Consider the following 95,984-nt stretch of genomic DNA (forward strand, 5'->3'; position numbering starts at 1 on the left):
CCCACGGTGCGCGGCGGTCAGCCGAATCCGGCCGGTGGCCCGCCGCGGCGGCCCGGAAATTCCGCGAATCCGGCACCGCGTCCCGGTGCGCAGGCGACTCAGAAGATCGCCAAGCCCGGTGAGCAGAAACCTCAGTCGACCCAGAAGATCGCGGCCGGAACCCTCGGCGAGGCGATGGCGCAGCGCGGGCCGCGCTCGACCGCGGCCAACCGGGCGGCTCCCGGTGGCACCGGGACCCGTCCCGGCTCCGGTCCGGGTACCGGCGGACGCCGCGCGGTCGGCGCGGGCGCTCCCCCGTCGGGTCCGCCGCCGCGCAAGGGCAACGGTGGCGGTGACGGTCCGGGCGGTTCGGCGGGCAGGGGCCCGAAGGCGAAGAAGAAATCGCCGTGGCGCATCGTGCGCCGAGTGATCTATGTCCTGGTGGCATTGGCCATCGTGGTGCCGAGCGCGGTCTTCCTGATCGCGTACACGACCGTCTCGATACCCCAGCCGGGCGATCTCAAAACCCCTCAGGTCGCCACGATCCTGGCCTCCGACGGCACCACGCAGATCAGCAGAATCGTTCCGCCGGAAGGCAACCGGACCGACGTCACCATCGACCAGATCCCGCCGCACGTGCGCAACGCGGTGATCGCGGCCGAGGACCGGGACTTCTACTCCAACCCCGGCTTCTCCATCAGCGGTTTCGCCCGCGCCGCGCGCGACAACCTGATGGGCAAGGACACCGCCGGTGGTGGTTCGACGATCACCCAGCAGTACGTCAAGAACGCGATGGTCGGCAATCAGCATTCGCTGAGCCGCAAGATGCGCGAGCTGGTGATCTCGGCGAAGATGGCGCGGCAGTGGGGTAAGGACGACATCCTCACCGCGTACCTGAACACCATTCCGTTCGGTCGCGGCACCTTCGGTATCGACGCCGCGGCCAAGGCCTACTTCGGCAAGTCGGTCGAACAGCTGACCGTCGAAGAGGGCGCGATGCTGGCCGCCACCATCAACCAGCCGTACGGCCTGGACCCGGAGAACAACCCGAAGGGCGCCGAACAGCGCTGGAACTACGTCCTCGACGGCATGGTCAAGGCCGGTTCCATCCCCGCCGCCGAACGCGCCAAGATGGTGTACCCGAAGGTCCTGCCGTCCGGCGCCAACAGCGACGACAGCGAGAACAAGACCGCGGGCCCCAACGGCTTGATCAAGCGGCAGGTGCTCAGCGAGCTGTCCGAGGCCGGCATCAGCGACACCCAGCTGAACACCGAGGGCCTGCAGATCACCACGACCATCGATCAGAAGGCCCAGCAGGCGGCGATCGATTCGGTGCACAAGAACATGCAGGGTGAACGCGACGAGGTGCGGACCGCGGTCGTCTCGGTCGATCCGAAAACCGGTGCGGTGCGCGCCTATTACGGCGGCGACAACGCGACCGGCTGGGACTTCGCCAATGCCGGTCTGCAGTCCGGCTCGACCTTCAAGGTCTTCGGCCTGGCCGAGAATCTCGAACTCGGCAAGCCGCTGTCGACGATGTACGACAGTTCGGATCTGACCGTCAACGGCATCAAGATCACCAACGCCGAGGGTGAGACCTGCGGTACCTGCACCATCGCCGAGGCGCTCAAGCGGTCGCTGAACACCAGCTTCTACCGCATGGAACTCGATATGCCGGACGGTCCCACGAAGATCGCCGCGATGGCGCACCGGATGGGCATTCCCGACACGATTCCGGGCGTGGGCAAGACCCTGACCGAACCCGACGGCTCCGGCCCCAACAACGGCATCATCCTGGGTCAGTACCAGGTGCGACCGCTGGATATGGCTTCCGCGTACGCGACCATCGCGGCCTCGGGTGTCTATCACAAGCCGCATTTCGTGCAGAAGGTCGTGACGGCCGACGGTCAGGTCCTGCTGGACCGCGGACAGGTCGCGGGCGAGCAGCGGGTCTCCGCCGCCGTCGCGGACAACCTGTCGGCCGCGATGCAGCCGATCGCCGCCTCGTCCCGCAACCACGGCCTGGCCGGTGGCCGGCTGTCCGGTTCCAAGACGGGTACCACCCAGCTCGGTGACACCGGTCAGAACAAGGACGCGTGGATGATCGGCTTCACCCCGTCGCTGTCGACAGCGGTCTGGGTGGGTACCGCGGACGGTGTCGCGCTGAAGACGCCCGGCGGGTCGATCATGTACGGCTCCGGCCTGCCGTCGGATATCTGGAAGGACACCATGGACGGCGCGCTCGAGGGCACGCCGAAGGAGAACTTCCCGAAGCCGGCCGCGATCGGCGGACAGGCCGGTGTGCCGTCCTATTCGGCGCCGTACACCGCACCGAGCACCACACAGCAGGAATACCAGCCGCCGGTCGTGGTGAAGCCGTCGCAGGTCGAGATCCTGCCGGGCATCACCATTCCGGTGCCGGGCATCCAGCCGAATCCGCGTTCGCAGCCGCAGCAGAACCAGCCGCAGTCGCAGGACACCGGGCCATTGCCGGGTCAACCGGTGGCACCCGCCGACGGATCCTCACCGACCACGTCCGGTGATACCAACGGCAATTCACGGTCCCAGCGTCCGGGCGCCGGCGTCGGCAACAATACCGACGGGACAGGAGACGGGAACTCCAACAGTCACCGGTAGCCTCGGGTGGCGTGAGTGAACAACAGCCGGTGGCGGCCTCGACGTTCGGTGACGAAGGTGTCGAGACCGCCACCGGTTTCGTTTCCGCGGCTCCCCTCGCGGCGGATCGGAGATCGGCGGTGCGCCGGGACAAACCCAGCCGCACCGATTCGATGACCGCTCAGTTGAGCAGCACGATCGGCGGCCCGGTCGGCGACCACGCCCTGATCGGCCGCTCTCGCTTCTGGACTCCGCTGCGCATTCTGCTGGCCTTCGCGGTGGTGTTCCTCGCCCTCGGCTGGGCCGGTAAGGCCGGCTGCATTCAGCAGACGACCACCTCGGAGGGCCATCTCACCCTCGACTGGAACAACGGCCGCCAATACGTGGCCATGTGCTACTCGGATACGGTGCCGCTCTACGGCGCCGAACATCTCGACGAGGGCGCGTTCCCCTACAAGAAGAAGTGGACCGAGGTCGGCCCCGACGGCAAACTGCAGACCCGGTACATGGAATATCCGGTGCTGTCGGGCCTTTATCAGTACCTGGCGATGGAGGTCGCCAATATCTGGATGTCGCTGCCGTTGCCCAAGGCGCTGTCGGTGGTGGTGTATTTCAATGTCGTCGCCGTGGGACTGGCGCTGGCCTGGCTGGTGACGGTGTGGGCGTCGGCGATGCTGGCGGGCCGCCGGATCTGGGATGCGGCGCTGGTGGCGCTCTCACCGCTGGTGCTCGTGCACATCTTCACCAATTTCGACGCGTTGGCAACGGCTTTCGCGGCCACGGGCCTGCTGGCGTGGGCCAGGCGGCGGCCGGTCCTCGCCGGAATCCTGCTCGGGCTGGGCGGTGCGGCCAAGCTGTATCCGCTGTTGCTGCTGGGCCCGATCGTGGTGCTCTGTCTGCGTGTGGACGGCCGTGACCGATTGCCGGGCCTGCGAGAACAGCTGCGACGCAACGGCAACAACGCGATCGGCGCCCTGCGCGACTATCTGGCCGGCGCGCGGATCAGTCCGCTGCGGGCGGCGCTGGTGACCGTGGTGTCGGCGATGCTGGCCTGGCTGGCGGTGAACCTGCCCATCGCGGTGCCGTTCACCGAGGGCTGGTGGGAATTCTTCCGGCTCAACAGTGAACGCCACGCCGATCCGGATTCGCTCTACAACGTGATCACCTCCTTCACGGGCTGGCAGGGTTTCGACGGTCCACTCGCCTCCTCCGACACTCCGACCGCGCTGAATTCGGTGTCGCTGGTGCTGTTCGCGGCCGCCTGCGCGGTGATCGGCTACATCGCGCTGACCGCGGCCCGCCGGCCGCGCGTGGCACAACTGGCCTTCCTGGTGGTGGCGGCCTTCCTGTTGACCAACAAGGTGTGGAGTCCGCAGTATTCGCTGTGGCTGGTGCCGCTGGCGGTGCTGGCCCTGCCGCATCGGCGAATCCTGTTGGCGTGGATGACGATCGACGCGCTGGTGTGGTTCCCGCGCATGTACTACTACCTCGGCACCGACGACAAGGGCGTCCCCGAACAGTGGTTCACCAGCGCGGTTCTGATCCGCGACGTCGCGGTCGTGGGCCTGTGCGCGTTGGTGGTCCGCCAGATCTACCGGCCCGATCAGGACCTCGTCCGAGCCGACGGAGTGGACGACCCGGTCGGCGGAATTCTGGACCGCGCGCAGGATCCGGCGCTGCCGTGGTTGCCGTCGGCCCTGCAACCCAGGCCGCCGTATCCGGCCTCTGGCGCGAACAGCCGATCATGGGCGAGGATCGACACATGACCGCATTGAGCGAGCAGGCGACCACCTTCCTCGAGCTGCACCGCCCCGGCGATCCGGCGATTCTGCCGACCGTCTGGGACGCGTGGTCGGCGAATCTGGTGCAGGCGGCCGGTTTCGCCGCGCTGACCGTCGGCAGCCATCCGCTGGCGGATTCGCTGGGCAAATCCGATCAGGAGGGGATGACCTATCCCGAATCGATGGCCCGGGTTCGCGAGATCACTGCGGCGGTCGGCATTCCCGTCTCGGTCGATATCGAATCCGGCTACGGCCTGAAGCCCGCCCAGCTGATCGACGGACTGCTGGAGGCGGGCGCGGTCGGCCTCAACATCGAGGATTCGGTGCACAGCGAGGGCGGCCGCCTGCGCGAGCCGAGCGAACACGCCGATTTCGTCGCCGGACTGCGGCAGGCGGCCGACGCCGCCGGTGTGCACGTGGTGGTCAACGCCCGCACCGACCTGTTCCTGCGCGAGGACCAGAACACCCCGGATCGGGTCGAGCGGGTGCTGGAGCGGATGCGGCTGGCGGCCGAAGCGGGCGCCGACGTGCTGTACCCGGTGGGTCAGCGCGATCCGGAGATCCTGCGCCGGCTGTGTGCCGAACTTCCGTTGCCGGTCAACGCCATCGGCCTGCCGGACCAGGGCGATCGCGCCTGGTTCGCCGAAGTGGGCGTTGCCCGAGTCAGTTTCGGGCCGTTCCTGCAGCGCGCGCTGAGCACCGAGGCGAACCGGCTGCTCGAGCGCTGGCACTGATCCCGGAACCCCGGCACCGAATCGGGTCGGGTTCTGTGACAATGGAAACCGCCGATGCCCGTCGCAACGCATGCCACGAAGCCCGAGATGAGCGAGCCTACGGTATGCGACCGGGGCGGTCATCGGCGCTGTGATTCCCGGTCAGGCCACCCGCTCGTCGTGGTCGATCCACGCCGGGTAGTCGGTATATCCGGCCGGTCCCCGGCCGTAGAGGCCGTCCTCGCGTACCGGCGCCAGCGCTCGATCGTGCCGGATCCGCGACACCAGATCGGGATTGGCGATGAAAGCCCGTCCGAAGGACACCAGATCGGCCCGGCCGTCGGCGAGCACCCGCTCGGCCGCCGCCGGTGCGGTCGGTGCGCGGTTCTCACCGATATTGGCGATCAGCGTGCCGCTCCAGCGTGGGCGCAGATCGGCGAGTGCCGGATAGTCGTCGTTGTCGGTGAGATGGAGATAGGCGAGATCTCGTCCGGCGAGTTCACCGACCAGGGCGCGGTAGAGCGGCGCCGGATCGGCCTCGTGCATGCCGAATTGCGGATTGCCCGGCGACAACCGGATCCCGACTCGGTGCGGACCCGCCACGGCGGCAACGGCATCGGTGACCTCGAGTGCGAATCGCATGCGATTGGCGATCGTGCCGCCGTATTCGTCGGTGCGCAGGTTGGTGTTGTCGGCCAGGAACTGATGGACGAGATAGCTGTTCGCACCGTGGATCTCGACACCGTCGAATCCGGCCGCGAGCGCGTTGGCGGTGGCGGCGGCGTAATGCTCGACGGCCCGGGCGATCTCGGCGCGGGACATGGCACGAGGTCGTGGCGCCGCGGCCTTCCCGCCGTCGATCAGGTGGACCGGATCGGCGGCCGGTACCGCCGACGGGCCGGCCGGCAGGGTGCCGTCGATCCGGGCCAGCGGATGACCCCACCGCCCGCCGTGCATGAGCTGGGCGAAGATCCGCCCGCCCGCGCCGTGGACGGCTTCGGTGACCCGCCACCATCCGGCGATGTGCGCCTCGGTGGCCAGGCCCGGCACCCATGCCTCGCTCTGGCCGGTCGAATGCGGCCAGATTCCTTCGGTGACAATGAGTCCCGCGTCGGCCCGCTGGGCGTAGTAGGTCGCCACGTCGTCGGTGGGCGAGCCGTCGGGGTGGGAGCGCAACCGGGTCATCGGCGCCATCACGACGCGATTGGGCAGGTGCAGGTGGCTTGCGTGATAGTCGGTCAGCAACAGCATGCGCGTACCGTAGAACCTGACATCAATGTGAGGTGCAAGGGAGAAACCGGTGCGCATCGGCGAATTGGCACGACGCACGGGCGTCAGCGTGCGGTCGTTGCGGTATTACGAGACCCAGGGCCTGCTGGCCTCGACCCGGACCTCGGGCGGTCAGCGCGAATACCGTGAGCAGGCCGTGGACCGGGTGGTTCGCATTCAGGAGATGTTCGCCGCGGGACTGCACAGCCGCACCATCGCCGAACTGCTGCCGTGCATCAACGACACCGACGGTACGCCCGCGCGGACCGCTACCCCGTGGCTCTCGGAAACCCTTGCCGCCGAACGCGAACGCATCGACGCGTGCATCAAGGATCTGGTCCGCACCCGCGAGGTGCTCGACGGTGTGATCAGCGCGGCGCACGGCGAGCCGCACTGAGCGCGAACCCCTACCTCAGGGCGGCCAGTCCCGGCCGGCGCTCCAGGACGGCGCCGGACGCCGGTGCGGCCGGCTCCCCGGCCCCCGCGGCATCCGGCCGGGTTCCGGATCGGAGCGAGGCCAGCACCATCCCGAGCAGGCCGACGCCGAGTCCGGCAATCGTCAACGGCCGCAACGGTTGCGCGATCAGCAGCCAGGCCAGTCCCGCCGTGACCAACGGGGTGACGAAGAACAACTTGCCGACGCGGGTGGCGTCCCAGCGGCGCAGCATCGCGTTCAGGAGCAGGAAGCAGGCGACGGCGTTGATCGCCACCATCCACATCAGCGAGCCGGCGAAGCGCAGCGGATCGGCGATGTGCATGCCCCCGCTCCCGAGCATGAGGATTCCCGCCACCGGCGCGCTGATCAGCACGTGCACAGCGGTATTCGTGCGGGTGTCGACCTGCGGCACGAAGCGCTTCTGATAGACCGTGCCGAGGCTCAGGCCCAGGAGACCGACCACGCACAGCACCAATCCCGTTGCGGAGAAATGCGATTGGTCGGCAACCGCCAGTCCGACGCCGAGGCCGCCGACACCGAATCCGATCCACTGCCGCACGGTGACCGACTCCCCGAGCACGGTCCCGGCGAACAGCGCGATCACCACCGGATTCAAACCCTGCACCAGTGAGATCACCGCCGCGGACACATGGTCGGCCATGGCGGTGTAGAAGGCGCCGAACTGCACCATCTGCATGAGCAGTCCGGCGACGGCGACATGCGCCAATTGCCGGCCGCGCGGCCACCGCGCCCCGACGACGACGGCATACATCGCCAAGACCAGTCCGGCGCAGGCGAAGCGGGCGAACAGCACCACCATCGGCGGCGCCGCACCGACGCCGATGATGCCGGCGATGAACGCACTGCTCCACATCACGACGAAGGCCGCGGGGGCGGCCGTTTCCATCAGTCGCTTCCGCACGACGCCTCCCGAATAACCGCTTCAACTGGTTACCAACCCTGACACCGGTGCGACTAACCTGTCAAGGGGGTTACTATGACGAGGTGTTCACCTTCGTCAGCGGCAATGTGGCCCTGGATTTCGCCGGGACGGTTCAGGAGCGCGATGCCGGTTTCGTCGATCTCCTGACGACTCCCGCCGCGCTCGGCGAATGGCTGATCGCGGCCGGATTACTGGACTCCGCGGCGCGATGCGACGCGGCCGACCTGGCCCGGGCGGTCGAACTGCGCGAAGCGGTGTACCGCCTGGCGCTGGCCACCACCACCGGTGAACCGTGGCGCGATGCCGACCGGATGCTGGTCAACCGGATCGCCGACGGCCCGAAACCCTCGATCGCCCTGCGCGCCGACGCCGGCGTGACCCGCCGGGGCGACTGCGATCACGCCCTCGCGCGCATCGCGACCGAGGCGATCGAACTCCTCGGCGGCCCCGATCGCGATCGCATCAAACAGTGTGGCCGCGATACCTGCACCCGCCTCTACCTCGACACCTCCCGCGCGGGCTCGCGGCGCTGGTGCGATATGACGCTGTGCGGCAATCGCGCCAAGAGCGCGTCGTTCCGCGCTCGCCGCGGCAAGCCGTAATTCAGTGGGCGGGAACGAGTTCGCGCGCCTCCGGTGACACCATCGGCCGGTATCCGCGCGGGCGGGCGCGGACGAACGCGAAGAAGAAGAACACCAGCAGGATCGCGCGTCCCCACACCCCGAACTGCACGAGTTTCTCGTAGAAGTCCGCACCGGTCCCGCTGCCCAGGGCGTGGAAGTAGCGGAAGACCCCGATGCCGAGCGCCAGATCGGCCAGCAGATAGGCGCCGACCGCCGCCCACGGCACCTCGAGCAGGACGAAGAACGGCAGCACCCACAGCGTGTACTGCGGCGAGTGCACCTTGTGGAACAACAGGAATCCACTCAGCATCGCCGCGCTCACGCCCACCCACGGGTAATACCCGAGCGCGGGAAAACGCTTCCACCCCAACCAGACAGCGAGTGCGAACGAGACGACCACCAGGACCGGCGAGGCCGTCGCCACGACATCCTGGAACGACGCTTCCCCGCTCTGCCCGTCCGGGAACATCGGCCGAAGCCCCCAGTACCAGATCGAGTTGGTGGTGATGTCGGCCTGCCGCATCTGCTGGAAGGTGAACGAGGCCCGCCAGCCGTCGTAGCCGAGCAGAGCGAAGGGCAGGTTGATCGCCGCCACCGTCACGATCGCCGCACCCGCGGCCGCGAACGCACCGGCCGGGTCGTAGCCGCGGCGGGGAGCATCCGGCCGCTCGCCGAGGTCCGGCTCGCCGAGAAAGATGTAGAGCATCAGCGGCAGGACGAAGATTCCCGGATACAACTTCAGGCAGAATCCGATGCCCAGCAGGACCGCCGCGCCAATTCCCCTGGTGCGCAACGAATATCGAGTCAGCGTGGTCATCACGTAGACCGCGCCGACGGCCGTGCACACCACCGGAAGTTCCCAATTGTGGAACGCGTAGAGCACCAGCGGCGGGCCCACCGACCACAGCAGCGCGACCGCACCCGACATCCGTCCCAGCATCCACGCGGTCAGCAGGGCGAACGGCGCCAGCAGCAGTGCCGAATGCAGCAGGAAGCCGGCGTCGTCGTGCACCCCGGCCGCGCCGAGCCACATCAGCAGCCCGCTGAGTACCGGATATTCCACGGCGCCGCCGGTCAGGGTGCCGTCCGGGGTGATACCGCCGCCGACGTAGGGAAACAGATGTTCGTCTATGCCGCGGCCGAGCCAGAGGAATTGGATGTCGGAATAGCAGACCTCGGCATCCTTGATGCGATCGAAGATCAGACTGCGCCCGTCGCCGTCGAACGGCGCGCCCGCGCAGCGGGCCTTGTTGAGATAGGCGAAGATCAGTGTGACGGCGCAGGCCAGCACCGCGGCCGCGGCCGCGGCCCGGCCGGTTGCGCGCGCCCGGACTATCGCATCGGCCACGCGGCCACCTCCGCAGCCACGCCGTCGCCACCGCCGGAGTTCCTACGATCGGCGGATCGAATCGGCATGTGCACCACGATAGGTGGGCTACCCCACCGACGGCGATATTCGTCGGGAACGAGACCCATTTCGCACCCGGTGCCCCGGATTCGGGTCCGGACCGGCCGTTCATGTAGCCTTGTCGGGTTGCTGACGCAACGACCCCTCCTGCCACGGAAAGTCCGTGGCCGTTCACAGTCCACAGGAGGTGATGGGTTCCCGTGCGTCATTACGAAGTGATGGTCATCCTCGATCCGAACCTGGACGAGCGCACTGTCGGTCCGAACTTGGACAAGATGCTCAGTGTGGTCTCGCAGCAGGGCGGCAAGATCGACAAGGTCGACCTCTGGGGCCGCCGCCGGCTGGCCTACGAAATCGAGAAGCGCGCCGAGGGCATCTACGCCGTCGTCGACCTGACCGCCGAACCGGCCACGGTCAGCGAGCTCGACCGTCAGCTGGGCCTGAACGAGTCGGTGCTGCGCACCAAGGTGCTGCGGCAGGACAAGAAGTAAGACCCCTGGCATACCTGCCGGAAAGCAAACCGCACTTGTCGTTGCCTGGCCTTAGGCTCTAGCGCAACAGGCGAGTGCACAGCTGATCGCACCGGAGACCAGGAGGAACCATGGCAGGCGACACCGTAATCACCGTCATCGGCAATTTGACGGCAGATCCGGAACTTCGATTCACGCCCGCGGGCGCGGCGGTGGCCAATTTCACCGTCGCCTCGACTCCCCGGGTGTTCGACCGCAACGCCAACGAATGGAAAGACGGCGAGGCACTGTTCCTGCGCTGCAACATTTGGCGTGAGGCCGCGGAGAATGTCGCCGAGAGCCTGACCCGAGGCGCTCGCGTCATCGTGAGCGGACGGCTGAAGCAGCGCTCCTACGAAACCCGCGAGGGTGAGAAGCGCACGGTCGTCGAACTCGAGGTCGACGAGGTCGGTCCCTCCCTGCGCTACGCGACCGCGAAGGTCAACAAGACCTCGCGCGGCGGTGGCGGTGGTGGTTTCGGCGGCAATTCCGGCGGCAGTGGTGGGGGCTTCGGCGGCTCCAACGGTGGCAGTCGCGGCGGACAGAGTTCCGCCGGCGACGATCCGTGGGGCAGCGCTCCCGCGGCCGGCTCCTTCGGAGGCGGCCAGATGGACGACGAACCGCCGTTCTGAACGGCTCACATATCGGGGCCCGCGGTACGCGGCTCCCAGGCAAACGGAGTGAAGACCCATGGCCAAAGCACCGGCACGCGAAAAGGTGCTGAAGAAGAAGGCTTGCGCGTTCTGCAAGGACGACAAGAAGGCGAAGAAGGACGGCTCGGGCACCGGCGCCGTCATCGACTACAAGGACACGGCGTTGCTGCGCAAGTTCGTCAGCGACCGCGGCAAGATCCGCGCCCGCCGCGTCACCGGAAACTGCGTGCAGCACCAGCGGGACATCGCCGTCGCGGTGAAGAACTCTCGCGAGGTCGCGCTGCTGCCGTACGTGTCCACGGCTCGCTGAGAACGGGAGGCAGACGATGAAGCTGATTCTGACTGCTGATGTGGACAACCTCGGTGCGCCCGGCGACACCGTGGAGGTCAAGGACGGTTACGGCCGTAACTACCTGCTGCCTCGCGGCCTGGCGATCGTCGCCACCCGCGGCGCCGAGAAGCAGGTCGAGGGCATTCGCCGGGCGCAGGACGCCCGTCGCGTGCGCGACCTGGACCACGCCAAGGAGCTCAAGGCCGCGATCGAGGGCCTGGAGGGCGTGTCGCTGTCGGTGAAGACCGCCGGCACCGGCAAGCTGTTCGGTTCGGTCACCACCGCCGACGTCGCCGGCGCGGTCAAGGCCGCCGGTGGCCCGGTGCTCGACAAGCGCAGCATCGAGCTGCCGAAGTCGCACATCAAGAGCACCGGCAAGCACAACGTCACCGTGCACCTGCACCCCGACGTGATCGCCAAGTTCGACCTGCAGGTTGCTGCCGCGGAGTGATCTCCGCCCCGCTGTCCGGTACGGCACCCATCGGTTCGCCGATACGCCCGATCCGGCCGACGGGTCACAGTTCATCGAAGACCATCCCCGTGGTTACCGCGGGGATGGTCTTCGCCTGCGCGGATTTCTCCGGCCGACAGGCCCGTATACGGCTCTTGTCGCGTTTCGGACCGGAATCGGATCCGACACGATAGAGTTGCGAAAGATTTGCTAGTTGGTGACGGTGGGCATCGGATCCCGCCGGCGACAGCTTCTGCGCACTTTTTACCCAGCTCCTGGGGATTTGTGGACAAGTAGCCAAACCGACCATCTCGAATGTGACCTACGCCATAGCTTCGGAGAGCGGTGTTAACCCAACACGCCCGGCTGTTCATCTCGGATGACACGCCGACGCTATTTCAATCCACATGTGGGAAATCGAAAAAACGCGTGTCCACCTGGTCATAGCCGCTGCGCATACCGGGTTATCCCCAGTTGATCCACAAGGCCTACACAACAGTGGGTGAACTGTGCCCAGTTTATCCACAGCTGTTTCCACAGGACGGTTTGGCGATCCCCAACTCGGTCCCTTAGGTTCTTCCAGGCGCCGTCGTCACGGGCCGGTAGCACCGCGATTCTCGTTGTGGGAAACCGTTAGCTACGGGCAGGTTCTCGATCATGTGGCGGCCGCCGCGACGGCCGGGGTGACATGTTCCGACGTGTCGGTACCCGGGCGTACAACAAGTCATCAATAGGGTCGAAGCCGGGTGGGATCAGGCCGGGTGCGATGAGAGAGGACGGTCGAGTGGCAGTCGTCGACGATCGCGGGCACTCGGATTACAACGATCAGCCCGGCGAGGATTTCGGTCGGCAGCCGCCGCACGACATGGCCGCCGAACAGTCGGTTCTCGGCGGCATGTTGCTCAGCAAGGACGCCATCGCCGACGTCGTCGAGGTCATCCGTCCCGGAGATTTCTACCGTCCCGCGCATCAGGCCGTCTACGACGCGATCCTCGACCTCTACGGCCGCGGCGAACCCGCGGACCCGGTCACCGTCGCCGCCACCCTGGACCGGCGCGGCGAACTCAAACGCATCGGCGGCGCGCCCTATCTGGTCACCCTGACCCAGACCGTGCCGACGGCGGCCAACGCCTCCTACTACGCCGAAATCGTCGCGGAGAAGGCGATTCTGCGGCGCCTGGTCGAGGCCGGCACGCGCATCGTGCAATTCGGCTACGCCGGCTCCGAGGGCCAGGACGTCGCCGAGGTCGTCGACCGCGCCCAGGCCGAGATCTACGAGGTCACCGAACGCCGGTCCACCGAGGACTTCCTGCCCTTGGAGGAACTGCTCCAGCCGACGATGGACGAAATCGACTCCATCGCCAGCCGCGGCGGCATCTCCCTCGGCGTACCGACCGGCTTCACCGAACTCGACGAGGTCACCAACGGCCTGCACCCCGGCCAGATGATCATCGTCGCGGCCAGGCCTGGCGTCGGCAAGGCACTCGCACTCGATACCCCGCTGCCCACTCCGGCCGGCTGGACGACCATGGGTGAGGTGGCGGTCGGAGACCACCTGCTCGACGCGCACGGACGGCCGACTCGGGTCGTAGCCGCCACCGAGACGATGTACGAACGCCCTTGCTACGAGGTGGAATTCTCCGACGGCACGGTGATCGTCGCGGATGCCGAACATCAGTGGCTCACCGAAACACGCGCCTCACGGCGCTCCGCCCAGCAAGCCACGGCAGGCCGCAATCGGTGCCGGAATCAGCGAACGTTCGCCGAGGTTCGGACCACCGCCGATATCGCCGGAACGCTTCGCTGCGCGACTGCGGACGCGCGGCTCAATCACTCGGTCACCAACGCCGCGCCGCTTCAACTGCCGGAGCGTGACCTGCTGGTTCCGCCCTACACGCTGGGCGCTTGGCTGGGCGACGGCACCGCCGCCTCCGCCCAACTGACAACTGCCGACCCGGAAATCGTCCTGCGCATCGAGAACGAGGGGTTGCTCGCGGTGCCGTCGGCGAGTGCCGCGTTGCGCTACTACCTGCGCCTGCCCGAATCCGATCCCATTTCTCCTCGCAACTGCGTCGTGTGCGGGGCCGAGTTCGTGCCGTTCACCTCCGAGGTGAAGACCTGCGGCCGATCCTGCGGTGGTAAGTCGCGATTCGTCTCCTCCCCCTCGCCCCGGCCGACTTGCCCGCAGTGCGGGCGGCCTTCCACAGGTCTGCGGACGTGCCAGGGCTGCCGCAATGCCACGGGCACGGTACAAGGACGGTTGCGCACCATCGGTGTCCTGGGGAACAAGCACATACCGACGGCCTATCTCCGCGCCTCCGAAGCACAGCGGCGGGCGCTGCTGGCCGGTCTGCTCGACACGGACGGCACTGTGACCCACAGCGGTTCGGTGCAATTCACCGTGACGAACGAACGACTGGTCTCCGATGTCGAAGAACTGATCGTCAGCCTCGGATACCGATGCCACCGATCGGCCAAGGCCGTGCGCGGACGCACCGCGGACAGTTCCGTGGCGTACACACTCACGTTCACGACCGACGACGAGGTGTTCGGCCTGAGCCGAAAGAATCTGCTGCACAAGCAACGTCGGCGGGCGACCGGGACCGCACGGTCGAACTCACGATTCATCGTCGACGTCCGGCCGATCCCCAGCGTTCCGGTCCGCTGTGTCGAGGTCGACAATCCCGACCACCTCTACCTGGCCGGGCGCTCGATGGTCCCCACGCACAACTCCACCCTCGGAATGGATTTCATGCGGAGTTGCTCGATCAAGCACGGCTTGGCGAGCGTTATCTTCTCGCTGGAAATGAGTAAGACCGAGATCGTGATGCGTCTGCTGTCGGCGGAGGCGAAGATCAAGCTCGGAGATATGCGTGCCGGGCGGATGAGCGACGACGACTGGACCAAGCTCGCGCGGCGGATGAGCGAGATCAGTGAGGCGCCGCTGTTCGTCGACGATTCGCCGAACCTGACCATGATGGAGATCCGGGCGAAGGCGCGCCGCCTCAAGCAGCGCCACGATCTGCGGCTCGTCGTGGTGGACTATCTGCAGCTGATGACCTCCGGTAAGAAGGTCGAATCCCGCCAGCAGGAAGTCTCGGAATTCTCCCGAAGCCTGAAACTACTGGCCAAGGAATTGGAAGTTCCGGTGGTCGCGATCAGTCAGCTGAACCGTGGTCCGGAACAGCGAACGGACAAGCGCCCCATGGTCTCCGACCTCCGCGAATCCGGTTCGCTGGAACAGGACGCCGATATGGTGATCCTGTTGCACCGCCCCGACGCGTTCGAACGCGACGACCCGCGCGGCGGCGAGGCCGACCTGATCCTCGGCAAACACCGAAACGGCCCCACCGCGACGATCACCGTCGCCCACCAGCTCCACCTCAGCCGCTTCGTGGATATGGCGCGCGGGTAGCGGGCAGCCGGCGCGGCCAGGCGATGTGGTCGACCGAGAGCCAGGGGGCGGCGGCGACGGCCGAGGCGGGCATACCCGTGAAGTCGACGATGTCGCGGTGGAGATGGGACTGGTCGACGAAACCGGTTTCGGCGGCGACCCGGGCGGGGCGGTGGCCGGCGGCGAGTCGATGGGCCACGTGGTCGAACCGCACCAGCCGGGCGCACTGTTTGGGCGTGATCCCGATCTGGGCGCGAAAGCGCGACCACAGCCGCTGACGGCTCCATCCGACCTCGGCCGCCAGTGGTTCGATGCGGCCGCTACCGTGACTGTGCGTCAGTCGGCGCCAGACGAATTCGACCTCCGGATCCACCTCCGGGCCGGTGGCGAGGCGCCGAGCCAGTGCGGCGTGCGCGATCGCGAAGCGCGTATCCCACGAGCGCGCGGCACGCAGTCGTTCCTGGATGCGCGCGGCATCGCCACCCCAGAGTTCGCCGAGCCCGACCACCATCCCGTTCAGTTCCGCACCCGCGCCGAGCACCGTGTGGGCGACCACGGGAGACAGCCGGATCTGCAACAGGTCGACGGCGCGGCCCGAGCCCCGTAGCGCGCCGCGGGGCAGGCCGACCACGAGGGGGCCGCCCGTGCGCTCACCACTCACACCGTCGACGACCAGCGCGTCACCGAAATCGACGAAAACCGTCAACGCCGGATACGGGATCATCTGCAAGGCGACCGTTTCACCGGCCCTTCCCCGGAATCCCGCCATACTCACGCCCGGCATGCCGCCCCCGGCCGGGACCGCGAGGTCCATCACGGCACCGGCCAGCACCACCGGCTGCACAGGCATGCCGCAATGGTACGAGCGATTCGGACGGATGGCCCGGTGGCGAATTCAGTTCGGACGGTACCGGGCTCGCAGGTGGAAGCGTTCGCCCCGGGGGCCGAGGATACTGAGGAATTCAACCGTGCGGGCGTCGGCGTTGCCGAACCAGTGCGGGAGGTGGGTGTCGAATTCGGCCACCTCGCCGGTACCGAGAACCAGGTCCTGATCGCCGAGCACCACGCGTAACCGGCCGTCCAGCACATACAGCCAGTGGTAGCCCTCGTGCGAGCGCGGCGCCGGTTCGCGGTGGCCGGCTCCGGCGGGCAGGATCTGGCGGAATACCTGCAGCCCACCGGGATTGCGAGTCAGCGGGATGACGGTCATGCCGTCGCGTGTGAACGGTTGTGGATAGACGCGGGGGTCACCGCTCGCGGCGGCGCCGACGAGTTCGTCCAGCGGAACTCGGTAGGCGCGGGCGAGTGCCAGCAACTGTCCGAGTCCGGGTTTGCGCTGCCCGGACTCGAGCCGCGACAGGGTGCTGACCGGGATCGCCGTTCCCGCGGAGAGCTCGGTCAGCGTCCGCCCGCTGCGGCGGCGCAGCTCGCGCAGCCGTGGTCCCAGCGCCGCCACTACCGGTTCGAATCCGTCGTCCACGCGTTCACCGTGCCCAGTGCACCGTCCTCGACGCAAAGAAGTTTGCCGGATCGTCAAACCGGCGGTCCCCGCCGTAGGCGGAAAAACCGCCTTATCGCTGCGGCGGGCCTTCGTGTTTACACGCCGCGGTTCAGATCACAGAACTGTTCCGGCTGGTAACGCTCGCCATGCGGTTCCCGACACCACTCGTGACACACACGGCCCGTCGGGGGGCCTGTCCCGCTTTCTTGTCGGACCGAATTGGGGATCAGGACATGGCTCTTCGCGAGTTCATCACACGGCACCGCATTGCCTCTGCGGCCGCCGGACCAGCAGTTTTGGGGGTCGCGGCCATTGTCGCGGCCTCGTGGGGCCTGATGGCGACGCCCGAGACCCGCGATACGCGGCTCACCTCGTCCGTCACCGAATGTCATGACATGGTCACCATCTCGGTGGCCGGTCGCAACGACAGTCCGGACCCCAACAAGACGGCCATGCTGGTCGACGCGAACGGCAACGCGCTGCCGGCGGCGCTGTCGGGTGACTACAGCAGCCACTGGGTCGATCCGGTGGTCAACGCCCCCGCCGACAAGGTGGATCCGGGTTCCTACGCCGCGGTGTACATCGCGTATCCGGCGAATATGAGCACCTACGAGCAGGCTGTCGACACCGGTGTGGCCAATGCCGAGAAGGTCATGCACGACATCGCGCAGGCCTGCCCCGACACCAAGTTCTCCATCGTCGGTTACAGCGAGGGCGCCGACGTCGCCCGCCGCGTGGCCATGGGTATCGGCCACGACGAGCCCGGGGCCGACGGCAAATACGATGTGGTCGATCCGAAAAACGTTCTGGGCGTGGTGATTCTGGCCGATGCCGGCCGCACCGCCGGCGACGGCCCCTTCCCCGGCGCCCAGGATCCGAATCATCCCGACGGCTTCGGCCAGAACTACCAGAACGGCAACAAGCCGATCTCCGGACAGGGCGCGCTGCCCGACCAGGCGGGTGACTTCGGCGCGCTGAACGGCAAGGTTGCCTCGTTCTGCTCCGAAGGCGACCTCACTTGCGCTGCGCCGCAGAACATTTCGCTGCTGCAGCTGGCCGCGAACGTGGGCCGGCAATTGAACGTCGACAACCTGCAGAACGACGGGCTGACGCCTGCGACCGGTCAGGACGTGGCGGTCACACTCGGCCGGATCGCGATGAACGCCTTCTCCTACATCGCCTCGCAGCCGAACTGGATGGCGAGTAACGAGACCTTCCTGCAGGTGCTGCTGAAGGTGTCCGAACCGGGCTACAAGCCGGGCGACAACCCGCCCGCACCCGCTCCGGCACAGTCGATTTCGACCGAGCAGATGGCGCCGCTGGCCTATCTGCCGCAGAAGGTTCTCAACGAGATCATCGGCCTGATCGTCACCAACCAGAACACGATTCCGGTGATCATGAGTGATCCGTACCAGCTGACCCTGGGCCCCAACGGCACCGGCCACCACTTCGATTACTGGCGCGACTCCGACGCCGCGAACGGCAAGCCGATGACCTCGGCCGAATACGCGGCGGCGTGGCTGACCCACCTGGCGCAGCAGGCGCAGGCGGGTCAGCAGATCGACACCAAGTCGCAGCCGACCCAGGCCGACGTCCAGGCGGCGTACAAGACCGTCCAGGACAGCAAGGCGGCCGACACCAAGGCGGCCACCACGACGAGCCCGGCGGCCACCACGACGAGCCCGGCGGCCACCACCACCCAGCCCGCGCCGACGACCGCGACGCCGACGACCACCGGCACGGCGCCGACCACCACGACGCCCGCCCCGGCCACCACGACCACGACCGTCGCACCGGCCGAACCGCCGGCTCGCACCCAGGTCGCGGCCCCCGTCGAGACCACGGCACCGCCCACCACCCAGCCGACGACGACCGCGCCGACGACGACGCAGCCGACCACCACATCGGCGGCACCGACCACGACGGCCACGAAGTAGGCGACCGCGGCGATAGTCACCGCAGGTGAGCCGGCAACGGCCGGGCCCGTCGCTACGGGCCCGGCCGTGTCAGTTGGCCGCTCGTTCGGTGCGCATCGCGGCCGCGGTCAGTTCGACGGAGCGGACCCGGTCGGCGATATCGGTGGCGTGGTGGACGAGGATCAGCTCGTCGGCGCCGATCGAGGTGGCGAATTCGTCGAGGTGGTCGCGTACTTCGTCCGCAGTGCCGGCAGCGGTGTAGCGCGTCATCGAGGCCAGCTGCGCACCGTTGGGCGAGGCGAGGAAGGCGTCGATCTCCGCGTCGGTGAAGGTTGCCGTGCCGGCGCCGCGGGAGATCATCATGCGGGCGCGGGCCCGGTAGGAGATGGTCTTCTGCTCGATCGCCTCGTCGCGGGTCTCGGCGGCGAAGACGTTGATACCGGCCATCACATACGGTTCGGCGAGCTGCTCGGAAGCCTGGAACTTCTCGCGGTAGACCTCGACCGCCTGGTGCAGCGCATCCGGCGCGAAGTGCGAGGCGAAGGCGTACGGCAGGCCGAGATGCGCCGCGAGCTGTGCGCCGAACAGCGAGGAGCCCAGAATGTAGAGCGGCACAACGCCTTCCGCGCGCGGCACCGCCTGCACACCGGGGATGCGCGACTGCCCGCTCAGATACCCCTGCAGTTCGAGGACGTCCTGCGGGAACGAGTCGGCCGAGTGTGGATCGCGGCGCAGGGCGAGCATCGTCTTCTGATCGCTACCGGGCGCACGGCCGAGGCCGAGATCGATGCGGCCGGGAAACAGCGTTTCGAGGGTCCCGAACTGTTCGGCGATGACCAGCGGGGAATGGTTGGGCAGCATGATGCCGCCCGCGCCGAGCCGGATGGTCTCGGTGTGTTCGGCGACGTGGCCGATGAGCACACTGGTGGCGCTGGACGCGATCGAGCGCATGTTGTGGTGTTCGGCGTACCAGACGCGCCGATATCCACTGCGCTCGGCGGCCTGGGCGAGGGCGACGCTGTTGGCGAAGCTCTCGCGTGCGGTCCCGCCGGGTGCCACCGACGCCAGGTCGAGGATGGACAGGGCGGTGGGCACAGTCGCGGTAGGCATGGTCGCTGCCTTTCGTATTCGGGGTGCGTGGATCAGAGCACGCGGTGTAGTCGGTCGGTGAAGTGCCGGATGCGGGCCTCGTCGCGGCGGTAGTAGGTCCACTGCCCGCGCCGGGTGGCGATGAGGAATCCCGCGCGTTGCAGCACCGCCAGATGGGCCGAGATGGTCGAGGCCGACGTTCCGGCCCGCCGCTGGATCAGTCCGACGCAGACGCCGAGTTCGGCCGAATCCTGGTCCAGCTCAGCGAAATTCGCGTGCGGCTCCTTGAGCCAGTGCAGGATCTGCAGCCTGGTCCGGTTGGCCAGGGCCTTGCATTCCTCGAGCATCTCGCATTCGGCCTCGCTCAGCTCGGCGAGCTCTTCCACGCGAACCGATCCGCTGTCGCGCACATCCACCATCCTTCGGCATTTCGCTAATTAACGAATTTAGGCGCCGACAGGCGGCACTGCACTGTGGCGCTGGTCACCCGCGTCGCTGACCACTCGGGGCGTCGGTCAATGGGGCGCTGGTCACCCCTGTCGCAGTGGCTCCGGCGCCGCCGGCTACTGCGACGGTTCCGCCGCCCTGTCCACGTCGGTGTATCCGCGAGCATCAGCGCCGCCACAACTCCCGGTTGTATCGCGGTGGCACGGATCGGCGGCTGTGACCACGACGTTCCTGCCCATTGGGATCATCGGTGACGCGTGGGCGCCGAACGCTTACCGTGAGCACAGACGAGTGCTGGGAGTGTGCGGTGACGGACTGGAACGAAGAAGTCGATGTGCTGGTCGCGGGTTCGGGTGGCGGCTTGGCCGGCGCCTATACCGCTGCGCGGGAAGGACTTTCGGTGGCCGTGGTGGAGGCGACCGAGAAATTCGGTGGCACCACCTCGTATTCGGGCGGCGGCGGAGTGTGGTTTCCGTGCAATCCGGTGCTGCAACGGGCCGGGGTGGACGACACCTTCGATGACGCGCTCACCTATTTCCGCGCGGTCGTGGGCGATCGGACGCCCGCCGACCTGCAGGAGACCTATATCCACAACGGCGCCCGGGTGATCGAATACCTGGAGAGCGACGACAGTTTCGAATTCCAGATGTTCCCGTGGCCGGATTATTTCGGGGCGGCGCCCAAGGCTCGCACCGACGGTAAGCGGCATATCGTTCCCGCACCGTTGCCCGCCGCGACTCTCGGCGAACTCGCCACCGCCGTGCGCGGCCCGTTGGGCACCGACCGGCTGGGCGAGCCGCAGCCGAAATATCTGATCGGCGGCCGCGCCCTGGTCGGGCGGTTCCTGCTCGCGCTGTCGAAGTTTCCCCACGTCTCGTTGCAGCTGAACGCCCCGCTCGTCGAACTGGTCACCGAGGACGGCGTGGTGGTCGGCGCGATCGTGGAACGGGAGGGCACGCGGGTCGCGATCCGGGCCCGCAGGGGAGTTCTGCTGGCGGCCGGCGGTTTCGAAGGCAACGACGAGTTGCGCCGGCGCTTCGGCGTCCCCGGCGAGGCTCGCGACACCATGGGGCCCTGGGGAAATCAGGGCAAGGCGCACGAGGCCGGGATGGCGGTCGGCGCCGATACCGATCTGATGGATCAGGCGTGGTGGTCGCCGGGAATGATCCATCCCGACGGCCGTGCGGCCTTCGCGCTGTGGTTCACCGGAGGCATCTTCGTCGACGGGGCGGGGCAGCGTTTCGTCAACGAATCCGCACCTTACGACCGGCTGGGCCGCGACATCATCGCGCGCCTGGACGAGGGTGCGATGACGCTGCCGTTCTGGATGATCTACGACGACAGCGCCGGCCCGGTGCCACCGGTGCAGGCCAGCAACGTCCCGATGGTCGACCACGAGGAGTACGTGCGCGCGGGGCTGCGGCACAGTGCGGCGACCCTGGAGGAACTCGCCGAGAAGATCGGCATTCCGGCGCAGGCGCTGGTCGAGACCGTGGACCGGTTCAACGACTTCGCCGACCGCGGCGTCGACGAGGATTTCGGCCGCGGCGACGAGGCCTACGACCGTGCCTTCTCGGAGGGCAAGTCACCGCTGGTGCCGATTCGGAAGGGCCCTTTCCACGCCGCGGCCTTCGGCATCTCCGATCTGGGCACGAAGGGCGGCTTGCGCACCGATACGGCCGCGCGGGTGCTGAACGAGTCCGGCACACCGATTCCCGGGCTGTACGCCGCGGGCAACACCATGGCCGCGGTGAGCGGAACCGTCTATCCCGGCGGCGGCAATCCGATCGGAGCATCGGTGCTGTTCAGCCACCTGGCCGCGCTGGATATGGCCGGGCGCTGACCGTCAGTCCCCACTGGCGCCGGGGCGGGCCCGCACATGGGCGCGCTCGCCCTGTTTGCCGAACAGGCTGAGGAATTCGACGGACCGTTCGTCGGCCGGGCCGAACCAGTGCGGAACCCGGGTATCGAATTCGGCCGCCTCACCGGGAGCCAGCACGAGGTCGTGTTCGCCGAGGATCAGGCGGAGGCGGCCGTTGAGGACGTACAGCCACTCGTAGCCCTCGTGGGTCTGCGGATCGGGTTCACCGCGGCGGTTCTCGGGGTGGATGACCATCTTGTAGGCCTGAATGCCGCCCGCGCGCCGGGTCAGCGGCAGCATGGTCATACCGTGCCGGGTGATCGGCCGCAGATGGATGCGCGGGTCGCCGGTGGGTGGGGCGTCGACGAGTTCGTCGAGGGTGACGCCGTGTGCGCGAGCCAGTGGCAGCAGCAGTTCGAGGGTCGGTTTGCGGGCACCCGATTCCAGCCGGGACAGGGTGCTCACCGAGATGCCGGTCGTCGCGGACAGGTCGGCGAGCGTGGTCCGGCGTTGTTGTCGCAGCGCGCGCAGCCGTGGGCCCACGGCGTCGAGCGCGCGGTCCAGGTGGTCGTCCATGACCCCAGTTTGCCATTTCAGCAAAGATGTTTGCCGGTTTTCCGGTCTGCCGGGCACGGTGGACGGCAGGAGGTGGTCATGGTGACCGATGAGCTGAACAGCAACTACGACGTGGTGATCGTCGGCGGTGGGGCGGCCGGGCTGAACGGCGCGTTGATGCTGGCGCGGGCCCGGCGATCGGTGGCGGTGGTCGATGCCGGCGCACCCCGCAACGCCGCGGCCGACGGGGTGCACGGACTGCTCGGCCGGGAGGGGATGGCGCCGGCGGAACTGCTCGCCCGCGGCCGCACCGAGGTGCGCGGCTACGGCGGGCACATCGTGTCGGGTGAGATCACCGGCGCGATCCGTGAGGACGGCGAATTCCTGCTCGAACTCGCCGACGGCCGGACCGTGCGAGCGCGCCGGCTGCTGGTGACCACCGGGTTGGTCGACGAGATCCCGGATGTCGCGGGCCTGCGCGAACGCTGGGGTCGCGATGTCGTGCACTGCCCGTACTGCCACGGCTGGGAGGTGCGCGACCGCAGGATCGGCGTGATCGCCAACGGCCCGATGTCGGTTCACGGTGCGCTGCTGTTCCGGCAGTGGACCGATGATGTCGTCCTGTTCACCCACACCATGGACGCACCCGGCGCCGAAGCGGCGGAAAAGCTCGCCGCGCGCGGTATCGCGGTCGTCGCGGGGGAAGTGGCGGCACTGGAGATCGGCGGCGACCACATCACCGGCGTGCGGCTCACCGACGGGACGGTGGTGGCGCGCGAGGTGATCACCGTCGGCCCGCGCATGGTCGCGCGGAGCGAGATCCTTCGTAAACTCGGCCTCGAGCCCGTCGAACATCCCTCGGGCGCAGGCGAATACGTTCCGACGGACGCGATGGGCCGTACCGACGTTGCGGGCGTATGGGCGGCGGGCAATGTCACCGACCTGAGCGCGCAGGTGGGTGCGGCGGCCGCCGCGGGCGCGTTCGCCGCCGCGCAGATCAATGCCGACCTGGTGGAGGAGGAGACGCGCCGGGCCGTGGAGCGCCACCGCCGCGGATTCTCCGCCGGCGATGAGAGCGCCCTGACCGAGCGGCACGGCCTGTGAACTCGCATCCCGGCGAAGGAGTCGACATCCACGGCACTGGCACAACCGGCGCGCACTCGCATCGCGAGCACGGCTCCGGCGGACGTGAATTCGACCGGGAGTACTGGGAACAGCGGTACCGCGGTGCCGGTTCGGCCTCCGCGAGCGAACCCAATCCCCACCTCACCGGCGAACTCGCCGACCTGCCGCCCGGCACGGCTCTGGACGCCGGCTGCGGCGAGGGGGCGGAGGCGATCTGGCTGGCCGAACACGGCTGGCACGTCACCGCCGTCGACATCGCGACGGCGGCCGTCGCGCGCGGGCGGGAGAAGGCCGATCGGGCCGGTCACCACATCGCCGACCGGATCGTTTGGCACACAGCGGATCTGACGGAGTGGGACGCGGGCGTCGACCGCTTCGACCTGGTCTGCGCATGTTATGTGCATCCGGTCGATTCGAACGACGCGCTGTTCGAGCGCCTGGCCGCCGCGGTGGCACCGGGCGGAACGCTGTTCCTCGTCGGCCACGCCCCCGGTGACCACGAATCGGCCGCGCACACCTCCGCTGCCCATGTACACGTCACCGCCGAACAGATCGCGGCCGGATTGGCGCCGGATCGCTGGGATATCCAGGTGGTCGAGAGCCGGACGCGGTCCGTCGTTCGTGCGAGCGGCGAGCCGATCACGCTGCGGGACAGTGTGTTCCGCGCTCGGAAGCGTTGACGCCGAATCAGCGGCGCTCGTGGAGCAGGAGCAGGCCGTAGGCGGCGATGGTCTGCGAGTCGGTGATTTCGCCGGTGCGGATCATCCGTTCGACGATGTCGCGGTCGAACCACCGTGAGCGCATGTCCTGTTCCTCGGGTTCGCGTTCGGGTTCGCCCGCGGTGAGGCCGGTCGCCAGATAGGCGTGGCCGCGCTGGGCGAGCGTGGCCGGGGCGGCGTCGAGGATGCCGAGGTGGGTCAGGTCGGCGGCGCGCAGGCCGGTCTCCTCGCGCAGTTCCCGGCGGGCGATCTCCACCGGGTCGCCGGACTCGCCGCCCGGCAACGCCCCCGCCGGGAACTCCCAGCACCGTTGTCCCAGTGGATATCTGAACTGCTCCACCAGATGCAGCCGATCGCCCTCCAGCGGTACCACCACGGCGAATTCGGCGCGGTGCACCACGCCGTAGATGCCGGTGGAGCCGTCGGCGCGGCGAATACTGTCCTCGCGGACCTCGATCCAGGGATTGCGGTACACGATGCGGGAGGTGAGCGTCCTCATCCGTTCGCCTCCCGGTGCTGCGTCGAGGTGGCCATGCCGCGACCCTACGCGCCGAAACCACGCGGCGGCCGGGGATCGGCGTCGGTAGGCTGCCGAGGTGAGTGCGAATTCCGATGCGGTGGCGGCGGCGTACGACGAGGTGGCGGAGCTCTATACCGGCCTGTTCCGGGATGCGATGGTGAACGCACCGGTCGATCGGGCGATGCTGGGACTGTTCGCGGAGTTGGTGCGGGCCGAGGACCTCGGGCCGGTGGCGGATCTGGGATGTGGGCCGGGCCGGATCACCGGATATCTGGATGCGTTGGGCCTGAACATCTTCGGCGTCGACGCGTCGGCCGAGATGATCCGGATGGCCCGCGAGGTCCATCCGCACCTGCGATTCGAGCACCTGCCGATGGAGAAGCTGGACGTCGCCGACGGCGGCTTCGGCGCAATCGTGGCCTGGTACAGCATCATTCATATGCCGGCGGAGCACCTGCCGGATCTGTTCGCGGAATTCGCGCGGGCGCTGGCGGCGGACGGCTATCTGATGCTGGCGTTTCAGGCCGCCGACGACGGCGCCGACCGGCAACCCTACGACCACAAGGTGGCGCCGGTGGTGCGGTGGTCGCCCGAGGCGCTGGCGGAGATGTTGCGGCCGCACGGGTTGGTCCCGGTGACCCGGATGGTGCGCGCGCCGGAGCCCGACGAGCGGTGTCCGCACGGGTATCTGCTGGTTCGTCGGTCCGCGACACCCGCCGGATCGGACGCGGGTCGCGCGGATTCGTGATATCCAGGGCTGATGCGCGACTCCTATGACGTCGTCATCGTCGGCGGCGGGCACAACGGGCTGGTGGCCGCCGCGTATCTGGCGCGCGCCGGACTGTCGGTGCTGGTGCTCGAGCGGCAGGACCACACCGGTGGCGCGGCGGTGTCGGAACGGGTGTTCGCCGGGATCGATGCGCGCCTGTCGCGCTATTCGTATCTGGTGAGCCTGCTTCCCGATCGGATCGTCCGGGATTTGGAGCTGCCGTTCCGGACCCGCGAGCGGCGGATCTCGTCGTACACGCCGGTCGGCGACACCGGACTGCTCGTCGATACCGCCGATGCCGGGCGAACTCGCGAGAGCTTCCGCCGCGTCACCGGATCCGATGCGGATTTCGAAGCGTGGCAACAGTTCTACGCGACGACCACACGGGCCGCGCAGCGAATCTTCCCCACGCTGCTGCGGCCGCTGCCCACCCGTGCCGAACTGCAGCGGACGCTCGATGATCCGGACATCTGGGAGATGCTGTTCGAGCGACCGCTCGGCGAAACCGTCGAGGCGCGATTCCGCGACGACACGGTGCGCGGGGTGGTCTTCACCGATGCGCTGATCGGCACGTTCACCCACGCCCACGATCCGGAGCTACGGCAGAATCGCTGCTTCCTCTACCACGTGATCGGCAACGGGACCGGCGAGTGGAACGTTCCCGTCGGCGGGATGGGGGCACTCACCGATGCCCTCGCCGACGCGGCCCGGCGGGCAGGCGCGCACCTGCGCACCTCGTGCACGGTGACCGGTATCGATACCGACGGCGACACGGCACAGGTGCGGTTCGATACGCCGGACGAATCCGGTCTGGCGGACGCCCGTCACGTCCTGGTCAACGCGGCGCCGGCAACCCTGGCCCGGCTGCTGGGCGAGCCGGTCGACGCGATGCCCGAGGGCAGTCAGTTCAAGGTGAACATGCTGCTGCGCCGGCTGCCCCGCCTGCGCACCGATATCGACCCACGCGAGGCGTTCTCGGGCACATTCCATATCGCGGAGGGATACGACCGGCTCGAACAGGCATATCGCGAGGCGGCCGCCGGGCGATTCCCGAGCGCACCGCCGTCGGAAATCTACTGCCATACGTTGACGGACCCGTCGATTCTGAGTCCCGACGCCGCCGAACGAGGCATGCATACGCTGACTTTGTTCGGCTTGCACACTCCGGCAACACTTTTCGAGCACGGCTCCCGCGACGAACTGCTCGCGGCGACACTCCGTGAGTTGAATTCCGTACTGGCCGAGCCTATTTCCGACTACCTAGCCGCGGATGCGAACGGCGATCCGTGTATCGAAGCCCGAACGCCGTTGGAGCTGGAATCCGAACTCGGCCTGCCGCGCGGCCATATCTTCCACGGCGACTTGGATTTTCCGTATCGCACCGACGACGATGCCTCACCCGCCGCTCGCTGGGGCGTTCGCACGGGCCATCGCAACATCTTCCGGTGCGGCGCCGGCGCGGTCCGCGGCGGTGGCGTGAGCGGAATCGGCGGCCACAACGCGGCCATGGCGGTCCTGGAGATCACGGGCCGCGCCACCCCGACAGCGAATTAGCATCACCGCCCGCCGGACAGGAGGACCGCATGCGCACTCATCGCATCATCACCAATCTTCGAGTGGCCGATATCGACGCCGCCCGCGGCTTCTACACCGACTTCCTCGGCCTGAGCACCGAGGAATTCAATATGGGCTGGGTCGCCCGATACACCTCGCCGGACAGCGGCGCCGACATCCAGCTCGTCACCCGCGACGCGGCCGCGCCCGCGGACTCCGTCGCATCGGTGCTGGTGGACGATGTCGACGCCGCCTATGCGCAGGCGCAGCGGCTCGGCTACGAGATCGTCCATCCGCTGACCACCGAACCGTGGGGAGTTCGCCGGTTCCTGGTTCGCGCCCCGGACGGCAATGTGCTGAATATCGTCCGCCACCGCGAGTGAACCGCGGCCCGGTCAGCCGAAGCTCGGTCGCACCACCGAATTCGCGCTCACCCGGTACGTGGTGAGGACGACGCCGTTGTCGAGCACCTCGGAGTCGGCGAGGGCGAGGGTGGCTTCCGGCTCGACGGCCTCGAACAGCCGCAGCCCGCTGCCCAGCAGGACGGGGTAGACGACCAGGCGGTACTCGTCGACCAGTTCGTGTTCGCGCAGGTACGTCACCAGCGAGGCGCTGCCGAAGACGAGCAGGTTCTGCTCGGTCCGCAGTTTCGCGATGCCGGCGGCGAGATCGCCCTCGATGCGCTGCGCGTTCCACTCCAGATCGCGCAGCGAATCGGTCGCCACATACTTGGGCATGCTGTTCATCTTGTCCTTGTACGCACCCTCCTCCGGGTGGTCCGGCCAGGACGCGGCGAACATCTGGTAGGTGGTGCGACCCAGCAGCAAGGCGTCGACCGCCTCCAGCTCACCGGATTTGTAGTTCGCGATGCCGTCGCACCAGAACGGTGCGGTCCACAGCGGATCCTGGATGAATCCGTCCAGCGAAACGAATTCGGCGACAACGATCTTCCCCATGATTACCTGCTCCTCTGCAACCTGTCACCGGCCCGGTCGGCCGATGCGTTCGAACCATGAAGACGGGACGGACAACGCTAACTGATCGGTGTGCGGGGAAAACCGCGAATCAGCTCACCGTCGGCAGGCGGGTGCGGGGTTCGGTCAGCCATTGCAGCCAGTGCGGGCCGATCATCGCGGCCAGCTGCTCGTAGCCCGGCGCGCCGGGATGGTAGCCGTCGCCGTCGCGCAGTTCGCGCATCCAGCTGTCGTTGTGACGCAGCGGTTGGTGAACGCGAAGGTACTGAACCTGTTCGCGGGCGCACATGTCGGTGAATCGGTCATCCAATTCGATTGTGCGCGAGTTCTGTTCGTCGTCGATACAGGGCGGCGGCGCGACCACCAGGACGGTCCAGTCGAGTTCGGCGCAGCGGCGCAGCATGCGGCGGAGATTGGCCGCGGACTCGTCGGCCGGCACCCGGATCGCCTCGTTCTCCCAGAGCGTGTCGTTGACGCCGAAGGAGAAGACGACTCGCGCGTCGACCTCGCCGGATAATCGCTGTCCGCATTCGGCCTCCCAGCGGGCGGCGATATCCGAGGAGGTCTGGCGTCGCACCCCGAGGTTGTAATAGGTCAGCGGTATTCCGGCCGCGGTCGCACGGCCGGCGAGGCGGCCGGCCCAGCCGAGGCACTGCGGATCTCCCAGTCCCGCAACCAGAGAATCCCCCACGAAACAGACCCGAACGTCGCGCACCACCGGGTGATGGTTACACAAACCGGGACGAACTCGGCGCGGTACCGGGAAGGCAATAAGATCGGCGGGGTAGTCCGGGAGGGAGCTTGTATGTTGTCCGAGGCGCCGTTGCCGCGCTGGTTCATCGATCTGCTGGCACATCGGCGATGGATTCGCCGCACCCGTCCCTTCCCCCACGTCTACGTTCGTGACGTCTTCGTCGCCGAGTTCTATCAGCGGCTGGCGGCCGAATTCGACCGGGTGCGCTCCGAGCGCCCGGATCTGTTCGGTCCGGTCGCCGCGGGATACGGCGCCTCCGGGGCGAGCCTGACCCGGATGCGTAACGGCCCGCTCGAGGTTTTCCTGTCGCGCGCCTGGCACGATCTGATCGAACGGGTCGCGGGCGTCTCGGGCAGCGGCGATGTGGAGGGCTCCGTGCACCATCATCCGCCGGGGAGTCCGCGCGGGTGGCCGCACCACGACCTCACCCCGGCCTGGTTCCCGGGTGCGGAACCGGGACCGGAGGCGGTCGGTCTGCCGGCGGACGATATCGATCTGAAGTCCGGCGCCCGGCCCGCCGGAGTGCCGGCCCGGGAGATGGTGCGCGCCGTCGCGGTGCTGTTCTACCTCGGCAACGGCGAATGGCAGCCGGGCGACGGCGGCGAGACGGGACTGTTCGCCGATATCGGCACCGCGGACCCGGCGCCGACGGTGGTGATTCCGCCGCTGGACAATTCGATGGTCGTGTTCGAATGCACGCCGCGGTCCTGGCACACCTTCCTCGGCGCCAACACCGCGGCCCGCAACAGTGTGGTGATGTGGTTGCATCGGCCGAAGGAGCAGGCGGCGAGCCGCTGGGGAGGGGATCGCATTGTCAACTGGTGACGCCCGTCGAGTGTGCTTGCTCACCGGGGCGGGTGGGCGCTTGGGCGATGCGTTCTGCCGCGCGTACTACCGCGACTACGACATCGTGGCGGTCTGCCGCAATCGGGTTCCGGCCGCGCCCTCGCAGGAGGAATGGTTCATCGATCCGCTGGAGCCGTGGCAGCCGGTTCCGGAGAACGACTCCCGCATCTTCGTCGTGCGCGCCGATCTGACCCGCGAGGGCGAGGCCGAGCGCGTGGTGGATCTGGCGCTGGCGAAGTTCGGCGCGGTCGATCTGCTGGTCAACAACGCGGCGCACCTGGATCTGCAGCCGAACGGGCTGGTCGACGGCGACACCGCCCTGAACGCGCTCGCACCCCAGTTCGCGATGAACGTCGAGATGCCGCTGCGACTGGCGACCCGGCTCGCGCAACGCTGCTGGTTGCATCGCGGGGACGAAAATCGGGCGCGCAATCGCAATATCGTCAACGTCTCGAGTTTGTCCGGATCGCGGGTCTATTCCGGCGGGCAGGCCGTCTACTCCGCGACCAAGGCCGCGCTCGACCATCTGACCAGGCATATCGCCGCGGAATTCGCCGAATTCGGGGTCCGCGCGAATGCCGTCGCCCCCAACTCCTTTCCCGCGCTGGTGCCGACCGAACTGGTCGCGGCCGCGATCGCCGAACTCGATACCGGCACCATGACCGGTGGCATCTTCAGCGTCGGCGACACCGACGCACCCGAACCCGTCACGGTCAGTCCGGGACCGCCCGGGTGACGCTGCGCCCCGCCGGTCCGCGAAGACCCGGGCGCTCGCGCGGTGGCTTCGCCGCGCGCGAGCGGAGATCCGGACGCGGAGCATCCGCCCGAGTCCGATTGGCTCGTGTGGAGTACGCGCACGCCCACCTGCGCGAACCCGGGGAACGGCGTGTTGCCGACGGGCGCTCGGAGCGCCTCCTGCATACTCACACCCGAGCCGACCCCGGGGCCGACGCAGCTCCCTCGATCCGAAAGTTTCGATACGACATGCGAGTAGACGGGCGGGAGATCCCCGTCTCCGGCAGTCTGCTGCAGCCGCGGATCAGGCGGACCAGCGACATCATTCGCGTGGTGCTGTCCGCCCTGCTGGTGGCGGTGGTGGTCGCCGGATCGCTCGTCACCCGGCCGCGCTGGGAGGCCCTGGAGCGATCGGTCTCCGATATCGTCGGTTTCCTCACGCCCGAACAGTCCAACCTGGTCTATCTGCTCTACGGCATCGCGATTCTGGCGTTGCCCTTCGCGATTCTGGTCCGCCTGGTCTTCCGGATGCAGTGGAAACTGCTCAGCGGTTACGTCGCCGCGGGTCTGATCGCGGTGCTGGCGCTGTCGATCACCGAATCCGGGATCTCGGCGCCGCAGTGGCATCTGGCGGTGCCACGACAACTCGACACCTTCCTGTCGCAATTCCTCGACGATCCGCGCTGGATCGCGATGCTGGCCGCCGGCTTGACCGTGGCCAGCCCGTGGCTGCCGGTCTCGTGGCGGCGCTGGTGGTGGGCGTTGCTGATCGCGTTCGTGCCGTTGCATCTGTTCGTCAGTCTGGTGGTGCCCTCGCGGGCGATGTTCGGGCTGGCCGTGGGCTGGTTCGTCGGCGCGGTGATCGTGCTGCTCGTCGGCACTCCCGCGTTGGAGGTGCCGCTCGAGGCCGCCGTGCGGGTACTGGCCGGGCGCGGATACACCGTCACCGGCTTCACCGTGCTGCGCCCGGCCGGTCCGGGGCCCCTGTTGCTGAGCGCCGACACCGGGCCGCATCGCCAGCTGATCATGGAGATGTACGGACAGAATCAGCGCAGCTGGGGCATGTTGCGGCAGATGCGGCGCTGGCTGACCTTCCGCAGCAGTGAACGCACCCCCGCATTCGCCTCGATGCGCCGCGCGGTCGAACACCGCGCACTGATGGGTATCGCACTCGGCGACCTGGGCCTGGCCAGCAACAAACCGCTGACGGTGGCCGCCCTGAGTCGCGGCTGGACCCTGTACGCGCACACCGCCCCCCGGGGCCGGCAGCTGGCTGCCACCGACAGCGAGGTCGTGCTGACCAACGTCTGGCGGTCGCTGCAGAACATGCATCGGGCCCAGATCACCCATGGCGATCTGCGGGTCGAGGAGATCCGCATCGCCGAGGGGCGGGTGCTGTTCGGCGGCTTCATGGCCGCGGAATTCGGCGCCTTCGACTCCCGCTTCTCCGCCGATATCGCGCAGTTGCTGCTCACCACGAGCTCGCTGTTCGGGGCGCACACCGTGGTGGCGACCGCCATTCACGTGCTGGGGGAACAGGCGGTGCTCGACGCGTCCCGCCGGCTCACCAAGAACGGGATCGGCGCCCAGGTCCGCAAATCGGTGCCCGACAGCGGCGAACTGATGAAAACGGTTCGCGCTCAAGTACTTCAGCAGACCGGCAAGGATCGGATCGAGGCCGCGCGGATCACCCGGTACTCGCGCAACCAGATCGTGCAGCTGGTGCTGCTCATCGCGCTGGTGTACGTCGCCTACCCGTTCATCAGCCAGGTGCCGACATTCTTCACCGAGTTGCGGACCGCGAACTGGTGGTGGGCCCTGCTGGGGCTGACGATTTCGGCCGCCACCTACGTGGGCGCGGCGATGGCGCTGTGGGGGTGCGCGGGGACCTCGGTGAATTTCCGCAAGCTGCTCGGCATGCAGGTCGCCAACACCTTCGCCGCGACCACCACACCCGCCGGGGTCGGCGGGCTGGCGCTGAGTGTGCGATTCCTGCAGAAGAGCGGCCTGGGCACGGTGAAGGCGACCGCGGCGGTGGCGCTGAACCAGGCGGTGCAGGTGATCACGCACGTGGGGCTGCTGATCATCTTCAGTGTGGCGGCCGGTGTCTCGGCGAACCTGGAACATTTCGTGCCGAGTGCGACCGTGCTGTACCTGCTGGCCGGTGGTCTGCTGGGTGCGGTCGGTGCGGCCATGTTCGTCCCGACGGTGCGGCGCTGGCTGCGCAACGAGGTGCGGCCGCAGCTGGCGGAAGTAGTGGCCGAACTGCGCACGCTGGCACGTGAACCGAAACGCCTGCTGATGATCGTCGGCGGCTGCGCGACCACCACGCTCGGCGCGGCGGGCGCGCTGTGGGCCGCCATCGAAGCCTTCGGCGGCGCAACGACATTCGTGACCGTGACGGTCGTGACGATGATCGGCGGCACGCTGGCATCGGCAGCGCCCACGCCCGGCGGTGTGGGCGCGGTGGAGGCGGCGCTGATCGGTGGTCTGGCCGCTTTCGGTGTGCCCGCCGCGATCGGCGTGCCGGCGGTGTTGCTGTACCGCGTACTGACCTGCTGGTTGCCGGTCTTCTGCGGCTGGCCGCTGATGAACTGGCTCACCAAGCACGACATGATCTGAGTCGCAAGCAGTTTCGGCCTGTTGCCCGCCGATACGGCAACGAGCCGCCGAGTGCTCGACTCGGCGGCTCGTTCACGACCGGGTATGCGGGCGGCGCAGGCCCCTCCTCGGCCGGTGTCGAAGGTCAGCCCGCGTAGTCCTTGCGCAACTGCACCTTCACCACCTTGCCGCTGGCGTTGCGCGGCAGCTCCGGCACGATCACCAGATCCTTCGGATGCTTGTACCGGGCGAGGTTCTCGTTGAGGAACGGGGTCAGCTCCTCGAGGGTCAGCGTTTCGCCGTCGAGCAGCGCGACCACGGCCACCGGCACCTCGCCCCACTTCTCGTGGGCCCGCCCGACCACGGCGGCCTCGTGGATCTTCGGATGCGCGAACAACACGTTCTCCACTTCGGCACAGTAGATGTTCTCGCCGCCGGAGATGATCATGTCCTTCTTGCGGTCGACCACCCAGACGAAGCCCTCCTCGTCCTGGCGAACCAGGTCGCCGGAGTGGAACCAGCCGCCGGCGAAGGCTTCCGCGGTCGCCTCGGGCTTGTTCCAGTAGCCCTGCATCATGGTCGGTCCGCGGTAGACGATCTCGCCGATCTCGCCCGGCGCGACGTCGTTCATCTCGTCGTCGACGACGCGGCTCTGGATGGTCGGGATGGGCTTGCCGACCGAGCCGAGTTTGCGCAGCGCGTCCTTGCCCTCGAGCACGCAGGTGATCGGCGACATCTCGGTCTGGCCGAAGACCGCGACGTTCTGCGCGTTCGGGAAGCATTCGGCCATCGCCCGCAGCACGGTCTCCGACGCCGGCGCCGCACCCCAGCTCAGCGTCTCCAACGCCAGCTTGCGCTCCTTGACGGTCGGGTCCTCGCAGATCAGCTGCCACTGCGCGGGGACACAGAACGCGGTGGTGGCCTGCTCTGCCTCGATGGCGTCGAGGAATTCGGTCGCGTTGAACGCGCCCAGCGGATGCAGCACGGTCTTGGAGCCGAGCATGAACGCCGGGGCGAGAGAGCCGAGTCCGGCGATGTGGAACAACGGTGAGGTGCAGAAGCCGATGCTGTCGGGAGTCGAGTTCATCGCCCGAATACAGGTCAGCGCCTGGGCATTCAGGTTCGCGTAGGACAGGATCGCGCCCTTGGGGCTGCCGGTGGTGCCCGAGGTGTACATGATCAACGCCGGAGTGTCCTCCGGAATGTCCTGCGGCACATGGGGTTCGCCGGTCTCGGCGAGAAAGTCGTCGTAGCCGATGACGCCCTCGCCGGTGGTGCCGCCGATGACGACGCAGGTGCGCAGCGCCTCGCTCTGCGCCATCACACCGGTGGCCAGCGGCTGCAGCAGCGAGTCGGTGACGATCGCCGCGGCGCCCGAATCGGCCACGATGTAGGCGACCTCGGGCGGGGTGAGCCGGAAGTTGACCGGTACCGCGATCGCGCCCAGCGCGTTGATGCCGAACACTGCCTCCAGGTACTCGGTGTAGTTGAGCGCCAGGATCAGCACCCGGTCGCCGAAGCCGACACCGCGCCGAGCCAGGGCGTCGGCGAATTTCAGTGACCGCTCGTGCAGCTGTTTCCAGGTGGTGTCCTGCCCGCGGAACCGGATCGCCACCGCGTCCGGGCGCATCAGCGCATGCGTGGCGATCTGGTTGTTCCAGTGGTTGCGACGCGACCGGATCGGTTCGTCGGTCTGGACACCGGTGGTCATGCAGGAACTCCTCTCGGCCCGTCAGAGTTCGCCACTGGATGGCCCGGCGGCGTCGACGGCTGAACCAACAGCGAGAATAGCAACTAACTTTTTGCCGTGACAAGGGTTACATACGAGAATCCCGGTTCACAGAAGGTTCGCCATACAGCGCCGTCCCATAGCGATAACCTGGGTTTTTGCCTGAAGGCACCGTGACGTCAGTCCAGTGGCCTCCGAGGCTGGCTGAGCAAACTGCGGCTCACATCCTGTTGTCTCCGACGCGGTCGCCGTGCCAGTATCGACCCATCCGGGCAGGCCCGGCGCGCACGCGGCCAGGCACCCGAGGGGCGGCAGTCTGTGCGCGCACCGGCATCGAGTCGTGCCGGAGATGCCGGGCGCGTCGCTCCGAGTCGTACCGCGGCCAGGAGGACAACCACAGATGTTGCGCACCAGATTCACCGAGATGTTCGGTATCGAACACCCGATCGTGCAGGGCGGCATGATGCACGTCGGCCGCGCCGAACTCGTGGCGGCGGTCGCCAACGCCGGAGGCCTCGGCTTCATCACCGCGCTGACCCAGCCGACCCCCGACGATCTGCGGCGCGAGATCGAGCGCACCCGGCAGCTCACCGACAAGCCGTTCGGCGTCAACGTCACCATCCTGCCGTCGATCAATCCGCCGCCGTACCAGGAATACGTTCAGGCGATCATCGAGTCGGGCGTGAAGATCGTGGAGACCGCCGGCAGCAACCCGGAGCCGTTCCTGCCGTACTACAAGGAAGCCGGAATCAAGGTGCTGCACAAGTGCACCAGCGTCCGGCACGCGCTCAAGGCGCAGAAGATCGGCGTCGACGGCGTGAGCATCGACGGTTTCGAATGCGCCGGACACCCGGGTGAGGACGACGTGCCCGGCCTGATCCTGATCCCGGCGGCCACCAAGGCGCTCGACATCCCGGTCATCGCGTCGGGTGGTTTCGCCGATGCCCGCGGCCTGGTCGCCGCGCTGGCACTGGGCGCCGACGGCATCAACATGGGCACCCGCTTCCTGTGCACCGAGGAGTCCCCGGTGCATCGGAAGGTCAAGGAGCAAATCGTCGCCCACACCGAGCGGGACACGGAGCTCATCTTCCGCACCATGAACAACACCGCCCGGGTGGCCGCCAACGAGATCAGCCGCAAGGTGGTCGAAATCGAGGCCGCCGGAGGCAAATTCGAGGATGTGCGCGATCTGGTCGCCGGTGCGCGCGGCCGCCGCGTCTTCGACGAGGGCGACCTGGACGCCGGCATCTGGTCGGCCGGACAGGTGCAGGGCCTGATCGACGACATCCCGACCTGCGCCGAACTGATCTCGCGCATCGTGGACGAGGCCGAGACGCTGATCAACTCCCGGCTGGGCTCGCTGGTCGTCTGATTTCGGCATCCGGAGACGAGCCGCGACCGCCACGGTCGCGGCTCGTTTCCGTCACTCTCGCCCCTGTGGCCTCAGCTGTCCCGACCTCTTCACCGGGCCCCGACTTGTCGGCATAATCGCTGGGGAACCTGCACTATACGGGGAGGGAGTGGCGGTGGGGCAGCGGGAGCGGATCGACACCATGGCGGACGCGGCGATCGCGGCGATCGCGCACATGCTCGGCACCGAACCCGAATCCGTCTCGACGACACTGCCTTTCATCGACCTGGGGTTGACCTCCGCGCAGCTCGCCCGCCTCACCGGTGTGCTGGAAGACGCGCTGGGCATGGAGATCTCACTCACCGATCTCTACGACAATCCGGATATCGAGCGGCTCGTCGACCATCTCGAGGGCCGATGACACCCGCCACGCCACCGATATCGATCATCGGTATCGGCTGCCGAGTTCCGGGCGCGGCCGGCGTGAACGACTTGTGGCGCTTGCTGATCGAGAGCCGCAGCGGGGTCGGCGACCCGCCGCCGGATCGCGACGGCGCGGGCCGCGGCGGCTATCTGGAGTCCATCGCGGAATTCGACAACGAGCGGTTCTCGATCTCCGATCGCGAAGCGGCACTGATGGATCCGCAACAGCGGCTGGCGCTGGAGGTCGCGGTCGAGGCGATCGACGATGCCGGAATCGGCTATGGCCTGGGCGGATCGAATACCGCGGTTCTGTTCGGCGCCTGCGGATTCGACCACGGAGCGGTCGTCCTCGGCGACGGGGGGCAGGACGCGCCTTACGCGGTGACGGGATCCGCGCTCAGCATCATCGCCAATCGGATCTCCTATGCGCTGGACCTGCACGGACCCAGTGTGGTGCTCGACAGCGCGTGTTCGTCCTCGCTCGCCGCGGTGGACCTCGCGCTGCGGCTGCTCGCCGACGACGCGGTGCCGTACGCCATCGTCGGCGGCGTGAATCTCGCACTGCTGCCGCATACTTCGCGGTATCTGGAGCAGGGCGGCTTCCTGGCTCCGGACGGGCGGTGCAAACCGTTCGACGCGGCGGCCGACGGATACGTGCGCGGTGACGGGGCGACGGTGCTGGTGCTGCAGCGCACGGCCGACGCCCGGCGTGCGGGCAACCGCCGCTATGCCGAGATCGTCGGTGCCGCAGTGGGTTCGGACGGGCGCTCGAACGGTCTGTACGCGCCGAACGGACGCGCACAACAACAGGTGATCCGGACGGCGTGGGCACGGGCCGGCCTGGACGTGCGCTCGGCCGGGTATTTCGAATGTCACGGCACGGGAACACCGGTCGGCGATGCGGTGGAAATCGAGGCCCTGGCCGCCGTGCTCGACGCGCCGCGCGGTGCGGCGAAACCGTATGTCGGGTCGATCAAATCGAATATCGGCCATCTCGAGGCGGCTGCCGGGGTGACCGGGCTGGCCAAGGTGGCGCTGTGCCTGCACCACGGAACCATCGTGCCCACCATCAACTTCCAGCGCGAGAATCCGCTGCTGCGGTTGGCCGAACGCGGCCTCCGGGTACCGGGCGAAGTGGTCGGCTGGGCCGCGGACTCCGGCGACCGGCGCTGCGCGGGAGTCAGCTCGTTCGGATTCGGCGGAACCAACGCGCATGTGGTCGTGCGGGAGGCGGAGCCGGGACCGGTCCGTGAGGTGCGGCCTCCGGTGCTCATCGGACTCACCGGTCGCGACGAGGACGAACTGCGCGAGACCGCGGCCCGGCTGGCGGGCGCCGGGGAGCTGTCACTGTCCGGCGTGGCCGCAGCCGGACGCGCACTGCCCCAGCCGATTCGGGCCGCGATCGTCGCGGACGAGGCCGACGAGGCCGCCGACGCCCTGCGCGCGCTGGCGAGCGGCTCCGACTCGCCGGCCCTGCTCGGAGTCGGTGGTCATCGGCGCGGCCGCGTGCTGTTCCTGTTCTCCGGACAGGGCGGTCAGCATCCGCGAATGGGGCGCGAGCTGGCGGCCCGGTATCCCGAATTCGTCCACGCCGTGGCCGAAGCGGCGGACGCGGTGGCGGATGCGGGCGGGCCGCGCGTGTGGACGCCCCGGCACGGCTTCGCCGACAGCATGGGCCCCACCGAGACGGTGCAACCGGCGCTGTTCGTCTACCAGGTGGCGCTGGCCCGACTGCTCGCGACATGGGGAATCGAACCGGATGCGGTGGCGGGACACAGCCTGGGCGAAATCGCGGCCGCCGTGGTCGCGGGCGCGTTGTCCCTCGGCGATGCCGCACATCTGGTCACCGTGCGTTCGCGGGCGCTGGGCCGGCTGGCCGGGCAGGGCATGATGGCGATGCTCGAGGCCACACCGGACCAGGCGCGGCGGCTGGTCGAACCCCTGCGCGCGGAGGTCGCCGTCGCGGCGGTGAACGGCCCCCGGACGGTGGTGGTCTCCGGCACCACGCGGTACATGGAGACCCTGCTGCGGCGAGCGCGGCGGCGCCGGTACTACGTGCGGCCGGTGCCGGTGGATTTCGCGGCGCACAGCCCGCAGGTTCGCGCGCTGGCCGGTGAATTCACCACCGCGCTCCGGGCACCGCAGCCGCGCGCGCCCCGGGTGCCGGTGTTCTCGACGGCACGGTCGGGCCGGCTCATCGATTCCGCCGCGATGGATACCGAGTACTGGATCGACAACCTGTGTGGCACGGTCGATCTGGACGCTGCCGTCGAATCGGCCGTGGGCCGGGGGTACACCTCGATCGTGGAGATATCGCCGCATCCGGTGCTGGCGCCCGCCGTACGGGATTATCCCGAACTGGCCGACTCCGTCTTCGCGGCCGCGCAGCGTGACGGCGAGGTCGCCGCCCTGCTCCGGACCGTCGGTGCGATGTATGTGCGGGGGCGACACGTCGACTGGTCGATCCAGGGCCCGGCTGCCGGTCCGGTGATCGAACGGCGGTGGCGGCGAAAGGCGTTCCCACTGCTCACTCGCACCGCGACCGACCCCGGACGCGAGCGGCTGGACGATCACGTGGTGAACGGCGTGCCGACCGTGCCGGCCGCGTATTGGATTCGGCGCCTGCTGGATTCGGCGCCCGGCCCGATTCGGCTGGCCGACTTCACGGTGCACGAACGTACGGATATCGCCGATCTCGCGGCGGTCGGCTACCGCAGCGGGTCGGATCTGCGCGTCCTGCTGGGGCCGGTGTTGCTCGCCTCGGCACGTGCCGACAGCGCCGCCGCGCCCGCCGACATACTCGGCTGGATGCGCACGGTGGACGACCATCGAACCTCCGTTGCGGCAGCGGACGAACTCGATATCGTCGTGTTCTACGCATCCCTGCGCCGCCGCGGACTCGACTACGGTCCGCGCTTTCGCCCCTTGGCGGCCCTGCGTGCCGGGAGCCGTAGCGCGGTCGGCGTCTTCGATTCCATCCCGCTGTCCACCGCCGCGCTCGACGGCTGTCTGCAGCTGATCGCCGCCGCCGGCCGGGAGGTACTGCCCGCGGACGGACTCGCGGTGCCCGTGGCCATCGCGTCGGTATGGCTCTCCGATGCGCACCGCCTCCTACTGACCGAGGCGCATGCGTTCGTGCGCGAGCACGGGCCGGACGGCCTGCTGTGCGACGTCATCGCGCTCGACCAGGACGACGCGCCCGCAGTGGCGTTGATCGGTGTGCGAATCGCGTTCTCGGGCACGGGTTTCGCCGCGGAGCGGACGTCGGAGATCCCGCACACGGTCGCCTTCCGCCCTTCCGGAGGCACCGGATTGCGCGACGGTTCCGGCGCTGCCGCCGACGACAGCCCCGACACACAGCCGGAGAACACGCACCCGCCGGTCCTGGGTGAGCAGCGCCAATCCCGCACTGCCGGTGCCGATTTCGGAGGCATCGCGAGCGCGGGGATGCACGGGCTCCGTCGGCGCACCGCCGCGCGCGGACGAGCCGACTACGACGCGACGGTCGCCACGGCACCGGAGTGGGCGAACTCCGTACTGCGCGAGGAACAGTGGATCGCGGCGCCGTTCTCCGCCGGAGCTACGGAGGCGGTGGATCCGGCCATCGAGCGGGTTGCGGTCGTCGGAGAATCGCGCCTCGCGAAGTCGATCGCCCGTGCCCTGGACCGGCATCTCCCCGCCGAGCGGATCGCCCGGGAGCCGGGTGAATCGACGGCCTTGTCGGCGGCAGCCGGACGATCGGCCCGCACGGCTGTCGTCCTGGTCTGGCCGGAAACCACCGGCACGGATCCGCTCGTCACCGGGCTCGAGCGAGCCTTGCGCGTCGTACAGCAGGTGATCGCCGCGGAAACGACGGCGAGCCTCACCGTGGTGCTGCGGCATCCGGCATCCGTCGCACACAACGCCGTCGCCGCACTGGTACGGACGCTGCAGTTGGAATCCGGCCGACCGGTGCGCCTGATCTGGTCCGACGAATCGGGCGCCGATGCCGTCCGTGACCTCGTGCTCCGTTCGGGTGGGCCCGCGGAAGTGCGAGTCGAGGGTGCGCGAACGCTGGTGCGGCGGTTCCGGCGGCTCGGCGGAACCGGCTCCGCGGTTCCGCTCTGCGCCGACGGGACCTACGTGGTCACCGGCGGGCTCGGCGCGCTGGGAGCCGCCGCGGTTCGGTGGCTGCTCGAACAGGGAGCGCGCGATGTCGTGGTCCTGACCCGGCGTCCCAGGCCGCTGCCGCCCCTGCTCGACGGCGCCGAGGACCGGGTGGTGGTCGTGCGCTGTGATGTCGCCGATCGCGCGGACCTGGCCAACGCGCTCGACGACATCCGGGCCTGCGGATCGACGATTCGCGGCCTGGTGCACGCCGCGGGCATGCTGCAGGACGCCGAATTCGACCGGGTGACAGGCGAATCGCTGGCATTGCACTTCGACCCCAAAGTGACCGCCGCCGGCTCACTGATCGAACTGACAGCGAACGATCCGGTCGACTTCACCGTCCTGTTCTCCTCCGCCACAGGACTTTTCGGCGCCCCCGGGCAGGCCGCCTACGCCGCCGCCAATGCGGCTCTGGACGCGCTGGCGCTCGCCGCCACCGGCCGGTCGGTGACCAGTATCGCCTGGGGCAGCTGGGATGCCGGACTCGCTCGCTCGGCCGGGGGCGCCGCGCATCTGCGAACGGCCGGCATCACCCCCTTCGATGTCGCCCGCGGCATGTCCGTGCTCTCCGCGGTCCTCGGCCGCCCGCAAGCGGTGGTGCTCGCGCTGGATTACACGCCCACCGACGACGCCGGCCCGATCGCGGCCCGGCTCCGCGAGGCGCTGATTCCTGTTGCGCCGCCCCGGGTTTCGTCGCCACGATCCGATCGGCGGCCGTCCGATACCGTGACGAACGCGGAGGAGGTTCGACGCATCGTCCGCGCCACAGTCGCCGGCGCGCTCTCGCGGCCGGTCGAATCCGTCGATTCCGACGCCGACTTCGCGACACTGAACCTCTCCTCGCTGCTGGCGATCGATCTGCGCCGCCGTTTGGAGGCCGGGCTGGGAATTCGTATCGCGACGGCCGAGCTGTTCGACAACCCCTCCGTCACAGCCTTGTCAGCGGCATTGGCAGCGCGGATGACGCGACAGGAGTGAGCATGATATGACCGACCGATTGGCGGCGGCCGTCGCGGCGCGAGCAGCGGAAGCACCGGACGATCCGGCCTTCACCGCCCTGGCTCATCCCGGCGGCCGGCAGGTGGCGGAGACCGTCACGACCTCGCAATTGCACGGCGCGGCGGGCGCACTGGCAGCCGCCATCCGCGAGCGGACGGCGCCCGGTGATCGCGTCGCGATTCAGTGCGAACACGGCCTGGACTATGTCGTCGCCTTCCTCGGCTGTCTCTACAGCGCACGCACCGCGGTGCCGCTGTTCCCGGACACGATGCGCCACAATGCCGGCCGGTTGCGAACGATCCTCGGCGATGCCGAGCCGAGGCTGCGTCTCGTCTCGCCCGGTTGGGCGCAGCCGGTGCCCGGCGCCCGGGGTCCGGATGCCGGTCGGCCGCCGCACGGTGAACTCCTCACGGTCGATGCGCACGCCCGCACCGACGATGTCCGAGTGGATACGGTCGGCGCGCATCCCGCCTACCTCCAGTACACCTCCGGGTCCACCACTTCGCCTGCGGGAGTGTGTGTTTCCCACGCGAACCTCGCGGCGGCGCTGGATCAGCTGCGTGACGCCCTGGCACCGGCCGACGATGGCCCGATGGTGAACTGGCTCCCGTTCTTCCACGATATGGGCCTGGTGTTCGCCCTGGCACTGCCGCTGTATCTCGGCGTTCATGCGATCACGCTGCCACCGTCCGACTTCGCCAAACGGCCGATCCGATGGTTGCGCGCGTGCGGCGAGTATCGCGCGACCGCGACCGCGAGCCCGAATTTCGGTCTGACGCTGGCGGTTTCGGGCACCAGCGCGGAGGAACGGGACGGCCTCGACCTGTCGTCGTTGGATCTGCTGCTCAACGGGGCCGAACCGATCCGCGCCAACGCCCTGGGCGCCTTCACCCGCACCTTCGCGCCGCACGGATTCCGCCACCGCGCCCACACCGCGGGATACGGCTTGGCGGAGGCGACCCTTCCGGTCACCATCTCACGCCCGGAGGCGGAACCGGTATGCGTCGAATTCGACCGCGCCGCCCTCGGCTCGGGCCGGGCGATCGTCGCGTCCGCGGGCCATGCGCTCGGCCGGGCGGATGGTCTCGCCCTGGTCGACTGCGGCCGTCCCGCCGGGCAAACCGTGCGCATCGTCGACCCGATCACACTCACCCCCCGTGAGGACGGCGCCGTCGGCGAGATCTGGGTGCGGGGTCCGAATGTCGGTGCCGGATATGCGGGACTGCGCGAGCGGACCGCGGCCACCTTCGGCGCGGTGCTGCCCGGAGAGCCCGGAACGTGGCTGCGCACCGGAGATCTCGGCTTCGTCCACGACGGGGGTCTGTACATCGCGGGCCGCCTGCGCGACACCATCGTCATCGACGGCCGCAACCATTTCCCCGCCGATATCGAAGCCACCGCCGCCGACTCGGCGCCCGAACTGCGGCCCGGGCATATCGCGGCGTTCGGGGTCGATACCGGTGAGCGCGAGGACCTGGTGATCATCGCGGAAATGACGAGTCCACCGCCCGCCGCGAACGATCTCGGCCGGCGGGTCCGGGCCGCGGTGGCGACGGTGCACGGCGTCTCGCCGGCGGAGGTGCTGTTGTTGCCGCGCGGCGCGATTCCGAAAACGTCGAGCGGAAAGCTGCGCCGGGGCGAGTGCCGCGAACTCTATCGGGCAGGGGAGTTCGGCGGCGGCACCGGCGTCGAGGCGGCGCTCCGCCCCGGGAACTCAGCTCGAATCGCGGCCGAGTAGCCGATCGGTCTCGCGGCGTTCGCGCTTGGTGGGCCGTCCGGCACCGCGGTCGCGCTTGGGCATCGCGGCGACGATCTCGGGTGCGGGCGGCGGGGGGCTCTTGTCGATGTAGCACTGCGTGGCAATCGAAGCGCCGACGCGTTTGACGACAAGCCGGACCACGACGACGATGCGTTCGACTCCGGCATTGCGGACCCGCACCTCATCACCGGACTTGATCTGATGAGCGGGTTTGACGGCCGTACCGTTGACACGCACGTGACCGCCGCGGCACGCGGTGGCCGCAGCGGATCGTGTTTTGAACAGCCGGACAGCCCAGATCCAGGAGTCGACCCGCGCTGTAGCTGGTTGTGCCTGTTCCAGTTTCGCTCCTCACAGTAGGCCCGGCGGATCACCGCCGGGCCGTGCTGTCGAGCGGAACGACTAGGCGACGCGGCGTGCGGTGACGATCGAGTCGGGGTCCAGATGCGCGTAGCTGACGGTCTCACCAGACTGCGGCGCCTGGAGGATCTTGCCATCCCCGGCGTACATGGACACGTGGCCGCCACCGTTCTGGATCACCAGGTCGCCCGGCTTCAGGTCCTGGAAGGCGACCGGCTTGCCGACATGCGACTGTTCGAAGCTGGTGCGCGGCAGTTGAATTCCGGCCTGCTTGTACGCCCACTGCACCAGACCGGAGCAGTCGAAGTTCGAAGGACCGGAGGCGCCCCACACGTAGTCGGCGCCGATCTTGCTGCGCGCAGCGTCGAGAGCGACGTCGCCGACGCCGTGCTGCTGCTGCGGCTGGCCGAACATGCCACCCAGCGGGTTCTGTGCGGCGTTGGGGACGCCGGGCGCGATCGCCTGCGAGCTCAGCGCCTGCTGAACTCCCTTGATCTGATCCGCGTGATCGGCGAGCACCTGGTTCGCCTGGCTGACCTGCTGGTCGAAATCCGAACCCAGCGGAACGTCGAAGTTACCGACGCCGGGAACGTTGATCGTGGCCGCCATGGCCGGAATCGCCGGAATCGCACCGGTTGTGGCCGCTACTGCGCCGCAGACCAGCGCACCCTTGACGGAATTCGGCAGCCGAGATTCCCGTTGCAGACTGTGTTTACCCACCGAGCTGAGTCTCCTGTTTCTTCCTTGCCCACGCGCCGACCGGGTTAGCTGACGGGTTCGGACCGGGAAGATTCGGCCCTACCCCATCGACCTTGCGACCGAAGAGGATTCACCCCAGTAACCTGGGTCCCCGGTTCAGCGATCGAGCTGCCCACTCGACTGCTGATTAGGCGGTGACTCAGCGGGCCGCCCCTCTAATGAAGCGACATACTCCGCGAAGTCACGAAGAGATTACGACGGCTCGGTGTTGTTGTCCACCCCACACGACGGCGTGTCTGCCCGCGTGTCGCCAAATCGCCAGGACCACCCCCGATTACAGCCCGGCGAATCGATCTGCTATGGAGATCACGACACGGTATCCACGGCTCTGTGCTCGTTATCGAATCGAGTCGCCCGGGCGTTACACCGGCGGCCGATTCACCCGGCCGCTCCGCGCGAACCGACCGCGCGCTCCAGTTCCGCGATGCGACCTCGCGCGTCCGCCAGTTCGGTTTCCAGCCGGCCCAGGGCGATCACGAGCGGGCCGACCGCGAGATCGGCCACCAGTTGCGGATCGTCGTACCCCTGCTCGATCGCGTGCAGGATGTTGTCGCGAATCCGGCGCGCCACGCTCGCTCCGGCGGGCACGTCCCAGGATCCGACGACCTCGGCCACCGTGGGGTTCGGCCGATCGCCGGACTGCTGATCTTCCGAATCGGTGGACATGACCCCTCCTGCGGACATTTCGGACCTCGATCAGCCCCCAGCGTAGAGAGCGCACCGCGCCCGGTCACGCCGCGCGGCGAATGCCATTCGATTGGATAGCGCAATCTAGGACATCCCGTATATATCCCGAGATTTCGGTGCGAACGCGCTACGGTGTCGAGGCATGGACCCCGTGCGGAATCCGTATGCTCCGGGCGCCGGCCAGCGCCCGCCCGAACTCGCCGGGCGCGACAAACAGCTCGACGCGTTCGACATCGTGCTCGAACGCATCTCGCGCGGACGTCCCGAACGCAGTGTGATGCTCACCGGCCTGCGCGGCGTGGGAAAGACCGTGCTGCTCAACCAACTTCGGTCCACGGCCCGATCACGCGGGTGGGGAACGGGCAAACTGGAGGCCCGCCCGGATCAGGAATTGCGGCGGCCGCTGGCCTCGGCGCTGCATATGGCGGTGCGCCAGATCGCGGTCGCCCATCGCAATCCCGAGATGGTGGACGATTTCCTGGGCATCCTCAAGGCCTTCGCCCTGCGCGCGACCGCCGACAAGGGGATGCGCGAACGCTGGCAACCCGGTATCGACGTCCCCGCCGTCACCGGACGCGCGGACTCCGGTGACATCGAGATCGATCTCGTGGAGTTGCTCCTCGAAGCCGCTCAGCTGGCCCGCGACATCGGCGTCGGCATCGCCGTGTTCATCGACGAGATGCAGGATCTGGGACCGGCCGACATCTCCGCGATCTGCGGCGCCTGCCATGAACTGAGCCAGGAGACGGCGCCGCTGATCGTGGTGGGCGCGGGTCTGCCGCATCTGCCGGCCGTGCTCTCGGCCTCCAAGAGCTACTCCGAGCGACTTTTCGGTTACCACCGCATCGACCGGCTCGATCGCGATTCCGCCGATCGCGCGCTGATCGCGCCCGCCGAGCGCGAGGCGGTGGAGTTCACCGAGGAGGCACTGAAGGCCTTGTACGACAAGGCCGATGGGTACCCCTATTTCGTGCAGGCCTACGGTAAGGCCACCTGGGATGTCGCCGCCCGCAGCCCGATCGGCGCCGAGGATGTGGAACTGGCGGCCCCGGCGGCCGAGGAGGAACTGGCGGTCGGCTTCTTCGGCTCTCGCTATGAGCGGGCAACTCCCGCCGAGCGCGAGTACATGCGGGCGATGGCCGATCTGGCCGGCGACGACGGGCCGGTCCCCACCGCGGCGGTCGCCAAGGAACTGGGTCGCAAACCCGCGTCCCTGTCTCCGGCCCGGGACGGACTCATCAAGAAGGGGCTGATCTATTCCGCCGAGCGGGGCACGATCGGCTTCACGGTGCCGCATTTCGGGCGGTATCTGCGCGGCGTGCAGTAATTCTTCGACCCCCGATTTCGCCGGAGGCCTACCGGCGAGTAACAAACCCTCCTACACTCGAATGTGATCCTGGTCACGTTTCGAGGGAGGATCCCATGGCGACAGCCGCGAAAGTTCACGCCACCGAAGAACAGGCCCGCGCACTGGTCGAGGAATCACGCGAAAGCACCTGGGCCAAACCGTCGTTCGCGAAGCAGATGTTCCTCGGCCGGTTCCGGCTCGACCTGATCCATCCGTATCCACAGCCCGCTCCCGACGACGCGGCGCGGACCGAGGCCTACCTGGAACGGCTGCGGGCCTTCTGCGAGACCTTGGACGGATCGGTCATCGAGGCCGAATCGAAGATTCCGGACGACTACGTCCGCGGCCTAGCCGAACTCGGCTGCTTCGGACTCAAGATCCCACCGGAATACGGTGGGCAGGGACTGTCGCAGGTCGGCTACAACCGGGCGCTGATGATGGTCGGCTCGGTGCACGCGAGTTTGGGCGTGCTGCTGTCGGCGCATCAGTCGATCGGCGTGCCGGAACCGCTGAAGCTGGCCGGCACCGAGGAACAGAAGCGCGAATTCCTGCCCCGGTGCGCGCGGGGCGCGGTCAGCGCCTTCCTGCTGACGGAACCGGACGTCGGATCGGACCCCGCCCGGATGGCGAGTACCGCGACCCCGACCGCCGACGGCGAGGCCTACGAACTCGACGGTGTGAAGTTGTGGACGACCAACGGTGTGGTCGCCGAACTGCTGGTGGTCATGGCGCGGGTACCGAAGGGCCCCGGCCATCGCGGCGGCATATCCGCCTTCGTGGTGGAGGCCGACACCCCCGGCATCACCGTCGAGCGCCGCAACGCCTTCATGGGTTTGCACGGGATCGAGAACGGTGTCACCCGCATGCACAAGGTCCGGGTGCCGGCGCGCAATCTGATCGGACGCGAGGGCGACGGCCTGAAGATCGCGCTCACCACGCTCAACGCGGGCCGGCTGGCCATCCCCGCACTGTGCACCGCGGCGGCGAAGTGGTCGCTGAAGATCAGCCGCGGCTGGTCGGCGGCGCGCGTGCAGTGGGGCCGCCCGGTCGGCGAACACGCGGCGGTCGCGTCGAAGATATCCTTCGTCGCCGCAACCGCTTTCGCGCTGGAGGCGGTGCTCGAACTGTCCGGGACCATGTGCGACGAGGCGCGCAACGACATCCGCATCGAAGCCGCACTGGCCAAACTGTGGGCCTCCGAGATGAGCTGTCGCATCGCCGACGAACTGGTACAGATCCGCGGCGGCCGCGGCTACGAGACCGCCGCCTCGCTGCGCCATCGGGGTGAGCGCGCGGTACCGGCCGAACAGCTGGTGCGCGATCTGCGGATCAATCGGATCTTCGAAGGCTCCAGCGAGATCATGCGACTGCTGATCGCCCGCGAGATGGCCGATGCGCATATGGCCGCCGCGGGCGCGCTCGTGGATCGCCATGCGGCACTGAAGGACAAGGCCACCGCCGCGGTCGGGGCGAGCGGCTTCTACGCGAAATGGTTCCCGCAGTTGGCGGTCGGCCGTGGCACGCTTCCGGCCGGCTATACCGAATTCGGGCCGCTGGCAACGCATCTGCGCTTCGTCGAGCGGATGTCACGCAAGCAGGCGCGCGAATTGATGTACGCGATGGCGCGCTGGCAGGCGAAACTCGAATACCGGCAGGGGTTCCTGGGCCGCCTCGTCGATATCGGCGCGGAGCTGTTCGCCATGTCGGCGGCGTGCGTCCGCGCCCAGGCCATGCGCGCCGAGGACAGCCGGGACGCGGCCGCGGCGACGGAACTGGCCGACACCTTCTGCCGCCAGTCCCGGTTGCGGGTCGAGGCCGCCTTCGACGCACTGTGGGACAACACCGACGACGCCGACACCGCGCTGACCCGGCAGGTGCTGGAGGGCCGCTACGAATGGCTGGAGTCGGGCGTGCTCGATCCCAGCGAGGGCACCGGCCCGTGGATCGCGGAGTGGGAATTCGGCCCGTCCACCGAGCACAATCTGCTCACCCCGTTCCTGCCGTCCACGCGCACGGCGGCCGACGTGTAGCGATCCATCGGGAAATCTAGGGCTGTCTAGTCTCAAAGATCGAGAGCCCTAGATTTCCCGATGAAACGGCGCTCAGGCGAGATCGCCGAAGAATCGGCGCAGGTCGGCCGCATATGCCTGCGGCTGATCCATCGCGATGAAATGGTGTCCCGCCGGATTGTCCTCCGGCCAGTGCACGATCTTCGCGGTGCGCTCGGCGAGCCGGCGGATGCCCGGTGCGCCGCTGTACACCCCGGTCGGGACCTGCGCCGAACCGGTCGGCCAGGCGAAGCCGGTGCTGTCGTAGTACGACCACGCCGACGTCCCGAAGCTCTGGGTGAACCAGTAGATGCCGACGGTGGTCAGCAGCGCGTCACGGTCGATCGCCGCGTCGAGCGCGCCGGCGGCGCTGAAGTCGGTGTACTTCTGCACCATCCAGGCCAGCGCGGCGGCGGGTGAATCGTTCCATCCGATCGAGAAGGTCTGCGGCGCCGCACGCAGCAGACCGTGATGATCCACGCCGTTGACCCAGTCCGCCGACATCATCGCCTCGTAGCCGGCCCGTTCGGCATCGGTCAGGATCGGCACATCGGCCTGGGTGGGGAAGCCGAGACCGGCGGTGATGTAGAGCCCGGCCACCCGGGCCGGCGCCGCCTCGGCCATCGCGGTGCCCACATAGGTGCCGAGGTCACCGCCCTGTACGCCGTACCGCTCGTAGCCGAGCCGGGCCATCAGTTCCACCCACATCCGGCCGACACGGTCTGCGCTCCAGCCGGTTTCGGCAGGCGCGGCCGAGAATCCGTACCCCGGCACCGACGGTACGACCACATGGAAGGCCCGTGCGGGATCGCCACCGTGCGCTCGCGGATCGACGAGAAGGTCGATGAGGCCGTCGAATTCGGCGAAGGTGTTGGGCCAGCCGTGGTTGAGAACCAGCGGCAGCGCCTCCGGCTCGGGCGAGCGCACGTGCAGGAAGTGCACATCGACACCGTCGATCTCGGTGCGGTACTGCGGGAAGCGATTGAGCCGGGCTTCCTGTGCCCGCCAGTCGTATTCGGTGCGCCAGTAGTCGGCCAGGTCGCGCAGCCGCGTCACCGGGACGCCCCGGCTGCCCTCCGCGCCGGGCAGTCGCGGCGCCCAGCGCGTCCGCGCGAGCCGATCGCGCAGATCGTCGATATCGGACTGGGGTATGTCGATGCGGAAGCTGCGGATCTCTGCGCTCATGGACCCCACGCTAAGTGCGATATAGGCCAGATTCGGTCCTAGTGCCGGGAGCCGGTGTCGAGTTCTTTCTAGGGCGTTCTACAACGTGCCGTAGATACGCGAATATTCTGCCGATTCCCTCCTGCCGGATCGCCGGCGAACGAGCGGCAGCAGTTGTACAACTTCTGCATAACACCAGGTTATGGCCGTTAACGCGGCGGCAATCAATTCCGACATCCGGGCAGGTACGGACTCTGCAGGAGGACGTCATGTCCACGACGAACGCCACCCGCGTCACCGTCTGCGCCGACGACGGCACCCCCCTGGCCGCCTGGACCTTCGGTCCGCCCACGGCCTCGGTGACGGTGGTCTTCGTTCACGGCCACTGCCTGCGGACCGAATCCTGGTGGTTCCTGCGGGATCAGCTGCTGCGGCAATGGGGCTCCGGCACCCGGATGGTGTTCTACGACCACCGCGGGCACGGCGATTCCGCCGGCGCCGATCCGATGACCTACACCATCGACCAGCTGGGCCACGATCTCGACGCGGTCCTGCGGGCGGTCGCGCCGACGGGACCGGTGGTGCTGGTCGGCCATTCCATGGGCGCGATGGTGGTGCTGGCCTACGCTCGCCTGTTCCCGGCCACGATCGGCACCCGGGTGGTCGGCGTCGGGCTGATCGCCGGGGCGGCCGCCGGCATCACCGCGGTCGGGCTGGGCCGATTGCTGAACCGGCACACCGTGACCTCACTGCGGGTCGCGGTCCAGCGGGCGCCGCGGGCGCTCCAGGTGTCGAAGCGGTTGGGGCGCCGCGTTTTCGAGCCGATGGTGCGGGAGGCGAGTTTCGGCTCGCGCCGGGTGAATCCGCGCATGGCCGCACTCGCCACCGCGATGCTCAACGACACCCCGCTGCCGACCATGGCCTACTTCCTGGATTCACTCATCCACTTCGACGAGACGCCCACGCTGCGCCTGCTGTCGGAGCTTCCGGCCCTGGTGCTCGGCGGATCGGCCGACATCATGATTCCGTTCGCGCACTCGGTGGTCCTCGCCGCGCAGCTCGGTCGCGCCGAACTGGTCCGGCTCGACGGCGCCGGACACAGCGTGATCCTGGAGCGCGCGGAGGAGGTGGCGGTGGCCGTCGCGGCACTCGTGGACCGCGCGACCGGAACCCCGGCCCTCACTCCCGAAGGCCGGGGAGCCGACACCGCCGCGCTTCCGGTTCTCGCGGCACTCGTGGGGATGGAGTCGCCGTCGGTCACGGCGACCCTGCCGGCCGCCGGATGAGGTTCGCCCGCCGCGCCGGGCGCGCAGGTGGCGAGATCTTTTTCCCTCTGCGACGAGCCAGAACGCGAATGATCACGTAATGTGTTGTAGATCACGATGTGCGGTCCGTCACAAAATTGATCTTGCCTCGCGGGCGGGATCGGATCCGGTGATCGGCCCGGAAGCACCAGGAGGTTTCGATGACACGCAGTGAGATCGCCGAACTGCGCTTCGCGGTCGGACAGCTCCGGCAATGCGTCGGCGCGTTGCGCACCCACTACGGAGATGCCAACTCGGTCCGCCGGCTGGAGAACGATCTCGAACGACTCACCATCGACGCCGAGGAGTTCGAACACACCCCGCCGCCCGAGGTGGACAGCCGCAGGCAGCAGGAGGTCATCTACGTGCCGGACAGCAAGTCCGACGAGGCGGCATGGATGGGCGCACAGGACGAGGGCCTCGGCTTCCATTCGAGGCCGCGCACCAAGTAACCCGACATTCACCAGCAGCACGGGCCGTCGCGGCGGCCGTCCATTCCGCCGCGACGGCGCTGCGGCCCGTCGGTTCCCGCTCCACGGTATTCGCGAAGAAGGTCCGAAGTAGCTCGTCATTCACTCGCTGTACCGCCGCCGTCGAGCGCCCAGAAAATGTGGCGCAAATCATAGGACGGGGCGGCGATAGTTCTTGCCTGGACCGGCCTCGAGTCATAGCCCGGTTGTCGTATGGTGCTCAGCATCACATTCGACGCCGGAGGTAACGATGACGTTCCACGGGGTAGACCAGCGAGGCAGCTTGCAGTGAGCGCAGCACCGACACGCGCCCCCGAGGCGGGCACGGGAGTTTTCAGCAAAGGCCGCGCGGCCATTTCCACACGCACTCTGCGTACCGACCGATGGTGGGTCCCCCCACTGCTCACGGTGCTCGGACTAGCCGCATTCATCATCTACGCAACCGTGAGAGCCTTTGTGCGAACGGCATATTGGGTCTCCGACTACCACTATCTGACGCCGTTCTACTCACCCTGCGTGAGTACCTCGTGCGTCGAGGGTTCGAGCCACTTCGGGCACTGGGTCGGCAACCTGCCGATGTGGATTCCGCTCGGTTTCCTGGTGCTGCCGTTCCTACTGCTGTTCCGGTTGACCTGTTACTACTACCGCAAGGCCTACTACCGCGCGGTGTGGTTCTCGCCGCCGGCCTGCGCGGTCGCCGAACCGCACGGCAAATACACCGGTGAGACGCGGCTTCCGCTGATCATCCAGAACGTGCACCGCTACTTCTTCTATGTCGCGGTCGTCGTGTCGGTGGTCAACACCTACGACGCGGTCATGGCGTTCCACGGCAAGGACGGTGGCTTCGGCTTCGGCCTGGGCAACATCGTCCTGGTGGTGAATGTCGTTCTGCTGTGGGCATATACGATCTCGTGTCACTCCTGCCGGCACATCACCGGCGGCCGTCTCAAACACTTCTCCGCCCATCCGGTGCGCTACTGGATGTGGACGCAGGTGTCGAAGTTGAACACGCGTCACATGCAGCTGGCATGGACCACGCTGGCCACCCTGGCGATCACCGACTTCTACATCATGCTCGTCGCCAGCGGGACCATCTCCGATCCGCGTTTCATCGGTTGATTCCGGCGACAGACAACGCCATAGAGCCCCATTCCTCAGTGTCCCAGGAGTATTCGTTTCATGCCTGAAGTCGAACGGCACAAGTACGACGTCGTCGTGATCGGTGCCGGTGGCGCCGGCCTGCGTGCGGTGATCGAAGCGCGCGAACGCGGCCTCTCGGTGGCGGTGGTGTGTAAATCGTTGTTCGGCAAGGCCCATACGGTCATGGCCGAAGGCGGATGCGCCGCCTCGATGGGCAATGCCAACGAGAAGGACAACTGGCAGACGCATTTCCGCGACACCATGCGCGGCGGAAAATTCCTCAACAACTGGCGCATGGCCGAACTGCACGCCCAGGAGGCACCCGAGCGGGTGTGGGAGCTGGAGACGTACGGGGCGCTGTTCGACCGGACGCCCGACGGGCGGATCAGCCAGCGCAACTTCGGCGGGCACACCTATCCCCGCCTCGCCCATGTCGGCGACCGCACCGGCCTCGAGATCATCCGCACCATGCAGCAGAAGATCGTCTCGCTGCAACAGGAGGATTATGCCGCGACCGGCGATTACGAGGCCCGGATCAAGGTGTTCGCCGAATGCACGATCACCGATCTGCTCAAGGACACGAGCGGTATCGGTCAGCGCCCGGAGGAGGCAGCGGGCGTAACCACGGAGGGCGCCCGATCCCGCTCCAATGACACAGGCGCCATCTCGGGTGCGTTCGGGTACTGGCGGGAGTCGGGACGGTTCGTCCTGTTCGAGACTCCGGCGGTCGTGCTGGCCACCGGCGGGGTGGGCAAGTCCTACAAGGTCACCTCGAACTCGTGGGAGTACACCGGCGACGGTCATGCCCTCGCGCTGCGCGCCGGAGCCTCGCTGATCAATATGGAATTCCTGCAGTTCCATCCGACCGGTATGGTCTGGCCGCCGAGTGTGAAGGGCATTCTGGTCACCGAGGGTGTGCGCGGTGACGGAGGCGTGCTCAAGAACACCGAGGGCAAGCGGTTCATGTTCGAGTACATCCCGGCGGTGTTCAAGGGCCAGTACGCCGAGACCGAGGACGAGGCCGATCAGTGGTTGCGCGACAACGATTCCGCGCGCCGCACCCCGGACCTGCTGCCGCGCGACGAGGTGGCCCGCGCGATCAACGAAGAGGTCAAGGCCGGGCGCGGCACGGAGCACGGCGGGGTGTACCTCGACATCGCCTCCCGGCTGCCGGCCGCCGAGATCATGCGGCGGTTGCCGTCGATGCATCACCAGTTCAAGGAGCTGGCCGATGTCGACATCACCAAGGAGCCGATGGAGGTCGGGCCGACCTGTCACTACGTGATGGGCGGCATCGAGGTCGATCCCGACACCGGCGCGGCCACCGTGCCCGGATTGTTCGCCGCCGGTGAATGTTCCGGCGGTATGCACGGATCCAACCGCCTCGGCGGCAACTCGCTGTCGGACCTGCTGGTCTTCGGGCGACGCGCCGGGCTGGGCGCGGCCACCTACGTCGAACAGCTGGCACAGCGTCCGGCCGTCGCCGACGCCGATATCGACGCGGCCGCGAAATCCGCACTGGCGCCCTTCGATCCGCCGGCCACGGGGACCGGGGAGAACCCGTACACCCTGCACACGGATCTGCAGCAGACGATGAACGACCTGGTCGGCATCATCCGCAAGGAGCACGAGCTGGAACAGGCCATCGGCCGTCTGGGTGAACTGCGGGAGCGCTACGACAGTGTGACCGTCGAGGGTCACCGGCAGTTCAACCCCGGCTGGCATCTCGCACTCGACCTTCGAAACATGTTGCTGGTCAGCGAATGTGTCGCGCAGGCGGCGCTGCTGCGCACCGAGAGCCGCGGCGGTCACACCCGCGACGACCATCCGCAGATGGACCCGCAGTGGCGCAATCGGCTGCTGGTGTGCCGGACCGATCCGGACGGTGTGGGCCAGACCGTGCCGCCGGTGACGGTCACCTCGGAGGATCAGAAGCCGATGCGGCCGGATCTGCTCGCCCTGTTCGAGTTGAGCGAGCTGGAGAAGTATTACACCCCGGCGGAGACCGCCGCTCATCCCGCGGCCGCCGAATCATCCGCGAAAGGGGATGAGTAGCAATGGGTTACGATGCCCACTTCCGCGTATGGCGCGGTGACGACGACAAGGGCGAACTGCAGGACTACACCGTGGAGGTGAACGAGGGCGAGGTCGTCCTCGACATCATTCACCGGTTGCAGGCCACCCAGGCTCCGGATCTGGCGGTGCGCTGGAACTGCAAGGCCGGTAAGTGCGGTTCCTGTTCGGCCGAGGTGAACGGCCGCCCGCGCCTGATGTGTATGACCCGAATGTCGACCTTCGCCGCCGACGAGGTGGTGACGGTGACGCCGATGCGCACCTTCCCGGTCATCCGTGACCTCGTCACGGATGTCTCCTTCAACTATCAGAAGGCCAGGGAGATACCGTCTTTCACGCCGCCGGCCGATCTGAAGCCGGGTGACTACCGGATGCAGCAGCGAGATGTGGAACGTTCGCAGGAGTTCCGCAAGTGCATCGAATGTTTCCTGTGCCAGAACACCTGTCACGTCGTGCGCGACCACGAAGACAACAAGAACGCCTTCGCGGGGCCGCGGTATCTGATGCGGGTGGCCGAGTTGGAGATGCATCCCCTGGATGTGGCCGACCGGCGCGAGATGGCGCAGGAGGAGTTCGGGCTCGGCTACTGCAACATCACCAAATGCTGCACCGAGGTGTGCCCGGAACACATCAAGATCACCGACAATGCCCTCATTCCGATGAAGGAAAGGGTTGTGGATCGGAAATACGATCCGGTCGTCTGGTTGGGTAACAAATTGTTCCGGCGATAATTCGACGGCGGAATCGGCGACGATATTCGCCGCCGATTCCGCCGTTGATTCAGTTCGTTTCGAATAAGGGAAATCAGGTAGCCGGTCGAATCTCCGACCGGCTACAGCATTGTCACGACCCCGATCGCGACCACCGCGACCAGTGCCCCTATCAGCAGTGACGAGAGCATGGCCCCGGTCAGTACGTAAACCCCGACGGCCGATACCACGAACAACATTCCGACGATCAGATGTTCGACCCAATCACCCGGAAGCAGTTTGCGGTACCGAGGTGAGGTATTTCTCAGCCCGCGATCCATGTCATTCTGATTACCCGATCACGGCCTGGGTAAACATACGTTCGTTGCGAAACGGGTGTGGTTTCGTGATCTGCGGGCAAATATTTCGGGTCGCCGGCTCGGAGCCGGTGCGCGGCGGCATGCCCGACGTGTTCGCAGGTAGCGAGGCTCGAGCGGATGCGAAAAGTCCTGTTCTCCCAAGCTGTTTCGGTGCTGGCGATTCGCTGGGAATCGGACGGGATCGGCGATTCCGCCCCGCGCAGCGCCGATCTGATGGATGCTGGGAGTGTGCTCGCAGCGGGGCCCCGGAGTCGGCTCGCCGGGCACAGTCGGGTATCGCATGCAGGAACGAGGAGTCATGGCTGTTCATGTCATCGGGTCGTCGTTGATGACCAGCGAACTTTCGTCCGCTTCGACCGGCCGCGCCGCGACCGGACCACAGGATCCACCAGCTCCACCGCGCCGCCGGTTCGCGGCGGGGGTGTCCGAATGCAACTGACGAATCTGCACATGCCGGTCGCCGGGCTGCTGCGCTGCGGCGCCGATCCGGGCATCATGACCGTCGAACAAGCCCATGCCGCAATGCAACTGCACCTCGACTGCACCGTCGACACGTGCGTGGTCAGGCGGCGGGCGCGGGCGGTGCTGGTCGAACAGGGCCGCTGTGTCCTCGACGATCGGGCCATCCCGTGACCGCGTTCGCCGGGGGAGGCGCCCGGCATGCCGCCCACCGACACGCACGGCACCGGGTCGGCGGGGGATACCGCGCGGCGGCCCGGCTACCGGAGACCCGGCCGCTACCCGTCGGCGGCGCCCACCGCCCGCGCCATGCGCGCCGCCGTGGACCGGATCTGTACGACCGCATCGTTCTCGCGATTGCCGGTTGGCTGCTGGCGATCCGGATCGCCTTCGTCGGCGAGCATGTGATCGACGAGGTGTAGCGGCGCGCGCCGGACGCTCGGGGATGACGTCCGGCGCCTCCGGGCGCGCCGTCGCCCGGCCCTGAAGAGACGGGGGTTGCGGGTCGCGCCGATCCACCTATTCTTCTCGGTAACGGGCGGGGTCCGCGTGTCCAGGTTCCTGCACGACCGAGAGGAACCACATGGCCCGCAAACAGTACGCGGACGAACGCTGGCCCGAGGTCGCCGAGGAGGAGTACTGGGCCGACGAGCCGGTCTCCGCGGACGACCGCTGGGAGCCGCCACCGCCGCGACGGGCCGCCAATCCGCGAGTCGCCGAACCCTCCGACGAACGCTGGGAAACCACACCGAACCGGCGCCGGCCGGCGGCCGAAGCCGAGGACGATCGCTGGGACAGCGCACCCAATCGTCGCCGCACCGGTCGGCTGCGGGTCGAGGTGCCGCCGATCGTCAATCCGTACGCGATCGTCGCGCTGGTGGCCGCACTGCTCGGATTGTTCCCGGTGGCAATCGTATTCGGGCTGATCGCCTTCAGCCATCCGCGCGGGCGGGTGATGGCGATGTCGGCCCTGTTGCTCGGCCTCGCCGAAGTGTTGGTTCTGGCTGCGGCGCTGGTGCTTTCGGGCGTCACCCTGCCGCACACCACGCTGGGCACGGTTCCCGCCGCGCTCAGCACCGACACCGCCACCTCGAATACCGCGACCTCCCGGACCGTCGCACCGACGACGGTGGTGACACCGCCGCCCACCCCACCGGCCACCACCACGGCCGCTCCCGCCGGGCCCGTCTCGGCGGCCAAGGGTGAGGTGTGCACGCAGGCCCAGGCCGGATTGATCGGGTCCGCGACCGACGGCACCACCCTGCTGTGCCTGCACGGCAGCAGCGGCTATCGCTGGACCGGGCCGTACTCGGTGTCGACGGCGGTGTACGAGGGCGGCGCGAAATGCGATCCCGGTCTGGACAAGACGGCCCGCACCCCGGACGGGCACGCCCTGGTCTGCGAAGGACAGGGACGCAGCAGTATCTGGTCGCTGTGGGTGGAATAGCGGCTGCCGCCGCCGGGGGTGGAATAGCGGCGCGTACCGTTCTCTCACAGCGAATGTTCCGAGAGGTACAGGAGGACCGCCAATGGCTGAACGCGTTGCCGTCGTCACCGGCGCGGCACGAGGCATCGGAGCCGCGATCGCGACCCGGCTGGCTCAGGACGGACTGAAGGTCGGCGTACTCGACCTGGACGCGGCGCACTGCGCCGACACGGTCCAGGCGATCACCGACGCCGGTGGCCGGGCCGTCGCACTGGGCGCCGACGTCTCGAACGAGGATTCGGTCGCTGCCGCGGTGACGAAGCTGGCCGACGAGCTCGGACCGCCGACCGTCCTGGTCAACAACGCCGGCATCCTGCGTGACAATCTGCTGTTCAAGATGAGCGTCGACGACTGGGACGCGGTGATGAACGTGCACCTGCGCGGCGCGTTCCTCATGAGCCGCGCGGTGCAGAAGTACATGGTCGACGCCAAGTGGGGTCGCATCGTGAACATGTCGAGCAGTTCGGCGCAGGGCAACCGTGGCCAGGTCAACTACTCGGCGGCCAAGGCCGGGCTGCAGGGCTTCACCAAGACCCTCGCGCTGGAACTCGGCAAATTCGGTGTCACGGCCAATGCCATCGCGCCCGGCTTCATCGTCACCGATATGACCGCCGCGACCGCCGAGCGGGTCGGCGTGCCGTTCGAGGACTTCCAGAAGGCGGCCGCCGCCCAGATCCCGGTGCAGCGGGTGGGCCGGCCCGAGGATATCGCGCACACCGCGTCGTTCCTGGTGAGCGAGGGCGCCGGCTTCGTCTCCGGGCAGGTCGTCTACGTCGCCGGCGGTCCGCTGGACTGAGTGAGCCCGTCGCCGGCACCGGGCGCCCGGTAGCGTCACCTGCTGTGAACCGACGAGCGGTTCGTCGTGCCGTGACGAGTTGGGTGCTGCTGGCGCCGAGCCTGTTCGGGATCGGGGTCTTCCTGATCCTGCCGATCGTGCTGGTCGGCTGGCTCAGCCTGCACAGCTGGAATCTGCTCGGGCCCATGGAATTCGTGGGCCTGCGCAATTGGCGCTCGGTGCTGTCCGATGGCGCGTTCGGCCACTCGCTGCTGGTGACGGGTGCGCTCACCCTGCTCGTGGTGCCGCTGCAGACCGTCCTCGGCTTCGCGGTGGCCGCGCTGCTCGTGCGTCGGCGTGCCGGTGGTGCGTTCCGGGTGCTGTTCGCACTGCCCTGGATGTGCGCGCCGGTGGCGGTCGGCGTGATCTGGCGCTGGCTGTTCGCCCCCACCGACGGTGCGCTCAACGCACTACTGGGCCGGCGGATCGAATGGCTGGCCGATCCGGCGCTGGCCCTGCCTTCGGTTGCGGCGGTGAGCATCTGGTCGAACGTCGGCTATGTGGCCCTGTTCTTCGTCGCGGGTCTGCGGGCGATACCGCCGGAGATCCACGAGGCGGGGGCGCTGGACGGGGCCACCGGCTGGCGGCGGATTCGCTGGCTGACACTGCCGCTGCTGCGGCCCACCCTGTTCTTCGTGCTGGTCACCGGGACCATCACCGCGTTCCAGACCTTCGACACCGTCTACGCGCTGACCAAGGGCGGTCCGGGCGAACGCACGAATATGGTGGCGATGCAGATCTTCTCGGAAGCGTTCGACGCGGCGCGGCCCGGGCGGGCGGCGGTCATGGCGATCGTGGTGTGCGTGATCATGCTGTCGATCACCGTGCTCCAGCACCGCTACTTCCGCACCAGGACCAGCTATGAATTCTGATGTCCGGCATCGGCGTTCAGCGGCGGCGCGGTCGGTTGCCGCCTACCTGCTGCTGCTCGCGGGCGCGGTGTGCACGGTGGCGCCGCTCGTGCTGGGCGCGTTCACGGCCGTGAAGACGCCGGGGCAGTTCGCCACGGAATCTCCGCTCGCACTGCCGGATCCGACGACCTGGGACAACTTCCGCGCCGTGTTCGACCAGGGGTTCGGCCGTGCGGTGCTGGTGACGGCGTTGATGACCGCGTTCATCACCGCCGGGCAGCTGATCACCTCCATCGCCGCCGCATACGCGTTCGCCTGCACCGAGTTTCGCGGCCGCGATCTGCTGTTCTGGATCTATCTGGCCACCATGATGGTGCCGCCGATCGTCACGCTGATTCCGCTGTATCTGATGTTCGCGCACCTGGGGTGGCTGAACACCTTCTGGGCGCTGGTGCTGCCGTTCGTCTTCGGCTCGCCGTACGCGATCTTCCTGCTGCGCCAATACTTCCGGGGCATACCGCGCGAGTTGATCGGGGCGGCGCGGTTGGACGGCGCGAACACCCTCGATGTGATCGTGCACGTCGTGGTCCCGATGAGCCGTCCCGTTCTGGCGACACTCGCGGTGATCACCGTGGTGACCCAGTGGAACGGCTTCCTGTGGCCGCTGGTCGCCGGCTCGGGCCGCTGGCAGGTGCTCACGGTAGCGACCGCGGATCTGCAGACCCGCTACAACGAGCAGTGGACGCTGGTGATGGCGGCGACGACGCTGGCGATCGTGCCGCTGCTGGTGCTGTTCGTGGTGTTCCAGCGGCAGGTGCTGCGTTCCGTCGCATGGACGGGCCTGAAATGAGAGCCGTGAAGACCTCGACGCTGAACGTGCTCGCCGTCGCGCTCGGCATGGTCCTGCTGGTGACCGCGGCGCTGTGGCTGGGTCACGACGGTGCGGGCGGGACGGGTCGCACGGTGATCCGGCTGCGGATCTGGGATGCGAGTTTCGTACCGGCCTATCGCGCCGCACTCGACGAATTCCAGCGAGCCGAACCGGATGTCGAGGTCCGGATCACGGTGGTGCCGTGGGCGTCCTATCAGCAGAAATTGCGGCTCGACGTGGCGGGCGGCACGGTGGACGACCTGTTCTGGACGAATCTGTACACCGATTACGCCGATGCCGGGCGGCTGGCCGATATCGGCGCGATGCTGGGCCCCGACGCGGTGCGGCAGTGGGATCCGGGCGCGGTGGAGCAGTACACGCGCCACGGAAAGCTCTGGGCGGTACCGCAATTCGTGGACGGTGGTACGGCGGTCTATTACAACCGCGACGTGCTGACCGCGGCCGGAATCGACCCCGCGGAGCTCGCACGCGCGACCTGGAATCCGCACGGACCGGATTCCTTCGAGCCGTTGTTGCGCCGGATCACCGCTGCCGTGCCGTGGGCTTACAACGCGGCCAACGATTTCCAGTCGCTGTCGCTGCCGTATCTGGGATCGGCGGGTGGGCGATTCCAGGACGGGGATCGGTACGTCTTCGACAGTCCACAGGGTGTGGATGCCTTCGGATATCTTGTGGGCCTGGTTCGGGCGGGGCTCACCCCACCGGCGGCCGATACCCGCAGCGGCAGTGACTTCGCGAAGAACGCCTTCCTACAGGGCAAACTGGCGCTGTTCCAATCCGGGAGTTTCACTCTGGCGCAGATCGCACAGCAGGCGCGCTTCGGCTGGGGGATCGCGATGATTCCGGCCGGGCCCGCGGGGCGGGTGAGCACCGACAATGCGATCGGCATCGCCGCCGATGCCCACACCGCCCATCCCGACGCGGTGCGGCGCGTGCTGACCTGGCTCGGCAGCGCAGCCGGCAACCGCTATCTGGCGGCCGGTGGGCAGACCATTCCGGCGGTGACGGCCGATCAGCATCTGTACCGGGACTATTGGGCGGCACGAGGGATCGACGTGTCACCGTTCTTCGATGTGCTGAACGGGCCGCGCATCGCGTCGGGTGGCGGGCCGGGATTCGCGGCCGCACTGCAGGCGATCGACCCGATCTTCGACGAGATGTTCCTCGGCCGCATCCCGGTGCCCGAGGCCTTGCATCGCGCCCGGACCGCCGCCCAGGCCACGGCGCAGCCCTGATTCAGCTCAGATCCGGCTGTGGTCGACCAGTGGGGTGCGCGGGCCGAACGCCGGCTTGCGCGCCTGACCGGATATCTCGAGCAGCCGGATCGCCCGATAGCGATGCGGGCGTAGCGGTTCGAGATACTCGACCATGCCCTCGTCGTCGAGCGGGCGGCCCAGCAGGCTCCAGCCGACGATCGCGGCCAGATGGAAATCACCGACCGACAGCGCGTCGGCGTCACCGAGGGCCCGCTGCGCGATCTCCGCGGCCGTCCACACCCCGATCCCCGGCACCGCGCGCAGCCGCTCGGCGGCCTGCTCCGGCGCCATCGTCGCGGCGGCCTCCAGCTTCTCCGCCATCCGCGCGGCGGTGACGATCGTGCGCGAACGCTGCGGATCGACATTGGCGCGGTGATAGACCCAGGACGGGATATAGCGCCAGGTCTGCGCCGACGGCGGCACCCGCATCGGCGCGGGCGTCGGCCCCGGCGCCGGTTCGCCGTACTGCCACACCAGCTTTCGATACGACCCGCGAGCGGTGATGGTGTGCACCCGCTGCTCGAGCACGGCCGGCACCAAGGCTTCGAAGACCAATCCGGTGCGGAGCATGTGCAGGCCGGGATGACGCCGGTGCGCCTCGGCGATGCGGGGATGTTCGGGCGCGAAGTCGTCGAGTTCCTCGTCGACACAGAGCATCCGGGGCAGCTGGTCGAGGAATTCCGCCGCACCCGGGCCCCAGGCCCGCGCCGCGACCACGTCGGTGCCGGCCTGGACGAGGCGGTAGGTCACCGGCCCGCTCGGCATGCGCGACGCTCGCCAGTGGGCGCCGTCGGGCGTGACGCGATGGCACGGATCGCCCTGCCCCCGGCGCAGCGGGGCGAGGGTGGCCGCGAGGGCTATCGGCCGGGAGGTGGTGAGGGTACGGGAGTGGCCGCGTTCGGTGCCGCCGTGATTCGCCGGGGAGGCGTTCGTGTGCGGGGAGCGGTGCCGGGGTGGGGTCAGCCCGGATCGGGGGTCCTCGATCATCGGCCTGCCGCGTCCTCGCACCGACCCATTGTGCGCCGCGTGCGGGGGCCGCCGAGCGGGGACCCGCCGGAGAAAGCCCGGTGGCGCGGCGCGGAACGATATCTCGAGGAAACTCTCAGGTGAGAAGATGGCGGAGGTCACGGGTTCGCGCCACCATGTAACGATACGATCACGCACGCCGATTTCGCTGGGGAATGATGTCGACAGCAATCATTCGGCAATGTCACAACGGAGGTGTCCATGCTTACCAACATCCTGAATTGGCTGCTCAGCGCGTGGGGCGGAGTATCCGCCGGTAGCTCGGGCTACCAAATTCCTCCGGGCACCCTGCCGTTCGGCAGCTGATCCGTCACCGCCCGCGCCCGCCGCGCGTCGATGCGGCGGGCGTGCGCGGTTCCGCATCGCCGCGACCTCCGGACATCTGAATCATCGATCGTTCAGATATTGCGCGAGATGACGACCCGGCCGGCCGGCCAACTGTTCGGCTTGGGTTCGACAGGAAAATCCGTCGGCCAGCAGCGGTGTCGCCGCATCGGCCGCACGCAGTGCCGGGAGTAATCCGCCCTCCGCGACCGCGACGGAAATCTCGTAATGCCCGGATTGCATTCCGAAGTTTCCAGCAAGTCCGCAGCATCCACTGATTTCGGTGATCTTCGCACCCGTTCGCCGCAATAACCGGCGGTCGGCGTCGAACCCCGTGACGGCATGCTGATGACAGTGCGGCTGCACCACCACGGTCTCGCCCGAGCGGTCCGGCGGCTGCCAATTCGGTTGCTCCGTCAGGAATTCCGCCAGCGTGCGCACCGCGCGGGCGGTGGGAGCCGAGCGCGGATCGTCCGGGAGCAACTGCGGCAGATCCGATCGCAGCGCGGCCGTGCACGACGGCTCCAGGCCTATCACGGGGCCGCCCGCCCGGACGTGTTCCTCCACCGCGTCGAGCACCGCCCGCAACCGCTTGCGCGCGCCGTCGAGCTGACCCGTGCTGATCCAGGTGAGGCCACAGCACACCCGGCGATCCGGAATGCGCACGCGATATCCGGCCGATTCCACGAGTTCGACGGCCGCCCAGCCGATTTCGGGGGCGAAGGCATCGGTGAAACTGTCGATCCACAGCATCGCCACGGGACCGTCGGGATGCCTGTCCCGTCCGCGATGCGCCCACTGAGCGCGGAACGAGCGCGGCGCCAGTCGCGGCGCCGGCCGTCGCGGATCCATCCCGGCCAGGCGCATACCCGTTCGCCGTAGCCATCGAATACCGGTGAGCGCGTTCACCGTTCGCGGCATTCTCGTACCCATCGCCAGCCACCGCGGCAACCGGCCGAGGACATAGTGGTCGATCGGTCGCGGCCGTCCTTTGTACGCGCGGTACAGCGTCTCGGATTTGTAGGTCGCCATATCGACACCGGCCGGGCAGTCGGACGAGCAGGCCCGGCAGGACAGGCACAGATCCAGCGACTGCGCGACCGCCTCGTCACGCCAGTCCAGGGCGCCGCGCACGACCTCCTGCAGCACCCGGGCGCGGCCTCTCGTGCTGTCCTTCTCATCGGCGGTGGCGAGGTAGGACGGGCACATGAAACCGCCGGTCGAGCGGGTGTCGGCGCGACATTTTCCGACGCCGACGCAGCGATGCACGGCCGCGCCGATATCGCCGTCGGCGGGGAACGGGAAACCGCCCGCAGTCGGAACCCGTCGCAGCCCGGGCAGACGCAGGTGGGTGTCGACCGATTCGGGCCGGACCAGAACCGCCGGGTTGAGAACCGCGTCCGGATCGAAAAGCCCCTTGAATTCGGCGAATACGCGCAGGGCGTCCGGTGAGTACATGCGCGACAGCAGTTCCGAACGGGCGCGGCCGTCTCCGTGCTCACCGGAGGCCGAACCGCCGTACCGGACCACGAGATCGGTGGCGTCGAACAGGAAGTCGCGGAACCGTTGCGGCGCACGGGCGATCGGAAGGTCGAGGCGGACGTGGATGCACCCGTCTCCGATATGGCCGTACAGCAGGCCGTCGACGCGGTGATCGCCCATCAGCCGTTCGAAATCGCGGAGGTAGTCACCGAGACGTTCGGGCGGGACGGCGGCGTCCTCCCAGCCCGGCCAGGCCGGTTCGCCCCCGGGTGTGCGCCCGGCGAGGCCGGCGCCGTCGGCGCGAATCCGCCACAGCCGCGCGGCCGTCCCGGCGTCGGTGACGATCCGGGTGTCGAGAGCGCCACAGGCGGCGGTCACCGCGGCCGCGCTGTCATACGCCGATTCCTCGGTGTCTCCGGCGAATTCGACGAACAACCAGGCTCCGCCGACTGGTAGTTCCGGTACCGGGCGTCCGTGCGCGCGCACGACATCCACCAGCCGCGCGTCCAGGCCCTCGACCGCGATCGGACGGCCCGCCATCACCGCCTTCACATCGTCGGCGGCGGCGGGCATATCGGGATAACCGAGAACCGCGACCGCGGTCGCGTTCGGCAGCGGAACCAGATCCACGGTCGCGTCGAGAACGAGGCCGCACGTGCCTTCGGACCCGACGAACGCCTTGGCGATCGACGCACCGCGTTCGGGAGTCAGATACTGCAGGCCGTATCCCGAGGCCTGCCGATCGAAGCGGCCCACCTCGGTGCGCAGGGTCGCCAGATTGCGGCGGGTGAACTCCGCCAGTCCGGGCATCACCGAGAGATCGTCCGCCAGTACGCGCTCGGCGCCGGTGCCGTCGAGGATGCGCAGCCCACGCACGGTATCGGAGGTGCGACCCCAGGACACCGCGCGCGGGCCGCAGGCATTGTTGCCGATCATGCCGCCGAGGGTGCAGCGGTTCTGCGTCGACGGGTCCGGCCCCAGTCGCAGGCCGTGGCGTCCGGCGGCCTGCTGCAGGCCGGACAGTACGACACCCGGCTGCACTCGGGCACAACGGCTCTCGGCGTCGATGGACAGCACGGCGTTCATGTACCGGCTGAAGTCGAGCACCAGTCCGGGCCCGATCGCATTGCCCGCCACGGATGTTCCGCCACCGCGTGCGGTGATCGGCTTGCCTTCCTCGCGGGCGAATCGCACGGCCGCGGCAACATCCTCGTCCCCGCGCGGGTAGACGACCGCCGCCGGCAGGACGCGATAGTTCGAGGCGTCCGAGGAGTACTCCGCGCGGCGGCGCGCGTCGTCGTCGACCTCGCCGTCGATCCGGTCGCGCAGGGCCCGCACCCAGGAGTCGGTCATATCGCCAGCGTAGAACGCGAGGACCCGTCCGCTCACCGCTCGGGATCGCCACGCACGGCGAGACCCGTTCGGCCGCCGCGTGCCGGCGAGCCGGTTACGGGAGCAGGACTATCTTGCCGAGTCCGTGACCGGTTTCGCTGTCGCGCTGGGCGGCGGCGGCCTCGGACAGCGGGTAGGTACGCGCCGCCCCGGGCAGGCGGAATTCGCCCGCGGCGACCGACTGCGCGACGCGTGCCACGATGTCGAGGGCGGGGCCGCCGGTGCGAGCGAAGAAGGTGACGCCCTTGTCGGCGGCGGCGCCGTCGGCGATGGTGATGATCCGATCGGTACCGCCACGCAATTCGATTGCGGCGTCGAGGAATCCGTGACCGGCGCAGTCGTAGACCGCATCGATGCCGTGCGGCGCCAGCTCGCGCACGCGCTCGGCGACGCCGGCGCCGTAGGTGGTCGGGATCGCACCCAGCGTGCGCACGACCTCCTGATTGGCGGCCGAGGCGGTGCCGACGACCGTGGCGCCGCGAGCCCGGGCCAGCTGCACCACGAACGCGCCGACCGCGCCGGAGGCGCCGTTCACCAGCAACGTCTCACCCGACTTCACGGCCAGTTCGTCCAGGCCGGTCCCGGCCGTATTGGCGGCGACCGGGATGGCGGCGGCCTCGGCGAACGACAACTCGGCCGGTTTGGCGACCAGTTGGGTGCCCAGCGCGTACTCCGCGTAACCGCCGCCCTGAGCCCAGCCCAGTACCTCGTCACCCGGCCGGAACCGAGCCTCGGGTCCGGCGGCGTCGACCACGCCGGCGATCTCGAATCCGGCACGGCGGGGGAATCCGGGCGGACCGGGCATCAGTCCGGCGCGCATCTTCCAATCGGCCGGATTGACCCCGGCCGCCCGGATCGCCACCCGCACCCGATCTCCGGTGGGGTCCGGAATCGGCACCTCCACCTGCGTCAACACCTCGGCCCCGCCCACTCGCTCGTACTGGATCGCTCGCATGCTGTGGTTCGACGACATGATTCGACCTTAGGAGGCCGGCGACCGGCAGCCGGGCGCAGCGCCGCAGCGCACGTCACCCGGCGCGTTTCGCTCGTGGCGAACCGGGACTACTTGCTCTCAACCTTTGTTGAGGTCTTAGTGTCGGTGGCCCGGGGTTGAATGAGCCCGGCAGCGGAAGGAGATGCGGATGAGCATCGAATCGGTCGCGTGGAGTCAGCTGTACCGGCAGGCGCACGCACCCCAGCAGCGGCGTGGTCTGCGCCGGGAGACGGCCGCGCGCATTCTGCGATTCGCGCGACCGCATCGGGCTCAGCTCATCGGCTTCCTGATCTTCAGCATCGCGTCCGCGTTGCTCACGGTGGCCAATCCGGTGCTGGCGGGGCGAGTGGTCAACGACATCGTCGGCCATGCCGCGCCGCGCTCGGTGCTCACCCTCGCCGCGGTGATCGCGCTGGTCGCCGTGCTCGACGCGGGCCTGGGCATCGTGATCCGGTGGTTGTCCGCGCGGATCGGGGAGGGATTGATTCTCGATCTGCGCACCGCGGTGTTCGATCACGTGCAGAAGATGCCGGTCGCCTTCTTCACCCGCACCCGCACGGGAGCGCTGGTCAGCCGGCTCAACAACGACGTGATCGGTGCGCAGCGCGCGTTCAGCACGACCTTGTCCGGCGTGGTCACCAATATCGTGACGCTGCTGTTGACCGTGGCGGTGATGGTGCGGCTGTCCTGGCAGATCACCCTGCTGGCCCTGATCCTGCTGCCGCTGTTCATGTTTCCCGCCCGCAAGATGGGCACCCGGATCGCGAGCATCCAGCGGGAAGCCGCCCAGCTCAACGCCTCGATGAGCACGCAGATGACCGAGCGGTTCTCGGCACCCGGCGCCACCCTGGTGAAACTGTTCGGACGCCCGGATCAGGAATCCACCGAATTCGCGGTGCGTGCCGGACGGGTGCGCGATATCGGCGTGCGGACCGCGATGCTGCAGACGGTGTTCGTCACCGCGTTGACGCTGGTGTCCGCGCTGGCCGTGGCATTGGTCTACGGCCTCGGCGGCTGGTACGCACTGCGCGGACAGCTCGACGCCGGCGCCGTGGTCGCGCTGTCGCTGCTGCTGACCAGGCTCTACACCCCTCTGACGGCGCTGGCCAGTGCGCGGGTGGACATCATGTCGGCGCTGGTGAGCTTCGAGCGGGTCTTCGAGATTCTCGATCTGAAGCCGCTGATCGAGGATGCGCCGGATGCGGTGGCGGTTCCGGCGGGCCCGGTGTCGGTGGAATTCGACCGGGTGCGTTTCGGTTACCCGTCGGCCGACAAGGTCTCCCTCGCTTCGCTGGAGGATGTGTCGACACTCGACCATCGCGGCGGCAGCGAGGTGCTGCACGATATTTCGCTGCGCGCCGAGCCGGGGCGGATGATCGCCCTGGTCGGATCCTCCGGCGCGGGTAAATCGACCATCGCCCAACTGGTTTCGCGGCTCTACGATGTGGACGGCGGCGCGGTCCGGCTGGGTGGCGTCGACGTGCGGGACCTGAGCACCCGGTCGATCCAGGACACGGTCGGACTCGTCACCCAGGACGGCCACCTGTTCCACGACAGCATCCGCGCGAATCTGCTGCTGGCCCGGCCCGAGGCGAGTGAGACGGAGCTGTGGGACGCGCTGGAGCGGGCCCGGTTGCGCACGGTAATCGACGGGCTGCCCGACGGTCTGGACACCGTGGTCGGCGAACGCGGATATCGGTTGTCCGGCGGTGAACGGCAGCGATTGACCATCGCCCGGCTGCTGCTCAAACAACCGCGGGTCGTCATCCTCGACGAGGCCACCGCGTCGCTGGACTCCACCTCCGAGGCCGCGGTCCAGGAGGCCCTCACCGAGGCACTGGAGGGACGGACCGCACTGGTCATCGCGCACCGGCTGTCGACTGTCCGGAACGCGGACGAGATCCTGGTGATCGAGGACGGCAGCATCGTCGAGCGGGGCAGTCATGCGCAGCTGCTCGCCGAACAGGGCCGGTACGCGGAGCTCTACCACACCCAATTCGCCGACGATACGGAAGTCGCTGCGGCATAAGGGATCAGCGCGGAGGTGCGGTTCGCACCTCCGCGCCGGCATCCGTTCCTACAACTGCGCCGGGACGCCGGCCGCGCTGTCGTCGGCAGCCCCGGATCGCCGGGATGTACCGGCAGTCGGCGGTCCCGCGATTTCCGCCGTATCGGAGCGTTCCGCCGTACCCGAACGCGTCCCACCCGCGGTCCGGCTCAGCCCGACCAGGCCCAACGCGAGCACGCCCAGACCCGCGCCGATCCAGCCCACCACCGAGTAGTCCGCGCCGGCGCCGATGGCGAGTCCGCCCAGCCAGGGGCCGAGCGTGATGCCGATGTTGAACGACATCACGTTGCCCGCCGCGCCGAGCGTTCCGGCGGCCGGGGCGAGGCCGAACACCCGGCTGTTCAACACCGGATTGGTCCCGAAACCGAAGGCGCCCAGCAGAAACGACACCACGACGACCGCCGCCCAATAGTGCGCGGTCAGCGCGAGTATCACCGAGGCGAGCACCAGACCCGAGATGCCGACGGTGAGGCTGCGCAGCGGATGGGCATCCGCGGTGCGTCCGCCGATCACGATGCCGGCGAACGAGCCGAGGCCGTAGACGCCCAGCACCACCGGCACCCAGTTCTCGCCGATCCCGGTCGTCTCGGTGAGCAGGGCGCCGAGGTAACCGAAGGTGACCAGCAGCGCGGCGGTGGCCGTCACGGTGGTGGCGTACAGCAGCGCCACCGGGCGGGTGGCCAAGGCGCGCAACTCCTTTCGCACCGGCGGCGCCTGCTCGGCGCGCTGTTCGGGCACCGCGATCGCCACCGCCACCATCACCAGCGCACATCCCGCCGCGACCGTCCAGAACGCCGCACGCCAGCCCAGATGCTGACCGATGAAGGTACCGGCGGGGAGTCCGAGGATGGTCGCGATGGTCAGGCCGCCCGCGACGACGCTCATCGCCCGCCCGCGCGCTGTCGGCGGTACCGATCCGACCGCGGTCGCCGCAGCCGCCGACCAGAATCCCGCGTAGACGAAGGCGCCGATGACGCGGGTGCCGATGAGGACGCCGTAGTCGGAGGTCAGCGCCGCGACGACGTGGGTGGCGACGAAGACGGCGAGGAAGGCGAGCAGGGCGGTGCGCCTCGACCAGCGCGCCGTGACCACGGCCAGAATCGGCGCGCCCACCAGCATGCCGACGGCGAAGGCCGAGATCAGCAGGCCGGCCTGTGGAACGGTGACGCCGAGATCGGCGGCCATTCCCGTGAGCAGGCCGGACAACATCATCTCCGAGGTGCCCTGCGCGAATATCGCCAGGCCCAATATGTATACCGCCGAGGGCATGTCGTTTCCTTCCAGTTTTGGATCATTCAGTTCAAAATGAAGCCGCGCATAGCCGCGGATCACTGCCGGAACATGTGACGGACCGTCCCGGCCGATCGATCAGAGGCAGCGCAGGGCAACCTCCGCGATACCGGCCAATGTGTCCCGGGAGGCGCCGCCGCGCGCCGCGACCCGCATACCGCCGATGGTGGCGACGACGAATTGGGCCAGATCGGACGGATCGGCTCGCTCGTCGACCTCACCCGACGCCTGCCCGGCGCGGATCGCGCCGACCAGCGCGGACATCCGACGATCCAGATCGGCACGCAGCAGCGCGGCCACCTCGGGATCGCGGGGGGCCATCTCGACGGTCGTGTTCACGACCAGACATCCCAGCGGATCGTCCTCGGGCGCATCGACCACACGCCGCAGCAGCGCCTCGATCTTGTCGCGCGCGGAACCGGGACCGTCGAGCAGTTCGAACGTATCCGCGTTCTTGAACTCCATGTACCGCCGCAGCGCCCGCTCGAACAGGTCGTGCTTGCTGGTGAAGGTGTTGTAGATACTCGAGCGGCCCAGCCCGGTGGCCGCACAGAGGTCCTGGGTGGACATGCCCTCGTAACCGGCGCTCCAGAAAGCGCGCATGGCCGCGTCCACCGCCCCCGGTTCGTCGAACTGCTTGGGTCGTGCCATGCGGTCAGGCTAACACGTTTTGGATAGATCAGTTCAAAATATTGCGTGAGCGAATGGCGGGCGTTCGATTCCAGGCGCCCGCCGCTCGATCAGAATTCGCCGGCCACCGCCAGAACCGTGCGGCCGGAGTGGTGGCCGCCGCGGATGGCGTGCAGCACCGCCTCGGCCTCGGTGACCGGCGCGATATTCTCCAGCGTCGACAGATGCCGGGGCTTCAGGTCCTTGCCGAGCCGGGCCCACAGCGCGCGCCGCTGGTCGATCGGGAAGTTCACCGAATCGATGCCGAGCAGCCCGACACCACGCAGGATGAACGGCATGACCGTGGTGGGCAGTTCGGTCCCGCCGGTCAGGCCGCTGACGGCCACCGACCCGCCGTAGCGGACGGTGCTGAGGATGTGGGCGAGTGATTTACCACCGACGCTGTCGACCGCGCCGGCCCACTGCGCCTTACCCAGCGGGCGAGGCTTCGCGTCCGGATCCTCGGGCAGGCGGCCGATCACCGCGGCCGCACCGAGGGTGGACAGCAGTTCGCCCGCATCGGTCTTTCCGGTGGAGGCGGTGACCTCGTAGCCGAGGCCGGACAGGATGTCCACCGCGACACTGCCGACGCCGCCGGTCGCACCGGTCACCAGCACCGGCCCGTCCCCCGGGGCCAGGCCGCGGTCGAGCAGCGCCTGCACGCTCATGGCCGCGGTGAATCCGGCGGTGCCGAGCGCCGCCGCCTCGCGCGGGCTCAGGCCCTCCAGCTTGACCACCCATTCGGCGGGCACGCGCGCGTATTCGGCGAAGCCGCCGTTGTGCGCGACGCCGATCTCGTACCCGTGCGCGATCACGAGATCACCCACCGTGAAGGCGGCATCCTCGGAGGCCACCACCTCGCCGGTCAGGTCGATGCCGGGGATGATGGGGTAATTGCGCACCACGCCGCCACGCGGGGTGATGGCCAGCCCGTCCTTGAAGTTCGCACTCGAATAGTGCACCTTGATCGTCACCGTGCCCGGGCCGAGGAAGTCCTCGCCCACCTCCTCGCGGGCCAGTACCACGCCGTCGTCGGTCTCGTGCGCAACCATCGCCTGGAACTGCATGCGTCCGAGCATAGGGCGGGCGGACGCCCCGCGGCTACGACCGGCTCGCAGCCGCACCCCGTTCGGCACGTCGGCGATCAATGCCCGAATGCGGCGACCCCAACCGGACCGACACCGACGCACACATCCAAACCTGGGGTACGTGAACCGATTCGCAACACCTCACCGCTGCCGACCACATGGACGAACACCGTGTGGACCCCCGCACGCACCGGCACCACCACCGCATCGCCGTGTTCCATCGCCACGGTGAGGTGGCCGTCCTGATTCGCGAAATAGTTGAGCTGCGCGGTCCACCCGTGCTCGATCATGGGCCCGTCCAGCCACAGCGCCACCGGGTCGGAGCCGTCGACGCGGTATCCGCAGCCGGGTTCGGGACCGGCGAGGATGCGGCGATTCCACCAGACCGAGGCGTCGACGAGTTCGCCGTCGTCGGTGATCATCCGCAGGTGCGGTGTGGACGTGCCGAAAGCGCCGTCCGGGGCGATCGGGCCCAGCACCTGGGCGATGAGATTCTGCGGATAGGTCATCGGCGTCAGCACGCCCCAGGGCACCTCCTGCTCCAGGAGCGGTGCGCCGTCCCGATCCGCGAACGCCGCACGGGCATTCGTGAGATAGGTGCGCGTAGGCGAGATTTCCCACGAGCGCGCGAACGAGACGGTGGTGCAGACGCTGCTCACGACGAAGGCCGCTGTCAGCACGATCGCGACGGCGTGCGCAGCCGGCACCGGACCGGGTGATGTCGGTCCGAGCGCGTCCGCGTTCCGGCTCCTTGTTCGCGGCCGAGCAGCCAGCAGCAGGGCGGTCGCCGCGGCCAGCACCACCGCCACGTCGGCCAGGTAGCGCAGCGACTGCATGAGTTCGGCGGCGGTGTTGGGGCCACCGCGGATCAGGACGATCGGAAGCTGAACGGCCAGAACGTATCCCACGACCAGGATCCACACCGGTAGCACGCGGCGGCGCAGTCGCAGTGTCACCAGGACCACCGCGGCGAGGATCAGCCAGGCGGGCACGACGGTCCATCCCGGCGGCGTGGCCCACGGTGTCGACGGCAGCCAGCGCGCCCAGACCCACGGGCCGCCCAGCAGGGTCGGGAGGATCCCCAGGGAGGTGGCGCTGTGGAGAAGTCGTCGCGCGCCGGCGAGGCTGGTGTCGACCGCGATGTGGTCGGCGACGGTGAGGTAGGCCGCGCCCCAGCCCGCCAGGATCAATGCCGAACCGGCCCACAGCGCCGCGCCCGTGCGCGCCACGTCGCGAGTCGACGCCCACACGCTCGGGCCGCCACGATCGCCCGCCCGCTCGGGGTCCTCGGGAGGCGCGGCGGCATCGCGCGGGCCCGATTCCCCTTCGCCCGCGGGCGAATCCGCATCGACGGTGCGGGCGCCGACCACGTACCGCTCCAGCACCGCGACAGCGAACGCGACGAACGGCACCACCACCGCTTTCTCGAAGAACATCAGCCCCACGATCAGCACCAGCACACCGGAGACCGCGTAGCGCCCGCGTCCGGTGCGCACCAGCAGCACCGCATCCGCGATCACCCAGGCCAGCGCGAACTGCAGCGGCAGGGCGTTCAGCGAGGCCGCCCACCAGGCGAAGGCCGGAAGGGTCAGCGGACAGAACAGATAGCCGATCAACGGAACCAGCACGGCCCAGCGGACCGCACCGGCTCGCCGTGGGACCAGCACCAGCAGCATGCGCAGCACCGCGACCGAGGCGGCGAGCTGCAGCAGCAGCATGGTCACCACCGGCCCGGCCCACTGCAGCGGCGCGATCCGGGTCACCACCCACGCGGTCACGAAGGCCAGCGGCATGAAATGGCCGTCGTGGTCGTAGAGCAGCAGATCGGCGGACCAGAGCGGATACCGGTCGGCGCGACCCACCAGGATGAGATCGTCCCAGTAGAAATAGCCGCGCCCAGCCACCCACCCGCGCAGCGCGATCTGCGCGAGGATCAGCAGCACCGCCACCAGCAGTACGGGACGATGGGGCACCGCGCGCAGGCCGGCGAAATCCGCAGTACTCCGGAGTCCCGAGAATCCGCGCGGTACCGCACGCGTCGATCCGAGGCTGTCCGCGGCCGACGGGCCGCGGGGGGCGACCTCCGTCGTGCTGTCGATCGGAGTGCCGGACGAGGCGATCTCCGCGACGGCGCCGGTAGGAGCGTTCTCGTGACCGCTCCTGTCCCCGCGCCCGCGATCTCGGCGCACATCGCCACGCCGCCGCGCCGACCACGCCGGGACCGGCGCCCACCCGCGTGCGAAGCCGGGCGCCGAGAACATGGCACCCCACCCTAGTGGCCCGCGACCGGGTTCGCTCGTGGTGACGGCTCAGTCCCTCACTCGAAGACGGGAGCGCGCTTGCCGAGGAAGGCCGCGATGCCCTCGGTGCCGTCGGGCGAATCGGCACAGGCGGAGATGAACGCCGCCTCGCGCGCGGTCTGCTCTTCCAGCGTGTGCGAGGAGCTCACCAGAAGGAGCTTCTTGACGCTGGCATTCGAATGACGGGGGCCCGCCGCGAATTCCGCGACCAGTTCGTCCACGGCGGCGGCGAGTTCGGCATCCGGCACCACGCGATGCACGAGATTCCAGTCCAGCGCCTCGGCCGCCGTCAGGGTGCGGTTGGTGAACATCAGTTCCTGCGTGCGGCGCAGGCCGATCAGGCGCGGCAGGTAGTAGGACGCGCCGCCGTCGGGACTCAGCCCGGCGCGGGTATAGGCCATGGTGAACGCCGCCGATTCACCCGCGAGGACCAGATCACCGGCCATCGCCAGGCTGAATCCGGCGCCCGCGGCGACACCGTTGACCGCCACGACCAGCAGGGCATCCATCCGGGCGAACGACGAGAGCGCCTCGTGCAGGTCGTCGGCCAGACCCTTCACGTAGTGGCCGGCGCCGCCGCCCTGGGCAGCCATGGCCTTGAGGTCGCCGCCGGCGGAGAAGAACCGGCCCGCACCGGTCAGCACGACCACCTTCAGCGCGGGATCGTCCACACACTGCCCCGCGATATCGGCCAGTTCCCGGCCGAGGACGTGGTCGATACCGTTCGCGGCCTTCGGCCGGTTCAGGGTGATCCGGGCGACGGGGCCGGTGCGCTCGAAAGTGATCGTCTCGTACTCGCTCATGGGCTGCCTTTCGGTCGAGTCTGCGGGCCCAGCATGACAAACGGCCGCACCGCGTGCGACGCCGCCACCACCGAGACATATCCGGCATCCCGGCACGGAAACGGGGCCTCGGGCTACTGCAGGACTTGGGCTATTGCGGGACTCGGGCTATTGCGGGACGAGTTCGAGTCGCACCCCGAGCAGCCGGACCGGCCGATCGAGCTCGAACCGGTCGATGATCTCGAGTGCGACCGCGGTGATCGCCTCGGCGTCGATCGTCGGTTCGGGCAACTTCTTCTGCTTGGTGCGGGTGTAGAAGGTGTTGGTACGCACCGTGACCCCCACCCGGGTGCCGATCCGGCCGGCCGCGGCCATCTCCACGGCGACCTCGCGGGCCAGCCGTGCGACCTGTGCGCGAATCTCCTCGCGATCGGTCAGATCGTGCGGGAAGGTTTCGGACTTGCTGCGGCCCACCGGAATTCGCGGCTCGGTCACCACATCGGTATCGCCGGCGCCGTGGCCGAGCACCCAGAGGTACGGGCCGGTGGCGGGACCGAATTCGGCGGCCAGGACATTCCGGTCGGCGGCCGCCAGCTGGGCGACGGTGTCGATGCCCAGGGCCGACATCCGCTGCGCGATGCGAGTGCCGATACCCCACAGCGCGCTGGTCGGGCGGTGCGCCATGAGTTCGTTCCAGTTCTCCGCGGTGAGCCGGAAGATTCCCGCACCGGGCTCGGCGGTCCGGGAGGCCACCGCTGCCTCGCCTGCCGGATGCGGCTGTCCCGCAATCTCCTTCGCAACCGGGCCGTCGCCCGCGGTGCTGTTCGCGTCCGTACCCTTGCCGACGCTCTTCGCGAATCCGGTCGCCAGTTTCGCGCGTAATTTGTTGTCGCCGATACCTATCGAACAGGTGAGGTTCAATTCGGCTATCGCACTGCGGATTTCGCGTGCGAGCCGTTCGGGATCGTCGGTGTCGGCGGCGAGGAAGGCCTCGTCCCAGCCCAGCACCTCGACCCGCACCGGGAACCGCCGCAGCACCTCCATGACCTCGTCGGACGCCTCCTCGTAGGTGGTCATGTCCAGGGGCAGGAACACCCCGTCCGGGCATTTGCGGACCGCGGTGCGCAGCGGCATTCCGGCCCGCACACCGAAGGCCCGCGCCGGATACGACGCGCAGGTGACCACCTTGCGCGGTTCGTTCGGATCTCCGTTGCCGCCCACGATCACCGGCTGCCCGCGCAGCTCGGGATGGCGGCGGAACTCCACCGCCGCCTGGAATTGGTCGAGGTCGACATGCAACAGCCACCTGGCCACGAGACCGTTCTTACCGCACGGCACCGACAGCCGGAGGGACTTCGCAGGTAGCGCCTTGCGCCGATACCGAAACAGAACTAAATTCTGGTTATGAAGATTCGAGATCGGTTGCTGCTGGCGGCCGAGCGGCAGTTCGCCGAGCACGGGGCGCTCGACGCGACGCTGAGCCGGATCAGGGCCGACGCGGGAGCGAGCGTCGGCGCGCTGTACCACCACTTCCCGGACAAGGCCGATCTGTACCGACAGGTGTGGGCCAATGCGCTGGCCGACTACCAGCGCACCTTCTGGGCGAGCATCGCCGACAGCACCGACGCCGAGAGCGGAGTCACCGCCGGCGTCACCGAGCATCTGCGCTGGGTCACCGAAAACCAGTACCGCGCAACAATTCTCATGTCGCCCCGGCCGCCCGGAGTGCGCGACAGCGACAGCAACCGGGAATTTCTCACCTCCGTCGCGCGCTGGTGGCGCACCCACGCCCGCTACGGCACGGTCCGCGACCTGGAATTCGACCTGCTGTACGCGCTGTGGCTGGGCCCGGCGCAGGAGTATTCGCGGCAGTGGGTGAGCGGCAGCATCCGCACCGCGCCGACCGATGTCGCCGCGGAACTGGCCGCCGCAGCGTGGAAGTCGTTGCGCAACAACTGACAGCTCCGACAGCAGAGGACAGTGCATATGGAAGACCCGACAACCGACAAACTCACCGTGGAGCAGGCCCGCGCGGTGCTGGCCGCGCAGCCGTTCGCGCAACACGTCGGCACCGAGATCACCGAGTTCGAGGGCGGTGCGGCCACTTTGGTGATCGATGTGGGGCCCGAGCACGCTCAGCAGTTCGGTTTCGTGCACGGCGGGGTGATGGCCTATCTGGCCGATAACGCGCTCACCTTCGCCGCCGGATCCGCGCTGGGCCCGAACGTACTGACCGGCGGCTTCACCGTCACCTACCTGCGACCCGCGCGGGGCGGCCGGCTTCGCGCGCACGCGACGGTCACCGACGCCACCCGCCGCCAAGCCGTCACCCGTTGCGAGATCTATTGCGACAGCGATGGTTCCAGCACGATATGCGCGGTCGCGCAGGGAACGGTGCGCGTGGTCGAGCGCGCTCTGCCCACCAACGGATCGCGCGAACCGTAGGTGGAGACTTCCGCGCAGCGCCGACCGATATCCGGGGCGTCCGATCGCACGTAGGATTTCGGCATCACCACCGAGAGGATGTGCCGATGACCGAATCCCCGGACCGCCGCCCGGACATCGCCGAACGCCGCTCGGAGCCCGCGGTACGTATCACCGATCACGAACGCGCGCAGGTGGAGCGGCTGCTGCAGCTGGCGCTGCGGGACGGCTCGCTCGATCTCGCCGAGCTGGACCGGCGCTTGGCCGCCGCCTACGCCGCGACCACCCATGACGAGCTCGCCGCCGTGACCGCCGATCTGCCGGTGGCCGCGACCCGCGAACCGCTGGTCCTGACCACGGTCAGCGGGTCGCTGCGCAAAGACGGCCAGTGGATCGTGCCGGCCGAGATCACCGCCACCGCGGCCTCCGGATCGGTGCGATTGGATTTCACCGAGGCGATCTGCCCGCACGCCGTGGTGGAGCTGCATGTCGGAATCGCCTCGGGCAGTGTCCGATTGACGGTTCCGCGCGGCTGGCAGGTGGATGTCGACCGGGTGGCGTTCGTCAGCGGCAGCGCGAAGAATCGGGTGAACGAGCCCCCGCTGCCCGGATGCCCGACCCTGCGCGTGGACGGCTCGATCACGTCGGGATCCCTGCGCGCCGAGTATCCGAAACCACCCCGTCGCGGCTTCTGGGCCTGGCTGTTCCGCAGGCCACGCCGGTAGCCGAGGCAGCGAACAGGCCCCCATACGGCAGAAGGGCCGCCCACCCGAAGGTGAACGGCCCCTCGACCATTGATCACGCGACCATTGATCACGCGGTCGCCGCGAAGGCCTTCCCGTCATAAGCCGGTTCGGTGACCGGTTCGATGGCGTAGGCCAGGATGTCGGCCACGTCGGCGACGGGGCGGACGTCCAGGGCGGCCAGCACCTCGGCGGGGACCTCGTCCAGATCCGGCTCGTTGCGAGCCGGGATGAACACGGTCTTCAGGCCGGCGCGCTGGGCGGCGAGCAGCTTCTGCTTCACGCCGCCGATCGGCAGCACCCGGCCGTTCAGCGTGACCTCACCGGTCATGCCGACATCCGCGCGCACCTGCCGGCCCAGGGCCAGCGACACCAGGGCGGTGACCATGGTGACACCCGCGGACGGGCCGTCCTTGGGCACCGCACCCGCCGGGAAGTGGATGTGGATGTTGCGATCCAGCACCTTCGGTTCGATGCCGATCTCTTCCAGGTGTGAGCGCACATAGGTCAGTGCGATCTGCGCGGATTCCTTCATGACGTCACCCAGCTGACCGGTCAGGGTCAGCGAGCGTTCGCCCTCGGCGGCATTGGCCTCGATGTAGAGGACATCGCCGCCGGCGCCGGTCACGGCCAGGCCGGTCGCGACACCGGGAACCGAGGTGCGTTCCACCGAATCAGGGGTGAAGCGCGGACGGCCCAGGTAGTCCTTCAGATCGCCGAGACCGATCACCAGCGACTCGGAATCGGCTGCTACACCGGTCTTTTCGCCGTAACCGAGGGCGGGATCGTAGCCGAGGTCGATCACCGTGGCATCCGAATCACCGTCCGCCACAACCGTCTGCGCACCGAACTCGTCCTGCGACAACCGAGTCGCCGCCTTGCGCAACGCCTTCGCGAGCAACCGCTCCAGCTGACGCACGCCGGCTTCCCGGGTGTAGTTGGCCGCGATCTCGCGCAGGGCCTCGTCGGTGAACGACACCTCCTCGGCGGTCAGCGCATTCCGTTCCAGCTGCCGTGGCACCAGGAAGTCGCGGGCGATGGCCACCTTGTCGTCCTCGGTGTACCCGTCGACGGTGATCAGTTCCATGCGGTCCAGCAGCGGGCCGGGAATGGTCTCCATGACATTCGCGGTCGCGATGAACAGCACATCGGACAGATCCAGGTCCAGATCCAGGTAGTGGTCGCGGAAGGTGTGGTTCTGCGCCGGATCCAGCACCTCGAGCAGCGCGGCCGCCGGATCACCCCGGAAGTCCGAGCCGACCTTGTCGATCTCGTCCAGCAGGACGACGGGATTCATCGAACCCGCCTCCTTGATGGCACGCACGATCCGGCCCGGCAGGGCGCCGACGTAGGTCCGCCGGTGACCGCGGATCTCGGCCTCGTCACGCACACCGCCCAGGGCGACGCGCACGAACTTGCGGCCCAGCGCCCGCGCCACGCTCTCACCGAGCGAGGTCTTACCGACACCGGGAGGTCCGGCCAGCACCATCACGGCACCGGAGCCACGGCCGCCGACGACCTCCAGGCCACGCGCGGCCCGGCGGGCGCGCACGGCCAGGTACTCGACCATGCGGTCCTTGACCTCTTCCAGACCGTGGTGGTCGGCGTCGAGCACCGCACGAGCCGCCGAAACATCGGTGCTGTCGGTGGTTTTCACCGTCCACGGCAGATCCAGGACGGTATCCAGCCAGGTGCGGATCCAGCCCGATTCCGGACTTTGATCGCTGCTGCGCTCGAGCCGGTCGACCTCGCGCAGCGCGGCCTCGCGGACGTTGTCAGGTAGCTCGGCGGTCTCCACCCGGGTGCGGTAGTCGTCCGCACCGTCGGGCTCGCCGTCACCCAGTTCCTTGCGAATCGCGTTGAGCTGCTGACGCAGCAGGAATTCCCGCTGCGACTTCTCGACGCCCTCGCGCACATCCTCACTGATCTTCTCGGTGACCTCGACCTCGGCGATGTGGTCCTTGGTCCACCCGATCAGCCGGGTCAGCCGCTCGGCGACGTCGGGAGTGTCGAGCAGTTCGCGCTTCTGCTCAGCGGTCAGATACGGGGCGTAGCCGGCGGTATCGGCCAGGGCCGACGGGTCGGTGAGCCGGTTGACCACGTCGATGACCTGCCAGGCTTCGCGACGCTGCAGCACCGAGACGACCAGCTGCTTGTATTCGGCGGCCAGTTCCTTGGTGTGCGCATCGGGTGCGGGGGTGTCGACCGGTTCGGCCTCCACCCACAGCGCGGCGCCCGGGCCGGTGACCCCGTGCCCGATCCTCGCCCGCTGTTCGGCCTTCAGCACCGCGGCGGCGGCGCCACCGCGCATCCGGCCGACCTGTTCGATGGTCGCGATCACACCGTAGGCGGCGTAGCCCTCGTCCAGACGCGGTGCGAGCAGCACCGAGTCCGACTTCGCGGCCCGTGCGGCGTCGATGGCGGCCTGTGCGGATTCGTCGAGCTCGATGGGGACGACCATGCCCGGCAACACGACCGGATCGGTCAGAAACAGCACCGGCAGACGCTGTGGAGTACTCACAGATTCAGCCCCTTCCAAAGCATGCCCCGGATCCTGTGTTTCTTCGCCTCCAGGGTTGAGCGTTACCTACTCAACTACAGGGTGTGCCGAGTTGTTCCAACCCCTTGTTCACCGGCAGCGAACGAAGGTATGACCCCACGATCGCGAAGCTCATTCGCGCGGGAACCGGTGATTTACACTCGACCGCGTGGCGATTCCCTCCGCGTCCGAACCGGCCCCGATCGGGGGCCGGCAGGCGCGGTGGCAAACGCACAACGACAATCGGCGGGGGCGGATCGTCGAGGCGTTGATCGAACTGCTGGAGGAGTCCGGCGGCGGCGAGATTTCGATGCAACAGATCGCGAAGCGCTCCGGATTGGCGAAATCCGTGGTGTATCGGCAGTTCTCGGGGCGCGACGAACTGGATCGGCGCGCTCGGAGTGTGATCGCCGAGCAGTTCATCGACACCGTCGACGCGGCGCTGGACATCTGGGACGGATCGATTCATCGGATCCTGCATCGCACGGTCGCCGCGGTCGCGGACTGGCTCACCGAGCATGCGCGGCTGTACGACTTCGCGCGCAGCGGGCCGGCGATGGGCGACCCCGACGATGTGGACGCGCTCAGCAGTATCAAGGCCACCATCGCGGCGCGGACCCGGCTGCTCGTGTCGAGCCTGGCGGGGGTGATCGGTGTGGTCGACGAGGCCACGGCCGACACGATGACCTTCGCCATCGTGTCGATGACCGAGGCGACCGTCGGCCGCTGGGCGCGCGATCCGGACCCGATGCTGAGCCGCGAACAGCTGATCTCCGAGGTCGCCGGCTACGCCTGGAGCGTGCTCGACGGCGCGGCGCGCGCCCATGGATTGACCCTGGACCCCGAACTGCCGCTGATCGAACTCGTCAACGCGCTGGCCGAGGGCGTCGACGACATCTCCTGACCGGGCGCACCGAGTCTCAGCCGGTCAGGCCGCCAACCAGCCGACGAGGGAACCGACCACGGGCAGCCGCTCCGCCACGGCGGCCGCCGCATTCCGCCGGTCGGGCTCACCGCGATACCGCGACGTATCGCCGTCGACGTGCAGCAATGTCCACAACTTGCGCGTCACCGGATTCATCAAGCCCAGTTCGTCGGCGAGTTTGCGCATATCGCCGAAGTAGCCGGACAGGATCCGGCGCGAATTCGGGGACCGCCAGAAGGCGTCCTCGATCACCTCGCGCGGAATGTCGAATTCCTTCGCGAACGAGCGCGGGGGCGCCATGATCTCACCGGCCAGCCAGCGCATCGTGATCGGAAAAGCCAACGCGCACATCGCCTTACCGAACGGACTCATCCGCTCGATATGCGCCTTCAAGAACTCGCCGGCGAAGGAGATGTGCCGGGCCTCCTCGGCGATGTGGATCTGCATGGTGCGCAGCACCGCCGGGGGCATCGACTCGCCCTCCCGGATGATCGCCTTCTGATAATGGTCGATCGGCTCCTCACCACCGAGGATGCCGATGAACAGGATGGCGTGCGCGTAGCCACCGGCCACGCCGATGAAGGGCGACAGCGCACGGAACAGCGGCCGCATCCCCGGGACGTCCACGCCGATCCGGTTGATCAGCTCCTGGAACATCTGGATGTGGTTGCATTCTTCGGTCATCTCGTGCAGGCAGTAGCGAAACTCCGGAGATCCGTTGGGGAGCTTCATGATGTACTGCATCATGCCGCGGATGAGAATGCTCTCGAAGGCGGCGCCGACCTTGATCACGTTGGCCGTGCGCCACTTTCCGATTTCGATCCTGCGCTCCAGCGGCAACGATTTGTACCAGTCGGTTCCGCCGAGCGGGTCGAGATCCGGTGACAGCACCCATCTCGGATCGTCGGGGTCGATCGCCAATTCCGGTGAATCCCAATCGATATCGAGATAGGGATCGAAATTGCGATGGACCGATCCCTCGGACAGGATCGCCAGCATCTCCCGGTAGTCGGGGCCGAATATGTCGGTGCGAATGGATTTCGACAGCGTCATCGATGTCTCCTCTGCTCTGCGGGACCCCGCACCCGGTCGGCCCGGCGCGCGGGCTTCGCGGTGTGGCTCATCGGGCCTCCTAGCTCCCGGCCCCGAGGCTCGGCCCCGGCGGCGGTCGACACCCAGCAGGTGTGGTCCTTCGAGGATATATGGGACTCGTAGTCCCACACAATCCCCCGAGCCCGGCGATTCGGCCGGCGCCCGCGACCGCACCCGCTCGCAACTCCGGCCGAAATCGCGATGTCGATGCGATACTCGACCGGGTTCGCCGGGCCCGCGGGTCCGCCCGCCCGATCCACGAGGAGTAAGCCGACATGCTGGCCGCACGCCTTCACCTGGGACCGCAACGCCGACTGGAACTCGACGATGTACCGACGCCAGAACCGGGTCCCGACCACGTCCTGATCAAGGTCGAAGCGGCGGGTGTCTGCCTGTCCGATGTCCATCTGATCGACGGGACGCTGACCCCGGTGATGCTCGCCGGTGACGTGGTGACGCTCGGCCACGAGGTCGCGGGCACGGTCCACACCCTCGGCCCGGGTGTGACCGGCGCGAAGGTGGGGGACCGGGTGCTGCTGCAGGCGGGTGAACTGCGCGACGGGGCGGTGTTCACCCGCGGGGTCGACTATGACGGCGGGTGGGCGGAGTACACCCTGGCCCGGGTCGACACCCTGGTTCCCATTCCCGACGATCTGCCCTTCGAACAGGCCTGCTTCATCCCCGACGCGGTCTCCACGCCGTGGGCCGCGATCACGGCGACCGCCCAGGTGCGGCCCGCCGAACCGGTCGGAGTGTGGGGCGTGGGCGGTCTCGGCGCCCACGGGGTGCAATTGCTGCGCATGGTCGGCGCGGCGCCCATCGTGGCGGTGGATCCGCTGCCCGCGGCGCGGGAACGGGCGCTCGGTTTCGGTGCGGATCTGGCCTTCGATCCGGCCGATCCCGAACTGCGGTCGCGGATCTTCGCCGCGACCGGCGGCGCCGGTTTGGCGGCCGCTTTCGATTTCGCCGGAGTGGCGGCGGTGCGTGAACAGGCCGTCACCTGCCTGGGGCCGGGTGGGCGGCTGGTGCTGGTCGGCCTGACCGACAAGCCGATCACGATCACCGGGGGTATCGGCTTCAGCTTCTTCCAGCAGCAATTGCGCGGGCACTACGGATCGCAGCCCGAACATGTCACCGAACTGGTGACGCTGCGGCGGCTGCATCGTCTCGATCTCGCCCGCTCGGTCAGCGCGGTGCTGCCGCTCTCGGAAGCCCCGGCCGCGGTGCGGGCGCTGGAAACCAAAGAGGGCAATCCGATTCGACTCGTCCTGCGCCCCTGAACGGGGTGCGTTTGCCCCGCCGACCAGGGCAAGTGCCGCCCCGCCGCATTGACACCGTCTGGTGCCGGTGAGAATGTGGGGACCCAGTCAACTCGCAAGTCCGCTCGGCGCAAGGGGGATCCACGATGGCGGTAGTCGCCGGCGGTGTGTTCATCGACTGGGAACAACTGACCGGACAGTCCAAATTCGTCGTGGACCTGATCACCTTCCCGATCTTCAGCGCGGTGGCCGGCTGGCTCACCAACTGGACCGGTGTGCTGATGTTGTTCTGGCCGTTGCAATTTCGCGGCGTCCGGATTCCGGGACTGAAGGTGCTGTATCCTTATTTCCCGCGCCGGGTGCAGGTGCTGCCGACGTTCTCCGGCGACGGTAAGCGGCTCGGCTTCCAGGGCTTCATTCCCGCCCGCGCGGAGAAGATGGCCAGCATCTGCGTGGATATGGCGATCATGCGGATCGGCAGTCCGCGCGATTTCATCCACGAACTGGATCTGGAAGGTATCGCCGACTACATCGCCGACCGCGCGCACGAACAACTGCAGCAGATCGTCGACGATGTGATGTACCGGGAGAATCCGGAACTGTGGCGGGCCGTACCGCGGCCGGCCAAACAGATTCTCTATCAGCGCATCGACCGTGAACTGCCGAAACTGTGCCGGCGCGGTTTCGAGCAACTCGGCGACAATGTCGACCAGCTCATCGATATCAAGAGTTTCGTCATCCGCTATCTGCAGGCCAATCCGGAGATCCTCAAGGATCTGACCACCACTATCGCCGCGCCGGAGCTGCGGTTCATGGTGCGGATCGGGTTGCTCGGCGCCCCGTTCGGTGTGCTGCTGGCGCTGTATATGCATGTCCATCACGACATTCCGGTGATCGGGTGGATCCCGGGCTGGCTGGTGGTCCTGGCCGCGGCCGCCACCATCGGCGTGCTGGTGAACATGATCGCCATCAAGATGGTGTTCGAACCCGGCGATCCGCAGCCGCGCTACAAATACCTCTGGCGGCAGGCGCTGCTGGCCAAGCGGCAACCGCAGGCCGCCGACGACCTCGCTCAGATTCTGGCCTACCAGGTGCTGACCCTGCCGAATCTGGCGGCGGAACTGCTGGACGGTCCCAACGGGGACAAGACCCGCCAGTTGGTGGAACATCTGATCGCCGACGAGATCCGCACCCAGCTGGGACCCACCCGCTCGGTGGTGCGCGCGGCCTTCGGAGCGCGGCAATTCGACAACCTGCAGGTCGGCGCCGCCGGAGCCGCGGTGAGCCTGGCGCCGAGTCTGGTGCAGGACGAGGCCTTCGCCCTGGATCAGGCGAAGAAGATCGACGAATTCGCGGCGCGGAAGCTCAAACAGCTCACGCCGGGGGAGTTCATGGAGATGTTCTACGCCTCGGTCGAACAGGACGCCTGGCTGCTGTACCTGCACGGCGCGGCGCTGGGCCTGGCGGTGGGCGCGGTGCACCTGCTGATCTTCGGTTGGTGAGAAATACAAGCACGCGTGCTTGCATTTTTTTCGGGGCGTTGCCATGCTTTCGGTCATGGCTGACCTAGAGGCGCTGCTCGACGACTTCGAGGCCGAATGCGCGGACCTGGACCGTCTCGTCGCGCCGCTGGATCCGGCCGGCTGGACGCGGGAAACGCCCGCCCCGGGCTGGACCATCGCACATCAGATCGCCCACCTGACCTGGACCGACGAGGTATCGACGATCGCGGCCACCGATGCCGCGGCGTTCGCCGAGCTACTACGCGAGGCGACCGCCACGATCGCCACGTTCGTCGACGACGCCGCCGCCGAGGTTGCGGGCACGCCAGCGCCCGAACTGCTGGAACGGTGGCGTCGCGGCCGGGCCGGTTTGGCGCAGGCGCTGCGCGCGGTGCCCGCCGGCACGAAGTTGCCCTGGTTCGGCCCGCCGATGAGTCCGATGTCGATGGTGAGCGCGCGGTTGATGGAGACCTGGGCGCACGGTCAGGACGTCGCCGATGCGCTGGGCGTGGTGCGGACGCCGACGGCGCGACTGCGCAATATCGCGCATATCGGCGTGCGGACCCGCGATTTCGCCTACGCGGTGCACGGTCGCCAGGCACCCGCGGAACCGTTCCGGGTCGAACTCACCGCACCGGACGGGTCGATCTGGAGCTGGGGTCCCGAGGATGCCGCGCAGCGCGTGAGCGGGTCGGCGTCGGACTTCTGCCTGCTGGTGACGCAGCGCCGGCATCGCGACGATCTCCCGCTGGTGACCACCGGAAGCGACGCCGCGGAATGGTTGACGATCGCGCAGGCCTTCGCCGGGCCCCCGGGATCGGGGCGCGAGGTGGGCCAGTTCGCCTGACGAGGTGCGCCTGAAGACTTCGGATAGAGCGGGCGAGCGCCGACTCAGGGTGCGACGTGCTTGTGGCCGACCGGACGCCGTTGGCCGGAGGACTTCGAGATCGCATCTCGAAGTTGACGCTCGCCAGCTTTGTCGGGTTACCCGGCGCCGTTCCGGCGCAAACCTGCGCGGCCGGCGGCCGTAGGCGGCGCACCGGCACCGTCCGGACGACCTGAACAGCGGTTTTCACGCCGCTTCGCCCGCTGTTGTGATCTTGACCGCAGGGCTCGGAATCCCCCGTCGACAGGCAGTAACCTGGACGTGCGTACGACTTTCAACGGTGCGGGTCGGCAACGAGGGGAACCAGGGGAGAGGGAAGGACGCACCGCTATGGCTCAGTCCGCGCAGTCCCGGTCCACCGGCCAAATTCTGCAACACACCGCCGTCGTACTCGCCGGGATGGCCAGTATCGGCCTGACCGTCGCCGCCGGCACCTACATCGTCAACCAGATCGGCGGTACCGGCTTGCCGGGCGTCATCGGTTCCGGCGAACGAGGCGACACCATCGTCCCCGCGCCCGGCACAGACCGATCCGAGGCGTCACCGAGCAGCACTCCCGCCACCAACGGGTCGTGGCGCCCGGCCGCCGAATCCCGTCGCCTGCCGGTCCTCTCGGCCGATGGCGCGGCAGCGCCGGTGCGCATCGTGCCCGGACCGGCGGACCGCTCACCGAACCTCGACACAGCGCCCGCGAGTAGCCGTCCGGGCGGCGTCGGGGGACGCCTGAACCTCACCGGCGACACCTACCTCGGGGCGAATCTGTCCAGGACACAACAGCATTCGTTCGCCGTCACCCTCGACACGAATGTGCCGGCCGCCCTGGGCGCGAACGGCTCCCCGGACCATCGGCAGGGCGCCGCGCAGGATGCGGTGACCCAATTCCGTACCGACGTCGACGTGCACAGTGGCGAGTTCAGCGTCGCGATGAGCGATCCGCTGCTGGGCCGCCACGACGTACAGGTTCAGCGGCACGCGCGCCCCGCTCCGGTGCCCTCGGACGGTCCGGAGCAGATTCCCGCGGACCACACCCGCGATCCGGCCGCCGATTCGACGCAGGGGGCGGTGATTCCGGCGGCGCCGGATTCCACAGTGGCATAGCGTTTCGACCTTCCTCCGGCCGGGTACCGTCAAGGTGCCCGGCCGGTTGTCGTCTGTGCCCGCTCCCGTCGAGCACACTCGAAACGTACTGGTCGTTTGTCGCATTTGTCCTCGTCAGCGGTTATCCGCCACTTGGCCCGCGGACCGCACGTTATTCCCCGGTAACCATTTAATAAAGAGGAATTCTGTAGTACTTTTGTGGCAAGCGTGGAGCAGGGAGGGCCTATGGGCCACATCAGGTACGCGAGCGACGTCGGGGCTCCGGTGGAGGTCGCATTCACGTATACCGACAACCATCTGTTCGTCCCGGATTGGATGTTCGGTATCGCAGCGTTCGAACCGGTCGGCGAGGCCGGCCACGGACCGGGTGCGGTCTACGCGGCGACGTTCCGGCTGGGGCTGTGGCATCCCACGGTCGATTGTGAGATCACCGAATACCGCCGTAACGCGGTCATCGGGTACACCCTGCGCAGGCGCCGGCCGGGGAAGGTGGCGCCTGCGCAGGACCCGGAAGCCGCACCCGCGCTCGCCACGCTGACACTGCGATTCGATCCGCTCGGGTACGGCCGGTCGGTGCTGACCTCGGAGGCCGACTACCCGCCGGCGCACGGCTGGCTGGCCCGCCCGGCCGCGAAGGCCATCGATGCGCTGGCCAAGGCGGCGGTCCGTCGCAGCGAGACGCAATTGCGCAGGGAGATCGAGGAATTCCACGGCACGGATCTTGTCGGCAGGATTGCGTAGGGTACCGGTCATGATCATCGTGAGCACCGACGGATCCTGCCTGCGCAATCCTGGCGGCGCCATCGGCTGGGCGTGGGTCAATCATCAGGGCAGTTCGGCCAGCGCCGGCGCGGCCTCCGGCACCAACCAGGTGGCCGAGCTACGCGCGGTTCTGGAGGCGATTCGCGCACATCCGGGCCCCGAACCGCTGTTCATCGAGAGCGATTCGCTGTACGCGATCAAATGTGCGTCGGAATGGCTACCGAGCTGGCGTCTCAACGGCTGGCGCACCGCCACCGGCAGCGCGGTGAAGAATGTGGAACTCGTCCAGTGGATCGATCATGCGATCGCCACCCGGCCGGGTCCGGTGCGTTTCCGCTGGGTGCGCGGACACGTCGGCAACTATTTCAACGAGCAGGCCGACAAACTCGCCGGGGAGGCCGCGCGCGCCGCCGCGGGCCGGGCCGATGCGACCCCGAACGGCATCGTCGATCTCCCGCCGTTGCCTTCCGCGGTTCGCCCCGCCGCCGCACCCGCCGAGACGCTGTCGGACACCGCCGCGACGACGCCGCTGACGGTCGTCGTCACCGACAAGCCGGCGCCGAAACGCGGACGTGCGACAGCCGAAACCGCGGACGCCCTCACCCTTTTCTGACCGGGCACGCGTCAGACCAACCGAATGGCTTCCGGCGGTGGTGGGTCGGCCCACCGCCGGAGGCGCCCGGTTGCCACCACCTCGGTCTCGTGCTCACAACCGATCATCTCGCCGAACGCGTTCCGGCCCCGCGACGGAAACCGTCACGGGGCCGGAAAGTGTTGTCCTGTAACCGGATTCAGTTACCCGGCTGCGGAGCCGGTGCGGGCTGCGCCCCACCGTTGGCCTGCGGGCTGGTACCCGGAGCCGCCTGCTGCGCACCCGGAGCGGGGCCGGAGGGGCCCATACCCTTGGTCACCGGCGAATCGAACTTCGCGACCAGCCACTTGCCGTCGTGCTTCTCCATCTGGGCCACGCCCGGAATGGTCAGCTTGTCCGGCTGCGGAACGGCCTGGTTGGTCTGCTCCTGCGTGATCACCAGCACCACGTTGGCCTGGCTGTCGTTGCCGGACTCCCACGCGCAGTGGATCTCGTCCAGCTTCGACTTGGCCTGCACACTGACCATCGCCTGCTTCAGCGTGTCCGAGGCGCCGCTGAAGAACTTGCCCCACTCACCCGTCGAAAGATCGTTGACGCTCTTGAAGTAGGCGTCGAGATCCTTCGAGTCGTAGCTGGCCACGGCCTTACCGAAATCGCACGCCGCCTTGGTCGAGTCGTCGCGCGCGGCGAGCTGATCCTCGCGGTTGTCGGCCTTCAGATAGAAGACCACCACCGCGGTGATCGCGGCCACCAGCAGCACACCCGCGGCGAAGGCCGACACGATCGGCACCCACGGAGTGCTCTTCCCGGAGGCCGACGCGGCGGCGGGCGCCGGGTCCGCGGTCCGGAGCTTCACCGTCTCGTCCGCATCGGCGGTCTTCGCGGTATCGGCACCCTTATCGGCGGCAACCGACGAGTCCGATTCGAACTTGACCGTTGCGTCCGCGGCGGTGCTGTCTTGCGCCGCATCGACCTTCTCGGTCGACTCGGCATCGTTGTTCGCCTTGTCCTTGGCGGTGTCGTCATCGGACATGAATCGATCTGTCACCTTCCCGGCATGTGGAAACCACGCCGTATGTTTCGGGCCACTCTACTTACCGCACCGGCTTCGGGGTCCGAGCGTTCGGATCGGCACCCGACGGCATCTGCGCTCCGTTGTTCGGAACGTCGGGCCGCGGCGCGTTCGCCGAACCACGAATCTGCTGGTCCGGAGGTGCGTTGGTGCAATAGTTGTACTTCGGGAACGAACCGTCGGTCACGACACTCGGTGCGACCGGCGCGTGCGAGTACTGGCAGAACGGGCGCGGCCAGATATCGAGGATCGTATAGAACTCTCCGTCGTGGGCCGGCACCCCCATGGCCGAACTGCCGACGACCAGCGACGGGAACAGCGCCCGCAGCGCCGGCAGCCGCAGCTGCGCCGCCTTGGTGACGGCCACGAAATTGGTCGCCAGGCTGGTGATCGGATCGGTGGTCTCGTCCAGCGTCGCGCCCAGCGACTTCATCTGGGCCGGGGCCTGGTCCAGCACCTTGCGGAGTTCGTCGTTGGCGTTGTTGAACTGGATGAACAACGTCGACGAGTTCTGGGTCAGGGTGCTCAGATCGGGCTGCGCGTTCGACGTGGTGGCCGCGATGGTCCGCAGGCTGGTGAGCAGGTTGGTGGTCTGCGGCAGCAGATTGTCCAGACCGGCCGTCACCAGGCTCAGTGCGTCGACCATGTCGCGCAGCTGATCCGGCCCGCCGCTGAGCGCGGTGTCGAATTCGGTGAGGATGGTGCTGAACCGGTCCGGGTCGATCTGATCGAAGAACCCGCTGGCGTTCTCCAGCACCGCCGACACCGGGGTCGGGGTCTGCACCTTCTGCGGATCGAACGGGATCACCGAACCGTCGGTGAGGTACGGCCCCTTGTCGGTTTCCGGCTGGAAGTCGATGTACTGCTCACCGGCGGCCGAGAGGGCGTGCACGACGACCTGGGTGGCCTTCGGGATCTTGTACCGGGTGTCGATCTGGGCTTCGGCCGCGATCGAGGCGCCGCGGTCCGCCAGCTTGATCGAATTCACCTTGCCGACACGGAATCCGCGCAGCGTGACGTCGTTACCCGGTTGCAGGCCGCCGGAGCGGTCGAGTGCGACCGTCACCGTGTAGGTACTGCGCAGCGGATTGATCCGCATGACGTCCACCGCCAGGTACGTCGCACCCACGACGAACGCGATCACCAGTCCGATCGTGGACAGCAGCAGTTTGTGTCGCAGCAGCCAGCTCATCGGTGGCCCCCTGTCACTCGGCCGTAGACGATCTGCAGCACCTGGATCAAACTGCCCGCCATGTCCTGCAGATCGCGCAGATCCCAGAACTTGCTGTGCGGCGGGTCGGTGAGCAGGCCGACGTCGAGCTGGGTCAGGGTCGCGGCGACGGCGAGGGTGTTGCCCTTGAACGACGCGTCGACCTTCGGCCGGATCTCGTGCAGGGCGTCCAGCGCCGGGCCGAGGTCGTTACCGGCCCGCGACAGCGCGTCCATCAGCTTGTGGACGTTCTCGAGCAGGCTCGCCAGCTGATCGTGGCTGGTCTCGGCGTAGTCGCCGAGCGCGGCGCTGGTGGTGGAGATCTTGCCGAGCAGATCGCCGATCTGCTTGTTGTTCTCCGCGATGGCGCCGATCATCTGCGGCAGCGAATCCGCCACCTGGCCCAACTGGTCGTGGTTGGCCTCGATGGTGTTGGTCAGCGCGTCGAAGCCGTTGAGCGTGCTGTCGATGCGATCGCTGTTGGCGTGCAGCGTGGTGACCACACTCGTCATCTGCTTGATCAGGCTCGCGAGTTGTTCGGGCCGGCCGCCGACCACGGAGTCCAGCTCCGAGGTCAGCTTGGTCAGCGCGGCCACACCGCCGCCGTTGAACAGCATCGAGACCGAGAGCAGCAACTCCTCGACGGTGGCCCCGGCCGAGGTGTGGTCGATGCCGATGGTGTCGCCGTCCTTCAGCATCGGCGTGGTCTCGTCGGACTTCGGCTTCGACAGCGCCACGAAGACGTCGCCCAGCGGAGTGGCCTGGCGCAGTTCGGCGGTGGAATCGCGCGGCAGCGTGATGTCCTTGCGCACATCCATGTCGACGATGGCCTGGTAGTTCTTGGTCGCGATGTGGGTGACCACACCGACATCGGAACCACCGATCTTGACTTTGGCCTGATCGGGCAGGTTGAGCGCGTTGGCGAAAATCGCGTGCAGGGTATAGGTCTCACCGGACTGCCCCGGTTTGGGCAGCGGCAGACTCTCCACGGTCAGACCGCAGCCGGAGGCCGCCACGGTCGCCGAGACGCCGAGGGCCAGCCAGGTGCGCCGCAGGCGCGTCGATACCGTCATTTCGTCAGTCCCAACAGTGCGGCGGACAACCCGAGGTCGGGTCCGAAATCCTCGATCTTGCCGGTCCGGCAGCCGTCGGCCTTCATCTGAATGCGTTCACAGAACAGGCTGACGACCTCACCGGACAGAGCGGTGCCGAGCACCGCGTGCAGGCGGACGAAGCCGCGGTTGCGGTCCATCGAACGGTCCAGGTTCTGCAGCAGCAGCGGCGCCACGTCGACGGTCTCGACCACACCGGCCGCGTTCTGCCGCAGCTGGTCGGTGACCTTGGTGAGCCCGGTGAGGCTCTCCGACAGCTGGCTCTGGTACTGGCTGAAGACGCCGCTGGTGTTCGCCAGGAAGTCGTTGAGCTGGTCCAGCGTGGCCTGCAGACCGGGCGCCTGCTCGGCCAGCAGCGACGACATCTGGGTGACCTTGTTGCTGAAGTCGCGCACCGACTGGTCGTTGTCGGCCAGCATCGCGGTCAGCTCGTTGAGCTTGATGATGATGGTCGAGATGGCGTCCTTGTTGTCGACGCCGACCTTCAAGGCTCCCGACAGCGCGTTCAGCGTGTCGCGGATCCGCTCGCCCTGGCCGTTGACCATGTCGTAGAGCAGCGTGCCCGACAGCGGGCCCTGGGTCTGGCCGGGCGCCGGCTTCAGCGCGGCGGTGAACTGGTCGATGGTCTTGATCATCGTGTCCAGTTCCACCGGCGTGCGGGTCTGCTGCACCGTGAGGTGCGTGTTGTCCGGCAGCTTGGGCCCGCCGGTGTAGCGCGGGGTCAGCTCGATGTGCCGGTTCGTCACGATCGAGGGCGACACGATCGCCGCCGTCACATTCTTCGGGATCTCCACGTCGTGGTTCACCGTCATGTGCACCTCGACGAACTCACCCTTGGGGATGATCTTGTCGACCTTGCCGACCTCGAGGCCCAGCACGGTGATCGGATTGCCCTCGAACACACCCGCGATATTGCGGAAGTCGGCGGTGATGTGGGTCGAACCGCCCACCGCGTTCTGCACCGAACCACAGCTGCCGGCCACCAGTGCGACCGCGCCGATCGCGACCGTCTTCGCGGCGCGAGCCCGCCATGTATTCAGGGCGCGGTCCCGCCTTGTTTTCCGCATCATCCCTGGCACCCCTCGATCACTCGCGCGAAGCACAACCAGTTGTCCGGGAACAGCCACGGCACACCGACCTCACCGTAGGGGCCGTTGCCGAAGACGTTGTTGAACTGCCGCAGCGACGCGGGCATGATCGTCAACAGTTTGTCCAGGTTGTCCTTGTTCTTCTGCAGACCCTGGGCCATGGTGTTCAGCTGTTCGATGGTCGGGCCGAGCTGGTTGTTGTTCTCCGCGCCGATCTGCTGCAGCTGCTTGGTCAGGGTCGCGGTGTTGTTCAGCAGTTGCTTGAGCAGCTCCTGGCGTTCCATCACCCGGCCGGCGATGGCCTCGCCCTGGGTGATCACCAGCAGCACGCTGTTGCGGTTGTCGCCGAGGATCCGGGTGACCTTGTCCAGATCCTTGAGCAGACCGTCGACCTGGTCGCGCCGATCGTTGATGGTCTTGGCGAGCGCGCCGACGCTGTCGAGCGCCTGCGCGGTCAGCTGCGGCGAACCGTCGATCTGGTCGCCGAGCACCTTCAGCGATTCGGCCAGCTTCTGGGTGTCGAGCGCCTCGAACTTCGGGGTGCCGATCTGCACCACATCGGCCAGGTCGTAGGGAACCTTGGTGTTGGACTTGTGAATCCGGTTGCCCGGCAAGCCTTTCCCGTTGCCCGGGTCGAGATCGACGTAGCGCGCGCCCAGCAGCGTGGCCATCTTGATGGAGGCGCGGGCATCGGGGCCGAGCTTCACGTCGTTGTTCACGTGCAGGGTGATCAGCACGTGGTCACCCTCGAGCTTCGCCCCGGCGACCGTGCCCACCGGCACACCGACGAGGTTCACCTTGTCACCGGTCTGGACGCCGGCGGTCTGCACGAACTCCGCCTGCACGTCCTTGGTGCCGACGCCCAGCTTCTTGTACCCGCTGGAAACCACCAGCAGCACCACGATGAGGACGGCGCCGATGACGCCGAGCCAGAAGAAGCGGTTGCCCTGGAAGCGATTCTTGATTCGCGTACCGAATGTCGTCATGGGCGGCACACCGCCGAGTGGTTGGGTCCACCGATCTGGCTGACCAGACCTCGCGGCAACAGCACCCCGTAGAGCGAGATGTCCAGCGTGCACAGGTAGGCGTTGGCATAGGCGCCGTCGGAGGTGAACTTGCCCACGTCGGCCAGGATGCCCGGCAGGTCGACCGCGGCCTGATCCAGTTTGGCGCCGTTGTTGATCAACATGGTCAGCGCGTCGGTGGACGAGTTCTGCGCGGCCCTGATCTTCGGCTGCACCTGATCGACCATGTTCACCAGGGAGCTGGTGGCATTCGCGATCTGGACGGTCGAAGCCTGCAGGGACTGCCCCTGCTCGTAGAGCCCGCCGATCAGCGCACGGGTCTGGGTCACCAGAGTCTCCAATTCGTCACCTCGTTTCGCCAGTCCCGACATCACGCCCGACAGTTTGGTGATCACATCGGCCAGGATGACGTCGCGTCGCTGGAAGTCACCGGCCAGTGCGGCGGCCTGGGTGATGAACGAGCTCAGCGAAACACCGTCGCCCTGCAACGCCTGGATGAAGGTGTTGGTCAGATCGTTGACCTGCTGGGGCTGCAGGGTTTCGAACAGCGGCTGAAAACCGTTGAGCAGACCCGAGATATCGAACGAGGGTTCGGTGCGGTCGACCGGGATGGTCGCGTTGTTGCGCAGCGCCGAATTGTCACCCTTGTTGCCCGGCGCCAGCGCCACATAGCGCTGGCCGATCAGATTCTGGTACCGGACAAGGGCTTTGGTGTTGCCGTACACGGTCTGGTCGGTCTGCACGATGAACGACACCTTGGCCTGGTGCTGTCCCTCGACCTCGATCTTGGTGACCTTGCCGACGCGCACGCCGGCCATCCGGACGTCGTCGCCCTCGCGCAGGCCCAGCACATCGGTGAAGATCGCCGAGTAGCTGTGGGTGGAACCGTTCACGGTGCGCGCCAGCGTATTCCAGATGACCACGGTCACCAGGACCGAGACGATGGCGAAGATACCGAACCCGATCAGCGGTTTGCGAATTCCTCTCATCAGCTGGCACCGCTTTCGGATACTTGCAAGGTTCCACCCCTCAGGATCGAGCTCAGCAGCAGATATTCGGCAGTCGTCGGATCCCGGCCGAGCAGCGCGCTCATCGCGTCACGTCCGGTGTAGTAGGCGATCGGCCCCGCGGCGGGCTTCTGCCCGTCCGCGGCCGGAGCAGCGGCCGGAGCCGGTTGCGGCGCGGGGGCCGCGGGCGCACCCGGCAGGCCGGGCAGCTGCGGGAACAGCCCTTCCAACGGGGTTCCGGCGAACGGGTTACCCGGCTTGGGCGCCTGCTGCGGCGCGGCCGTCTGCGCGGTGTCACCGGTGGTGACGCCCGGGATGGCGGGCAGGCCCGGCATCGGCGGCAGCTTGGGCAGTCCCTGCGACGCGTCCAGCGTGCGCGGCTTCAGGGCCGGCGTCGGCGGGCCGATATCGGCGACCACCGGAGCGGTGCCACAGCTCGGCGCCGCCATGTCGCCGTAGCGCGGGCAGTCGGACCGGTCGTACGGCTTGTACGGCGTGAAGGTCAGACCCGCGTTCCAGATCATCTGCTGCTGCGGACCCCAGTGGAAGG

General features: G+C 68.1%; 83 protein-coding genes, 1 pseudogene and 1 riboswitch. Of the genes and pseudogenes, 49 read left to right on the forward strand and 35 right to left on the reverse strand.

What is annotated here, in order from left to right; translation table 11 throughout:
* Positions 1-174: 174 nt before the first annotated feature.
* The 3 genes from ON23_RS27130 to ON23_RS27140 are packed head-to-tail and all read left to right on the forward strand — an operon-like array spanning position 175 to position 5,110.
* Positions 175-2,616: a transglycosylase domain-containing protein gene (locus ON23_RS27130; protein ID WP_063821343.1), complete on the forward strand. Its 2,442-nt coding sequence runs from the start codon at positions 175-177 to the stop codon at positions 2,614-2,616.
* Positions 2,617-2,645: 29 nt separating this feature from the next.
* Positions 2,646-4,361 (forward strand): glycosyltransferase family 87 protein, encoded by a 1,716-nt coding sequence (locus ON23_RS27135; protein ID WP_051043459.1) that lies wholly within the window; start codon positions 2,646-2,648, stop codon positions 4,359-4,361.
* Positions 4,358-5,110, forward strand: coding sequence for an isocitrate lyase/PEP mutase family protein (locus tag ON23_RS27140; RefSeq protein WP_039781680.1), 753 nt, complete (start codon positions 4,358-4,360; stop codon positions 5,108-5,110). The genes ON23_RS27135 and ON23_RS27140 overlap by 4 nt, the downstream gene beginning before the upstream one ends.
* 141 nt (positions 5,111-5,251) lie before the next feature.
* Here ON23_RS27140 and ON23_RS27145 read toward each other — a convergent pair whose 3' ends face one another.
* Positions 5,252-6,340, reverse strand: coding sequence for an alkene reductase (locus ON23_RS27145; RefSeq protein ID WP_039781683.1), 1,089 nt, complete (start codon positions 6,338-6,340; stop codon positions 5,252-5,254).
* 49 nt (positions 6,341-6,389) lie between these two features.
* Here ON23_RS27145 and ON23_RS27150 point away from each other — a divergent pair, with 49 nt between their 5' ends.
* Positions 6,390-6,755: a MerR family transcriptional regulator gene (locus tag ON23_RS27150; protein ID WP_039781685.1), complete on the forward strand. Its 366-nt coding sequence runs from the start codon at positions 6,390-6,392 to the stop codon at positions 6,753-6,755.
* A gap of 10 nt (positions 6,756-6,765) precedes the next feature.
* Here the strand turns inward: ON23_RS27150 and ON23_RS27155 are convergent, their stop codons facing one another.
* A complete protein-coding gene (locus ON23_RS27155; RefSeq protein ID WP_245556130.1) occupies positions 6,766-7,716 on the reverse strand; it encodes a DMT family transporter in 951 nt (316 codons plus the stop codon).
* An 83-nt stretch (positions 7,717-7,799) separates the two neighbouring features.
* Between ON23_RS27155 and ON23_RS27160 the strand changes: the two genes are divergently transcribed.
* Positions 7,800-8,339 carry a CGNR zinc finger domain-containing protein gene (locus ON23_RS27160; protein WP_039781686.1) on the forward strand — a complete coding sequence of 180 codons (540 nt, stop codon included), beginning with the start codon at positions 7,800-7,802 and terminating at the stop codon, positions 8,337-8,339.
* Position 8,340: 1 nt separating this feature from the next.
* On the opposite strand, the gene ON23_RS27165 is transcribed toward ON23_RS27160, so the two are convergent.
* On the reverse strand, positions 8,341-9,708 hold the full coding sequence (locus ON23_RS27165) for a glycosyltransferase family protein (protein ID WP_051043451.1): 1,368 nt from the start codon (positions 9,706-9,708) through the stop codon (positions 8,341-8,343).
* Between the two features lie 260 nt (positions 9,709-9,968).
* Here ON23_RS27165 and rpsF point away from each other — a divergent pair, with 260 nt between their 5' ends.
* The 5 genes from rpsF (at position 9,969) to dnaB (ending at position 15,127) form a co-directional block, all read left to right on the forward strand.
* Entirely contained in the window at positions 9,969-10,259 is a 291-nt protein-coding gene (rpsF, locus tag ON23_RS27170) for a 30S ribosomal protein S6 (RefSeq protein ID WP_030514152.1), read from the forward strand.
* A 110-nt stretch (positions 10,260-10,369) separates the two neighbouring features.
* Positions 10,370-10,909, forward strand: coding sequence for a single-stranded DNA-binding protein (locus ON23_RS27175; protein ID WP_036507149.1), 540 nt, complete (start codon positions 10,370-10,372; stop codon positions 10,907-10,909).
* A gap of 58 nt (positions 10,910-10,967) precedes the next feature.
* The gene (gene rpsR, locus ON23_RS27180) at positions 10,968-11,240 is read left to right on the forward strand and encodes a 30S ribosomal protein S18 (RefSeq protein WP_025353551.1); all 273 of its coding nucleotides are present in this window, start codon (positions 10,968-10,970) and stop codon (positions 11,238-11,240) included.
* 16 nt (positions 11,241-11,256) lie between these two features.
* The gene (rplI, locus tag ON23_RS27185) at positions 11,257-11,712 is read left to right on the forward strand and encodes a 50S ribosomal protein L9 (protein ID WP_030514150.1); all 456 of its coding nucleotides are present in this window, start codon (positions 11,257-11,259) and stop codon (positions 11,710-11,712) included.
* A gap of 784 nt (positions 11,713-12,496) precedes the next feature.
* The gene (gene dnaB / locus ON23_RS27195) at positions 12,497-15,127 is read left to right on the forward strand and encodes a replicative DNA helicase (protein ID WP_039781688.1); all 2,631 of its coding nucleotides are present in this window, start codon (positions 12,497-12,499) and stop codon (positions 15,125-15,127) included.
* Here the strand turns inward: dnaB and ON23_RS27200 are convergent.
* Together ON23_RS27200 and ON23_RS27205 are read right to left on the reverse strand one after the other, a co-directional pair.
* On the reverse strand, positions 15,096-15,956 hold the full coding sequence (locus ON23_RS27200) for an AraC family transcriptional regulator (protein ID WP_039781689.1): 861 nt from the start codon (positions 15,954-15,956) through the stop codon (positions 15,096-15,098). The two genes, dnaB and ON23_RS27200, sit on opposite strands and share 32 nt — an antisense overlap.
* Before the next feature lie 45 nt (positions 15,957-16,001).
* The gene (locus ON23_RS27205; protein ID WP_039781690.1) at positions 16,002-16,586 is read right to left on the reverse strand and encodes a helix-turn-helix domain-containing protein; all 585 of its coding nucleotides are present in this window, start codon (positions 16,584-16,586) and stop codon (positions 16,002-16,004) included.
* Positions 16,587-16,840: 254 nt separating this feature from the next.
* Between ON23_RS27205 and ON23_RS27210 the strand changes: the two genes are divergently transcribed.
* Positions 16,841-18,544, forward strand: coding sequence for a cutinase family protein (locus tag ON23_RS27210; RefSeq protein ID WP_039781691.1), 1,704 nt, complete (start codon positions 16,841-16,843; stop codon positions 18,542-18,544).
* Positions 18,545-18,613: 69 nt separating this feature from the next.
* Here the strand turns inward: ON23_RS27210 and ON23_RS27215 are convergent, their stop codons facing one another.
* Both ON23_RS27215 and ON23_RS27220 read right to left on the reverse strand, forming a co-directional pair.
* A complete protein-coding gene (locus ON23_RS27215) occupies positions 18,614-19,618 on the reverse strand; it encodes an LLM class flavin-dependent oxidoreductase (protein WP_086006990.1) in 1,005 nt (334 codons plus the stop codon).
* Between the two features lie 47 nt (positions 19,619-19,665).
* Positions 19,666-20,022 carry an ArsR/SmtB family transcription factor gene (locus ON23_RS27220; RefSeq protein ID WP_245556132.1) on the reverse strand — a complete coding sequence of 119 codons (357 nt, stop codon included), beginning with the start codon at positions 20,020-20,022 and terminating at the stop codon, positions 19,666-19,668.
* A gap of 344 nt (positions 20,023-20,366) precedes the next feature.
* Here ON23_RS27220 and ON23_RS27225 point away from each other — a divergent pair, with 344 nt between their 5' ends.
* Complete coding sequence (locus ON23_RS27225; RefSeq protein ID WP_039781694.1) at positions 20,367-21,902, forward strand: FAD-binding protein; 1,536 nt, start codon at positions 20,367-20,369, stop codon at positions 21,900-21,902.
* Positions 21,903-21,905: 3 nt separating this feature from the next.
* Here the strand turns inward: ON23_RS27225 and ON23_RS27230 are convergent, their stop codons facing one another.
* Complete coding sequence (locus tag ON23_RS27230; RefSeq protein ID WP_039781695.1) at positions 21,906-22,496, reverse strand: helix-turn-helix domain-containing protein; 591 nt, start codon at positions 22,494-22,496, stop codon at positions 21,906-21,908.
* A 78-nt stretch (positions 22,497-22,574) separates the two neighbouring features.
* On the opposite strand from ON23_RS27230, the gene ON23_RS27235 reads away from it, so the two are divergent.
* Positions 22,575-23,579, forward strand: a complete 1,005-nt coding sequence (locus ON23_RS27235) for an NAD(P)/FAD-dependent oxidoreductase (protein WP_039781760.1) — start codon at positions 22,575-22,577, stop codon at positions 23,577-23,579.
* On the forward strand, positions 23,576-24,280 hold the full coding sequence (locus ON23_RS27240) for a class I SAM-dependent methyltransferase (RefSeq protein WP_245556134.1): 705 nt from the start codon (positions 23,576-23,578) through the stop codon (positions 24,278-24,280). Before ON23_RS27235 ends, ON23_RS27240 begins: the two co-directional genes overlap by 4 nt.
* 7 nt (positions 24,281-24,287) lie before the next feature.
* On the opposite strand, the gene ON23_RS27245 is transcribed toward ON23_RS27240, so the two are convergent.
* Entirely contained in the window at positions 24,288-24,818 is a 531-nt protein-coding gene (locus ON23_RS27245; RefSeq protein ID WP_039781697.1) for an NUDIX domain-containing protein, read from the reverse strand.
* 97 nt (positions 24,819-24,915) lie between these two features.
* Between ON23_RS27245 and ON23_RS27250 the strand changes: the two genes are divergently transcribed.
* From ON23_RS27250 to ON23_RS27260, 3 genes are read left to right on the forward strand one after another with little or no spacing between them, the layout of a single operon-like run.
* Positions 24,916-25,587: a class I SAM-dependent DNA methyltransferase gene (locus tag ON23_RS27250; protein ID WP_039781698.1), complete on the forward strand. Its 672-nt coding sequence runs from the start codon at positions 24,916-24,918 to the stop codon at positions 25,585-25,587.
* Positions 25,588-25,599: 12 nt separating this feature from the next.
* Entirely contained in the window at positions 25,600-27,162 is a 1,563-nt protein-coding gene (locus ON23_RS27255) for a phytoene desaturase family protein (RefSeq protein WP_039781699.1), read from the forward strand.
* A 29-nt stretch (positions 27,163-27,191) separates the two neighbouring features.
* Positions 27,192-27,545 carry a VOC family protein gene (locus ON23_RS27260; RefSeq protein WP_039781701.1) on the forward strand — a complete coding sequence of 118 codons (354 nt, stop codon included), beginning with the start codon at positions 27,192-27,194 and terminating at the stop codon, positions 27,543-27,545.
* Between the two features lie 12 nt (positions 27,546-27,557).
* Here ON23_RS27260 and ON23_RS27265 read toward each other — a convergent pair whose 3' ends face one another.
* Together ON23_RS27265 and ON23_RS27270 are read right to left on the reverse strand one after the other, a co-directional pair.
* Positions 27,558-28,118 (reverse strand): dihydrofolate reductase family protein, encoded by a 561-nt coding sequence (locus ON23_RS27265; protein ID WP_039781702.1) that lies wholly within the window; start codon positions 28,116-28,118, stop codon positions 27,558-27,560.
* A 109-nt stretch (positions 28,119-28,227) separates the two neighbouring features.
* Positions 28,228-28,827 carry a GDSL-type esterase/lipase family protein gene (locus ON23_RS27270; RefSeq protein WP_245556136.1) on the reverse strand — a complete coding sequence of 200 codons (600 nt, stop codon included), beginning with the start codon at positions 28,825-28,827 and terminating at the stop codon, positions 28,228-28,230.
* 114 nt (positions 28,828-28,941) lie between these two features.
* On the opposite strand from ON23_RS27270, the gene ON23_RS27275 reads away from it, so the two are divergent.
* The 3 genes from ON23_RS27275 (at position 28,942) to ON23_RS27285 (ending at position 33,093) form a co-directional block, all read left to right on the forward strand.
* Positions 28,942-29,715: a 2OG-Fe(II) oxygenase family protein gene (locus ON23_RS27275; protein ID WP_039781704.1), complete on the forward strand. Its 774-nt coding sequence runs from the start codon at positions 28,942-28,944 to the stop codon at positions 29,713-29,715.
* A gap of 10 nt (positions 29,716-29,725) precedes the next feature.
* Entirely contained in the window at positions 29,726-30,472 is a 747-nt protein-coding gene (locus tag ON23_RS27280) for an SDR family NAD(P)-dependent oxidoreductase (RefSeq protein WP_051043452.1), read from the forward strand.
* A gap of 248 nt (positions 30,473-30,720) precedes the next feature.
* Complete coding sequence (locus ON23_RS27285; protein WP_039781705.1) at positions 30,721-33,093, forward strand: lysylphosphatidylglycerol synthase transmembrane domain-containing protein; 2,373 nt, start codon at positions 30,721-30,723, stop codon at positions 33,091-33,093.
* A 124-nt stretch (positions 33,094-33,217) separates the two neighbouring features.
* Here ON23_RS27285 and fadD5 read toward each other — a convergent pair whose 3' ends face one another.
* Positions 33,218-34,783: a fatty-acid--CoA ligase FadD5 gene (fadD5, locus tag ON23_RS27290; RefSeq protein WP_039781706.1), complete on the reverse strand. Its 1,566-nt coding sequence runs from the start codon at positions 34,781-34,783 to the stop codon at positions 33,218-33,220.
* 418 nt (positions 34,784-35,201) lie between these two features.
* Between fadD5 and ON23_RS27295 the strand changes: the two genes are divergently transcribed.
* The 4 genes from ON23_RS27295 to ON23_RS27310 all read left to right on the forward strand — a co-directional run bounded on the left by ON23_RS27295 (position 35,202) and on the right by ON23_RS27310 (position 43,461).
* Positions 35,202-36,173 carry an NAD(P)H-dependent flavin oxidoreductase gene (locus tag ON23_RS27295; RefSeq protein WP_039781707.1) on the forward strand — a complete coding sequence of 324 codons (972 nt, stop codon included), beginning with the start codon at positions 35,202-35,204 and terminating at the stop codon, positions 36,171-36,173.
* A gap of 154 nt (positions 36,174-36,327) precedes the next feature.
* Entirely contained in the window at positions 36,328-36,573 is a 246-nt protein-coding gene (locus ON23_RS27300; RefSeq protein WP_245556138.1) for an acyl carrier protein, read from the forward strand.
* Positions 36,570-41,702 carry a type I polyketide synthase gene (locus ON23_RS27305; protein WP_039781710.1) on the forward strand — a complete coding sequence of 1,711 codons (5,133 nt, stop codon included), beginning with the start codon at positions 36,570-36,572 and terminating at the stop codon, positions 41,700-41,702. The genes ON23_RS27300 and ON23_RS27305 overlap by 4 nt, the downstream gene beginning before the upstream one ends.
* 7 nt (positions 41,703-41,709) lie before the next feature.
* Complete coding sequence (locus tag ON23_RS27310; protein WP_063821339.1) at positions 41,710-43,461, forward strand: fatty acyl-AMP ligase; 1,752 nt, start codon at positions 41,710-41,712, stop codon at positions 43,459-43,461.
* Here ON23_RS27310 and ON23_RS27315 read toward each other — a convergent pair.
* The 3 genes from ON23_RS27315 to ON23_RS27325 all read right to left on the reverse strand — a co-directional run bounded on the left by ON23_RS27315 (position 43,438) and on the right by ON23_RS27325 (position 45,267).
* Positions 43,438-43,824, reverse strand: coding sequence for an RNA-binding S4 domain-containing protein (locus ON23_RS27315; RefSeq protein WP_039781712.1), 387 nt, complete (start codon positions 43,822-43,824; stop codon positions 43,438-43,440). The two genes, ON23_RS27310 and ON23_RS27315, sit on opposite strands and share 24 nt — an antisense overlap.
* Before the next feature lie 60 nt (positions 43,825-43,884).
* Positions 43,885-44,562, reverse strand: a complete 678-nt coding sequence (locus ON23_RS27320; RefSeq protein ID WP_063821340.1) for a C40 family peptidase — start codon at positions 44,560-44,562, stop codon at positions 43,885-43,887.
* A gap of 18 nt (positions 44,563-44,580) precedes the next feature.
* A riboswitch (cyclic di-AMP (ydaO/yuaA leader) is annotated at positions 44,581-44,745 on the reverse strand.
* Positions 44,746-44,979: 234 nt separating this feature from the next.
* Positions 44,980-45,267 carry a hypothetical protein gene (locus tag ON23_RS27325; RefSeq protein ID WP_039781714.1) on the reverse strand — a complete coding sequence of 96 codons (288 nt, stop codon included), beginning with the start codon at positions 45,265-45,267 and terminating at the stop codon, positions 44,980-44,982.
* Positions 45,268-45,430: 163 nt separating this feature from the next.
* Here ON23_RS27325 and ON23_RS27330 point away from each other — a divergent pair, with 163 nt between their 5' ends.
* Positions 45,431-46,615 carry an ATP-binding protein gene (locus ON23_RS27330; RefSeq protein WP_039781715.1) on the forward strand — a complete coding sequence of 395 codons (1,185 nt, stop codon included), beginning with the start codon at positions 45,431-45,433 and terminating at the stop codon, positions 46,613-46,615.
* A 95-nt stretch (positions 46,616-46,710) separates the two neighbouring features.
* On the forward strand, positions 46,711-48,666 hold the full coding sequence (locus tag ON23_RS27335) for an acyl-CoA dehydrogenase family protein (RefSeq protein WP_039781716.1): 1,956 nt from the start codon (positions 46,711-46,713) through the stop codon (positions 48,664-48,666).
* A 72-nt stretch (positions 48,667-48,738) separates the two neighbouring features.
* On the opposite strand, the gene ON23_RS27340 is transcribed toward ON23_RS27335, so the two are convergent.
* Positions 48,739-49,869, reverse strand: a complete 1,131-nt coding sequence (locus tag ON23_RS27340) for an epoxide hydrolase family protein (RefSeq protein WP_039781717.1) — start codon at positions 49,867-49,869, stop codon at positions 48,739-48,741.
* A gap of 248 nt (positions 49,870-50,117) precedes the next feature.
* On the opposite strand from ON23_RS27340, the gene ON23_RS27345 reads away from it, so the two are divergent.
* From ON23_RS27345 to ON23_RS27365, 5 genes are all read left to right on the forward strand, one after another.
* The gene (locus tag ON23_RS27345; RefSeq protein WP_083904261.1) at positions 50,118-51,134 is read left to right on the forward strand and encodes an alpha/beta fold hydrolase; all 1,017 of its coding nucleotides are present in this window, start codon (positions 50,118-50,120) and stop codon (positions 51,132-51,134) included.
* Positions 51,135-51,313: 179 nt separating this feature from the next.
* Complete coding sequence (locus ON23_RS27350) at positions 51,314-51,604, forward strand: Rv0250c family protein (protein ID WP_030514117.1); 291 nt, start codon at positions 51,314-51,316, stop codon at positions 51,602-51,604.
* Positions 51,605-51,910: 306 nt separating this feature from the next.
* Complete coding sequence (gene sdhC, locus ON23_RS27355; RefSeq protein ID WP_039781718.1) at positions 51,911-52,741, forward strand: succinate dehydrogenase subunit SdhC; 831 nt, start codon at positions 51,911-51,913, stop codon at positions 52,739-52,741.
* Positions 52,742-52,801: 60 nt separating this feature from the next.
* Complete coding sequence (locus ON23_RS27360; RefSeq protein ID WP_039781719.1) at positions 52,802-54,817, forward strand: fumarate reductase/succinate dehydrogenase flavoprotein subunit; 2,016 nt, start codon at positions 52,802-52,804, stop codon at positions 54,815-54,817.
* Between the two features lie 2 nt (positions 54,818-54,819).
* Positions 54,820-55,566, forward strand: coding sequence for a succinate dehydrogenase/fumarate reductase iron-sulfur subunit (locus tag ON23_RS27365; protein WP_039781722.1), 747 nt, complete (start codon positions 54,820-54,822; stop codon positions 55,564-55,566).
* A gap of 101 nt (positions 55,567-55,667) precedes the next feature.
* Here the strand turns inward: ON23_RS27365 and ON23_RS27370 are convergent, their stop codons facing one another.
* Positions 55,668-55,865, reverse strand: a complete 198-nt coding sequence (locus ON23_RS27370) for a hypothetical protein (RefSeq protein WP_039781724.1) — start codon at positions 55,863-55,865, stop codon at positions 55,668-55,670.
* A gap of 468 nt (positions 55,866-56,333) precedes the next feature.
* On the opposite strand from ON23_RS27370, the gene ON23_RS27375 reads away from it, so the two are divergent.
* The 7 genes from ON23_RS27375 to ON23_RS27405 all read left to right on the forward strand — a co-directional run bounded on the left by ON23_RS27375 (position 56,334) and on the right by ON23_RS27405 (position 61,662).
* Positions 56,334-56,537 (forward strand): hypothetical protein, encoded by a 204-nt coding sequence (locus tag ON23_RS27375; protein ID WP_036507264.1) that lies wholly within the window; start codon positions 56,334-56,336, stop codon positions 56,535-56,537.
* The gene (locus ON23_RS27380) at positions 56,534-56,785 is read left to right on the forward strand and encodes a hypothetical protein (RefSeq protein WP_039781727.1); all 252 of its coding nucleotides are present in this window, start codon (positions 56,534-56,536) and stop codon (positions 56,783-56,785) included. Before ON23_RS27375 ends, ON23_RS27380 begins: the two co-directional genes overlap by 4 nt.
* 161 nt (positions 56,786-56,946) lie before the next feature.
* A complete protein-coding gene (locus ON23_RS27385; protein ID WP_039781728.1) occupies positions 56,947-57,810 on the forward strand; it encodes a DUF4190 domain-containing protein in 864 nt (287 codons plus the stop codon).
* Between the two features lie 82 nt (positions 57,811-57,892).
* Positions 57,893-58,645 (forward strand): 3-oxoacyl-ACP reductase FabG, encoded by a 753-nt coding sequence (fabG, locus tag ON23_RS27390; protein ID WP_036507270.1) that lies wholly within the window; start codon positions 57,893-57,895, stop codon positions 58,643-58,645.
* 44 nt (positions 58,646-58,689) lie between these two features.
* On the forward strand, positions 58,690-59,556 hold the full coding sequence (locus ON23_RS27395) for a carbohydrate ABC transporter permease (protein ID WP_039781730.1): 867 nt from the start codon (positions 58,690-58,692) through the stop codon (positions 59,554-59,556).
* Complete coding sequence (locus tag ON23_RS27400) at positions 59,546-60,385, forward strand: carbohydrate ABC transporter permease (protein ID WP_051043454.1); 840 nt, start codon at positions 59,546-59,548, stop codon at positions 60,383-60,385. The genes ON23_RS27395 and ON23_RS27400 overlap by 11 nt, the downstream gene beginning before the upstream one ends.
* Positions 60,382-61,662 (forward strand): ABC transporter substrate-binding protein, encoded by a 1,281-nt coding sequence (locus ON23_RS27405; RefSeq protein ID WP_039781731.1) that lies wholly within the window; start codon positions 60,382-60,384, stop codon positions 61,660-61,662. Before ON23_RS27400 ends, ON23_RS27405 begins: the two co-directional genes overlap by 4 nt.
* A 6-nt stretch (positions 61,663-61,668) precedes the next feature.
* Here ON23_RS27405 and ON23_RS27410 read toward each other — a convergent pair whose 3' ends face one another.
* From ON23_RS27410 to ON23_RS27420, 3 genes are all read right to left on the reverse strand, one after another.
* A complete protein-coding gene (locus ON23_RS27410; RefSeq protein ID WP_244970070.1) occupies positions 61,669-62,670 on the reverse strand; it encodes a DNA-3-methyladenine glycosylase family protein in 1,002 nt (333 codons plus the stop codon).
* 426 nt (positions 62,671-63,096) lie between these two features.
* Complete coding sequence (locus tag ON23_RS27415; RefSeq protein WP_039781771.1) at positions 63,097-65,868, reverse strand: FAD-binding and (Fe-S)-binding domain-containing protein; 2,772 nt, start codon at positions 65,866-65,868, stop codon at positions 63,097-63,099.
* 94 nt (positions 65,869-65,962) lie between these two features.
* Positions 65,963-66,880 (reverse strand): NADP-dependent oxidoreductase, encoded by a 918-nt coding sequence (locus ON23_RS27420; protein WP_244970071.1) that lies wholly within the window; start codon positions 66,878-66,880, stop codon positions 65,963-65,965.
* A gap of 169 nt (positions 66,881-67,049) precedes the next feature.
* Here ON23_RS27420 and ON23_RS27425 point away from each other — a divergent pair, with 169 nt between their 5' ends.
* A complete protein-coding gene (locus ON23_RS27425; protein ID WP_039781774.1) occupies positions 67,050-68,930 on the forward strand; it encodes an ABC transporter ATP-binding protein in 1,881 nt (626 codons plus the stop codon).
* 48 nt (positions 68,931-68,978) lie between these two features.
* Here the strand turns inward: ON23_RS27425 and ON23_RS27430 are convergent, their stop codons facing one another.
* The 6 genes from ON23_RS27430 to ON23_RS27455 form a co-directional block, all read right to left on the reverse strand.
* Positions 68,979-70,238: a Cmx/CmrA family chloramphenicol efflux MFS transporter gene (locus ON23_RS27430; RefSeq protein WP_083904266.1), complete on the reverse strand. Its 1,260-nt coding sequence runs from the start codon at positions 70,236-70,238 to the stop codon at positions 68,979-68,981.
* A gap of 99 nt (positions 70,239-70,337) precedes the next feature.
* A complete protein-coding gene (locus tag ON23_RS27435) occupies positions 70,338-70,910 on the reverse strand; it encodes a TetR/AcrR family transcriptional regulator (RefSeq protein WP_039781734.1) in 573 nt (190 codons plus the stop codon).
* 89 nt (positions 70,911-70,999) lie between these two features.
* Complete coding sequence (locus ON23_RS27440; protein ID WP_039781778.1) at positions 71,000-71,995, reverse strand: oxidoreductase; 996 nt, start codon at positions 71,993-71,995, stop codon at positions 71,000-71,002.
* A 77-nt stretch (positions 71,996-72,072) separates the two neighbouring features.
* Positions 72,073-73,989: a hypothetical protein gene (locus ON23_RS27445; RefSeq protein ID WP_051043462.1), complete on the reverse strand. Its 1,917-nt coding sequence runs from the start codon at positions 73,987-73,989 to the stop codon at positions 72,073-72,075.
* Positions 73,990-74,333: 344 nt separating this feature from the next.
* Entirely contained in the window at positions 74,334-75,119 is a 786-nt protein-coding gene (locus tag ON23_RS27450) for an enoyl-CoA hydratase/isomerase family protein (RefSeq protein ID WP_039781736.1), read from the reverse strand.
* A gap of 147 nt (positions 75,120-75,266) precedes the next feature.
* On the reverse strand, positions 75,267-76,412 hold the full coding sequence (locus ON23_RS27455; RefSeq protein ID WP_063821342.1) for a DNA polymerase IV: 1,146 nt from the start codon (positions 76,410-76,412) through the stop codon (positions 75,267-75,269).
* Between the two features lie 90 nt (positions 76,413-76,502).
* Here ON23_RS27455 and ON23_RS27460 point away from each other — a divergent pair, with 90 nt between their 5' ends.
* From ON23_RS27460 to ON23_RS27470, 3 genes are all read left to right on the forward strand, one after another.
* Entirely contained in the window at positions 76,503-77,057 is a 555-nt protein-coding gene (locus tag ON23_RS27460) for a TetR/AcrR family transcriptional regulator (protein WP_039781738.1), read from the forward strand.
* 27 nt (positions 77,058-77,084) lie between these two features.
* Positions 77,085-77,543, forward strand: a complete 459-nt coding sequence (locus ON23_RS27465) for a PaaI family thioesterase (protein ID WP_039781739.1) — start codon at positions 77,085-77,087, stop codon at positions 77,541-77,543.
* Positions 77,544-77,629: 86 nt separating this feature from the next.
* Complete coding sequence (locus ON23_RS27470) at positions 77,630-78,247, forward strand: DUF1707 SHOCT-like domain-containing protein (RefSeq protein WP_051043455.1); 618 nt, start codon at positions 77,630-77,632, stop codon at positions 78,245-78,247.
* Positions 78,248-78,335: 88 nt separating this feature from the next.
* Here the strand turns inward: ON23_RS27470 and lon are convergent, their stop codons facing one another.
* A complete protein-coding gene (gene lon / locus ON23_RS27475) occupies positions 78,336-80,726 on the reverse strand; it encodes an endopeptidase La (RefSeq protein ID WP_051043463.1) in 2,391 nt (796 codons plus the stop codon).
* Between the two features lie 247 nt (positions 80,727-80,973).
* Between lon and ON23_RS27480 the strand changes: the two genes are divergently transcribed.
* Positions 80,974-81,708 carry a TetR/AcrR family transcriptional regulator gene (locus tag ON23_RS27480; RefSeq protein ID WP_051043456.1) on the forward strand — a complete coding sequence of 245 codons (735 nt, stop codon included), beginning with the start codon at positions 80,974-80,976 and terminating at the stop codon, positions 81,706-81,708.
* A gap of 24 nt (positions 81,709-81,732) precedes the next feature.
* Here the strand turns inward: ON23_RS27480 and ON23_RS27485 are convergent, their stop codons facing one another.
* A complete protein-coding gene (locus ON23_RS27485) occupies positions 81,733-82,782 on the reverse strand; it encodes an AurF N-oxygenase family protein (RefSeq protein ID WP_051043457.1) in 1,050 nt (349 codons plus the stop codon).
* A gap of 314 nt (positions 82,783-83,096) precedes the next feature.
* Between ON23_RS27485 and ON23_RS27490 the strand changes: the two genes are divergently transcribed.
* From ON23_RS27490 to ON23_RS27515, 6 genes are all read left to right on the forward strand, one after another.
* A complete protein-coding gene (locus tag ON23_RS27490) occupies positions 83,097-84,101 on the forward strand; it encodes a zinc-binding dehydrogenase (RefSeq protein ID WP_039781741.1) in 1,005 nt (334 codons plus the stop codon).
* Positions 84,102-84,226: 125 nt separating this feature from the next.
* Positions 84,227-85,582 (forward strand): DUF445 domain-containing protein, encoded by a 1,356-nt coding sequence (locus ON23_RS27495; RefSeq protein WP_039781742.1) that lies wholly within the window; start codon positions 84,227-84,229, stop codon positions 85,580-85,582.
* 55 nt (positions 85,583-85,637) lie between these two features.
* The gene (locus tag ON23_RS27500) at positions 85,638-86,429 is read left to right on the forward strand and encodes a TIGR03084 family metal-binding protein (protein WP_039781744.1); all 792 of its coding nucleotides are present in this window, start codon (positions 85,638-85,640) and stop codon (positions 86,427-86,429) included.
* Positions 86,430-86,798: 369 nt separating this feature from the next.
* Positions 86,799-87,566, forward strand: a complete 768-nt coding sequence (locus ON23_RS27505; protein ID WP_039781745.1) for a hypothetical protein — start codon at positions 86,799-86,801, stop codon at positions 87,564-87,566.
* 225 nt (positions 87,567-87,791) lie between these two features.
* Positions 87,792-88,307, forward strand: coding sequence for an SRPBCC family protein (locus ON23_RS27510; protein ID WP_039781746.1), 516 nt, complete (start codon positions 87,792-87,794; stop codon positions 88,305-88,307).
* A gap of 10 nt (positions 88,308-88,317) precedes the next feature.
* On the forward strand, positions 88,318-88,941 hold the full coding sequence (locus tag ON23_RS27515; protein WP_039781747.1) for a ribonuclease H family protein: 624 nt from the start codon (positions 88,318-88,320) through the stop codon (positions 88,939-88,941).
* 178 nt (positions 88,942-89,119) lie between these two features.
* Here the strand turns inward: ON23_RS27515 and ON23_RS27520 are convergent, their stop codons facing one another.
* The 7 genes and pseudogenes from ON23_RS27520 to ON23_RS27550 form a co-directional block, all read right to left on the reverse strand.
* Positions 89,120-89,953 carry a hypothetical protein gene (locus ON23_RS27520; RefSeq protein WP_039781748.1) on the reverse strand — a complete coding sequence of 278 codons (834 nt, stop codon included), beginning with the start codon at positions 89,951-89,953 and terminating at the stop codon, positions 89,120-89,122.
* Between the two features lie 61 nt (positions 89,954-90,014).
* A complete protein-coding gene (locus tag ON23_RS27525; protein WP_036507346.1) occupies positions 90,015-91,184 on the reverse strand; it encodes an MlaD family protein in 1,170 nt (389 codons plus the stop codon).
* A complete protein-coding gene (locus ON23_RS27530; RefSeq protein ID WP_039781749.1) occupies positions 91,181-92,275 on the reverse strand; it encodes an MCE family protein in 1,095 nt (364 codons plus the stop codon). Before ON23_RS27530 ends, ON23_RS27525 begins: the two co-directional genes overlap by 4 nt.
* Positions 92,272-93,384, reverse strand: a complete 1,113-nt coding sequence (locus ON23_RS27535) for an MCE family protein (RefSeq protein WP_223273292.1) — start codon at positions 93,382-93,384, stop codon at positions 92,272-92,274. Before ON23_RS27535 ends, ON23_RS27530 begins: the two co-directional genes overlap by 4 nt.
* The gene (locus ON23_RS27540; protein WP_039781750.1) at positions 93,381-94,388 is read right to left on the reverse strand and encodes an MCE family protein; all 1,008 of its coding nucleotides are present in this window, start codon (positions 94,386-94,388) and stop codon (positions 93,381-93,383) included. The genes ON23_RS27535 and ON23_RS27540 overlap by 4 nt, the downstream gene beginning before the upstream one ends.
* Entirely contained in the window at positions 94,385-95,416 is a 1,032-nt protein-coding gene (locus ON23_RS27545; protein ID WP_039781751.1) for an MCE family protein, read from the reverse strand. The genes ON23_RS27540 and ON23_RS27545 overlap by 4 nt, the downstream gene beginning before the upstream one ends.
* Positions 95,416-95,984, reverse strand: a pseudogene (locus ON23_RS27550) (mammalian cell entry protein); the annotation flags it as partial. The gene ON23_RS27545 and the pseudogene ON23_RS27550, both read right to left, overlap by 1 nt.

The organism is Nocardia cerradoensis NBRC 101014 (genome assembly GCF_000308535.1).
Taxonomy (GTDB): Bacteria; Actinomycetota; Actinomycetes; order Mycobacteriales; family Mycobacteriaceae; genus Nocardia; species Nocardia cerradoensis.

Excerpts from the sequence above, each read along its gene's own strand:
- ON23_RS27130 (WP_063821343.1), top strand. The coding sequence starts at position 175 with ATGGCGCAGCGCGGGCCGCGCTCGACCGCGGCCAACCGGGCGGCTCCC.
- ON23_RS27140 (WP_039781680.1), top strand. The coding sequence starts at position 4,358 with ATGACCGCATTGAGCGAGCAGGCGACCACCTTCCTCGAGCTGCACCGC.
- ON23_RS27145 (WP_039781683.1), bottom strand. The coding sequence starts at position 6,340 with ATGCTGTTGCTGACCGACTATCACGCAAGCCACCTGCACCTGCCCAAT.
- ON23_RS27175 (WP_036507149.1), top strand. The coding sequence starts at position 10,370 with ATGGCAGGCGACACCGTAATCACCGTCATCGGCAATTTGACGGCAGAT.
- rpsR (WP_025353551.1), top strand. The coding sequence starts at position 10,968 with ATGGCCAAAGCACCGGCACGCGAAAAGGTGCTGAAGAAGAAGGCTTGC.
- rplI (WP_030514150.1), top strand. The coding sequence starts at position 11,257 with ATGAAGCTGATTCTGACTGCTGATGTGGACAACCTCGGTGCGCCCGGC.
- ON23_RS27200 (WP_039781689.1), bottom strand. The coding sequence starts at position 15,956 with ATGCCTGTGCAGCCGGTGGTGCTGGCCGGTGCCGTGATGGACCTCGCG.
- ON23_RS27210 (WP_039781691.1), top strand. The coding sequence starts at position 16,841 with ATGGCTCTTCGCGAGTTCATCACACGGCACCGCATTGCCTCTGCGGCC.
- ON23_RS27230 (WP_039781695.1), bottom strand. The coding sequence starts at position 22,496 with ATGGACGACCACCTGGACCGCGCGCTCGACGCCGTGGGCCCACGGCTG.
- ON23_RS27235 (WP_039781760.1), top strand. The coding sequence starts at position 22,575 with ATGGTGACCGATGAGCTGAACAGCAACTACGACGTGGTGATCGTCGGC.
- ON23_RS27245 (WP_039781697.1), bottom strand. The coding sequence starts at position 24,818 with ATGAGGACGCTCACCTCCCGCATCGTGTACCGCAATCCCTGGATCGAG.
- ON23_RS27255 (WP_039781699.1), top strand. The coding sequence starts at position 25,600 with ATGCGCGACTCCTATGACGTCGTCATCGTCGGCGGCGGGCACAACGGG.
- ON23_RS27260 (WP_039781701.1), top strand. The coding sequence starts at position 27,192 with ATGCGCACTCATCGCATCATCACCAATCTTCGAGTGGCCGATATCGAC.
- ON23_RS27265 (WP_039781702.1), bottom strand. The coding sequence starts at position 28,118 with ATGGGGAAGATCGTTGTCGCCGAATTCGTTTCGCTGGACGGATTCATC.
- ON23_RS27275 (WP_039781704.1), top strand. The coding sequence starts at position 28,942 with ATGTTGTCCGAGGCGCCGTTGCCGCGCTGGTTCATCGATCTGCTGGCA.
- ON23_RS27285 (WP_039781705.1), top strand. The coding sequence starts at position 30,721 with ATGCGAGTAGACGGGCGGGAGATCCCCGTCTCCGGCAGTCTGCTGCAG.
- fadD5 (WP_039781706.1), bottom strand. The coding sequence starts at position 34,783 with ATGACCACCGGTGTCCAGACCGACGAACCGATCCGGTCGCGTCGCAAC.
- ON23_RS27295 (WP_039781707.1), top strand. The coding sequence starts at position 35,202 with ATGTTGCGCACCAGATTCACCGAGATGTTCGGTATCGAACACCCGATC.
- ON23_RS27305 (WP_039781710.1), top strand. The coding sequence starts at position 36,570 with ATGACACCCGCCACGCCACCGATATCGATCATCGGTATCGGCTGCCGA.
- ON23_RS27310 (WP_063821339.1), top strand. The coding sequence starts at position 41,710 with ATGACCGACCGATTGGCGGCGGCCGTCGCGGCGCGAGCAGCGGAAGCA.
- ON23_RS27325 (WP_039781714.1), bottom strand. The coding sequence starts at position 45,267 with ATGTCCACCGATTCGGAAGATCAGCAGTCCGGCGATCGGCCGAACCCC.
- ON23_RS27330 (WP_039781715.1), top strand. The coding sequence starts at position 45,431 with ATGGACCCCGTGCGGAATCCGTATGCTCCGGGCGCCGGCCAGCGCCCG.
- ON23_RS27335 (WP_039781716.1), top strand. The coding sequence starts at position 46,711 with ATGGCGACAGCCGCGAAAGTTCACGCCACCGAAGAACAGGCCCGCGCA.
- ON23_RS27340 (WP_039781717.1), bottom strand. The coding sequence starts at position 49,869 with ATGAGCGCAGAGATCCGCAGCTTCCGCATCGACATACCCCAGTCCGAT.
- ON23_RS27345 (WP_083904261.1), top strand. The coding sequence starts at position 50,118 with ATGTCCACGACGAACGCCACCCGCGTCACCGTCTGCGCCGACGACGGC.
- ON23_RS27350 (WP_030514117.1), top strand. The coding sequence starts at position 51,314 with ATGACACGCAGTGAGATCGCCGAACTGCGCTTCGCGGTCGGACAGCTC.
- ON23_RS27360 (WP_039781719.1), top strand. The coding sequence starts at position 52,802 with ATGCCTGAAGTCGAACGGCACAAGTACGACGTCGTCGTGATCGGTGCC.
- ON23_RS27365 (WP_039781722.1), top strand. The coding sequence starts at position 54,820 with ATGGGTTACGATGCCCACTTCCGCGTATGGCGCGGTGACGACGACAAG.
- ON23_RS27370 (WP_039781724.1), bottom strand. The coding sequence starts at position 55,865 with ATGGATCGCGGGCTGAGAAATACCTCACCTCGGTACCGCAAACTGCTT.
- ON23_RS27375 (WP_036507264.1), top strand. The coding sequence starts at position 56,334 with ATGCAACTGACGAATCTGCACATGCCGGTCGCCGGGCTGCTGCGCTGC.
- ON23_RS27385 (WP_039781728.1), top strand. The coding sequence starts at position 56,947 with ATGGCCCGCAAACAGTACGCGGACGAACGCTGGCCCGAGGTCGCCGAG.
- fabG (WP_036507270.1), top strand. The coding sequence starts at position 57,893 with ATGGCTGAACGCGTTGCCGTCGTCACCGGCGCGGCACGAGGCATCGGA.
- ON23_RS27400 (WP_051043454.1), top strand. The coding sequence starts at position 59,546 with ATGAATTCTGATGTCCGGCATCGGCGTTCAGCGGCGGCGCGGTCGGTT.
- ON23_RS27405 (WP_039781731.1), top strand. The coding sequence starts at position 60,382 with ATGAGAGCCGTGAAGACCTCGACGCTGAACGTGCTCGCCGTCGCGCTC.
- ON23_RS27410 (WP_244970070.1), bottom strand. The coding sequence starts at position 62,670 with ATGATCGAGGACCCCCGATCCGGGCTGACCCCACCCCGGCACCGCTCC.
- ON23_RS27415 (WP_039781771.1), bottom strand. The coding sequence starts at position 65,868 with ATGACCGACTCCTGGGTGCGGGCCCTGCGCGACCGGATCGACGGCGAG.
- ON23_RS27420 (WP_244970071.1), bottom strand. The coding sequence starts at position 66,880 with ATGTCGTCGAACCACAGCATGCGAGCGATCCAGTACGAGCGAGTGGGC.
- ON23_RS27425 (WP_039781774.1), top strand. The coding sequence starts at position 67,050 with ATGAGCATCGAATCGGTCGCGTGGAGTCAGCTGTACCGGCAGGCGCAC.
- ON23_RS27430 (WP_083904266.1), bottom strand. The coding sequence starts at position 70,238 with ATGCCCTCGGCGGTATACATATTGGGCCTGGCGATATTCGCGCAGGGC.
- ON23_RS27435 (WP_039781734.1), bottom strand. The coding sequence starts at position 70,910 with ATGGCACGACCCAAGCAGTTCGACGAACCGGGGGCGGTGGACGCGGCC.
- ON23_RS27440 (WP_039781778.1), bottom strand. The coding sequence starts at position 71,995 with ATGCAGTTCCAGGCGATGGTTGCGCACGAGACCGACGACGGCGTGGTA.
- ON23_RS27450 (WP_039781736.1), bottom strand. The coding sequence starts at position 75,119 with ATGAGCGAGTACGAGACGATCACTTTCGAGCGCACCGGCCCCGTCGCC.
- ON23_RS27460 (WP_039781738.1), top strand. The coding sequence starts at position 76,503 with ATGAAGATTCGAGATCGGTTGCTGCTGGCGGCCGAGCGGCAGTTCGCC.
- ON23_RS27465 (WP_039781739.1), top strand. The coding sequence starts at position 77,085 with ATGGAAGACCCGACAACCGACAAACTCACCGTGGAGCAGGCCCGCGCG.
- ON23_RS27470 (WP_051043455.1), top strand. The coding sequence starts at position 77,630 with ATGACCGAATCCCCGGACCGCCGCCCGGACATCGCCGAACGCCGCTCG.
- lon (WP_051043463.1), bottom strand. The coding sequence starts at position 80,726 with ATGGTCGTCCCCATCGAGCTCGACGAATCCGCACAGGCCGCCATCGAC.
- ON23_RS27485 (WP_051043457.1), bottom strand. The coding sequence starts at position 82,782 with ATGACGCTGTCGAAATCCATTCGCACCGACATATTCGGCCCCGACTAC.
- ON23_RS27490 (WP_039781741.1), top strand. The coding sequence starts at position 83,097 with ATGCTGGCCGCACGCCTTCACCTGGGACCGCAACGCCGACTGGAACTC.
- ON23_RS27495 (WP_039781742.1), top strand. The coding sequence starts at position 84,227 with ATGGCGGTAGTCGCCGGCGGTGTGTTCATCGACTGGGAACAACTGACC.
- ON23_RS27500 (WP_039781744.1), top strand. The coding sequence starts at position 85,638 with ATGGCTGACCTAGAGGCGCTGCTCGACGACTTCGAGGCCGAATGCGCG.
- ON23_RS27505 (WP_039781745.1), top strand. The coding sequence starts at position 86,799 with ATGGCTCAGTCCGCGCAGTCCCGGTCCACCGGCCAAATTCTGCAACAC.
- ON23_RS27510 (WP_039781746.1), top strand. The coding sequence starts at position 87,792 with ATGGGCCACATCAGGTACGCGAGCGACGTCGGGGCTCCGGTGGAGGTC.
- ON23_RS27515 (WP_039781747.1), top strand. The coding sequence starts at position 88,318 with ATGATCATCGTGAGCACCGACGGATCCTGCCTGCGCAATCCTGGCGGC.
- ON23_RS27520 (WP_039781748.1), bottom strand. The coding sequence starts at position 89,953 with ATGTCCGATGACGACACCGCCAAGGACAAGGCGAACAACGATGCCGAG.
- ON23_RS27525 (WP_036507346.1), bottom strand. The coding sequence starts at position 91,184 with ATGAGCTGGCTGCTGCGACACAAACTGCTGCTGTCCACGATCGGACTG.
- ON23_RS27530 (WP_039781749.1), bottom strand. The coding sequence starts at position 92,275 with ATGACGGTATCGACGCGCCTGCGGCGCACCTGGCTGGCCCTCGGCGTC.
- ON23_RS27535 (WP_223273292.1), bottom strand. The coding sequence starts at position 93,384 with ATGATGCGGAAAACAAGGCGGGACCGCGCCCTGAATACATGGCGGGCT.
- ON23_RS27540 (WP_039781750.1), bottom strand. The coding sequence starts at position 94,388 with ATGACGACATTCGGTACGCGAATCAAGAATCGCTTCCAGGGCAACCGC.
- ON23_RS27545 (WP_039781751.1), bottom strand. The coding sequence starts at position 95,416 with ATGAGAGGAATTCGCAAACCGCTGATCGGGTTCGGTATCTTCGCCATC.